This is a genomic window from Marinobacter sp., from assembly GCF_039977835.1.
GTDB lineage: Bacteria > Pseudomonadota > Gammaproteobacteria > Pseudomonadales > Oleiphilaceae > Marinobacter.
In genome coordinates this window covers 1-98464 of the sequence record NZ_JBDWCL010000071.1, presented here as the reverse complement: position 1 = coordinate 98464, position 98464 = coordinate 1, and the positions used below count along the sequence as shown (strand labels likewise).

General features: G+C 57.7%; 97 protein-coding genes and 3 pseudogenes. 49 read left to right on the top strand and 51 right to left on the bottom strand.

Annotated features, from left to right (window positions below; all coding sequences use genetic code 11):
- Positions 1–157 precede the first annotated feature (157 nt).
- Both ABJM11_RS20650 and ABJM11_RS20645 read left to right on the top strand, forming a co-directional pair.
- Positions 158–286 (top strand): hypothetical protein, encoded by a 129-nt coding sequence (locus ABJM11_RS20650; RefSeq protein WP_348292430.1) that lies wholly within the window; start codon positions 158–160, stop codon positions 284–286.
- 197 nt (positions 287–483) lie between these two features.
- On the top strand, positions 484–879 hold the full coding sequence (locus tag ABJM11_RS20645) for a phosphate-starvation-inducible PsiE family protein (protein ID WP_348292429.1): 396 nt from the start codon (positions 484–486) through the stop codon (positions 877–879).
- A gap of 79 nt (positions 880–958) precedes the next feature.
- Here the strand turns inward: ABJM11_RS20645 and ABJM11_RS20640 are convergent, their stop codons facing one another.
- The 7 genes and pseudogenes from ABJM11_RS20640 to ABJM11_RS20615 all read right to left on the bottom strand — a co-directional run bounded on the left by ABJM11_RS20640 (position 959) and on the right by ABJM11_RS20615 (position 4962).
- Complete coding sequence (locus ABJM11_RS20640; protein WP_348292428.1) at positions 959–1912, bottom strand: serine protease; 954 nt, start codon at positions 1910–1912, stop codon at positions 959–961.
- A gap of 318 nt (positions 1913–2230) precedes the next feature.
- Positions 2231–2623, bottom strand: coding sequence for a YciI family protein (locus ABJM11_RS20635; RefSeq protein ID WP_348292427.1), 393 nt, complete (start codon positions 2621–2623; stop codon positions 2231–2233).
- A 115-nt stretch (positions 2624–2738) separates the two neighbouring features.
- Positions 2739–2870, bottom strand: a pseudogene (locus ABJM11_RS20630) (antibiotic biosynthesis monooxygenase); the annotation flags it as partial.
- A gap of 32 nt (positions 2871–2902) precedes the next feature.
- Positions 2903–3292: a VOC family protein gene (locus tag ABJM11_RS20625; RefSeq protein WP_348292425.1), complete on the bottom strand. Its 390-nt coding sequence runs from the start codon at positions 3290–3292 to the stop codon at positions 2903–2905.
- A 27-nt stretch (positions 3293–3319) separates the two neighbouring features.
- Entirely contained in the window at positions 3320–3763 is a 444-nt protein-coding gene (locus tag ABJM11_RS22575) for a helix-turn-helix domain-containing protein (RefSeq protein ID WP_407070025.1), read from the bottom strand.
- Positions 3764–3926: 163 nt separating this feature from the next.
- Positions 3927–4244, bottom strand: coding sequence for an antibiotic biosynthesis monooxygenase (locus ABJM11_RS20620; protein WP_348292424.1), 318 nt, complete (start codon positions 4242–4244; stop codon positions 3927–3929).
- A 187-nt stretch (positions 4245–4431) separates the two neighbouring features.
- Positions 4432–4962, bottom strand: a complete 531-nt coding sequence (locus ABJM11_RS20615) for an N-acetyltransferase (protein ID WP_348292423.1) — start codon at positions 4960–4962, stop codon at positions 4432–4434.
- A 120-nt stretch (positions 4963–5082) separates the two neighbouring features.
- Between ABJM11_RS20615 and ABJM11_RS20610 the strand changes: the two genes are divergently transcribed.
- On the top strand, positions 5083–6000 hold the full coding sequence (locus ABJM11_RS20610) for a DUF2914 domain-containing protein (RefSeq protein ID WP_348292422.1): 918 nt from the start codon (positions 5083–5085) through the stop codon (positions 5998–6000).
- Between the two features lie 39 nt (positions 6001–6039).
- Here ABJM11_RS20610 and ABJM11_RS20605 read toward each other — a convergent pair whose 3' ends face one another.
- The 6 genes and pseudogenes from ABJM11_RS20605 to ABJM11_RS20580 all read right to left on the bottom strand — a co-directional run.
- Positions 6040–6399 carry an antibiotic biosynthesis monooxygenase gene (locus ABJM11_RS20605; RefSeq protein WP_348292420.1) on the bottom strand — a complete coding sequence of 120 codons (360 nt, stop codon included), beginning with the start codon at positions 6397–6399 and terminating at the stop codon, positions 6040–6042.
- Between the two features lie 137 nt (positions 6400–6536).
- Positions 6537–7100, bottom strand: a complete 564-nt coding sequence (locus ABJM11_RS20600) for a hypothetical protein (protein WP_348292418.1) — start codon at positions 7098–7100, stop codon at positions 6537–6539.
- A 314-nt stretch (positions 7101–7414) separates the two neighbouring features.
- On the bottom strand, positions 7415–8158 hold the full coding sequence (locus tag ABJM11_RS20595) for a TIGR04255 family protein (protein ID WP_348292416.1): 744 nt from the start codon (positions 8156–8158) through the stop codon (positions 7415–7417).
- A 141-nt stretch (positions 8159–8299) separates the two neighbouring features.
- Positions 8300–9283: a hypothetical protein gene (locus tag ABJM11_RS20590; RefSeq protein ID WP_348292414.1), complete on the bottom strand. Its 984-nt coding sequence runs from the start codon at positions 9281–9283 to the stop codon at positions 8300–8302.
- A 128-nt stretch (positions 9284–9411) separates the two neighbouring features.
- Positions 9412–10383 carry a PIN domain-containing protein gene (locus tag ABJM11_RS20585; RefSeq protein ID WP_348292412.1) on the bottom strand — a complete coding sequence of 324 codons (972 nt, stop codon included), beginning with the start codon at positions 10381–10383 and terminating at the stop codon, positions 9412–9414.
- Between the two features lie 285 nt (positions 10384–10668).
- A pseudogene (locus tag ABJM11_RS20580) lies at positions 10669–11052 on the bottom strand (AMP-binding enzyme); the annotation flags it as partial.
- A gap of 735 nt (positions 11053–11787) precedes the next feature.
- Here ABJM11_RS20580 and ABJM11_RS20575 point away from each other — a divergent pair.
- Both ABJM11_RS20575 and ABJM11_RS20570 read left to right on the top strand, forming a co-directional pair.
- Entirely contained in the window at positions 11788–12027 is a 240-nt protein-coding gene (locus tag ABJM11_RS20575) for a cupin domain-containing protein (protein WP_348292411.1), read from the top strand.
- A 4-nt stretch (positions 12028–12031) separates the two neighbouring features.
- Positions 12032–12718, top strand: coding sequence for a hypothetical protein (locus ABJM11_RS20570; RefSeq protein WP_348292409.1), 687 nt, complete (start codon positions 12032–12034; stop codon positions 12716–12718).
- 501 nt (positions 12719–13219) lie between these two features.
- Here ABJM11_RS20570 and ABJM11_RS20565 read toward each other — a convergent pair.
- The 8 genes from ABJM11_RS20565 to ABJM11_RS20530 all read right to left on the bottom strand — a co-directional run bounded on the left by ABJM11_RS20565 (position 13220) and on the right by ABJM11_RS20530 (position 23078).
- The gene (locus ABJM11_RS20565) at positions 13220–14902 is read right to left on the bottom strand and encodes an AMP-binding protein (RefSeq protein ID WP_348292435.1); all 1683 of its coding nucleotides are present in this window, start codon (positions 14900–14902) and stop codon (positions 13220–13222) included.
- A 57-nt stretch (positions 14903–14959) separates the two neighbouring features.
- A complete protein-coding gene (locus tag ABJM11_RS20560; protein WP_348292408.1) occupies positions 14960–15535 on the bottom strand; it encodes a peroxidase-related enzyme in 576 nt (191 codons plus the stop codon).
- A 142-nt stretch (positions 15536–15677) separates the two neighbouring features.
- On the bottom strand, positions 15678–16586 hold the full coding sequence (locus ABJM11_RS20555; protein ID WP_348292406.1) for a hydroxymethylglutaryl-CoA lyase: 909 nt from the start codon (positions 16584–16586) through the stop codon (positions 15678–15680).
- Entirely contained in the window at positions 16586–18589 is a 2004-nt protein-coding gene (locus ABJM11_RS20550; RefSeq protein WP_348292405.1) for an acetyl/propionyl/methylcrotonyl-CoA carboxylase subunit alpha, read from the bottom strand. Before ABJM11_RS20550 ends, ABJM11_RS20555 begins: the two co-directional genes overlap by 1 nt.
- Positions 18589–19395, bottom strand: coding sequence for an enoyl-CoA hydratase-related protein (locus ABJM11_RS20545; protein ID WP_348292403.1), 807 nt, complete (start codon positions 19393–19395; stop codon positions 18589–18591). Before ABJM11_RS20545 ends, ABJM11_RS20550 begins: the two co-directional genes overlap by 1 nt.
- Before the next feature lie 14 nt (positions 19396–19409).
- The gene (locus tag ABJM11_RS20540; RefSeq protein WP_348292402.1) at positions 19410–21017 is read right to left on the bottom strand and encodes a carboxyl transferase domain-containing protein; all 1608 of its coding nucleotides are present in this window, start codon (positions 21015–21017) and stop codon (positions 19410–19412) included.
- A gap of 296 nt (positions 21018–21313) precedes the next feature.
- Entirely contained in the window at positions 21314–22480 is a 1167-nt protein-coding gene (locus tag ABJM11_RS20535) for an isovaleryl-CoA dehydrogenase (RefSeq protein ID WP_348292400.1), read from the bottom strand.
- Between the two features lie 157 nt (positions 22481–22637).
- The gene (locus tag ABJM11_RS20530) at positions 22638–23078 is read right to left on the bottom strand and encodes a MerR family DNA-binding transcriptional regulator (protein ID WP_348292398.1); all 441 of its coding nucleotides are present in this window, start codon (positions 23076–23078) and stop codon (positions 22638–22640) included.
- Between the two features lie 586 nt (positions 23079–23664).
- Here ABJM11_RS20530 and ABJM11_RS20525 point away from each other — a divergent pair.
- The 5 genes from ABJM11_RS20525 (at position 23665) to ABJM11_RS20505 (ending at position 29644) form a co-directional block, all read left to right on the top strand.
- Positions 23665–24468: a PilZ domain-containing protein gene (locus tag ABJM11_RS20525; protein ID WP_348292397.1), complete on the top strand. Its 804-nt coding sequence runs from the start codon at positions 23665–23667 to the stop codon at positions 24466–24468.
- A 54-nt stretch (positions 24469–24522) separates the two neighbouring features.
- Complete coding sequence (locus ABJM11_RS20520) at positions 24523–26151, top strand: acyl-CoA synthetase (RefSeq protein ID WP_348292395.1); 1629 nt, start codon at positions 24523–24525, stop codon at positions 26149–26151.
- Between the two features lie 188 nt (positions 26152–26339).
- On the top strand, positions 26340–27101 hold the full coding sequence (locus tag ABJM11_RS20515; RefSeq protein WP_348292394.1) for an SDR family NAD(P)-dependent oxidoreductase: 762 nt from the start codon (positions 26340–26342) through the stop codon (positions 27099–27101).
- Between the two features lie 32 nt (positions 27102–27133).
- Entirely contained in the window at positions 27134–28285 is a 1152-nt protein-coding gene (locus ABJM11_RS20510) for an acyl-CoA dehydrogenase family protein (protein WP_348292392.1), read from the top strand.
- Between the two features lie 177 nt (positions 28286–28462).
- Positions 28463–29644 carry an acetyl-CoA C-acyltransferase gene (locus tag ABJM11_RS20505; protein WP_348292391.1) on the top strand — a complete coding sequence of 394 codons (1182 nt, stop codon included), beginning with the start codon at positions 28463–28465 and terminating at the stop codon, positions 29642–29644.
- A gap of 12 nt (positions 29645–29656) precedes the next feature.
- Here the strand turns inward: ABJM11_RS20505 and ABJM11_RS20500 are convergent, their stop codons facing one another.
- Positions 29657–30661, bottom strand: coding sequence for an AraC family transcriptional regulator (locus tag ABJM11_RS20500; protein WP_348292390.1), 1005 nt, complete (start codon positions 30659–30661; stop codon positions 29657–29659).
- A gap of 116 nt (positions 30662–30777) precedes the next feature.
- On the opposite strand from ABJM11_RS20500, the gene ABJM11_RS20495 reads away from it, so the two are divergent.
- Positions 30778–31665 (top strand): chemotaxis protein, encoded by an 888-nt coding sequence (locus tag ABJM11_RS20495; RefSeq protein WP_348292389.1) that lies wholly within the window; start codon positions 30778–30780, stop codon positions 31663–31665.
- 16 nt (positions 31666–31681) lie between these two features.
- Here ABJM11_RS20495 and ABJM11_RS20490 read toward each other — a convergent pair whose 3' ends face one another.
- On the bottom strand, positions 31682–32455 hold the full coding sequence (locus ABJM11_RS20490) for a GntR family transcriptional regulator (protein ID WP_348292387.1): 774 nt from the start codon (positions 32453–32455) through the stop codon (positions 31682–31684).
- Positions 32456–32659: 204 nt separating this feature from the next.
- Between ABJM11_RS20490 and ABJM11_RS20485 the strand changes: the two genes are divergently transcribed.
- Positions 32660–35464 (top strand): FAD-binding and (Fe-S)-binding domain-containing protein, encoded by a 2805-nt coding sequence (locus ABJM11_RS20485; protein ID WP_348292434.1) that lies wholly within the window; start codon positions 32660–32662, stop codon positions 35462–35464.
- Here ABJM11_RS20485 and ABJM11_RS20480 read toward each other — a convergent pair.
- Complete coding sequence (locus ABJM11_RS20480; protein WP_348292386.1) at positions 35458–36531, bottom strand: mechanosensitive ion channel domain-containing protein; 1074 nt, start codon at positions 36529–36531, stop codon at positions 35458–35460. The two genes, ABJM11_RS20485 and ABJM11_RS20480, sit on opposite strands and share 7 nt — an antisense overlap.
- 120 nt (positions 36532–36651) lie before the next feature.
- Here ABJM11_RS20480 and ABJM11_RS20475 point away from each other — a divergent pair, with 120 nt between their 5' ends.
- Positions 36652–37326, top strand: coding sequence for an NAD-dependent epimerase/dehydratase family protein (locus tag ABJM11_RS20475; protein ID WP_348292384.1), 675 nt, complete (start codon positions 36652–36654; stop codon positions 37324–37326).
- 18 nt (positions 37327–37344) lie between these two features.
- Here ABJM11_RS20475 and ABJM11_RS20470 read toward each other — a convergent pair whose 3' ends face one another.
- Positions 37345–37656: a hypothetical protein gene (locus ABJM11_RS20470; protein ID WP_348292382.1), complete on the bottom strand. Its 312-nt coding sequence runs from the start codon at positions 37654–37656 to the stop codon at positions 37345–37347.
- Positions 37657–37801: 145 nt separating this feature from the next.
- Between ABJM11_RS20470 and ABJM11_RS20465 the strand changes: the two genes are divergently transcribed.
- The 15 genes from ABJM11_RS20465 to ABJM11_RS20395 all read left to right on the top strand — a co-directional run bounded on the left by ABJM11_RS20465 (position 37802) and on the right by ABJM11_RS20395 (position 52853).
- Positions 37802–38692: a LysR family transcriptional regulator gene (locus ABJM11_RS20465; RefSeq protein ID WP_348292381.1), complete on the top strand. Its 891-nt coding sequence runs from the start codon at positions 37802–37804 to the stop codon at positions 38690–38692.
- Between the two features lie 92 nt (positions 38693–38784).
- Positions 38785–39423 carry a hypothetical protein gene (locus ABJM11_RS20460; RefSeq protein WP_348292379.1) on the top strand — a complete coding sequence of 213 codons (639 nt, stop codon included), beginning with the start codon at positions 38785–38787 and terminating at the stop codon, positions 39421–39423.
- A gap of 191 nt (positions 39424–39614) precedes the next feature.
- Entirely contained in the window at positions 39615–40415 is an 801-nt protein-coding gene (locus tag ABJM11_RS20455) for an SDR family NAD(P)-dependent oxidoreductase (protein WP_348292378.1), read from the top strand.
- A gap of 10 nt (positions 40416–40425) precedes the next feature.
- Positions 40426–41631: an acyl-CoA dehydrogenase family protein gene (locus ABJM11_RS20450; protein WP_348292377.1), complete on the top strand. Its 1206-nt coding sequence runs from the start codon at positions 40426–40428 to the stop codon at positions 41629–41631.
- Positions 41631–42656: a phosphotransferase family protein gene (locus tag ABJM11_RS20445; protein WP_348292375.1), complete on the top strand. Its 1026-nt coding sequence runs from the start codon at positions 41631–41633 to the stop codon at positions 42654–42656. Before ABJM11_RS20450 ends, ABJM11_RS20445 begins: the two co-directional genes overlap by 1 nt.
- Positions 42653–43018, top strand: a complete 366-nt coding sequence (locus ABJM11_RS20440) for a DUF6285 domain-containing protein (RefSeq protein ID WP_348292374.1) — start codon at positions 42653–42655, stop codon at positions 43016–43018. The genes ABJM11_RS20445 and ABJM11_RS20440 overlap by 4 nt, the downstream gene beginning before the upstream one ends.
- 3 nt (positions 43019–43021) lie before the next feature.
- On the top strand, positions 43022–44632 hold the full coding sequence (locus tag ABJM11_RS20435; RefSeq protein ID WP_348292372.1) for an AMP-binding protein: 1611 nt from the start codon (positions 43022–43024) through the stop codon (positions 44630–44632).
- 149 nt (positions 44633–44781) lie between these two features.
- The gene (locus ABJM11_RS20430) at positions 44782–46005 is read left to right on the top strand and encodes an ABC transporter substrate-binding protein (RefSeq protein ID WP_348292371.1); all 1224 of its coding nucleotides are present in this window, start codon (positions 44782–44784) and stop codon (positions 46003–46005) included.
- Positions 46006–46082: 77 nt separating this feature from the next.
- Entirely contained in the window at positions 46083–46952 is an 870-nt protein-coding gene (locus ABJM11_RS20425; protein ID WP_348292370.1) for a branched-chain amino acid ABC transporter permease, read from the top strand.
- Positions 46949–47896, top strand: coding sequence for a branched-chain amino acid ABC transporter permease (locus ABJM11_RS20420; RefSeq protein WP_348292369.1), 948 nt, complete (start codon positions 46949–46951; stop codon positions 47894–47896). Before ABJM11_RS20425 ends, ABJM11_RS20420 begins: the two co-directional genes overlap by 4 nt.
- On the top strand, positions 47893–48675 hold the full coding sequence (locus ABJM11_RS20415; protein WP_348292367.1) for an ABC transporter ATP-binding protein: 783 nt from the start codon (positions 47893–47895) through the stop codon (positions 48673–48675). Before ABJM11_RS20420 ends, ABJM11_RS20415 begins: the two co-directional genes overlap by 4 nt.
- The gene (locus ABJM11_RS20410; protein ID WP_348292365.1) at positions 48672–49376 is read left to right on the top strand and encodes an ABC transporter ATP-binding protein; all 705 of its coding nucleotides are present in this window, start codon (positions 48672–48674) and stop codon (positions 49374–49376) included. Before ABJM11_RS20415 ends, ABJM11_RS20410 begins: the two co-directional genes overlap by 4 nt.
- Before the next feature lie 45 nt (positions 49377–49421).
- Positions 49422–50105: a TetR/AcrR family transcriptional regulator gene (locus ABJM11_RS20405; RefSeq protein WP_348292364.1), complete on the top strand. Its 684-nt coding sequence runs from the start codon at positions 49422–49424 to the stop codon at positions 50103–50105.
- 36 nt (positions 50106–50141) lie between these two features.
- On the top strand, positions 50142–51605 hold the full coding sequence (locus ABJM11_RS20400) for an NAD-dependent succinate-semialdehyde dehydrogenase (protein WP_348292433.1): 1464 nt from the start codon (positions 50142–50144) through the stop codon (positions 51603–51605).
- Positions 51606–51629: 24 nt separating this feature from the next.
- Positions 51630–52853, top strand: coding sequence for a CaiB/BaiF CoA-transferase family protein (locus tag ABJM11_RS20395; protein ID WP_348292363.1), 1224 nt, complete (start codon positions 51630–51632; stop codon positions 52851–52853).
- A 44-nt stretch (positions 52854–52897) separates the two neighbouring features.
- Here the strand turns inward: ABJM11_RS20395 and ABJM11_RS20390 are convergent, their stop codons facing one another.
- Positions 52898–53692, bottom strand: coding sequence for an enoyl-CoA hydratase-related protein (locus ABJM11_RS20390; protein ID WP_348292361.1), 795 nt, complete (start codon positions 53690–53692; stop codon positions 52898–52900).
- A 248-nt stretch (positions 53693–53940) separates the two neighbouring features.
- Here ABJM11_RS20390 and ABJM11_RS20385 point away from each other — a divergent pair, with 248 nt between their 5' ends.
- The 6 genes from ABJM11_RS20385 (at position 53941) to ABJM11_RS20360 (ending at position 60576) form a co-directional block, all read left to right on the top strand.
- The gene (locus tag ABJM11_RS20385; RefSeq protein WP_348292360.1) at positions 53941–54756 is read left to right on the top strand and encodes an ABC transporter ATP-binding protein; all 816 of its coding nucleotides are present in this window, start codon (positions 53941–53943) and stop codon (positions 54754–54756) included.
- Positions 54756–55634, top strand: coding sequence for a branched-chain amino acid ABC transporter permease (locus ABJM11_RS20380; protein ID WP_348292359.1), 879 nt, complete (start codon positions 54756–54758; stop codon positions 55632–55634). Before ABJM11_RS20385 ends, ABJM11_RS20380 begins: the two co-directional genes overlap by 1 nt.
- Position 55635: 1 nt before the next feature.
- On the top strand, positions 55636–56679 hold the full coding sequence (locus ABJM11_RS20375; protein WP_348292358.1) for a branched-chain amino acid ABC transporter permease: 1044 nt from the start codon (positions 55636–55638) through the stop codon (positions 56677–56679).
- Positions 56680–56750: 71 nt separating this feature from the next.
- The gene (locus ABJM11_RS20370; RefSeq protein ID WP_348292357.1) at positions 56751–57959 is read left to right on the top strand and encodes an ABC transporter substrate-binding protein; all 1209 of its coding nucleotides are present in this window, start codon (positions 56751–56753) and stop codon (positions 57957–57959) included.
- A gap of 8 nt (positions 57960–57967) precedes the next feature.
- The gene (locus ABJM11_RS20365) at positions 57968–58777 is read left to right on the top strand and encodes an ABC transporter ATP-binding protein (RefSeq protein WP_348292356.1); all 810 of its coding nucleotides are present in this window, start codon (positions 57968–57970) and stop codon (positions 58775–58777) included.
- Positions 58774–60576 (top strand): AMP-binding protein, encoded by a 1803-nt coding sequence (locus ABJM11_RS20360; RefSeq protein WP_348292355.1) that lies wholly within the window; start codon positions 58774–58776, stop codon positions 60574–60576. Before ABJM11_RS20365 ends, ABJM11_RS20360 begins: the two co-directional genes overlap by 4 nt.
- 27 nt (positions 60577–60603) lie before the next feature.
- Here the strand turns inward: ABJM11_RS20360 and ABJM11_RS20355 are convergent, their stop codons facing one another.
- The gene (locus tag ABJM11_RS20355) at positions 60604–61704 is read right to left on the bottom strand and encodes an NADH:flavin oxidoreductase (RefSeq protein ID WP_348292354.1); all 1101 of its coding nucleotides are present in this window, start codon (positions 61702–61704) and stop codon (positions 60604–60606) included.
- 161 nt (positions 61705–61865) lie between these two features.
- On the opposite strand from ABJM11_RS20355, the gene ABJM11_RS20350 reads away from it, so the two are divergent.
- The 4 genes from ABJM11_RS20350 to ABJM11_RS20335 all read left to right on the top strand — a co-directional run bounded on the left by ABJM11_RS20350 (position 61866) and on the right by ABJM11_RS20335 (position 66241).
- The gene (locus tag ABJM11_RS20350; protein ID WP_348292352.1) at positions 61866–62084 is read left to right on the top strand and encodes a DUF3565 domain-containing protein; all 219 of its coding nucleotides are present in this window, start codon (positions 61866–61868) and stop codon (positions 62082–62084) included.
- A gap of 185 nt (positions 62085–62269) precedes the next feature.
- Positions 62270–64855 (top strand): EAL domain-containing protein, encoded by a 2586-nt coding sequence (locus tag ABJM11_RS20345; protein WP_348292350.1) that lies wholly within the window; start codon positions 62270–62272, stop codon positions 64853–64855.
- A 2-nt stretch (positions 64856–64857) separates the two neighbouring features.
- Positions 64858–65619 (top strand): FkbM family methyltransferase, encoded by a 762-nt coding sequence (locus ABJM11_RS20340; protein WP_348292349.1) that lies wholly within the window; start codon positions 64858–64860, stop codon positions 65617–65619.
- 82 nt (positions 65620–65701) lie between these two features.
- Positions 65702–66241: a cytochrome b gene (locus ABJM11_RS20335; RefSeq protein WP_348292348.1), complete on the top strand. Its 540-nt coding sequence runs from the start codon at positions 65702–65704 to the stop codon at positions 66239–66241.
- Between the two features lie 8 nt (positions 66242–66249).
- Here the strand turns inward: ABJM11_RS20335 and ABJM11_RS20330 are convergent, their stop codons facing one another.
- From ABJM11_RS20330 to ABJM11_RS20295, 8 genes are all read right to left on the bottom strand, one after another.
- Entirely contained in the window at positions 66250–66504 is a 255-nt protein-coding gene (locus tag ABJM11_RS20330; protein WP_348292347.1) for a sulfurtransferase TusA family protein, read from the bottom strand.
- The gene (locus tag ABJM11_RS20325; RefSeq protein WP_263645072.1) at positions 66497–66622 is read right to left on the bottom strand and encodes a hypothetical protein; all 126 of its coding nucleotides are present in this window, start codon (positions 66620–66622) and stop codon (positions 66497–66499) included. Before ABJM11_RS20325 ends, ABJM11_RS20330 begins: the two co-directional genes overlap by 8 nt.
- Positions 66619–67791 (bottom strand): formate dehydrogenase subunit gamma, encoded by a 1173-nt coding sequence (locus ABJM11_RS20320; RefSeq protein ID WP_348292345.1) that lies wholly within the window; start codon positions 67789–67791, stop codon positions 66619–66621. The genes ABJM11_RS20325 and ABJM11_RS20320 overlap by 4 nt, the downstream gene beginning before the upstream one ends.
- An 85-nt stretch (positions 67792–67876) precedes the next feature.
- The gene (gene fdh3B, locus ABJM11_RS20315; RefSeq protein WP_348292343.1) at positions 67877–68485 is read right to left on the bottom strand and encodes a formate dehydrogenase FDH3 subunit beta; all 609 of its coding nucleotides are present in this window, start codon (positions 68483–68485) and stop codon (positions 67877–67879) included.
- A gap of 18 nt (positions 68486–68503) precedes the next feature.
- Positions 68504–71389 (bottom strand): formate dehydrogenase subunit alpha, encoded by a 2886-nt coding sequence (locus ABJM11_RS20310; RefSeq protein WP_348292341.1) that lies wholly within the window; start codon positions 71387–71389, stop codon positions 68504–68506.
- 322 nt (positions 71390–71711) lie between these two features.
- Positions 71712–72323, bottom strand: a complete 612-nt coding sequence (locus ABJM11_RS20305; RefSeq protein ID WP_348292340.1) for a molecular chaperone TorD family protein — start codon at positions 72321–72323, stop codon at positions 71712–71714.
- A 126-nt stretch (positions 72324–72449) separates the two neighbouring features.
- Positions 72450–73088: a DUF3306 domain-containing protein gene (locus ABJM11_RS20300; protein ID WP_348292339.1), complete on the bottom strand. Its 639-nt coding sequence runs from the start codon at positions 73086–73088 to the stop codon at positions 72450–72452.
- Positions 73088–73666, bottom strand: a complete 579-nt coding sequence (locus ABJM11_RS20295; RefSeq protein WP_348292338.1) for a DUF3305 domain-containing protein — start codon at positions 73664–73666, stop codon at positions 73088–73090. The genes ABJM11_RS20300 and ABJM11_RS20295 overlap by 1 nt, the downstream gene beginning before the upstream one ends.
- Positions 73667–73846: 180 nt before the next feature.
- Here ABJM11_RS20295 and ABJM11_RS20290 point away from each other — a divergent pair, with 180 nt between their 5' ends.
- Genes ABJM11_RS20290 through ABJM11_RS20275 form a run of 4 tightly spaced genes read left to right on the top strand, consistent with a single transcriptional unit; the run spans position 73847 to position 77864 of the window.
- Positions 73847–75826 (top strand): 4Fe-4S binding protein, encoded by a 1980-nt coding sequence (locus tag ABJM11_RS20290; RefSeq protein WP_348292337.1) that lies wholly within the window; start codon positions 73847–73849, stop codon positions 75824–75826.
- Positions 75827–75844: 18 nt separating this feature from the next.
- Positions 75845–76690 (top strand): Mrp/NBP35 family ATP-binding protein, encoded by an 846-nt coding sequence (locus ABJM11_RS20285; protein ID WP_348292335.1) that lies wholly within the window; start codon positions 75845–75847, stop codon positions 76688–76690.
- Entirely contained in the window at positions 76687–77391 is a 705-nt protein-coding gene (locus ABJM11_RS20280) for a biotin/lipoate--protein ligase family protein (RefSeq protein WP_348292334.1), read from the top strand. Before ABJM11_RS20285 ends, ABJM11_RS20280 begins: the two co-directional genes overlap by 4 nt.
- On the top strand, positions 77388–77864 hold the full coding sequence (locus ABJM11_RS20275) for a DUF6505 family protein (protein ID WP_348292333.1): 477 nt from the start codon (positions 77388–77390) through the stop codon (positions 77862–77864). The genes ABJM11_RS20280 and ABJM11_RS20275 overlap by 4 nt, the downstream gene beginning before the upstream one ends.
- Here ABJM11_RS20275 and ABJM11_RS20270 read toward each other — a convergent pair whose 3' ends face one another.
- From ABJM11_RS20270 to ABJM11_RS20240, 7 genes are all read right to left on the bottom strand, one after another.
- Positions 77865–79142: a molybdopterin-binding protein gene (locus tag ABJM11_RS20270; RefSeq protein WP_348292332.1), complete on the bottom strand. Its 1278-nt coding sequence runs from the start codon at positions 79140–79142 to the stop codon at positions 77865–77867.
- A complete protein-coding gene (gene mobB / locus ABJM11_RS20265; RefSeq protein WP_348292331.1) occupies positions 79096–79629 on the bottom strand; it encodes a molybdopterin-guanine dinucleotide biosynthesis protein B in 534 nt (177 codons plus the stop codon). Before mobB ends, ABJM11_RS20270 begins: the two co-directional genes overlap by 47 nt.
- Positions 79626–80213 (bottom strand): molybdenum cofactor guanylyltransferase MobA, encoded by a 588-nt coding sequence (gene mobA / locus ABJM11_RS20260; RefSeq protein WP_348292330.1) that lies wholly within the window; start codon positions 80211–80213, stop codon positions 79626–79628. The genes mobB and mobA overlap by 4 nt, the downstream gene beginning before the upstream one ends.
- Positions 80206–81075 carry a formate dehydrogenase accessory sulfurtransferase FdhD gene (locus ABJM11_RS20255; protein ID WP_348292329.1) on the bottom strand — a complete coding sequence of 290 codons (870 nt, stop codon included), beginning with the start codon at positions 81073–81075 and terminating at the stop codon, positions 80206–80208. Before ABJM11_RS20255 ends, mobA begins: the two co-directional genes overlap by 8 nt.
- Before the next feature lie 64 nt (positions 81076–81139).
- Entirely contained in the window at positions 81140–81946 is an 807-nt protein-coding gene (locus ABJM11_RS20250; RefSeq protein WP_348292328.1) for a substrate-binding domain-containing protein, read from the bottom strand.
- A 31-nt stretch (positions 81947–81977) separates the two neighbouring features.
- Positions 81978–82721 carry an ATP-binding cassette domain-containing protein gene (locus ABJM11_RS20245; RefSeq protein ID WP_348292327.1) on the bottom strand — a complete coding sequence of 248 codons (744 nt, stop codon included), beginning with the start codon at positions 82719–82721 and terminating at the stop codon, positions 81978–81980.
- On the bottom strand, positions 82718–83416 hold the full coding sequence (locus ABJM11_RS20240; RefSeq protein WP_348292325.1) for an ABC transporter permease: 699 nt from the start codon (positions 83414–83416) through the stop codon (positions 82718–82720). Before ABJM11_RS20240 ends, ABJM11_RS20245 begins: the two co-directional genes overlap by 4 nt.
- Positions 83417–83532: 116 nt before the next feature.
- Here ABJM11_RS20240 and ABJM11_RS20235 point away from each other — a divergent pair, with 116 nt between their 5' ends.
- Complete coding sequence (locus tag ABJM11_RS20235) at positions 83533–84417, top strand: helix-turn-helix transcriptional regulator (RefSeq protein WP_348292323.1); 885 nt, start codon at positions 83533–83535, stop codon at positions 84415–84417.
- A gap of 42 nt (positions 84418–84459) precedes the next feature.
- On the top strand, positions 84460–85605 hold the full coding sequence (locus tag ABJM11_RS20230; protein ID WP_348292322.1) for a putative sulfate/molybdate transporter: 1146 nt from the start codon (positions 84460–84462) through the stop codon (positions 85603–85605).
- A gap of 28 nt (positions 85606–85633) precedes the next feature.
- Here the strand turns inward: ABJM11_RS20230 and ABJM11_RS20225 are convergent, their stop codons facing one another.
- The 7 genes from ABJM11_RS20225 to ABJM11_RS20195 form a co-directional block, all read right to left on the bottom strand.
- Positions 85634–86395, bottom strand: a complete 762-nt coding sequence (locus tag ABJM11_RS20225) for a DeoR/GlpR family DNA-binding transcription regulator (RefSeq protein ID WP_348292321.1) — start codon at positions 86393–86395, stop codon at positions 85634–85636.
- Positions 86396–86405: 10 nt separating this feature from the next.
- Positions 86406–87200, bottom strand: coding sequence for an HAD-IIB family hydrolase (locus ABJM11_RS20220; protein ID WP_348292320.1), 795 nt, complete (start codon positions 87198–87200; stop codon positions 86406–86408).
- A gap of 25 nt (positions 87201–87225) precedes the next feature.
- Positions 87226–88035 carry a phosphonate ABC transporter, permease protein PhnE gene (phnE, locus tag ABJM11_RS20215; RefSeq protein WP_348426991.1) on the bottom strand — a complete coding sequence of 270 codons (810 nt, stop codon included), beginning with the start codon at positions 88033–88035 and terminating at the stop codon, positions 87226–87228.
- Entirely contained in the window at positions 88029–88847 is an 819-nt protein-coding gene (gene phnE / locus ABJM11_RS20210) for a phosphonate ABC transporter, permease protein PhnE (protein ID WP_348292317.1), read from the bottom strand. The genes phnE (ABJM11_RS20215) and phnE (ABJM11_RS20210) overlap by 7 nt, the downstream gene beginning before the upstream one ends.
- Entirely contained in the window at positions 88844–89638 is a 795-nt protein-coding gene (phnC, locus tag ABJM11_RS20205; protein ID WP_348292316.1) for a phosphonate ABC transporter ATP-binding protein, read from the bottom strand. Before phnC ends, phnE (ABJM11_RS20210) begins: the two co-directional genes overlap by 4 nt.
- A 74-nt stretch (positions 89639–89712) precedes the next feature.
- Positions 89713–90708 carry a phosphate/phosphite/phosphonate ABC transporter substrate-binding protein gene (gene phnD / locus ABJM11_RS20200; protein ID WP_348292315.1) on the bottom strand — a complete coding sequence of 332 codons (996 nt, stop codon included), beginning with the start codon at positions 90706–90708 and terminating at the stop codon, positions 89713–89715.
- A gap of 164 nt (positions 90709–90872) precedes the next feature.
- Positions 90873–91784, bottom strand: a complete 912-nt coding sequence (locus ABJM11_RS20195) for a LysR family transcriptional regulator (RefSeq protein ID WP_348292313.1) — start codon at positions 91782–91784, stop codon at positions 90873–90875.
- Between the two features lie 159 nt (positions 91785–91943).
- On the opposite strand from ABJM11_RS20195, the gene ABJM11_RS20190 reads away from it, so the two are divergent.
- From ABJM11_RS20190 to nadE, 5 genes and pseudogenes are all read left to right on the top strand, one after another.
- Positions 91944–92387: a DoxX family protein gene (locus tag ABJM11_RS20190; protein WP_348292312.1), complete on the top strand. Its 444-nt coding sequence runs from the start codon at positions 91944–91946 to the stop codon at positions 92385–92387.
- Between the two features lie 3 nt (positions 92388–92390).
- Positions 92391–93338, top strand: coding sequence for a glutathione S-transferase family protein (locus ABJM11_RS20185; RefSeq protein WP_348292311.1), 948 nt, complete (start codon positions 92391–92393; stop codon positions 93336–93338).
- Between the two features lie 17 nt (positions 93339–93355).
- Positions 93356–94162 (top strand): class III extradiol ring-cleavage dioxygenase, encoded by an 807-nt coding sequence (locus tag ABJM11_RS20180; protein ID WP_348292309.1) that lies wholly within the window; start codon positions 93356–93358, stop codon positions 94160–94162.
- Between the two features lie 27 nt (positions 94163–94189).
- Positions 94190–94642 (top strand): annotated as a pseudogene (locus ABJM11_RS20175) (CinA family protein); the annotation flags it as partial.
- A gap of 75 nt (positions 94643–94717) precedes the next feature.
- Positions 94718–95527, top strand: coding sequence for an ammonia-dependent NAD(+) synthetase (nadE, locus tag ABJM11_RS20170; protein WP_348292431.1), 810 nt, complete (start codon positions 94718–94720; stop codon positions 95525–95527).
- Here nadE and ABJM11_RS20165 read toward each other — a convergent pair.
- Both ABJM11_RS20165 and ABJM11_RS20160 read right to left on the bottom strand, forming a co-directional pair.
- Positions 95503–96333, bottom strand: a complete 831-nt coding sequence (locus ABJM11_RS20165) for an OBAP family protein (RefSeq protein WP_348292307.1) — start codon at positions 96331–96333, stop codon at positions 95503–95505. The two genes, nadE and ABJM11_RS20165, sit on opposite strands and share 25 nt — an antisense overlap.
- On the bottom strand, positions 96333–97496 hold the full coding sequence (locus ABJM11_RS20160) for a zinc-dependent alcohol dehydrogenase (protein ID WP_348292306.1): 1164 nt from the start codon (positions 97494–97496) through the stop codon (positions 96333–96335). The genes ABJM11_RS20165 and ABJM11_RS20160 overlap by 1 nt, the downstream gene beginning before the upstream one ends.
- Positions 97497–98464 lie beyond the last annotated feature (968 nt).

Here is a 98464-nt window from a genome sequence, read left to right as displayed (position 1 = left end):
CCATTCAGTCTTTCGAGAAGAATGCAGAGGCGGGTGTCATCTACGAAACAGGGTCGAGCCCTCAGGTTGGATGCAACTTACCGCCTCTGCGTGTGATCATTGGTAGCTAACCAATGTCACTGGACAGATACAAGGTTGGGTCGCCGGGAGTGTGGTATTGCTGGTCTCAGGCTGGGTTTCGCCCAACCTCACCGGTACCGCATTCATTGTGGTCCAGGCAGTTGCGGTTGCCATACTGGCCTACCTGGAAATGAACGCACTGCGGGTGAGTAAGACGGTGAGTTGAGTGGCGAGGCCGGCTTTTGCTTGGGGGCAAAAGCCGGCTTATCTCAAGTCAGATGTGTGGATCGCCACCCTGAAAGCCGGGGCCGGACTCTGGTGTATTCATCCTGAGTATTTGCTAAGGTCAGGATGGTCAGGGCCGGAGGAAGGCGCGTTTGCAAAACGCCGGCGGCCGATCACAAAAACAAAAAGGCTGGCTTGATGAATTCGTCCGAAAAGAATGTCGCTCTCAACATCTTCCAGATGATCGAGCGAGTACTCCTTGTCATCGTTGTGCTGATGACTCTTGTCGGGGTCGTCTTCGAACTTCACTCCCTGTTCATCGCACAGACCGTCAATCTGGCAGACATTCTGCTGATGTTCCTCTATCTCGAGGTGATTGGCATGGTCGCGGTGTTCTACTCAGACCGCCGCTCTGCGTCGGTATTTCCGATCTTTATTGCCATGACAGCACTCGCGCGGCTGATCATATTGCAAGGCAAGGACATGGCCCCCGAAAACATCCTGTATGAAGCCGTCGCCATCCTGATTCTGGCAATAGCCGCGTTTGTCATGACGCTGCTTAACCACCATAGGAAAGACGAATTAAACCCCTGACCTGGATGCCCTTGTCGCTGGTAGGTGAGAATTTACCCTTCGTTACCACCGTTTGCGGACAATGGCCCTTAACTACGGATTACGCATCCTGATCCCGTGCATGCCGCACCAGCTTCGTTAACCAGGAGCCACCAGCGCACCAGTTTTCGTTGGTATCTTCAGCCGACACCACCGCCACAACATAGGGGCCATCGCTCCAGAAGGCGAACATCGGGCCTCCGGAGTTTCCGGGCGTCAGGTCCGCATGAGTTTCCATGGAGCGAGCGGGCCCAAGATCATACCAGGGCTCATTCAGCGTCTTGTCGCGCTGAAAGGTCGGTCGCAGGGCGCTGCCAATACTTGCGGGGTAGCCGATATTGAACCAGTAAGGTTCGTCATCCCAGGAACTGTTGTACGTACGCGTGCCCATCCATCCGAACAGATCGCCAATACGATCGGCCGTGACCAGAACCGCATAGTCCTCGTCGAGTTCAAACCAGCTAACGCTGCCGGTCACCTTTGTATAGAACCAGACCCTGGTAATGGCGGTGACGGCACGGACTGAACCGCCGGACCGATGAACCTCCACGGTGCCAGCGCCATTTGAACTCCAGTCAACCACATGACTTGCCGTCAGCACATGCCTGGGGCCAACAATGACACCCGATCCGGTGCCGGAAGAGGTCAGGACCTTGCAGATGGTTCCCCATGGATAACTGATGTCGTTGTAGATTCTGCGGTCCTCCGGATTAAAAACAGTCAGAGGCCGGAGATCTTTTCCATTCAGAAGAACGCGGGGCGGTTTAAGCGGCTTCTCCCTGCAGGGTACGGCGCTTGCCCCAAACCACTTGGGGATCATGGGTACGGTCGGTGTTACGTCAGCCTGCGAGCCCCGTTCGGCATCAAGCCCTTTATGCTTGTAGGGCTTGGGCTCCGGCAGCAGCATGGACTGTAACTCTTTTGGTATCTTGCCCTTCGGACTTTTGTCGAAACGTTCGGCAACCTGCGACGCAGAGAGAGGGGATTCATCGTTCGCTTTATCTTTGCTAGCCATTTTGAAGTTCCTTTTAAAATGCCAAACCACGGTTTCCAGCGCCAGACGATGCCAGCGCTGAACCTGTCCCGGTTTTGTATGCATTCAGAAAAATCGGCGATGACCAGCTTTATGGGCGGCGTTATCCAAGAGACAGCAGGCGAGCGCAGCAACATCGTCTTGTGAACCCCCGGGGGCAAGACTCTCCAGCGAAAATCAGAGTCATTAGTCAGTCTAGTTCTTCCCGTTGAATGGTCAAAGATTGAGCATTTCAGGGTAGGCCAGTAGGAGGCCGTAAAGCACACACCCTCCCTGGCGAATTCCATGCCGAAGCCAGACCTACTCGCCGCGCGCGGCCTCCGCCTCGCGGATCGCGGGGCAGTCGTCCATCGGGCGGAGTTCGATGCCCCAGCCCAACTCCTCACCCATGCGCGCTGCCGGGTGCAGCGAGGCGAGCCTCACCGCTGCGTCGAAGTCCGGCGCTTCGATGATCACCACGCCGCCTACAACCTCCTTGGTTTCCGCGAACGGCCCGTCGGTGACCGTCAGTTTGCCGTCCTTCAGGCGCATCGACTTCGAGCTCCAGCTTAGGCTCCCGCCCCATGTGACCTCGCCCGCCGCCTGCATCTCGGCGTCGAATCCCTTGCACTTTTCGCCAATCGCGGCGAGCTCGTCCTTGCTCATCTGGTTGAATTTTTCTTCGTTTCCGTAGGCCAACAGCATGTATTTCATGGCGTTTCTCCCGATCGTTGTTTCGTCAAGAAGCTTTGGTAAGCTCATCGAGTAGTCGACTCGGCGCCGGGGTTTTCGACAATTGTGCGATTTTTTTCGACCCGATGGTTTAGATACCGTATTGCTGGGCTGCCAGTTCCGACATTCGTTGGGCCATTTCGGTGTCGCCGTTGTCACCCTCTGTGCGATGGCTGCTGAAGATGACGGCGTAGTAGGGGGACTTAGAGGTGTTGGCGATGCCTGACATAGGGTGCTCCGGGTAGCATTCTGTAATAGCTTTCATGCCTTAGGAGGCTGATAGATCTGAATGAGGTTCCCGCAGGTATCGGAGAAAACTGCAATCCATACCGGTCCCGCCTGCATTGGCTCAGTCGTAAACTCGACGCCTTTGGCTCTCAGGCGTTGAAATTCCGCTTTGACATCGTCAACCTCGAAGGCCGTTAGCGGAATACCTTGCCCGAACAGGGCTTCCTGATATGCCTTCGCCGCCGGGTTGGCATTGGGCTCCAGAGTCAACTCGGTTTCCCCACCTTCAGGCGATCGTACTGTCAGCCAACGAAACTCACCAACTGGCACATCCTGGCTTACGACAAAACCGAGGACCTCTGTATAAAAAGTGAGTGCCTTCGATTGATCGTCGACGAGAACACTATTCAGCTTGATCCGCATCTTTTATCCCTCTAATCGTCAAAGCAACTAGCCTAGCTGATCTTCAATGGATGCACTTCTCGAAAATTGTGGTCTGGCCCACGCACCCACCATGAGTGACATGCATCCGGGGGTAACGTGCGATGGCACATGTTCGGGGAGTGCAATCGACGGATAAAACCGTCGGCGACAGTCCGAAGGAGATTCACCAAAATGTCGCGAAAATAGCCAACTGAAGCTGCCCAGGCTTGAAAATCCGACAGACATGCAAATGTCCGTGACTGAGCCCTCATGAAGGACAAGCAGTTCTTTCGCCCTCTTCAGCCTGATTCGAGTTCGGAACTGGTGCGGAGTCTCCCCAAAAACCGCAGTGAAACGCCGAATAAAGTGACCAAGTGAGAGGCTGGCGTCCTGCGCAATATGAGCGAGCGGGGGAGAGGGTTCTTCGATCGCAGCAAGACGCTGTCTCGCTCGGTGGAGTCGAATCAACATGCTTTGCGTAATCATCGTACTTTACCCTCTATTCCTCGTTTCTCGACCTCCTGGCCGATGTCGTGGCCGAAGCCAGGCCTATTCGCCGCGTGCGGCCTTCAGGTAGTCGATCGGGCATCGCGGTTTTCGACAATCATGCGATTTTTCGATGCGATAAGACGGCTTAAATGCCGTACTCCCGCTCTATCTTCGCAATCCGCACCCGAAAACTCGAATACCACTGCTGATGCCCAAGCCGCTGGGCTTCCTGATGCTCGGCGTTCTGCTTCCAGTTGCGGATGGCTTCAAGGCTTTCCCAGTAGGACACCGTAATGCCCAGACCCTCCCTGGCGGATTCCATGCCCAGATAGCCTGGTTGCTGGGCTGCTAATTCCGCCATTCGTTCGGCCATTTCGGCATAGCCGTTGTCGCCGTCTGTGCGGTGGCTGCTGAAGATAACGGCGTAGTAGGGAGCTTTGGGAGTATTGGCGATTTCTGACATGGATTACTCCGGGTCAACTTTGCTCATCTGGTTGAATTTTTATTCGTTACCGTAGGCCAACAGCATGTACTTCACGGCGTTTCTCCCGATCTTTGTTTCATCAAAAACCTTTGATAGATTCATCGGGTAGTCGATCGGGCACAGCGGTTTTCGACAATTGTGCGATTTTTTCGCTTTGAGAGGAAAATCAATCCGTCTGAGAACCCGGCGCGGCCTTGAACCCCTCATGAAACACCACCCTTCCTTGCGGCACTGATTCACCGAACGGTAAAACAAAGAAATACTCGGCTGGCACACCTTCGTGGGCCAGGGCGTCGGTATTCACAAACCCGAATTGGCGGTAATACTCGGGATGCCCCACCAGGCAGCAGCCTTTCGCGTTCATCCCCTTCAACCGTTCCAGGCCCTCGTTGATCAGGGCCTTGCCGATGCCCTGGCGCTGAAAGTCCGGAAGCACCGACACCGGCCCCAGGCCATACCAGCCTTCCGAGCCATCCGACATGGTGACCGGCGAAAACGCAATATGCCCCACAACACGCCCGTCCACCTCTGCCACCAGTGACACCGAGAGCGCGCCGGCGGCTCTCAGGGCGTCAATGATGAAGTGTTCCGTGTGATTGCTGATATCCAGCGGCTGGAAAGCGGCGAGGGTAATGGCCGAGATAGCCGGGATGTCCATCTCGCTCTCTTCCCTGATTATGATGTTCTGTGAGGTCATGGCCGTTACCTCGAAATCCCTCAGCTAAAAAAATCTTCTCCGATAATTATGGCACCGCCACCTTGTACGTGCATGAGTTTGCTATAGTGTCTTTTTTCCCGCTTCAAGGAAGAACGACCGGTGAAAACAGCAAGACCGCAAGATCAACGTTTTTCACGTAAGTCCTCCCGCCTACCTGAGCCCAAAGAGCCCGAGGAGGTTGTTGTTTATCTTTGGGGGCGCATCTTTGCTGCTCTTTTCGTATTAATTCTGGTGGTAGGAGGCATAATCTGGGGCGCTTTAGAGATCTTTGGCACCGGCGAGCAAAAGGAAGCGCTGGCAGAGAATCAGGAAGTGGAGGCGCCTTCTCTCCCGTCGGTATATGTCGACCAGCCCGAGTCCGCCGAGCCTGCATCTATCCAGTTACCGACGACCTCATCACGCGAAACATCGGAATCTGACGTAAACGCTGACATGCCGGACCAGACAAATTCAGTTCAAACTGAAGTGGCCGAGACGCCTGCGGCCGTGTCCGAAACTGCATCGGGAGCAGCATCAAGTGATTCCACTGCAGAAAGTGATGCCACTGCAGAACCCGACTCCCCTCAGTTGGCCAGTCAGGTGAGTGAACCGGTGCCATCGGTAGAGCCCGACTCCCTTCCGGCGCCGGCTGCAGGAGTATCCGAACCGTCCCCGGAAGATGCCGCCTCCATCAAGCTACTTTCTGATCACGTGATCCGGGCGCAACTGAGTACCGGCCTGGAGGAAAAAGAGCCAATTGACGAAATCCCGAACGTTTTGACGATGGGCAGTGACGGACTGATTCGAATTTACCTGTTTACCGAAATCCAGGGCATGGAAGGTCAGCTGCACTTCCACGACTGGTACCTGGACGATGAACGGGTTGCGCGGGTGGAAATTAGGCCGTCGGTTGACCCCATGCGCGCATCCTCAGCCAAGTATATCGACCGACACATGGTGGGAGACTGGCGAGTTGAGGTGGTCACAGAGGAAGGCGAGCTTATGGCAAAAGGGGAGTTTTCGGTTCTGCCTCTCTAACCGAAGTTGGAAGCAGTGCACGGTTACCTGAGTAGGTTGTTAGATGCCGTATTCACGCTCAACCTTCGCAATCCGCACCCGAAAGCTGGAATACCATTGCTGATGGCCAAGCCGCTGGGCTTCCTGGTGCTCGGCGCTCTGCTTCCAGTTGCGGATGGCCTCAAGGCTTTCCCAGTAGGACACTGTGATGCCCAGGTTCTCCCTGACGGATTCAATACCCAGGAAGCCGGGTTGCTGGGCTGCTAACTCAACCATTCGATCAGCCATTTCGGCGTAGCCGTTGTCGCCGTCTGTGCGGTGGTTGCTGAAGATGACGGCGTAGTAGGGGGGTTGGAGATTGCTGACATAGAGGGCTCCGGGTAGCAGGCTGGAAAAGCTTTCATGCTGTTGGCTGCTCATGGCGATTCCTCCTATGCTCTAATCATAGGTCAGGAGTTTCTAATGCACCCGGGTAAGTCCAGCATTTATCGCTGCCGATTAATCACGGGTTGACTATCAGGCATTGATCGAACCCCTTTCCAGCGGCAGCCCGCAAATTAGAACTGTAACGGAAGTCTGGAGGGCTTTTCTCTTAGCAGGTGATTTTTGAGGAAATTGTCGATGACCTGGATACCGAAACCCGAAACTGAGCAGACTTTCTCAACACCATCTTGCTCAAACTCCCCGATGAAAGTATTGGTGATTTCGTTCAAATTGAGAATGCCACCGTAAGGTAGTCGGGCATCAAAAGGAGGGATATAAATCAGTCTCGAGACCTCTTTACGTGCCAAAGCGCTAAGGAACGATTTGGTACAAGCCTCACCGTATTCCTCGAAATATTCGGATACCAAATCTTCGAGCTGGATAATTGGGCAGATTAGCGCACTTTTATTAAAGGCTCGGTTGTTTTCTTGGTCCAAGTCACACTCGTGAGTGAGAACGTAAACCAGACCTTCAGCGGTTAAGTAAATCCTTTCGTCAGAATCGAAGATAGGAAAACGGACTGGTACATAGAGAAGACCCGCTCCAAGAGGGAGGCCCTGATCAACACCATAGAAGCGCCCCCTATCATCGTACCTGAGGCTGGCTACAAGGTGTTGGTAAGCAGTATTGACGTCCATCCTTAGAGCACTGAGCAATTTAAACGACAAGACGTCCGGTATGGACAACCTTGGACGACCTCAAAAGAGCTCTACGGAAAACCTTTTGCTCTGACGCGTCTGGGAACCATTTTGCGGAGGCGGTCTGAGCACCAGCGTCAATCACCGGTCCTTGAACGTCAACCTGAACCAAATTAATCGCACCCAGCTCACTCGGCCACACCGCAGATTCATGAGTGCTAAACACGTCAGCGACATCATCGTTAAAAACAGATCCACAGGAAATACTCAGTGTCGTCACAGCACAGGTGCCCAGAACGAGTTCGTTTAGCATTTTATTGCTCCCGCAGAGAATCGATATGCTCTTCCATCAGGCACGCAAAAAACGCGTCTTTTTCGAAGTCATGAGCTTTTTCGATCCAATCCTTTATTTGGTTTCGTTCATTTGCCTCAAAAGAGGCCGGAGTAAATACATCGACATCGATCACTGTTGACACATGGCTTCCCATTTGACCTTTCACAAACTCTTTCGAAGCAATTCTGGTCATCACCGTGTGAACATCAGTGGCAACTTTTACAAAGTTCAAGTTCAAGGCAGAGCTCACATTTTCGCCTCCGACACAGACTGATAAATCTAAGTCTGCGACAGAATTCACCTGGTGTCGTTCAGAGTCCATACCGTTTATGTATCGAAGTCCCAACCTATTGACTGAGAGACCTTTTATACGATCGAAAACGGCATCAACTGCTTCGTCCAGTTCTCGCTTAAAAACATCCCAGCCAGGGTAATTTCCAATAATGTGGTATGAGAAGGAATATGGACCAATCTTAACCAAGCGATCCCCACTGGGTTTCCGTAACTCAACGGTAGGCTGATACCGCAGCCCTTCTTCGGCATGTCGGATCGGATACGGGATACTCGAATTCGGCAACCGATTTAGCTGCCAGTCTTTCCAAGACCCGCAATCAATCAACCAACCAATTAAAACCTCCTCCGGGATGTTTGAAGGAGCCTGCAACCGAACGTCACAGAGGGCCTCTAAAATCGCGTCTTCCTTGAGCTTTGTTGGATGAGCCATTTACAATTTCCCAGCTTGATGGATGGGCTCAAAATATGAAAAATCAAAGACTTACAAAAAGCCACACGTTCTAAGAATAGCAACAGCTAATCTTTATGGCAAGTTCGCCTGCCCTCAAACCTCGACGCCTACATAGTTAAATCAAGCCTCTTGATGCCGGCAATCTGTAAACATCCCTGTTTTAGTTGGTGGTACATAAGTCGAGGGCGTGCAGTAACTCAACGAGAGATGCGTAGCCTTTTTTATGTATTCTATATAGCGCAAATCTTCTGGCCCGGGATTGGACGGCCCCGCCACTACGAATCTGAGATTGTTCTCCCTTTGCGGCAACCGAGAAGCATAGTGCAATAGCTGCCCCAGAGCCTCTCGTATGCATGTCGTAGGTGAGGGCGAAGACTTCACCTCGATGAGAATCGTCTCGTCTTCCAACGAGACCATAACATCGATGAACTTATGCTCTTGAGCCACATTCGCAATACCATGGATCGCTTCAAGGGTCTTACGTAACGTATTCTGTAGCTCATTGTGAGTCCGAGACATTATGTAGCTGCCCCGCGACTTCACATGGGTTTCGTACGTAGACTTGTCCGACTGACCAGTTCCCCCAGCCCAATCAGTAGAACCCAGTTCAGCGGCGGGCCTGTAAGTTTGGAATATGTTGCCAATGTGCTTTTCGTTCGTCAGCCGATGGATAGTCTTTCCATAACCGTATGGAAATTCAATGGGCTCTTGCTCCGCCAAGAAGTCGACACTCACGGTGTGTCCCAAGCCTTCGATTCGGCGATAGGACGGTAGAGTATCGCCAGAAACAACTGCATAGCGCGCAATGACCAGCCGTGCCTGAGTCCCGGCGGGCGCACTATGTGCCTTAAGCGCAATGACGTCCCCTGGCTTAAGCTCGAGAAACTTGGCGAGCGCAGACTTCGCTTCGCGTTCCCCCGGCGGGACGCGCTTATCTAGCTCCGGCATGACTACTTTGCGGTCTAATCCTATTAGATCCGACAAATCAATGTTCGCGGCAAACCCGGTGCTTACGACCTGATGCTGGAGCATCATTGGCAGCACGTCCTCGGTCCGACCATACTTGGTGCCGATGATGTAGAAGTCGGGACGATATTTTCGCAAGCCGGAAAGCCTCCCTTATGGTGTGGAGTTGCTAGTTGTTTTTGCGCCGTGACCGCTGGCCTAACGCGCCGGTTTGGCGCCGCGAAGCGGCGGAAAAGCAGTCGCCGTGCAGCCGATTGTTAAGCATGCTACTCGTCAGAACATGACCACAAATGGGCTTCAACTGCCTGAAGGTATTCGGTCTCAATTTGCTCCCGATACTTATTCACTAGGTCAGCGTAGAAACCATATACATCAGAATCACATATAATCCAATTGACTTGCTCATTGTTGTCCAAGATTCGGGATAACTCGTTGACTTGACTATAAGAAAAATCTTCGTAGGACGAGAGTCTCGCAATAGCAGAGTGCGTTGCGGAAAAATTGGGACTCTCACGGAGTGACTTGATATCCAGCTCTTTCTCTAGCTCACTAGCCATTCGAATATCTGGATAATGATCCTTGAAGAACTGAGATAGCCTCCTGTAGAAAATAACGTCGGATTTGTTTGTAGCAGACCACTCATCGGTCAGAAAATCCTTCAATGAGTTTTCGTCTAATACTGAATAGTAATCCTTATCATCGGCTATTAAATACAGGTCTTCTCCCATAGGTACCTGAGAAAGAAGAACCTCCCAATTTATGGCATCGCCGAGAGATCCATTTTTTCCTGGGGGGTTCCCCACATCAACACGAAACCTTGCCTTGCTAATGACCTCTTCGCTTATGGGGAGCTTCCTCGAGTTTCGGAAAAGCTCGCCAATCACCTCATCAGCGTCAAGATTCCGTTCTTTAATGTCGGACTCCAGACTACTTACTAGGTCTTTCAGTTTTTTATTAAAACTATTTTGAAGCTCACGAATCTCATCGAATTCAGGATAGCTTTTACAAAATACAGGAAAATGTGCTTTTTTATTCTGGTCCTTCAAGCGCTTGATCGCATCTTGGACCTTATTTTCCCTATTTCTGAAAAACTCATCCTTTACTTGCTCAGGCAACCAAAGCCTGACCTCGTCTCTTTCCAAAAGTACACTCAGCTTTCGAATCTCTTCGAGGTCATCGTCAGAGAGGTGGTAAAAAGACAGGAAAATATTTGTATCGATAAATATATTGATACTCACCAGTAAGAATCCTCCCCTGCTTAATAGCAGTTAGACAGCGGCCAAATCGCGACAAAACTTTGACCGCTAAATTATCCCGCCTTAGTTCATAAACTAACCACTAAAATGGCTGTTAAATCATGACCCTGCAAATCTAGTGGTCAACAATTCTGTAATATCGCAGCGCAATAACGAAGCGCGCTTCATGATTTCACTTTCTCTAGGAGCGTATACGCAGAGTACATAAAGCACAAACCCCGACGTATAGCCGGGGTCTAAAGGTAGGGTCAATGAAGGGGAAGGGGCTTACTTCTTCAACCCCATCTCCTCAATAGAAATCTCCCGCATCTTGAACTTCTGGATCTTCCCGGTGACCGTCATCGGGAACTCATCCACGAACTTGAAGTTCCTGGGGATCTTGAAGTGGGCAATCTTGCCCTTGCAGAATTCCCGCAGTTCGTCGCCGGTGACCGGGTCCGCGTCCGGGGCCAGTTTTACCCAGGCGATGAGTTCTTCGCCGTACTTGTCGTCGGGGATACCGGTTACCTGCACTTCCTCGATGGAGGGGTGGGTGTAGAGGAATTCCTCGATTTCTTTCGGGTAGATGTTCTCACCACCGCGGATGACCATGTCTTTGATGCGGCCAACGATCTGGATGTAGCCGTCTTTGTCCATGGTAGCCAGGTTGCCTTCGAGGCTGCTTGAGGCTATGTGCACTTCTTTCGTGTTCATCTTGCTGTTGACCTTTTTCATAACTTCCACTCGGCGGAGTGGAACAGGTGTATTTTTGCTGGCCCGCGGCCCAAAATTAGACCTCGTCCAGGTTTGGGCGGAGGGGCGTAACGAATGAGCAAAATCTAGAAAACACGCAATTACCTAGCGAAGACACATGAGGCGGTCTACGCTGCTAATTAGTTTAGAGCGGATGACTGGTTGGATTTTCCGCATCTACGGAGTTATCCGATTGGCAGATTTTGATTTGGCGGAAGCCGGTAGTATTGCTTTTAGGCGCTCGGAGGATATTCCATGAATACGAAAAGCTCCGCGCCGATCTTTCGCACCGCGTCATTGGCAGGCTCTGGTCTATTCATCTGCGCTTATGTTTGAGTAGCAAAATGCAAAAATTTCCTGATGAGGTTAAACAACGGCGTTTTCGTGGCGATTCGCTTTCACTATAAAGTCGCGCATGCCGGCGGCATTGGGGTCCCGAGTTACCCACGAATAGCTGGTTGCGTGGTTCAGGGTCCAGAGGCATGGCAGATATGACCATCTGATATTAGTGATAACGACTTTAGCACAGCAAGGATCTAATGCTGTTTGTTGAATGCCGAACTCGAGACAACTGGCCGGTCAATGATAGGGACAAAAATGAAGAGGCGAGGCAACGAGAGCCTTGAAACCTGACAGCCCAAATGGAGAGTGACAATGGCTAGAATTATTTTGAGCCCAAACGAATCTTTCGAACACTACCACTCGCATGAGAGCAGAACCATCCACGTAAAGGGTGACATTCAAATTACCGTAGGTGGAATGTCTTATAGGATGAAAAATAAAGAATGCTTTGATGTCCCCGGTAACACTCCGCACACGATAATAAATGTAGGAAAAGAGGATGCTGAAGTTGGGTGTATAGGTGTTGGTAAAAGCATGCAGCACAAGGCTTGAATGTATGGCGGATAATTCTGAGAGCCTACATCCGGGGGCGCAAAAGAAACTAAAGCAAAAGACATGGATAAGGTCTCCCCTGGTCTATTTGATAGCATTTACGTCGTTACTTTCTTTGTTTTCAATGCTGCAAGCTAATATAGATTTTTCAGAAGACCGGATGTTTTGGAGTTTGGAATTGCTTGATGTCAAAACAGCTGTAACTTTATTGGTAGCAGTAATAAGTCTATCTTATACAAGAAACCAGTTTGAGCATGGCTATATGCCAATAATCGACTACCGGATTATGCAGCATTCTTACAGTAGCTTGGATTTCAGTGTTGATGCAAGACTGGATTCTGTCTCAGCGTGCTCATTAAGGAATCACAATTCTGTTGCTATTGTGACAGCTGTGAAATATTCAATATATGCTAGAGGTGATCATATTGAGTGTGACGATTATAGCGAGTTGATTAGAATATTAGAGAGTAAAGGCCTGATTAATAAAATACATTATTCATTGTTATTCATAAGTGAGGGTTGGTCACTAGGTGAGAATGATGAAAGGGTTATCTTTGAAATTTCTACAGACTTCAAAGATACTGGCACTGACGTTTCAGGTATAGACATTGAGGTTGAATTTCGGTCCCTTTTGGGGGATATGTATATTAAAAACATTTACTGTATTCCAAGGCTTGGAGTTGGCATTTGACGTTGGACAGTCTTTGTTTTATACATGTAAATACGTTGCATGGTGGAAAGCTGGGACAGATTTTTTGCACCATATTTTCCCGTTTATGGATGACGGTTCCGCCATTTATGAATGTGAGCAAAGCCAAAAAACGTATCGCAAAGCAGGTCCGGAAAGGCTCCAGTGGCTATCCTCTGCTTTCGCTGGTGTACTTTGGCAAGGCGCCGGACTCTGCAACGGAGGTAGTTATTTCGTTTTCTCTGTATGAGAACGCTGCGCAACAGAAGTAAAAGTTTGTGAGTGAAAGTGGTGCTCGAGAGAGCGAGGCGATCCAATCGACGCTGGTGAAAATTATTGAGCGAGCGGATGCCAAGACGGTAGCTGAAATCGAGGGTGTTACCATACTCGCACAGTAGTGGCCAGGGTGATTAGCCAGAACTATTTCCATGAAGCCCTTTCAAGAAAAAACCCCGACAAAAGCCGGGGTCTGAATGAAGGTAGGAACTGAGCAGAGGGTCAGGTTTACTTCTTCAACCCCATCTCCTCAATAGAAATCTCCCGCATCTTGAACTTCTGGATCTTCCCGGTGACGGTCATCGGGAATTCATCCACGAACTTGTAGTTCCTGGGGATCTTGAAGTGGGCGATTTTGCCTTTGCAGAATTCCCGCAGTTCGTCGCCGGTGACCGGGTCCGCGTCCGGGGCCAGTTTTACCCAGGCGATGAGTTCTTCACCGTACTTGTCGTCGGGAATGCCGGTTACCTGGACTTCCTCGATGGCGGGGTGGGTGTAGAGGAATTCCTCGATTTCTTTCGGGTAGATGTTCTCACCGCCGCGGATGACCATGTCTTTGATGCGGCCGACGATCTGGATGTAGCCTTCGTCGTCCATGGTGGCCAGGTCGCCGGTGTGCATCCAGCCGGCTTCGTCTATGGCTTCGGCGGTTTTCTCTTCGTTGTTCCAGTATCTCAGCATCACGCTGTAGCCGCGGGTGCAGAGTTCGCCGGTTTCGCCCCGGGGCAGGATGTTGCCGTTGGCGGGGTCGACGATCTTGGTTTCCAGGTGCGGCTGGGTGCGGCCCACGGTGGTTACCTGCTTCTCGAACGGGTCGAGGGAGCTGGTCTGGGTGGACACGGGGCTGGTTTCGGTCATGCCGTAAGCGATCTGAACTTCTTTCATGTTCATCTTGCCGTTGACCTTTTTCATCACTTCCGCCGGGCAGATGGAGCCGGCCATGATGCCGGTGCGCAGGCTGGAGAGGTCGTAGCTTTCAAACTCCGGCTCGGCCAGTTCGGCGATGAACATGGTGGGCACGCCGTAGAGGGCGGTGGCCTTTTCCTGGTGCACGGCCTGCAGCACGGATTTGGGCTCGAAGCCTTCACCCGGGTAGATCATGGTGGAGCCGTGGGTGATGCAGCCCAGGTTGCCCATCACCATGCCAAAGCAGTGGTACAGGGGCACGGGGATGACCAGGCGGTCTTTCTCGGTCAGGCGCTGGCTCTCGCCCACAAAGTATCCGTTGTTGAGGATGTTGTGGTGGGTGAGGGTGGCGCCTTTGGGGTTGCCCGTGGTGCCGGAGGTGAACTGGATGTTGATGGGGTCATCAAACTGCAGCACGCTCTGGCGCTCGTCCAGTTGTTGCTGGGTGACGTCGCTGGCCTTGCCGACGAAGTCGTTCCAGGTCCACATGCCTTCGTGGCTGCGCTTGTCCAGGTTGATCACGCCTTCGAGCTTTTCCAGGCGCCGGGACTTGAGCTTGCCGGGTTGGCTGGCGTTCAGTTCCGGGGCCAGTTCGTAAATCATCTTGCGGTAGTCGGAGGTCTTGAAGCTGTCTGCGGTGACCAGGAAGCGCATGCCGGACAGGTTGAGGGCGTATTCCAGTTCGTGCACACCGTAGGCCGGGTTGATGTTGACCAGGATGGCGCCCACTTTGGCGGTGGCGAACTGGGTGACGGTCCACTCGTAGCGGTTGGGGGACCAGATGCCCACCCTGTCGCCACGCTCAACGCCGATGGCCATAAAGGCGCGGGCGGCTTCGTTGACCTTTTCCAGGAATTCCCTGTAGGTCCAGCGGATGTCCTGGTGCAGGGAGACCAGGGCTTCGGTGTCCGGGTACTTCTCGGCGGTGCGGTCGAGCATTTCGCCGATGGTCATGCCCAGCAGCGGGCTTTCTGAGGTGCCACTGGTATAGCTTGGAAGAGTCATGCTCATTATCTCTGCCTCCATTGTTGTTGTAGTCGAGGGCGAGCAGTGTCGAACCTGCTAGCGACTCTGGCTGTGATATTCGGGGTTCGGTTGCATATCGCTGGCGATGGCCACGCGATTGGACATGTTGTAGAAGCCGATCAGGTTGCTCAGGTCCCAGATGCCGCGGTCACTGAGGCCGGCATCCCGCAGGGCCTGGATGTGTTCTTCGGTGACGGTGGCCGGGGAGCGGGTCAGGTGTGATGCAAAGTCCAGCATCGCCCGCTGGCGCTTGTCGAGTTTGGCGGTGCGGTAGTTCATCACCATGTGCTCGCCCAGCGTGGGGTCGCCACTCAGTACCCGTACCGCGGCGCCGTGGGCCACCAGGCAGTAGAAGCATTTGTTCTCGGAGGACACCACCACGGCGACCATTTCCCGCTCGAGTTTGCTGAGTTCGCCTTCGCCCATCATCAGTTCGTTGTACAGGCGGGTGAAGCCTTCGAGCTGTTTGAGGTTCTGGCTGTAGGCGGTGAGTACGTTCGGGACCATGCCGAGTTTTTCCTGGCAGATCTGGAAGTACTTCTGGGTGTCTTCTGGCATGTCTTTGATCTCCGGGATGGGGAGATCCAAAGCGACTACGTTTTTGTTGCTCATTAGTGCACCTGGCTTTCTGAGTTGAGTGCCTTGGGGAGCGGTCCTGTCTGTCCGGGACACGCCGTTAATACGTCCATGTAGGCTCGTAAAAAACATCCTTGTTTTTTACGGTCCCGGACAGACAGGCCCGCTCCCCACTCGATCATTTGCAGTTACCGCCTAATGCTTGGCCTACTTTGGAGCCGTTGTGGCGCTTGAGTTGTGCGCTGATCCATTCGCCGGTTGCCACTAACTTGTCCAGATCGACACCTGTTTTTATGCCCAGACCGTTAAGCAGGTATAGCACGTCTTCGGTGGCCACGTTGCCCGAGGCGCCTTTGGCGTAGGGGCAGCCGCCGAGGCCGGCTACGGAGGAATCGATTACCGCAATGCCTTCTTCCAGAACCGCGTACAGGTTGGCCAGGGCCTGGCCGTAGGTGTCGTGGAAGTGCGCGGCGAGTTTTTCGATGGGAACCTCTGCGGCGACGGCTTCAAGCATGCGCTTGGCTTTCAACGGAGTGCCCACGCCGATGGTGTCGCCCAGGGAGATTTCGTAACAGCCGAGTTCGGCCAGGGCCTTGGCGACTTTGGCCACCTGTTCGGGGGCGATGTCGCCTTCGTAGGGGCAGCCCAATACGGTGGAGACGTAGCCGCGTACCGGGATCTGGTGTTGTTTGGCGGCTTCCATTACCGGCAGGAAGCGTTCGAGGCTTTCGGCGATGGAGCAGTTGATGTTTTTCTGGCTGAACGACTCGGACGCGGCGCCGAAGACGGCGACTTCGTCCACCCCGGCCGCCAGGGCGTTTTCGAAGCCCTTGAGGTTGGGGGTGAGTACGGAGTAGCGCACGCCTTTTTTGCGTTTAATGCCAGCCATTACGTCGCTGGCGTCGCCCATTTGTGGCACCCATTTCGGCGATACGAAGCTGGCGGATTCGATGTGGTTGAGGCCACAGTCGGCCAGCCGGTCGATCAGTTCGGTTTTGATGTGGGTGGCGATGATCGGGCCGGGCTCGTTCTGGAGGCCGTCCCGGGGGCTCATTTCCACCAGTCTTACGTTGTCGGGAAAGGCCATTATCCTGCCTCCTTCTCCGCGTCTGCAGTGACTTCAATGGCGATCAGTTCGGCACCCTCAGACACCTGGTCGCCTTCGGCGAAGAAAATGTCGGTTACGACGCCGTCGGCGGGGGCCTTGATGGCGTGTTCCATTTTCATGGCTTCCATGATCACCAGGCTCTGGCCGGCGGTGACTTTGTCGCCGACTTTTGCCTGCACCGCTACAATGGCGCCGTTCATGGGGGCAGCCAGGCTGCCTTCGCCGGCCATTTCTTCGAAGCCGTAGGTTTCCCGGTACAGGATGCACTGGAAGGTGTCGCCTTCGTAGAAGAGTACCAGCTGATCGTTGTGCAGGTTGCCGTGGATGCTGATGCGGTGGCCGTTGATGACGGCCTGCAGGTAGTCGTCGTCCAGGCGGGCGGTGAGGTTGTACACGCTGCCGCCGACGAATACCTGGTAGCGGTCGTCCCGTTCCAGCACTTTGAGTTCGTGGATCTCTTCACCCACCTGCAGTTGCAGGGGCTGGGCGTATTCGGAGTTCATGCGCCAGCTGTTCTGGCGGCCGAATGGCGACCAGGGGTCGGTGCTGATCACTTCCCGCGACTTGCGCTGTTCCAGCACGAAGCCGGCGGCCAGTACCAGGGCCTTGTGGGTGTCGAGCCTGGATTTCGGGAACAGCAGTTCCCGGTGGTCGTCGATGAAGCCGGTAGTCAGCTCCGCTTCCCGGAACGGCTGGGAATCGGCCAGGGCGTGGAGGAAGCGGATGTTGGTTTTCACGCCGGCGATGCGGTAGTGCTCCAGGGCCTGGACCATGCGGTTGATGGCCTGGTCCCGGGTTTCGTCCCACACGATGAGTTTGGCGATCATCGGGTCGTAGTGGATGCTGATGTCGTCGCCTTCAGTGACGCCGGTGTCCACCCGCACGTGGGCACTTTCATCCGGCGTACTCAGGTAGCGCAGGTTGCCGGTGGCGGGCAGGAAGTCCTGGTCCGGGTCTTCGGCGTAAATGCGTGCTTCCAGGGCGTGGCCACGGGTTTTTACCTGGGACTGCTCCAGCGGCAGCGGGTCGCCCCAGGCCACTTTCAGCTGCCATTCCACCAGGTCTTGGCCGGTGACCATTTCGGTGACCGGGTGCTCTACCTGCAGGCGGGTGTTCATTTCCATGAAGAAGAAGGAGCCGTCCACGTCGTAGAGGAATTCCACGGTGCCGGCGCCCACGTAATTGATGGCCTGCGCGGCTTTGACGGCCGCTTCACCCATGGCCTTGCGGGTGTCGTCGCTCAGGCCGGGGGCCGGGGCTTCTTCCAGTACTTTCTGGTGGCGGCGCTGTACGGAACAGTCGCGCTCAGCCAGGTAGACACCTTTGCCGCTCTTGTCGCAGAACACTTGGATTTCCACGTGGCGTGGCTGGGTCAGGTAGCGTTCGATGAGCATGTCCGGGTTGCCGAAGGCGTTCTTCGATTCCCGTTTGGCAGCGGCCAGGGCGTCATCAAATTCTTCCATGCGCTCAACCACCCGCATGCCTTTACCGCCACCACCGGCAACGGCTTTGAGCAGCAGCGGGAAGCCGCACTTTTCGGCTTCCTTGCGCAGGGTGTCCGGGGCCTGGTCGTCACCGTGGTAACCCGGCACCAGGGGCACGCCAGCTTTTTCCATAATCGCCTTGGCGGCGGATTTGGAGCCCATCGCCGCGATGGCGGAGGAGGGCGGGCCTATGAACACGATGTTGTTGGCTTCGCAGGCTTCGGCGAACTGGGTGTTCTCGGAGAGAAAACCGTAGCCCGGGTGAACGGCCTGGGCGCCGCTTTCTTTTGCGACCTCGATGATTTTGTCGGCTTTCAGGTAGCTCTCGGAGCTGGGGGCCGGGCCGATGTTGAAGGCTTCGTCGGCCATGGCCACGTGGCGTGCGTCGGCGTCAGCGTCGGAATAGACGGCGACCACGCGAATGCCCATGCGATGGGCGGTTTGTATGATCCGGCAGGCGATTTCACCGCGGTTGGCTATGAGTATCTTGCTGAACATTATTCTTCCTCCGGAACCCAGTTGGCCTTGCGCTTGTTCAGGAAGGCATTGAGCCCTTCCTGTCCTTCGGCACCCACCCGGATGTCCGCGATGCGTTGTGCGGTGTCGTCGATGACGTCGTTGCCGATGACCTTGTGGCTGACAGCGAACACCAGGTCCTTGGCCGCCTGCATGGCTTCAGGGCCGTTGAGGGCAAGCTGCAGCAGCAGCTCATCACAGCGGCGCTCCATGGCGTCCACGTCTTCACACACTTCGTGTACCAGGCCGAAGTGTTCGGCTTGCTGGGCAGTGAAGATTTCGGCGGTAATGAAATAGCGGCGGGCCTGGCGTTCGCCAATGGCGCGTACCACGTAGGGGCTGATCACCGCCGGAATCAGGCCGAGTTTGACTTCACTCAGGCAGAAGCTGGCTTTTTCGGTGGCGAGCACGATGTCGCAGCAGGCCGCCAGGCCCACAGCACCGCCAAAGGCCGCGCCCTGCACTAGGCCGATCACCGGCTTGCCGAGGTGGTTCAGGGTGTTCATCAGCCGCGCCAGTTCCCGCGAGTCGTCCAGGTTTTCCTGGCGGGTGTTGTCCGCCATGCGGCGCATCCAGCCGAGGTCTGCACCGGCGGAGAAATGTTTGCCTTCGGAACGCAGGATCACGATGTTGGTGTTATCGTCGGCATTCACTGTTTCCAGCGCGTTGATCAGCTGCTGGATAATCACGTCGTCGAAGGCGTTGCGTTTGTCCGGCCGGTTGAGCACCACTTCGGTGACCCCGTCGGCGCGTTGTTTGAGCAGAACTGCGTTTTCCTGTTCGGTCATGGCGTTCTCCTCCGTTACATGCGGAACACGCCGAAGCGTGTTGGCTTGGCCGGGCGGTTAAGGGTGGCGGACAGGCTCAGGGCGACCACTTCCCGGGTCTGGGCCGGGTCGATCACGCCATCGTCCCACAGGCGGGCGCTGGCGTAGTAGGGGTGGCCCTGGTGTTCGTAGGAGTCGACGATGGGCTTTTTGAACTCGGCCTCTTCCTCGCTGCTCCAGTCCTGGCCCTTGCGCTCCATACCTTCGCGTTTAACAGTTGCCAGTACGCCGGCGGCCTGTTCGCCGCCCATGACGGAGATACGGGCGTTGGGCCACATCCACAGGAAGTCGGGGCTGTAGGCGCGGCCGCACATGCCGTAGTTGCCCGCGCCGAACGAGCCGCCGATCAGTACGGTGATCTTTGGCACTTCAGCACAGGCCACGGCCATGACCATCTTGGCGCCGTGCTTGGCGATGCCCTCAGCCTCGTGTTTCTGGCCCACCATGAAGCCGGTGATGTTCTGCAGGAACAATAGTGGGATGTTGCGCTGGCAGCAGAGTTCAATAAAGTGCGCGCCTTTCTGGGCGGACTCGCTGAACAGGATGCCGTTGTTGGCGATGATGCCCACCGGGTAGCCGTGGATATGGGCAAAGCCGGTGACCAGGGTCTGGCCGTAGTAGCGTTTGAACTCGTCAAACTCGGAGCCGTCGACGATGCGGGCGATGACGTCGCGCACGTCGAACTGTTTGCGCAAATCGGTGCCGACGATGCCGTAGATTTCTTCGGCGTTGAACAGCGGCGCCTTGGGTTTGCGGATCTCCACGTCTGCCGGCTTGCGGCGGTTGAGGTTGGAGATGCAGCGCCGGGCGATTTCCAGGGCGTGGGCGTCGTTTTCGGCGTAATGGTCGGCCACGCCAGAGACTTTGCAGTGTACGTCGGCGCCGCCCAGGTCTTCTGCGCTGACCACTTCCCCGGTGGCGGCTTTTACCAGGGGCGGGCCGGCCAGGAATATGGTGCCCTGGTTGCGCACAATGATGGACTCATCCGCCATGGCGGGCACGTAGGCGCCACCGGCGGTGCACAGGCCCATGACGACAGCGATCTGGGGGATGTCGTCGGCGGACATGCGCGCCTGGTTGTAGAAGATGCGGCCGAAGTGGTCGCGATCCGGGAAGACTTCGTCCTGTCTGGGCAGGTTGGCGCCGCCGGAGTCGACCAGGTAGATGCAGGGCAGGCGGTTCTGCAGGGCGATTTCCTGGGCACGGAGATGTTTTTTCACCGTCAGCGGGTAGTAGCTGCCGCCTTTTACGGTGGCATCATTGGCGATGATCATGCACTCGGTGCCGGACACGCGGCCTACACCGGCGACAACACCCGCAGCGGGGACTTCTTCGTCGTAGACGTTGTAGGCGGCGAACTGGCCTACCTCAAGAAAAGGAGATCCGTCGTCCAGGAGGCGGTTGATGCGCTCTCTGGGGAGCAGTTTGCCGCGGGCGATGTGGCGTTCCTGGTAGGAGGGGCCGCCGCCCTGTTGGATGGTGGCTACCTTGTCCCGCAGGTCGGCCACGGCTTTGGCCATGGATTCCTGGTTGGCCTGGAATTCTTCGGACCTTGGGTTAACTTTGCTTTGCAGTATGGTCATGGCTTGTTAGTCCGTTTTTTAGTCCGTGCGTCGGGTCTGGTGACATGGCGCTCCGGGACACGCCGTGAATACGTCCCTGTAGGCTCGTAAAAAACATCCCTGTTTTTTACGGTCCCGGATCGCCATGCCACCAGACCCTCGTCTGAATTTGGCTACCCAAGTTCGGGCGGTTGGCCGGGTAGGGCTTTCGGGAATGTCGTAGGCCAAGGATGGCCTACGTCAAGCGCACATGGATGTGCTCGTAGCGGTTCCCGAAAGCCCTACCCGGCCGAGCGCTTCCACCCGGGACAGAGAGCCTAGTTGTTGAGATATAACTCCCGACCGATCAGCATCCGGCGGATTTCGGACGTGCCGGCTCCGATTTCGTACAGTTTGGCGTCACGCAGCAGACGGCCTGTCGGGTATTCGTTGATGTAACCGTTACCGCCCAGCAGCTGGATTGCGTCGAGGGCCAGTTTGGTGGCCATTTCCGCTGAGTACAGGATCGCGCCGGCGGCGTCTTTACGGGTGGTGTTGCCGCGGTCGGCGGACATGGCGACCATGTAGACGTAGGATTTGGCGGTGTTCATCCAGGTGTACATGTCGGCGACTTTGCCCTGGACCAGTTCGAATTCACCGATGGCCTGGCCGAACTGTTTGCGCTCGCGGATGTAGGGTACGACCACGTCCATGGCGGCTTGCATGATGCCCAGCGGGCCGCCGGAGAGGACGAGGCGTTCGTAGTCGAGGCCGCTCATGAGGACTTTGGCACCGTTGCCGACGCCACCCATGACGTTTTCCTTGGGTACTTTGGCGTCTTCGAAGACCAGCTCACAGGTGTTGGAGCCGCGCATGCCGAGTTTGTCCAGCTTCTGGGCCTGGCTGAATCCCGGGGTGTCGCGTTCGACGATGAAGGCGGTGATGCCCCTTGGGCCGGCGGCCGGGTCGGTTTTGGCGTAGATGACGTAGACGTTGGCGTCGGGGCCGTTGGTGATCCACATTTTGCTGCCGTTGAGCACGTAGTGGTCGCCGGCGTCTTTGGCGCTGAGTTTCATGGAGACGACGTCGGAACCGGCGTTGGGTTCGGACATGGCCAGGGCGCCGATGTGTTCACCGCTGATGAGCTTGGGCAGGTACTTTTCTTTCTGCTCGTCGGTGCCGTTGCGGTTGATCTGGTTAACGCACAGGTTGGAATGCGCGCCGTAAGACAGACCAACAGAGGCCGAGGCGCGGCTGATTTCTTCCATGGCGATTACGTGTGCAAGGTAGCCCATGCCGGAGCCGCCGTAAGCTTCGTCGGCGGTGATACCCAGCAGGCCCATGTCGCCGAACTTCTTCCACAGGTCGTTCGGGAACAGGTTTTCGCGGTCAATATCTTCGGCGCGAGGGGCGATGTCCTTGGCGGCAAAGCCGTTGACCTGCTCGCGGAGCATGTCGATCGTTTCGCCGAGGCCGAAGTTGAACTCTGAGTATTGTGATTTCATTGTTGGCTACCTTTTGATCTTCGCAGAGAGTTGGCTGACAAGGTGAGCGGGCAGGGCTTCCGAAACCGTGCGGAGCCATGGATGGCGGAGCCCGAGCGTACAGGGACGTATTTACAGCGTGTTTCGGAAGCCCTGCCCGCTTGCCTTGTCATTCCCGTTATTTCTGTTCAACTGGTTCTTCCGTATTGGCTTTTTTCTGTTGACGCTTTTTCTTCTGAAGCTCGGCGAGTGCTTCCCGACACCGGGCTTCTGCCGTATCCATTTCCATTTCCGCCTGGGCAATGTCGTTTTTCTGTTGCTCAAGCTGCGCCCGTTTGCGGGCCAAAGTGTCCAGCATCAGCAGGAGCTGTTTCTCGTTGCCGCTGAGGGTTTCGTCCCACAGGTCAAACAGTTCCTTGGTTTCCGCCAGAGAGAAGCCCATACGCTTGCCGCGCAGGATCAGCTTCAGGCGCACCCGGTCTTTGGAGCTGAAGATGCGGGTCTGGCCGCGTCTGGTGGGGTGCAGCAGGCCCTGGTCTTCGTAAAAACGTACGCTTCGGGTAGTAACGTCGAACTCCTTGGCGAGCTCGCTGATGCTGTAAGTTTTCTTGATGTCCATGGCGGTTTCCTTTTTTAGACTTAGGTTAGATAAAGTTTACGTAAACGTAAAGTATTTTTCGGGCCCAATTTACATCAGGGGAGTTGACCAGAAGAGGGGGTGGATGGCGCTCAACTAATAGGGCGGCCATTGTAACAGGGGGAGCTTCAGGCTGGGATGAGATCACATGACGCTGAATGCACCACATAAGTGGCGCCTGTTTTCTGCGTACAGCTTGGTATAACGATGGCTTCAGCAATCGGGTTCCATGCGAAAAATAGCGCCTGATTCGATTTTTTAATAACAGATTTTCTTTTATTGCGATTACGAAATAGATAGTGCCCTCCCTGGCTCTCCAGGGGCAGTTTCGCCCCACATGAACAGCGACCCGTATCCCGCATCAAGCCATGTCAGACCGGGAGTTTAAGGTTATCTGTATCCTTCGGCTTCACGATTAAAAAATGGACATGTATCTGGTTTATGTATTACTAATTATCGTTTCGTAACCGGCATTTAACGTGGAGTTGCGATAGTTTCCTTGTGGTTGGAACACCACGGACTTTTCCGTGAACACCAATTGATTGACGATAACGCAAGGGCCAGAGCAATGAAGACGGCAGCAGTTGCACCGCACTTTGTCCACGAACCGGAAATGCGACAACAGTATGCGCGGATAAATATTCCGGCCTGCCTGCACGTAAACCTCGACGGCAGAACACAGGAATTTCCGGTGGCTGATTTATCGGCTGCCGGTTTCAGCGTGAATGCGGGGCTGGAAGCCTTTCGGCTGCGCCAGGTGTACAACGGCCGCCTGGTCTTCGAGGTCGAGGGGTGTGATATCACCATCGACGTGAACTTCGTCCCGCGCAGTTTCGATTCAATGAATAATCGCTGCGGATGTGAGTTCCAGAATCTGGGGCACCGGGAGTTTTCAGCCCTGCGATACCTTATTACCGCCTCCCTCAGTGGCGCAGTGGTTTCCGCCGGAGATGTACTCAACACCCTGTCCAGTAAAGACGTCACCAAGTCCAACGAAGGTAAGCGCAACAATGATCACGAGTTCATGGGCCTGCCTCGGGCCATGGTCCGCAGCCTGCTGGTGATGCTTGTGGTTCTGTCTGCCGTCAGTTTTGGCTCATCTGCGCTCTGGGACATCTATTTCGTGGCCAGGGCGGAGCCCGCGATGGAGAACTCCGACGGCGCGCCGATGTTGTCGTACGGGGAAGATCTGTTTGAAGAGGGGGGCTACAGGGTTGGTCAGATTGAGACCCTGCCGGGTCAGCCCACCGGGAGCGGTGGCTGGTCAGCCACGACCTGCTGCGGGACAGGAGCGACCGATACCGAAGAGGCCTACTGGGTGGAGCCGCTGAACCATTCCGGCGAGGGCGAAACGGCTTCGAAGACTCGCTGAAACCTCTGCTGTGCCCTATAGTCAGGTGTTGAATAACAACACCAGGAGACCGGTATGAACTCCATTTTTGACACGGGCCTGCAGCCGAACGACGCCAACCGGGCCACCCTGAGCCCACTGGATTTTCTGGAACGCACCGCCAGCGTTTACCCGGAATATCCGGCAGTGATTCATGGCCAGACACGCCGCAACTGGCAGCAAACCTACGAACGCTGCCGGCGCCTTGCTTCAGCTCTGTCTGCGAAGGGGGTTGGCAAGGGAAGTACCGTTGCGGCGATGCTGCCGAACATCCCCGAGATGCTGGAGTGCCATTTCGGTGTTCCCATGCTGGGGGCGGTGCTGAATGCGCTGAACACTCGCCTTGACGCGAAGACCATTGCCTTCATGCTGGAGCACGGCGAGGCTAAGGTATTGATCGCGGACCGGGAGTTCGGCGAGGTCATTAATGAAGCGGTCAGCCTGCTGGATAACCCGCCCCAGGTGATTGACGTTAACGATTCCGAATTTGCCGGCGGTGGCACCCGGGTGAGTGATCTGGACTATGAGGATTTCCTGGCCAGTGGCGACCCGGATTTCGACTGGCAGATGCCGGCCGATGAGTGGGATGCCATTTCGCTGTGTTATACCTCCGGTACCACCGGAAATCCGAAAGGCGTGGTGTATCACCATCGCGGCGCCTACGAGAACGCCATGGGCAACCAGGCGGTATGGTCCATGGGCATGCACCCGGTGTACCTGTGGACGCTGCCGATGTTCCACTGCAATGGCTGGTGCTTCCCCTGGACCATCACCGCCTTTGCCGGAACCCACGTGTGCCTGCGCAAGGTGGATCCCGAGAAGATTCTGCAGCTGATCAGCGAGCACAAGGTCAGCCACATGTGTGGTGCGCCGATCGTATTGAACACCCTTTTGGGCGCATCGGACGCCCTGAAATCCAGCTTCAGCCATACCGTGCAGGCAATGACTGCCGGCGCCGCGCCACCTGCCAAGGTGATCGAAGCGATCGAGGACATGGGCATCCAGGTGACTCATGTTTACGGTCTCACCGAGGTGTATGGCCCGGTGACCGTGTGTGCCTGGAAATCCGAGTGGGACGACCTGCCGGTGGAAGACCGCGCACGCATCAAGGCACGCCAGGGGGTCCGTTACCACACCCTGGCCGGCATGATGGTGGGGGACCCGGACAGCATGGAGGCCGTGCCGAAAGACGGCAAGACCATCGGCGAGATCTTCCTCCGTGGTAACACGGTGATGAAGGGTTATCTCAAAAATCCCAAGGCCACCGAGGAAGCCCTGAGGGGCGGCTGGTTCCATACCGGCGACCTGGCGGTGTGGCATCCGGATGGCTACGCGGAGATAAAAGACCGGCTGAAAGACATCATCATCTCCGGCGGCGAGAACATCTCCACCATTGAGGTGGAAGACGTGCTCTACCGCCACCCCGATATTCTCGAAGCCGCCGTGGTGGCCAGGCCGGACGAAAAGTGGGGCGAGACACCCTGTGCCTTCGTGACCCTCAAGCCGGAAGCCGGGGAAGTCAGTGAAGAAGACATCATCGCCTTCTGCCGCGAGCGGCTGGCGAAGTTCAAGGTCCCCAAGACCATTGTGTTCAGCGAACTGCCGAAAACCTCCACCGGCAAGATCCAGAAGTTCGTGTTGCGGGACGACGCTAAAAAGCTCTGACCGCGAGCTGTAAACGCCGGGGCCGACAGGGTGGTGGCCCCGGCGTGTCAATTTTTATCAAATTTCCTGCCCGGTTATGTCATGGCGCCCAGGAGGTGACTGAGACAGACTGACCCATATCCAAATTCGAACTGTTCGCTGGCGGGCCTGTGAGGCTGCGCCGGCGGCGCTGATACCAGGAGATAACCATGGAATTTCAGGGTGTACCCGCAATCGTAACCGGTGGCGCTTCAGGCCTCGGTGAAGGCGCTGCCCGGGCGCTGGCCGCGGCCGGCTGCAAAGTGGCGATTTTCGACCTGCAGAAAGAGCAGGGAGAAGCCGTCGCAAAAGATATCGGTGGTGTGTTTATCGAGTGTGACGTGTCCTCTGCCGAAAGCGCAGAAGCTGCCGTAAAAGCGGCCCGCGACGCCCACGGTTTGTGCGGCATCGCCGTCAACTGTGCCGGCATTGCCCCTGCCGCCAAAATCCTTGGCCGGGACGGCCCCATGCCACTGGAGAACTTCAACAAGGTTATCCAGGTCAACCTGATCGGCACCTTCAACATCATGCGCCTGGCCGCGGCCGATATGGCCCAGCGCGAGCCCAACGCCGATGGCGAGCGTGGCGTGGTGATTTCCACCGCCTCCGTAGCGGCCTTCGAAGGCCAGATCGGCCAGGCTGCCTACAGCGCCTCCAAGGGTGGCGTTGTCGCCATGACCCTGCAGTCCGCACGGGAACTGGCACGGGAAGGCATCCGCGTGAACACCATCGCCCCGGGCATTTTCATGACCCCGATGATGGCCGGCATGCCCCAGGAAGTGCAGGACAGCCTGGCCGCGACACTGCCGTTCCCCAAACGCCTGGGCAAGGCCGAGGAATTCGGCATGCTGGTGGACCAAATGGTGCGCAACCCGATCCTCAACGGCGAGGTTATCCGCCTCGACAACGCCCTGCGTATGGCGCCCCGGTAATCCGGGCGCCCAAGCAATTGAAGGAGACAGCGATGACCAGCGTTGTTGATAAAGAAGAACTCGACATGTTCCGGGAGTCCGTCATCAAGGCCCTGGAAACCGAGGTGACCCCCCATTACGAAGCCTGGGAAAAATCCGGCATCGTCCCCCGGGAACTCTGGAATACCCTGGGCAACGCCGGCATGCTGTGTGTCGACGTGCCCGAAGACTGGGGCGGCTGCGGTGCACCCTTCCAGTACTCCGTGGTGGTGGGCGAAGAAATGGCCCGCATGGGCTTCGGCGCGCTGTCGACGAACGTGATGGTGCACTCCGACATCGTCGCCCCATACCTCAGCCACATCGGCAACGAAGAACAGCGCCAGTACTGGCTGCCGAAAATGGTCTCCGGCGAAGCCGTCGGCGCCATCGCCATGACCGAACCCGGCGCCGGCAGCGACCTCCAGGCCATCCGCACCAGCGCGGTAAAAGACGGCGACGATTACATCCTCAACGGCTCGAAGACCTTCATTACCAACGGCCAGCACGCCGACATGGTCATCGTCGCCGCCAAAACCGACCCCAAAGCCGGTGCGAGAGGCATCAGCCTGTTCCTGGTAGACACCTCGCTGCCCGGCTACAGCAAAGGCCGCAACCTCGACAAAATCGGCCAACACTCCGGCGACACCTCGGAGCTCTTCTTCTCCGACATGCGAATCCCCGGCTCGGCGCTACTGGGTGAAGAAGGCCAGGGCTTCATGTACCTGATGCGCGAGTTACCCCGTGAACGCCTGGTCATCGGCGCACTCGGCGTTGCAGCTGCACGAGGCGCCCTGGACCTGACCATCGCCTATTCCCAGGAACGGGAACTGTTCGGCCAGAAACTGGCCCAACTGCAAAACACCCGCTTCGAAATCGCCCGCATGGAAACCGACTGCAGGGTCAACCGCGCCTTCGTCGACGAATGCATCGCATTGTACGAAAAAGGCGAACTCGACGCCCCGACGGCTTCCATGGCCAAGTACAGCGCCACGGAAATGCAGTGCCGGGTAGCCGACGGTTGCCTGCAGTTGTTTGGCGGTTACGGTTACACCAGTGAGTACCCGATTTCGAGAGCGTTTATCGACGCAAGGGTGCAAAGAATTTACGGCGGTACGTCTGAGGTAATGAAAGAAATCATCGCCAGGTCGGTTCTAGGCAAAGCGTAAACACAAGTCTGAATCAGGCCAGAAGATAACTCACAAGTTGGAGGCCGAGTGGCGAACCCCGGGACGGGACCGTAAAAAACATGGATGTTTTTTACGAGCCTACAGGGAGGTATTCACGGCGTGTCTCGGCCCGGGGTTCGCTACTCGGCCCGCCTCCGAATCAAGAGGACTAAAACCATGAGCAACACAGAAGTAGTAATAGCAGGCTCCGCCAGAACCCCCATGGGCGGAATGATGGGCGACCTAAGCTCCGTGCGTTCCCCGGACCTGGGCGCCACCTCCATCAAGGCAGCCATCGAAAGAAGCGGCCTGCAACCGGCAGACATCCAGGAAGTCATCATGGGCTGCGTACTGCCCGGCGGCCTCGGCCAGGCACCGGCAAGACAGGCCTCCCGCGCCTCCGGCATCCCGGATTCCAGCGGCTGCACCACCATCAACAAAATGTGCGGCTCCGGCATGCAGGCCGTCATCATGGCCCACGACCAGATCAAAGCCGGCACCAACGACATCATGATCGCCGGCGGCATGGAAAACATGAGCCAGGCCCCCTACCTGCTGCCAAAAGCCCGCGGCGGTTACCGCATGGGCCACGGCCAGGTGATGGACTCCATGTTCCTCGACGGCCTGGAAGACGCCTACGAAGGCGGCCTCATGGGCGTATTCGCCCAGCGCACCGCGGACAAATACGACATCAGCCGCGAAGCCATGGACAACTTTGCCATCGCCTCACTCGAGCGGTCGCTGGCGGCCATCAAGAACGGCGGCTTCGCCGACGAAATCACCCCCGTGACCGTCTCCGGTCGTGGTGGTGATACCGTGGTCGATACCGACGAACAACCGGGCAAAGCCAAGCCCGAGAAGATCCCCCAGCTGAAACCGGCGTTCGCCAAAGACGGCTCCGTGACCGCTGCCAACTCCAGCTCCATCAGCGACGGCGCCTCCGCCATGGTACTGGCCAGCCGCGAAGAAGCGGAAAAGCGTGGACTCACACCCCAGGCCCGCATTGTGGCCCACGCCACCCATGCCCGCCTGCCGGCCGAGTTCACCCTCGCGCCCATCGGTGCCATCGAAAAGGTACTGAAAAAAGCCGGCTGGAGCCGCGACGACGTGGACCTGTTCGAAATCAACGAAGCCTTTGCCGTGGTCACCCTGGCAGCGATCAACGAACTCGGGCTTGATGCCGACAAGGTCAACGTTCATGGCGGTGCCTGCGCACTGGGCCATCCCATCGGCTCGTCCGGTTCGCGCATCATGGTCACCCTGATCAACGCATTGAAACAGCGTGGCCTCAAGCGCGGCGTGGCTTCCCTGTGCATCGGAGGCGGGGAAGGTACAGCGGTCGCTATCGAACTGCTGTGATCGCAGAGTGAACTACTGGTCCTGCTTGCGGTAGGCCAGTGGGCTGAGCCCGGTCCAGTGCTTGAACGCACGGGAAAAAGCGCCGGGCTCGGCAAACCCCAGCTCTGAGGAAATCTCCGACACCGTCAGGTTCTGTCGCGTGAGCATGATCACCGCCTGGTCGCGCCGCAGGTTGTCCTTGATCTTCTGGTACGAACTGCCTTCCGTTTTCAGCTTCCGCGACAGGGTATAGGCCGTCATGTGCAGTTGTTCGGCCATCTGCTCCTGGGTGGGTAACCGTTCGTCGTCGACGCTCTCCAGAATCTGGCGCACCCGTGTGGTGAGGCTGTCGTCCTCATCCGTCCAGATCAGCAGGTTCCTGGGCGACTGTGCGATGAACTCATCCAGCTCCGCCGGCGTTCGCGTCACCGGCATCTCCAGATAATTGCGGCTGAAAAACAGGCTGTTGCGGTCGCGATTAAAAAAGCACTGGCAGGGAAATACAAAGCGATATTCATCGAAATGCCCCGGCAGGCCGTGCTGAAATGTGGCGTGGCTGAGCACGATCTTGCGCCCAACCAGCCAGCCCACCAACCGGTGCCATACCAGTAGCAGCCACTCCACCAGAAAATTGTCCGGGTCCAGCTCCGGGTGGCAATGGGTGATGCTCAGCTCCACTTCCGCGCCGCTGGGGTCCAGCTCGATCACGATATCGTCGGAGAACAGCCGGTAACAGCGAATACTCTGGCGGATCACCTCCTCCAGGTTGGCGCTGTGAACCGCAAGCGATCCCATCAGGTGAAAGTGGCCGACCCGGCAGGGCTGCCTGGTGCGGCCCATGAACTCGTCGTCCAGCTTGCCCCATACCAGCCGGAAGAGACGTATAAACTGCTCTGTAGGCACTCGCGCCCGTGGTGAGCTAATGAATTCCGGGTCGATGCCGTTATTACGCAATAGTTCATCGGAATAGCCGCCCGCCTTATCCAGGCCGTACAACACGGACCGGGCGTAGTGGGAGGAGAAGGTCAGGTGCTTCATCGGGCGTTCATCTCGGGTAGGGCGACCGGCTGCAATTTCTTACAATTTCGGACGTTCCAACATGTTATTGTCGGCGTCATATACTTTTCGCAAAGTTTGAGACAGGTTACAAGGTTATGGCCGAGGGCACCAAGCACCCCCAGAAACTGTTGCTGTTCTATCTGAGCAGTCACCGGCCTTTTGGCCTGGGCACCCTGAAAATCCGCGAGATCATGCCGTTTGTTCCGCTGACCAAACTGCCCCACAGCCATTCGGCGGTGGTGGGCACCATGAGTTTTCGTGGCTCGGCGGTGCCGGTGATCGACATGGCGGCGGCAGTCGGCTCGCTGCCGCTTACTCTGGAAGAGCGTAAGACCGCCTCCATCATCGTGACCGATATCCAGCGTAAGGAGATCGGCTTTCTGGTGCGAAGCGTGCGCAAAATCGTCGAGACGGACTGGAAAGATGTCATGTCACCGCCCCAAAGCCTGGGCGACCGGGCGTTCATCACCGGGTTGGTGAACATCGACGACGAGATTGTCCAGTTGCTGGATGTGGAGCTGCTGCTGGCGCGGGTCTATCCCGAGTCCGTGAACCCTCGGGAAGTGGTACTGACTGACGTGCAGCGGGAAACCCTGAAAGGCCTCAACATTCTGCTGGTGGACGACTCCCAGGTAGCGCGCAAGCAGCTCTCCGACGCACTGGACAGCAAGGACGTGACCTATTTCGTGACCACCAATGGCCAGGACGCGCTGGACCTGATGATCAACGCCAATAACGATGGCAAACCCATCGACATTCTGGTGAGTGATATCGAGATGCCGGGGCTGGACGGTTACGAGTTAACCTTCAATGTCAGGGACAGCAGTTCCCTCAGGCAGCCCTACATTATCCTGCATACCTCGCTGAACAGCGAAATGAGCGTGAGCTACGCCAAGCAGGTGGGGGCAGACGAAGCTCTCACCAAGTTTGATGCCGAAGAATTGCTGCACGCGATCCTGCGCGGGGCGGAGCGCGACTACTAGGTGCGGAGCGGGGCTACTAGATAGCCTGACTGCTCCGGCGCAGGGACCGCTGCATCCTTCGGTCATTTTCGTGCTGTTCGGATAACACATTCTGTGCGTACTGGATGTGCTGCCCGGCAAAATGCCGAGCGTCGTCCGCGCGGCCTTCGATAATTGCCTCGAACAGCAGCCGATGCTGTTCCATCAATTCGCTCCGGGTCTGCTTTTCCCGGGCGTACATGCTGCCGATGGTGCTGACCACGTTGGTTTTGAGCAGGCTGAACAACCCCCGGATGGTGTGGAGGAGAATGACGTTGTGGCTGGCTTCGGCGATGGCCAGGTGAAAGCGGGCGTCGGCAGTTCCCTCCTCGCTCAGGTCACTGCTGCTGTCCGAGGCGTAACAGGCCTGCAGGGTTTCGTACGCCGTTTTCAGGTGCGCCCTGTCCACCGCCGTTGCACGCAGGGCGGCGTAATAAGCGCAGTCCGCTTCCAGCGTGCGGCGGTATTCCAGCAAATCTCGCTGGGCGTCCGGGCGCCCTTCCAACAGGGCGATCAAAGGATCGGTAAAGCTCGATCCCAGTGATTCCGCCACATAGTGGCCGCCACCCTGGCGGCTGACCAGCAGGCCTTTGGCGGCCAGCCTTTGAACAGCTTCCCGCAATGACGGGCGCGACACCCCGAACCGTTCAGCAAGGGTGCGCTCAGCCGGAAGCCGCTCCCCGGGCTGCAGGGTGCCCTCCAGAATCATGTTTTCCAGCTCTTCAACAATGCTGTCTGCGAGACGTTTTGGTGCAATTTTCCCGATGCTCATTGCGTTCCCGATGTGGTCTTACCAATTTTCAATTATGACGAACAGCCCGGTGAATGGAATCCCTGATATCCGGGAACGAGACCATTGTCTAGATATTATTCTTTGAAGTTGTCGCAGAATTTCCCTATCGTATTACCCCAGACAGTATAAATTGGTATGACCAATTATCCAAACCTTCTGATGGGCAAGGCCCAGGGGTACCTGATGTCACCTGACGTCATCGCGGCAATAAAAGAGCTGGTTCCGGCTGCGCGGGTTTACGATGACCCTCTGTCGACCCTGGCCTACGGTACCGACGCCAGCTTTTACAGGCTGATTCCTCGCGTTGTGGTGAAAGTGGAAAGCGAAGAGGAAGTGGTCAGCCTGTTGGCCATCGCCCGGCGCTTCTCCGCCCCGGTGACGTTCCGGGCCGCGGGCACGAGCCTTTCTGGCCAGGCCATCAGCGACTCCATTCTGCTGGTGCTGGGCGATCAGTGGAAAGACCACGAGATTCGCAATGAAGGCCGGCAAATCCGCCTGCAGCCAGGCATTATCGGTGCTCAGGCCAACGCCTGGCTGGCGCCTTATGGCTACAAGATCGGCCCGGACCCCGCCTCCATCAATGCCTGCAAAATAGGCGGGATAGTTGCCAACAACGCCAGTGGCATGTGTTGTGGTACAGCCCAGAATACCTACCATACCCTGGCCAGCATGCGGCTTATTCTGGCAGACGGCGCGGTGGTGGATACCGAAGACTCAGCCAGCGTTAAAGCATTTCGCGGCAGCCACGCCCCGTTGTTGGCAGAGCTGGAGCAACTGGCGGCGGAGACCCGGGCCAATACCGAGCTGGCGGACCGTATCCGCCACAAGTACCGGCTGAAAAACACCACCGGTCTGTCCCTGAACGCCCTGGTGGACTACAGCGATCCGATCGATATCCTCACGCACCTTATGGTGGGCTCCGAGGGCATTCTCGGATTTGTCAGTTCAGTTACCTACGACACGGTACCGGATTACCCCAACAAGGCCACCGCGTTGCTGGTGTTTACCAACGCGGACAGCTGCTGCCGTGCGGCTGCGTTGTTGCGTTCGCAGCCGGTTGCTGCGGTGGAGCTGCTCGACCGGCGAAGCCTGCGTTCGGTACAGGACAAACCGGGCCTGCCGGAGTGGATACACGGCTTGTCGGAGGATGCCTGCGCCCTGTTGATTGAAACAAGGGCCCCGGATGCAACCCTGCTGCAGGAGCAACTGGTTCAGATCAGGGCGGCCCTGGCCGGGTTTCCGGTGGAAAAAAAGGTGGACTTCACCTCGGATCCAAAGGTGTCTGACCAGTTGTGGGCCATACGCAAGGGTACCTTTCCTGCAGTGGGCGCGGTACGGCCTACCGGCACCACGGTGATCATCGAAGATGTCACCTTTCCCCTCGATCAGCTGGCCGAAGGCGTCAAGAGACTGCAGGCGCTGTTTGTCAAACACGCCTACGACGACGCCATCATCTTTGGCCACGCCCTGGAAGGAAACCTCCACTTCGTGTTTCCCCAGGGCTTCGACAACCCGGATGAAGTGGCCCGCTACGACGCCTTCATGAAAGATGTCTCGCAACTGGTGGCGGTCGAGTTTGGTGGTTCCCTCAAGGCGGAGCACGGCACCGGCCGCAATATGGCGCCATTTGTGGAGCTGGAGTGGGGGCATGATGCCTGGGAACTGATGTGGAAGATCAAGGGCCTGCTGGACCCGGAGAACCTCCTCAATCCGGACGTGGTGCTGTCCCGGGACCCGGATATCCACCTGAAAAATCTCAAGCCGCTGCCTGCCGCCGATCCACTGATCGACAAGTGCATCGAGTGCGGTTTCTGCGAGCCGGTGTGCCCCTCCGAAGGGCTTACCCTGTCTCCACGCCAGCGCATTGTGATCTCGCGGGATATCCAGGCGAAAAAACGGGCCGGCAAGGATACCTCGGAACTGGAAGCGGCCTACCAGTATCAGGGTATAGATACCTGTGCGGCTACGGGGCTCTGCGCCCAGCGCTGCCCGGTGGATATCAACACCGGCGATCTGGTTCGCAAGCTGCGGGCCCAGAAAACCGGCCATCCCGGAGCGGCGGATTGGGTGGCCGAGCATTTTCAGACCGTGCTGCGTGGGACGCGTTTCGTGCTGACCATGGCCTCCGGTGTGGAAAAACTGCTGGGTGCGCCGAGGCTGGCAAAACTGAGCGCGGGGCTGAGCAGGGTGTCCGGGCAGCGACTGCCCCAGTGGGACCCGTCCATGCCTCAGCCCATCCGTTTTGTGCCACAGGCACCGGTGGCCGAAAGTGACGCACCACGGGTGGTGTACCTGCCCGCCTGCGTTTCCCGGGTGATGGGGCCTGCCAGTGGTGATGGAGAGCAAACGACGTTGTATGACAAAACCCGCCAGTTACTGGAAAAAGGCGGCTACCAGGTGGTGCAGCCCCAGGCGCTGGACACCCTGTGCTGTGGGCAGCCCTTTGCTTCGAAAGGTTATCCGGAGCAGGCGGAACGCAAGAAAACCGAGTTGCTGAAGGCGTTGCTGGCGGCAACCCGTAACGGCAGGGACCCGGTCTACTGCGATACCAGCCCCTGTACCCTGCAGATTCAGGAGGCCGCTCGGGAGCTGGGGATGGCTCTGTATGACCCGGTGAAATTCATCCGCGAGAAGCTGGTGGACCGCCTGGTGTTCAAACCGGAAGACACCAGGATTGCTGTTCACGTGACCTGCAGCACCCAGCATCTGGGCGAGTCACAGGGGCTGATCGATATCGCGCGGCGCTGCAGTACCAACGTGGTGGTTCCGGAGGATATCCACTGCTGCGCCTTCGCCGGCGACAAAGGGTTCAATGTGCCGGAGCTGAACAGCCATGCTCTGAGAACCCTGCCACGCCAGGTAGCCAGCTGTACGGAAGGCATCTCCACCAGCCGCACCTGCGAGATCGGCCTGAGCCGCCACGGCGGGATTGATTACCACGGGCTGGTTTACCTGGTGGATCGGGTGACGGAAGCTGCGCCTTACTGATCAGGCTTTTCAACCAGCCTCGCACGGACGCGGGGAAGGTGTTCGGGGAACCGGTTCTGGATGAAGGTGATCATGCCTTCCCGCACAGCGCAACGAAGATCCCATAGCCCGGAAGAGTCCTTGGCGCTCATCAACAGACGAACCTCGATATTGGTGTCTCCGGCATCGGTGACCTGCACCGTCGCGGTGTTTCCGTTCCACTGGGGTGCCTGCTGCAGCAGGCGGTTGAATTCGGTTCGCAGCGGTTCAATGGGCATGGAATAGTCCACATGGATAAACACCGGCCCCGTCAGTTCGGTGTCGTTTCTCGACCAGTTCTGGAACGGGTTCTCGATAAACCATTGCAGTGGCACCACCAGACGCCTCAGGTCCCAGACCCTCAGCACCACGTAGGTGGCCGTCACTTCCTCCACCCAGCACCATTCGCCCTGCACATGCAGTACGTCGTCGATGCGGAAAGGCTGGGTCAGGGCGATCTGCATGCCTGCCAGCAGGTTGCTGAGTACCGGTTTGGCGGCGAAGCCCAGTATGATGCCGCCAATGCCCGCCGAAGCCAGCAGACCGCTACCGAGGTGCCTGACCGGTTCAAAGGTGACCAGAGCAGCGCCGATACCGACGATAACGATAAGAATATTGAGCACCCTGACCAGAAACCGTGTTTGTGTTTCCACCTTGCGGGCGCGCTTCCATTGCCCCTCCAGCACCGGGTTCAGGGAGACAATAACCTCGCCGATGGCAGAGGTGCAGCGCACCAGTGCCCAGGTAATTGCAATAATCAGCAACAGCGTGGCGGCATGTTGGAAAAACGCCAGCAATGGTAAATCTGGCGAGGCGGCCTCCAGCACTCCGTTGAGCACCAGAAGAGCGAGGACAGCGCCCAGAGCGGGAGCAGAAGCATCCAGAAACAGCCGCGGAACGGTTTTTCGGCGCGTCAGCCGTTGAATAACGGCCAGCACACCCTTGAATGCCACATAGGTAATAACAACGGAAAGCAGAGCGGTGAGGCCGGGATAAAGCCAACCCTGAAGGCCGGCCTGTAGCGCATTCAATGTGATGGAATCCTTCATGAGCAATCGATCTTGAGTCAGCGAGTCGGCCAGTTTGCGGTTGTACTCAGTGTAAACTGCTTTCCTATGGCGTGATACTGTAGGCTATCCCGGGGTGGTTTCCTGGTTAAGGAATGTTTTATGAAAGTGATGTTACTGGGTGCCACCGGCCTGACCGGGGGCAAAGTGCTGGAGGGACTCCTGGGCCACGAAGATGTTGCACTGGTGGTTGCACCGGTGCGTGGGAAACTGCCCGTGAGCCATGCGAAACTCGAGCAGCACGAAATCGATTTTGAGCGCATGGATGAACACAGCGACCTGTTTGCCGTGGACGCAATAATCTGTTGCCTGGGCACAACCATCAAAAAAGCCGGTTCCCGGGAGCAGTTCCGCAAGGTGGATTTCGGCTATCCCCTGAAAGCGGCCGAGCTTGGCCGGGCAAACGGCGCAAAGGCATTTGCCCTGATGTCGGCCATCGCCGCTTCGTCATCTTCCACCGTGTTTTACAACCGCGTGAAAGGTGAGCTGGAAGATGCGGTGAAAGCCCTGGGTTATCCATGCCTGGCTATCTACCAGCCCAGCCTTCTGCTGGGCGACAGGAACGAGCACCGCACCGCCGAAGCCCTGGGCATGAAAGCCATGCCGCTGATCAACCGGGCACTGATTGGCCCGCTGGAAAAGTTTCGGGGTATTGAAGCGGCGACCGTGGCCACTGCGATGGTCAACGAGGTGTGCAATCTTTCCCGGGAGGCTTCCGCTGCGCCCGTGGTCCGGGTACACGAGTACCCGGACATCGTGGCACTGGCACGGGGCTGAACGTCAGCCCCGGATCTTTCATTTCTTTCGTCTCGCTTCGCGGCAGACTTCCAGTGCCTTCAGGGCGTCCACTTTCAGCGGCCGCCTGAGCGCCCACTGGATGTCGGCTCTTTCGTAACCGATATCGGACAGTGTCCTGTCATCCTCGTTCAGCAGAGGCACAAACAGGCGCCGAAAATGATACCGGCGGCGAAACATCTTTATCCAGAACTCCAGTGTTGCCATGAAAGCCAACGACGGTGTTGCCGGCATGTACAGATCCAGCTCGGGCGGCTTCACCGGGGTATCGGGGAGCAGCCGGGGGCGATTGAATTCCTGCTGTTTGCACATTCTGACGTCCTCCTTCTCGACGATGGGCGTGTTTCAAGCATGCAATGGGATTTTTGATCAGACAAACGAAAAGATTTAACATGTGTGTTAAGTAAAATTGAAAGGTCAGGAGCGCGACAGGGATCGCGATAGAGAGGGGCAGGAGATGGACAGTTCGAAGCCGGTCATCACGCGTGAGGCAATCCCGCTGCTGGATACCGACGTATTGAGAACCTTTGTCGCCATTGCCGAGAGTGGGAGTTTCACCCGGGCGGCAAAACAGGTCTTTCGCACCCCCTCGGCCCTGAGCATGCAGATAAAACGGCTTGAGGAGATCCTGGGGCATGTCCTGTTTGTACGCGAAGCCCGCCATGTTCGGTTGACCCCTGAAGGTGAGGTGTTGCTGGGCTATGGGCGACGGCTGTTGCGATTGAATGAGGAAGCCATACAGCAATTCCTTGCGCCCAGCCTGCAGGGCCGCGTCAGTTTCGGTACCTCGGATGATGTGGGTAGCCGAATCCTGCCCAGAGTGCTCGCGCAGTTTGCGCGGTCTTACCCGGCTGTGCAGGTGGACGTGGTGGTGGGGTCAAGCCAGCAGAATCTGGCGCGCCTCGATGCCGGCGACCTGGATATGGTATTGATCACCATCGGCAACGACGGCCAGCAATGGCGGGGGGATGTGGTACACACGGAACCTCTGGTATGGGCAGGGCGAGAAGGAGGCATTGCCGTTAATCGTTCACCCTTGCCAGTCTCGTTTGCCAGCCATGGTTGTGCCTGGCGCCGAATGGCGCTGAATGCGCTGGATGACGCCCATATGTCCTACCGCGTTGCCTATACCTGTGACAACTGTTCCGGCCAGGAAGCGGCCATGCTGGCGGATCTGGCCGTAGCACCTTTCCCGCTCAGCCTGGTGCAGCCACCCTTGCGAAGGCTGGACAGGGAAGGCCTGCCAGCACTGCCGGACTATCAGATCGCCCTGGTGCGCAGCGGCACCAATCCGGTAAATGATGCATTGGCCGGCCACGTGAGAGAGGCGTTTGCAGATCTGAGGTGACGGGGGTGCAGAAAGCTGCCGTGTCGGGATTGACTTCCTGGTGCCAGCGAATAAGGTTACGGAGATAACAACGGTCGGAAAAGGAGTTCAAAATGGATTACGTGGGATCCATCAGCAGCGCCGTTATGGCCCTTGTGTGGCTGGTCTATTTCCAGCTGTTCTTCTTCCAGTATCAACGCAATAACCGCCCCTACCTGGTTATTCACCATGCCCAGAACGAGAATCCCGATGCCCTCTGCCTGTTGGTGAACATGGGCAAGGAAACCGTGCATGTGCAGTGCGTGCAGGTAGTGATGCAAACAAGGAACGAGGAAGAGAAAACGCTGCCGGTCACGGAGTATCGCCGTGTCGGAGCGGACGACAGTAATGTTCATCAGGTATTGCGGCAGGGCCCTTTGCAGCCGGGTGGCTATCTCGTGCTCGGTTCGTTCCGCAATATTATCCTGGGGCGGCGAAGTGAGGATAGTGACAGCGACTATCTGTTCGAGGATGTCACCTCTGTTGAGATACGTGCTGCGGTGGTTCACGGCCCCAGCCGCCACCCGGTTGGTGTGCGCCGTCGTTTCTGGTTAAGGCATGAGGGAGAGTCCGAAATCTTCCCCCGCAATATTCACAGCCAACAACTCAATCGCCGGCGTGACCGGCACGAAGTTCGTCGCTGGCTGGAAGCAGAGTTGTGCCCCGAACGGGAAGGGGAGTCGGAGTCTGACAGGTCTGATCAGTCCAGGTAGCCTGTTTGTCCGGCAATGAAGCTCTCGTTCCCTTTAAGCGTATAAGCGTAAGCTAAGCGTCTGATCTAATCATCCGAAAACAATTCATCCCGGTAGCTGGGCTGACCGTAATAGTCACCGGTTGGCCGTTTTGTAACTTCTTCTTGAATAATTCGAGCGCTCGTTCTATTTTGTATGAAGGAGGTCGGATTATGAACAATTCCAAGAATACGGATCCCGGCAACACACCCTGGTCCCTACGCATTGATGGCAAGACTGCGCTTGTCACCGGCGCCGCCGGCGGACTGGGCCACAGCTTTACCCGGTGTCTGCTTGAGGCCGGCGCAAAGGTTATTGTCAGTGGCCGCCGCCGCGAGGCCCTGGAGTCCCTCAAGGGTGAATTTCCCGAGCATGCCGACCGGATCCATGTCGTTACCATGGATGTCACCAACGAGACCAGCGTCACTGAAGCGTTCGACACGATGGCGGATGGCATCGCGGTTCCGGATGTGGTGGTTTCCAATGCTGGCGTGGCAACCAGCAGGAAGGCAATGGACCTGACAGGTTCAGATTGGGACCGCGTGATCGATACCAATCTCAAGGGCTGCTGGCTGGTATGCAATGAGGCCGCCCGTCGCCTCTCCGCGATCAATCAGGGCGGTAGCATCATCATGATTTCTTCCATCCTTGGTCATCGTGTGGCCGGCAATGTGGCGCCGTACGCCGCCGCCAAGGCCGGCGTCGAACAGCTGACCCGTGCCCTTGCGCTGGAATGGGCCAGATATGGTATTCGCGTCAATGCGCTGGCACCGGGTTACATCGAAACCGATCTGAACCGTGATTTCTTCGCCAGTGAACCCGGCCAGAAAATGATTCGCCGCATTCCCCAGCGTCGTCTGGGGCAAGCTGGGGACCTGAGTGGTCCGTTGCTGCTTTTGGCGTCATGGCTTTCCGACTATATGACCGGCAGCACCCTCGTGGTGGATGGCGGCCATCTTCAATCGTCGCTGTAAGGAGTGGGCTGTGGACTTTAATCTGAACCCCAGGAACGAGTCTTACCGAAAACGCATTCGGGACTTTGTAGAACAGGAGCTGTTGCCGCTGGAGCAGAATCCGGAGGCTTACGATGAACATGAGAATATCGAGCTCGACCATCTTGAACAGATGCGTTCCAAAGCAAAACAGCAGGGCTTGTGGTGCCTTCAGATTCCAGAGCATCTGGGTGGCCAGGGGCTTGATATCTCAGGTATGGCAGCCTGTTATGAGGAAATGAACCGCTCCATCTTCGGGCCTGTGGTATTCAATTCCGCAGCGCCGGACGATGGCAACATGATGGTTCTGGCAAAGGTGGCGACCAAGGCCCAGCAGGAGCGCTGGCTCAAGCCCATTGTGGAGGGAAAAGTCAGCTCATCGTTCGTCATGACCGAACCACCTCCCGGCTGTGGCTCGGATCCCGGCATGATGCAGACCACTGCTACGCGCAAGGGCGACCGGTGGGTCATCCACGGCCACAAGCATTACATTACCGGTGCCGCCGACGCATCGCATTTTATTCTGATTGCACGGACTTCCGACGATACCCGAAAAGGCCTGAGCGCCTTCCTGTTCCACAAGGATGATCCCGGTTGGGAAATCCTCCGGCGGATTCCGATCATGGGGCCGGAAGAACACGGAGGCCATTGCGAGCTCCGGTTCGATGGCCTGGAAATCCCGGACGAGAACCGGCTGATGGAAGTCGGCGATGGCCTCAAGCTTACCCAGATCCGCCTTGGCACGGCCCGTCTTACCCACTGCATGCGCTGGCTGGGCCTGGCCCGTCGTTCCCTGGAAATTGCCACCGAGTATGTCAATAACCGGGAATCCTTCGGTCAGTCCCTGGCCCAGCGCGAAGGTGTGCAATGGCTACTCGGCGAGGCGGCCATGGAGATCCAGGTCGGCCGGCTGCTCACCATGCATGCCGCATGGAAGCTGGACCAGGGTGACTTCGCCCGCAAGGAAGTTTCCATGGCCAAGGTCGCTGTTGCCGACACCCTGCACAAGGCGGTGGATACGGCCATCCAGCTTTGCGGGGCGCGGGGCTATTCCAAGGATACTCCTCTGGAGTGGATCTACCGTTATGCCCGCCAGGCGAGACTGGTGGATGGTGCCTCGGAAATACACAAGATGGTGTTCTCGAAGACCTTGCTGGCGGAGCGTACCGATTTCTGGCATTGGGGAGTGAAGGCGTAATGTCCGCGCTTGCCGACACCTTCAGCGCGTACATTACCAGGCAATGCGGTGCCCGGGCTGCCCGGGTTACCGAATTCGACAAGCTCTCCGGCGGCGCCATCCAGGACAACTTCGGATTGACGCTGGAACTGGAGGGCGGCCGCCGGCCAGGTCGGCAGGAATTTGTGGTCCGGCAGGACGCCCCTTCGGGGGTCGCAGAAAGCCTGTCCAGGGCCGAGGAATTCCGGGTTCTTCAGGCGGCGTTCAGGGCCGGGGTAACCGCACCGGAGCCGCTCTGGCTGTGTGAGGACCCGGAGGTCAGCGGGCAGGTGTTCTACGTCATGACCCGGGCAGCGGGGAGCGCGTCTCCTCGCAAACTGGTCAAGGCGGATTTCTCCGAAGAGCAGCGTTGGAACATTGTGCGCCGGCTGGGTGCTGAGCTCGCCAGGTTGCACACAGTGCGGCCACCGCAGGCTTCGCTTGAGTTCCTGGTGATGCCCGATCCGGACAATCCGGCCCTGAGCCGGGTAGCGCTGTATCGCCGCTATCTGAAAGAAATCGATGAACCTCATCCGGTATTGGAGTGGGCGCTGAACTGGTTAGAGGATCATGCGCCGGAGCCGGGCCCGACGGTGCTTTGCCACTGTGATTTCCGGACCGGTAACTACATGATGGACGGTGATGAGTTGACCGCTGTCCTGGACTGGGAGTTTGCCGCCTGGAGCGATCCTTGTGAGGACCTGGGCTGGCTCTGTTGTCGCAGCTGGCGGTTCGGAGCTGATGACCGCGAAGTTGGCGGGATCGGAGACAGGCAGGATCTTCTTGACGGCTACCGGGAAGTAAGCGGCGTCGACCTTGATCCGGCGACGGTCAGCTACTGGGAAGTCATGGCGCTGGTGCGTTGGGCGATGATTGCGTTGCAGCAGGCGCGCAGACACATGTCTGGTGAACAGCGTTCGCTGGAACTGGCGCTGACTGGCCGCATGGTGGCGCAGATGGAGCTGGACCTGCTGAACCAGGTTCAGGAACTGGAGGATGGGCAATGATCAATCAACCAGAAACCCGGGATCTGCTTGCCGAGGCTCGCCAGGTGTTGCTGGAATCAGTGGCCCCGGAGGTTGCCGGGGAGCACAAATACCAGGCACTCATGATTGCCAATGCCATGGGCATGGCCATCCGGGAGCTTGAGCAGCGTGAGCAGGGCCAGCCAGAGCAAACCGACCGGGCCCTGCGGGCATACCTTTCAGAGCAATCCCTTGATGAAACGGCTGCTGAAGCAGAGCGCGACCTTGCCCGGGCTATTCGCGAGCGTCGCCTGGATGGAGCTGACCCGGCTCTGCGATCTGTGCTCCGTACCCTCACCGAGTCCCGGTTGCTAATCAATAACCCTGGCTATCTGAAACGGTGAACCATGGATAAGTACAACAGCCTCGACAAGACAGCCGCCAATCACTCTGCCCTGACGCCATTGAGCTTGCTGCGGCGCTCGGCACTGGTTTTTCCCGACAAGCGGGCGGTCATCGATGACGACCGAACGTTGTCTTACCGTCAGCTCGACCAGCGCTGTTGTCAGATGGGCGATGCGCTTCGTCGCCGCGGCATTAACTCCGGCGATACGGTGGCCATCCTTTGTCCCAACAGCCATGAAATGCTCGAATCTCATTACTCCGTGCCCATGTCCGGGGCGGTGCTCAATTCAATCAATATCCGCCTTGATGCGGCAACGTTGACCTTCATTCTGAGCCATGGTGAAGCCAGGGTTCTGTTCTACGACACCCAGTGGGAGAATCAGGTCAGGGCTGCCATAGCCGAGCTGGAGGCGCCGCCGCTGCTGGTGTCCATCGAACGCAAGGCAGGGGCGAGTGAAGGCCTGGCGGACCTGGACTACGAGAGCCTGTTGGCGGAGGGTGACCCTGAAGCTGACTGGCAAGCCCCCTCCGACGAATGGGCCGCCATTTCACTGAACTACACCTCCGGTACCACCGGCAATCCGAAAGGCGTGGTCTACCATCATCGCGGTGCCTACCTGGCGGCCATGACCAACGCGATGGTGTTCAATATGACCGCCGAGACGGTCTACCTGTGGACACTGCCGATGTTCCATTGCAACGGCTGGGCCTACACCTGGGCGATCACGGCCGCAGGCGGCACCCACGTCTGCCTCCGGGAGGTGGACGCCGTGGAAATCTACCGCCGGATCGAGGATTACGGAGTCACCCACATGTGCGGTGCGCCAGTGGTGATGAACATGCTGCTACAGGAGCTGGGGCGCGAGGGCCTGAAGCTTTCCCGCCCGGCCCATTTTGCCCTGGGCGGCGCAGCGCCCCCCAGCAGCGTGATTCGCAAGGCAGAGGAAATCGGTTTCCGGATTACCCATCTGTATGGCCTGACCGAAACCTTCGGTCCTTCAACTTTGTGCGTGCCCCAGCCGGAATGGCAGCAGCTGCCGCTGGAAGAACGGGCGGTGAAAATGTCCCGTCAGGGTGTCCCCACTCACGGCCTGGATGAGGTCGCGGTACTGGATATGGTCAGCGGAGAGCCGGTGCTTGCCGACGGTAACGTCATGGGCGAGATCTGTATCCGCGGCAACACCGTGATGAAGGGCTACCTGAAGAATGCAGAAGCCACCCGGAAGGCTTTCAGGGACGGCTGGTTTCACACCGGTGACCTGGCTGTCATGCATCCGGACCACTATGTCGAAATCCGGGACCGGGCCAAGGACGTGATCATCTCAGGCGGCGAGAACATCTCCAGCCTGGAGGTGGAAGAGGTTCTTTACCGGCACCCAAAAGTCTCCGAGGCAGCGGTGGTGGCAATGGCCGATGAAACGTGGGGCGAAGTGCCCTGCGCCTTTGTGAATCCGGTCGACGATGGTGAGGAACTCACGGCCGAGGAGATTATCACCTTTTGCCGGGACCACATGGCGCACTTCAAGGCGCCGAGAAAAGTGGTGCTTGGTGAGCTTCCCAAGACCGCCACCGGCAAGATCCGTAAAAACATTCTGCGGGACTCTCTGTCTTGATAACCGGGCTGTCCCGATGACTGGGCTGACCATGGTCAGCAGGAGGTTGCGATAACGCGAATAACGCACTCAGAAAATCGAAACCGGCCCTGATTCAACGGGCTTACAAGTTCCAGTGACAACAAAGACAAGAACACAGGAGCAATACCATGAAAAAAATGACCATCAGGAATCTTCTGGTTGCGATGACCGCAACCGCGACGCTTGGTACCGCCGGCACCAGCTTTGCCGAGGATCCGATCCGGATCGGTGGCCTCTACATTCTCTCTGGCAGCGCCGCCACCTACGGCGAGTTTGCCCAAAAAGGCATCAACCTGGCAGTGGATGAAATTAACGACTCCGGCGGCATCCTGGGTCGCCAGGTCGAAATGATCTATGAGGACACCCAGGGAAAGGCTTCGGTAGCCATCCAGGCCGCGCGCAAGCTGGTCTACTCGGAGAATGTGGACGCCCTTGTGGGGCTCGACAGCTCGGGCGTTGCCCAGGGAATGGTTCCGACCATGCCGGAGCTGCAGAAACCCCTGATCATAACCCACGCCGCCACGCCGGATGTCACCGGCAAGCTGTGTAATTCGTTTACCTACCGCATCAGTGTAAACGTGGCCCAGAACATGAAGGCTGCCGCTATGGTGGCTGCAGAAACCGATGCCACTAACTGGACCACCATCGGTCCGGACTATGCGTTCGGCCATCAGTCCTGGGAGTTCTTTGGTAACTATCTCAAAGAGATCAATCCGGATGTGAACCTGATGTCGGAGACCAACTTTCCGCGCTTCGGTGCCGAGGATTTCACCCCGTTCATTGATCGGGTCATGGACTCTGACGCCAAGGGCGTTCTGATCTCCGTCTGGGGTGGTGACCTGGTCAACTTTATCCGCCAGGCCAATACCCGTGGTTTCTTCGAAGAGGACCTGGAGGTGATGTTCACAGTGGGCGCCGCGACTGAAGTACTGACCGCTCTGGGCGAAGAAATGCCTGAGGGAGTGCATCTGTCTACCCGTTACTGGTACGAAGCCTACGACAACGACATTAATGACCGCTTTGTGAAAGCTTACCTTGATGCCTACGGCAATCCGCCGAGCTACAACGCTGAGGGTGCATATGCCGCCATCTACGCCTACAAACAGGCGATGGAAGCGGCCGGTACCACCGATGGTCCTGCCGTTGCCAAGGCGCTGAGCGGCATGAGCATGGAAGCACCGAACGGAACGGTTACTTTTCGTGAAGGCGATAACCAGGCCATGGTGAGCCCGAACTGGGGTGTTTCCGGCCCCATGCATCCGGAGCATGGCATCCGTACGCTGACCAACCTGCAGATCTTTGACGGCGAAAAAGTAGCCCGCACCATCGAAGAGACCGGCTGCAAGCTCTGAATTGACTGTTGTTCTTTTGCTTGCCGTGGCGTCCTCCGGGGCGCCACGAATCCGGCCCTAACGTAATGAGGTAATCCATGTCTGGCATCGGAGCGGCGTTGCTGAATAGTCTCGATATCGGGCTGCTGCTGTTCATTATCGCAGTGGGTCTGAATATCGTGTTCGGTGTGCTGAACATCATCAACTTTGCCCACGGGGCACTTTACATGCTGGGGGCCTATCTGGCCTTCACTCTGATCAACATCGCAGGCATGCCCTTCTGGGCGGCCCTGCTCCTGGCGCCGATTGGCGTCGCTATCCTGGCAGTTATCATCGACCGGGTCCTGTTGCGCTTTATCTATTCCCGGGACGTGGCAGACAGCCTGCTACTGACTTTCGCTATCCTGCTGATCATCAACGAGAGTGTGAGGATGATCTGGGGCAGTGGCATCCATGTGGTCCAGCCACCGGATTTGCTGTCAGGTTCGGTGCGTCTGTTGGGCAGTTCCGTTGCCACCTACAGCCTGTTTGTGATCGTTATCGGCCTGTTGCTGCTGGCCGGCCTCTGGTACCTGTTCAACCGCACTCGTGTCGGTCGCATCATGCGGGCAGCGGCACTGGATCGCGATATGGCTGAGGCGCTATGCATCAATACCCGGCTGGTGGTGACCGGCGTTTTTGCGTTTGGCGCATGGCTGGCCGCTGTCGGTGGTGTCATGGCCGCCCCCATGCGGGCACTTGATCCGGGTATGGGGGACAAGATCATCATCGAGTCGTTCATCGTGGTGGTAATTGGGGGACTGGGCAGCTTCCCGGGAGCCTTGCTCGGAGCCATCATCCTGGGGCTGATTCACGGCTTTGGTGGCCGCTACCTGCCGGAGGTGAACCTGTTATTGCCGTTCGTCGGCATGGCGCTGGTTCTGTTGTTCAAACCACACGGCATTATGGGTAAGGGAGCACACGCATGAAGACCAAGGTTCTGATGGCCGTTCTGGCTGCGGTGATCGCGGGGCTGATTGCGGTGCCCTGGATTGCTTCGTATTTCTATGTGTTTATCTTTACCGAAATCCTGATCCTGGGTCTGTTCGCGGCCAGCTTCAACCTGATTTTCGGTTATACCGGCATGCTAAGCTTCGGACATGCAGCCTTCTTCGGTATCGGCGCTTACGCCACGTCCCTGGTGCTCATCCACCTGGAGTGGCCGTTCCTGGCATGCCTGCTGGTCTCCATGGGGGCGTCCGCACTGCTGGCGCTGATGATCGGCTTCCTGAGTGTCCGGCTCAATGAGGTGTACTTTGCCATGCTCACCCTGGCTTTTGGCATGATGGTCTTTGCCATCGCCTATCAGTGGCGCTCGGTGACCAACGGCAGTGACGGCCTTGCCGGGTTTACCCTTGGCTCCTTCGGGCTTGGACTCGATCTGACCCTGGGTAATCCCTCGGTCTATTATCATGTGGTGCTGGGTATTGTGGCCGTTGCAGCGATCGTGCTTTACCTGATCTGTCGCAGTTCTTTCGGCATGATCCTCAAGGCCATCCGTCAGAATCCCGAACGGGTGTCGTTCGCCGGACTGAACGTGCGAACCTATCGTTTGGTGGCATTTGTCATAGCCGGAACCTTCGCAGGCCTCGCTGGTGGTCTGATCGCGCCGTTCCTGCGTGTCGCGAGCCCGGAACTTCTGCACTGGTCCATGTCCGCCGAACCGATCCTGATGGCCATCCTCGGTGGCACCGGGTTTTTCCTGGGCCCCTTCATTGGTTCGGCGGCGTTCGTCCTTTTGGAAACCTGGATCACCACTTATACAGAGTCCTGGATGCTGGTTCTGGGTATCATTCTGGCAATGATGGTGATCTTCTTCCGCAAGGGCCTGCTGGGCACCGCCATTGACTGGTGGATGGAGGTGAAGAAATGAGTAACCCGGTCCTTACCATCGCTAACCTGACCAAGCGTTTTGGCGGAGTCACAGCGGTCTCTGATATCAACCTTGAAGTCATGCCCAGGGAAACCATCGCTATTATCGGCCCCAACGGTGCCGGCAAGACTACTTTTTACAACATGGTTTCCGGCCGGATGCAGCCCACTGAGGGCAAGATCATGCTGGACGGCAGGGATATCACCGGCCTGCCACCCCACAAGATCAGCCGACTGGGAGTATCCCGGTCGTTCCAGATCAATAACATCTTCCCGGAGATGACGGTGCAGGAGAACGTGGAAGTGGTGCTGTCGGCCTATCATCGCCATAGCCGCAAGCTGTTCAATTTTGCTTCTCGCAACACCGTGATCCAGCAAGAGGCGGTTGAGTTTCTGAAACGTCTGGGCATCGACAGCCTGAAGGCGCAGCGTGCTGAAGTTATCAGCTACGGCGACAAACGATTGTTGGAAATCGCCATGGTGCTGGCAACACAACCCAAGCTGGTACTGTTGGACGAACCCACCGCGGGCATGACCCCGGATGAAACGCGACTCACCACACGGCTGATCAAGAAGCTTGCCGACAGCGGTGACTACACGTTCATGATCACCGAGCACGATATGGATGTGGTCTTCAATCTGGCGGACCGTATTCTGGTCATGCACCGTGGCGAGAAGCTGTTTGCCGGTACACCTGAAGAAGTGAAGAGCCATCCGGAGGTGCGTGTCGCGTATCTGGGGGAGGAAGATGACGAAGCGGTCGAGGAGGCCAGGCCATGATTCTTGATGTTCGCAATATCCAGACGTTTTACGGTGAGAGTCAGGCGCTTCAAGGTGTTACCCTCCGGCTTGAGGCCGGAGAGACAGTTTGCATCCTTGGCAGGAACGGCGCGGGGAAAAGCACCACTCTGAAAAGTATCATGGGGCTGACCCCTCCGAGGTCCGGAGAGGTTATTTATGAAGGCAAGCCGGTGCAGGGCTGGCCGGCACACCGGATTGCCCGCGCAGGCATTGGGTATGTGCCGGAAGATCGCCGGATCTTTCCCGGACTCACCGTGCGGGATAATCTGGATGTGGCCTCTTATCAACGCAAGGGCGGTGCCTCGCGCTGGACAGTGGATGGCATCCTCAAGAAGTACGAGATGTTGGGCGAACGGTCTGACCAGGACGGTGCCACCCTCTCCGGTGGCCAACAGCAGATGCTGGCGGTGGCGCGTTCGCTGATGATTCAGCCGAGACTGCTATTACTGGACGAGCCCAATGAGGGTCTGGCCCCGGTTATCGTGCAGCAGATTGGTGAGCTGATTGACGACCTGAGTCAGACCACAACCATCCTCTTCACCGACCAGAGCGTGCGTTTCGCTCTCAAGCATGCGCAGAGAGCCTACATCCTCGAAAAGGGCCAGGTGGTGCACGAGGCGAGCAGTGATGAACTCCGGGCTGATCAGGCCACCCAGGACCGGTTCCTGTCAGTGGCATGATCTGACGTATAATCCCCGCCGCAGGAGCAGACAGGCGTGGTATCAATGATTGAAAATTATGAGGCATTTCGTGACGAATTGAGCATGTCCAAGGAGGACGTGGTTCGTGAGGTGTATCGCCAGAACAAGGACAGAATCAGCATCAAGAAAGAGGCGACGGCGGTCAAGAACTTGATCCGGATCATCGAGTCGACGTTGAGACTGGCCAACTCCAAGGGCTTCCATGCCATGACCCTCAGAGATCTGTGTGCGGACTCGGGCATTAGCATGGGGGGGCTGTACGCCTACATTCGTAACAAGGATCACCTGATCCACCTGATCCAGAGCCATGGATTCACCATCACCCGCCGTACCTTGCTGCACTATACTGGCGAGGTAGATGACGTACGTGACAAGCTGTTTTCTGCGATCAAGGCACATCTTTACCTGAGCGAGCTGATGCGGTCCTGGTTCTATTTCTCCTATATGGAAGCGAAGAGCCTGCCGGCGCCGGAAAAGCGCGATGCGGTTGCCATTGAGCTGGAGATTGAGGATATCTTCCTGAGTGTCATTGAGGACGGCATCAAGGCTGGGGTTTACCGGCCAAGGAACGCCCGCCTCGTGGCTTCGATGATCAAGGCCCTGTTGCAGGACTGGTACCTGAAACGCAGGAAATATCGAGACCAGAGTGTTGCTGTTGACGATTATGCTGCGTTTGTCAGGGATGTAGTTGAAAGCTATCTGCTCTGAGGGTGCTGACTCTCTCCAGTGAGGACTGTAATGACTATCAGATTGACGAACCCGGAACTCTTGCGCGAAAGCGCCTACATCAATGGCGAGTGGGTCCAGGCGCGCTCGGGTAACCAGTTGACGGTAACCAATCCTGCCAATGGCGAGCAACTGGCAAATGTGCCCGACATGAGCGCGGAGGATACCCGAAGGGCCATCTCAGCGGCTGAGGCCGCGTGGCCGGAATGGCGTGCACTCCCGGCCAAGGAGCGAGCTGGCGTGCTGCGCCGTTGGTTCGAGCTGGTTATGCAGCATCAGGAAGACCTGGCCAGGTTGATGACAGCGGAGCAGGGCAAGCCGCTCTCGGAAGCACGCGGTGAGGTGGGTTACGGCGCAAGCTTCATCGAATGGTTCGCAGAGGAAGCAAAACGCGCCTACGGCGATGTGATTCCGGGCCATGGCCGGGATAAGCGAATTGTGGTGATCAAGCAGCCCATCGGAGTAGTCGCGGCGATCACGCCCTGGAACTTTCCGGTGGCAATGATCACCCGCAAGGTGGCTCCGGCTCTCGCTGCCGGCTGTCCGGCGGTGGTCAAGCCTGCAGAGGATACACCCCTGTGCGCCCTCGCACTGGCAGTGCTGGCGGAGGCGGCCGGTGTGCCCCCGGGGGTCCTTAACATTATCACATGCTCCAAGGCCCGGGCCCCGGAGGTGGGCGAGGAGTTGACGACCAATCCGGTTGTTCGCAAGGTGTCTTTCACCGGTTCCACGCCAGTGGGCAAACTGTTGATGCGCCAGGCCAGCGGCACCGTCAAGAAAGTGAGTCTGGAGCTGGGTGGTAATGCCCCCTTTATTGTGTTCGACGATGCCGACCTGGACGCCGCTGTGACCGGGCTGATGGCCTCCAAGTACCGCAATACCGGGCAGACTTGTGTCTGTGCCAATCGTGTCTATGTTCAGTCTGGTGTGTATGACCAATTTGTCGAAAAGCTCAAAGCAGCGGTCGGTAAACTGGTGGTGGGCGCTGGTCTGGAAGGTGAGACTCAACAGGGCCCGCTGATCAACCAGGCAGCCCTGGACAAGGTAAAGCGGCACATCGCTGATGCTACCGGCAAGGGCGCCAAGGTGGTCCTGGGGGGCAATGCCCACAGGCTGGGTGGCACCTTCTTCGAACCAACCATCCTTACGGACGTCACTCAGGACATGCTCGTGGCCAGTGAGGAGACGTTTGGGCCCGTGGCGCCGCTGTTCCGGTTTGACACCGAGGAACAGGCCATCGCCATGGCCAATGACTCGGAATTCGGTCTGGCCGCCTACTTCTACAGCAATGACATCAGGCGCATCTGGCATGTGGCTGAGGCCCTGGAAACCGGCATGATCGGAATCAACGACGGAATCATTTCCACCGAGACCGCGCCCTTCGGTGGCGTCAAGGAAAGCGGGCTTGGCCGGGAAGGCTCCCGGTATGGCCTGGATGAGTTTATGGAACTCAAATATCTGTGTCTGGGCGGCATGCGCTAAGCCCACGTTGGCAAGGAGAGTCGAATGGCAGGCCCCCTGTCCCATCTGCGCGTCCTCGATCTTTCCAGGGTTCTGGCTGGCCCCTGGGCCGGCCAGCTCCTCGGCGATCTGGGCGCGGAGGTCATCAAGATCGAGCGCCCGGGAACCGGTGATGACACCCGCTCCTGGGGGCCGCCCTATTTGCAGGGCGCTGATGGCAGCGCCGAACTCTCTGCCTATTTTCTGAGCGCCAATCGGAACAAGCAGTCCCTGGCGGTTGATATCGCCCACCCTGAAGGCCAGGCGCTGGTTCGCAAGCTGGTGGCCGAATCGGATGTGGTACTGGAAAATTTCAAGGTCGGCGGTCTCAAGCGCTATGGCCTGGATTACGACAGTCTGAAACGCCTCAACCCCGAACTTATTTACTGTTCTATCACCGGGTTTGGTCAGGATGGCCCTTACGCGAATCGCCCCGGCTATGATTTTCTGATCCAGGCCATGGGAGGGTTGATGAGCATTACCGGGCAGCCGGACAGCGAGCCTGGCGCGGGACCGGTGAAGGTGGGGGTGGCCCTGACTGACATCATGACCGGGCTATACGCCACCATCGGCGTACTCGCCGCTCTAAGCCATCGGGACCGAACGGGAGAAGGCCAATATGTGGAGGCCGCGCTGCTGGATGTGCAGGTGGCCTGCCTGGCCAACCAGGCAATGAATTACCTGACTACGGGTAAGGCCCCGACAAGAATGGGGAATGCCCATCCCAATATCGTGCCTTATCAGGACTTTCCCACGGCTGACGGCAATATGGTACTGACGATCGGCAACGATCAGCAGTTTGCCCGGCTGTGTGATGTGCTGGGGCATGCGGAGTGGGCGAGTGATGATCGCTTCGCGACCAACCGCGTCCGGGTGGCCAATCGCAGGGAACTGATTCCGAAGCTGCGGCAGGCCACGGTGATGCGGTCCACCCGGGAGTGGGTAGGCATCCTGGAGCGCGCGGGGGTGCCCTGTGGGCCAGTGAATACGCTGGATCAGGTATTTGAGGACCCTCAAATTCTGGCCCGGGGGATGAGACAGGCTGTCACCCACCCTGACCTGGGTGAGGTGCCGACGGTCGGCAATCCGATCAAACTGAAACTGACCCCGGTAACCTACCGCACGGCACCACCGTTATTGGGGGAGCAGTCGGATCGGGTCCTGCAGCAGGTTGCCGGTCTTTCTTCCGACGAGATCCAGACGCTCAGGGAACGGGGTGTCATCTCCTGAACCTCAACTGCACGGGACTAACAAGGGCGGGCGCCCACCCCTGTTTATCGGCCCTGGAACCGCGCAGCCCGCTTGGCCAGAAACGCCGCCACGCCCTCTGCGAAATCCTCCGTCCGGGTCATATCCAGAAAAGCCGCGCGCTCTGCTTCCAGGTGGTCGGCCAGTTGATCGCCGTTGGCCCTGTCGGTTAGTCGGCGGAACGCGCCGAAGGCCCGGGTGGGACCGCTGGCAATTTTCCGTGTGATGCTGGCCAACAGCTTTTCATAGCTGTCCTCCGGGGCATAATCGGTGATCATGCCCCAGCCTTTCGCTTCGGCGGCGCTGAGGGTTCTTCCCAGAAGCATCAATTCCGCTGCCCGGCCGGCACCGATCCTGTGTGCCAGGAACCAGCTGCCGCCACAGTCAGGAACGGCACCGATGCCATTGTAGGCGACCAGGAATTTTGTGTCCTCGCGGGCAACAATCACGTCCGACATCAGCGCAAGGCTCAGCCCCGCGCCGGCGGCCACGCCCCTGACTGCGGCGATCACCGGGGCGTCCATGCTGCGCAACAGCAGGATGGCAGGGTTGACCGCATCCAGAATTGCGCCAATGGCACGGCCGGCCTGCTCGGGAGAACCTGCCATGCTGGCGATATCGCCGCCTGCCATGAAGGCCCGCCCCTCGCCGGTAAGCACCACGCATCGTAACCCGTGGGCGTCCTCCAGCCCCTGGACAGCGGCCAGGAAAGCGTTTGCCAGGGGCACATTGATCGCGTTCAGGGCTTCCGGCCGGTTGAAGGTCAGTGTTGCCACACCGGTGTCGGGGTCAAAATGGGTGGTTACCAGTTTCTCGGCCATATCGTGCTTTTCTCACGCCGTAGCGCATCTGAAGGTCAGTTCCCTGCGTAACGTTATATCGTCCGTCAGGTAACAGCGTAGAAGGGTTTGCCTAATGTTGCCTGTATGGACTACTTTAAACTTGGGGCGGGGCGTGCCCCGAAGACAAGAAAAAACAAGAATTACAATCATCTTTGGGCGTAAACAGGGTAGCTGCCAGGCGTGTTCACATGCCTGTGTACCCGTCGCCAGGGGTGCCGGGAGGTGAAGTGAGCATCCTTGAAATCAGTAACCTGTCTCTGTCGTTTGGTGGTGTAAAGGCCCTGCAGGATGTCAGCTTCCGCGTGCCTGAAAGCACCATTACCACCATTATTGGCCCGAACGGCGCCGGCAAGACGTCACTTTTCAACTGCATTTCCGGTTTCTACAAACCCCAGCAGGGTACGATCAGTTACCAGGGTGAGGTGCTTTCCAGTGGCATCAAGCCTCCCAAACGGGCAGCGCTGGGCCTCGCCCGGACCTTTCAGAACATTGCCCTGTTCCGCGGCATGACCGTTCTCGACAACATCAAACTCGGTGCCCATGTTCACATGAAAAGTGGCCTGCTGAGTGCTCTGGCCTATTTCGGGCCGGCGCGGCGGGAGGAAATGGCCGTTCGCAGGGACGTTGAGCAACGAATCATCGATTTTCTGGAAATTGATCATATCCGGCGCCAGCCGGTGGCGAGTCTTTCCTATGGGTTACAAAAGCGGGTGGAGCTGGCACGGGCACTGGCCATGCGCCCGAAAGTGTTGATGCTGGATGAACCGGTGGCGGGCATGAACCGCGAGGAAAAAGAAGACATGGCCCGCTTTATTCTGGATATCCGGGAGGAGTGGGGCATTACGGTGCTTATGGTGGAGCACGACATGGGCATGGTCATGGATATCTCAGACCACATCGCAGTGCTCAATTTTGGTCAGGTCATTACCGAGGGGCTGCCCATGGATGTGCAGAAAAACCCTGAGGTGATCAAGGCCTACCTGGGCAACAGTGACATCGACAGCCTGCGCAGGAAGCTCAGCCCGGAAGGGGAGGCGGCCTGATGGACTGGTTGTTCTTCGGTGAAATCAGTCTGGCCGGGCTGGCCATGGGCGGGCTCTACTCGCTGATCGCGCTGGGTTTTGTGATCATCTACAAGGCCACCCGCGTCATTAATTTTGCCATCGGCGAAATCATGATGTTTGCCGCTTACCTGTTTCTGGCCTTTGCCGGTGGCATGGAACTCTCCCCATGGATTGCTCTCCCGATGGCGGTGCTTGGCGGCAGTATCCTGGGTGGGGTGATCGAAAAGGCCATGATCCGGCCGATGCTGGGTGAGTCTCCCATCTCGGTGGTGATGGTGACCATTGGTATTGCCAGCATCCTGGTAGGTCTGGTCGAGTTTGTCTGGACGGCCGATCCGCAATTGCTGCCCCGTTTCCTGCCCCGGGAACCGGTGTTTATCGGCCCGCTCTACCTGGCACCGAAGATTGCCTATGGTTTCCTGATCGGCGCATCACTGTTGGTTATCTACCTGCTTTACTTCCGCTTTTCACGGGGTGGCGTGGCGCTGAGGGCAACGGCCTCCGACCAGGCGGCGGCCTATTCCATGGGCATCAATGTGCGTCGGGTGTTCAACATGGCCTGGGTGTTCGGTTCCCTGGCCGCTTCGCTGGCCGGTGTACTGGTGGCCGCCACCGGCGGCCTGAGTCCCCAGTTCGGGATTATTGGCCTGAGTGTGCTGGTGGTGGTGATTGTGGGTGGTCTGGACAGCATCCTGGGGGCACTGATAGCGGGTGTGTTCATTGGCTGGCTGGAGACCGTAGCAGGGGCCTACCTGGGGGGAGAGTACCGGATGCCGGCGACTTTTCTGGTGCTGGCGGTAATTCTGGTGATCCGGCCCTACGGCCTTTTCGGCACCCACGAAATAGAGCGAGTATAAGATGCGCATCGGTGACGCAAAGCAGAGCTACGAGGCCGATGAGGCGATCTGGACCAGCCAGACCCAGAAGCTGTGGTTCGGGCTCTTCCTGCTGATTCTGTTGTTGTTCCCCTTCATGGCCGACTCCTACCTGCTGTATCTTGGCTGTCTTGTGGGTATTGCCGTGATAAGCACCACGGGCCTTAACATTCTGACCGGCTTTACCGGCCTGATATCCTTGGGCCAGGCCGGGTTCATGGGGGTGGGCGCCTACACCGTAGCCTGGCTCTCCCTCAACACCAGCCTGCCGTTTCCGGTCACTCTTCTGCTGGCCGGGTTGATGGCTGCCGGCGTGGGGATTCTGGTGGGGCTGCCTTCGCTGCGGGTAAAGGGGTTATACCTGGCGATTGCCACCCTGGCGGCCAGTGTTTTCCTGCATTTCATCTTTGCCGAATGGGAGTCGGTCACCGGTGGTATGGGCGGCCTGAGCATGGAACCGGCACATCTGTTCGGGCTGAGTTTCCAGAGCGACTTCATGATGTATTTCATCATCGTGCCGCTGGCGGTGCTGATGGTGCTTGCCGCTGCCAATGTGTTCCGGACCCGGATTGGCCGGGCGTTCATTGCCATCCGTGACCGGGATATCTCCGCCGAGATTCTCGGTATTGATCTGCTGCGCTACAAACTGATGTCCTTTGCGCTCAGCTCCTTCTATGCCGGCGTGGCTGGTGGGCTGTTTGCCTATTTCTACCGGGTGGTGACCCCGGAAAGTTTTCCGCTGTCCATGTCGATTTTCTATCTGGCGGCGGTGATCGTGGGCGGCATGGGGAATTTACTGGGAGGCATACTTGGTGCTGCCTTTATGACCCTGGTGCCGGAAGCGCTGAAGCTGCTGACGGCCGCGCTGACACCCTTCTACCCCAACGCCCCCGTATTTATGTCGCCAATGCTGGAGATTATTTTTGGTGCCCTGATCGTGGGCTTCCTGATTTTTGAACCCCATGGCCTGGCGGAAATATGGCATCGCATTCGTCGTTTTTTCCGCCTGTGGCCGTTCCGGAATTAATCGTGTTTCGACGGGCTGGTTGTAGAAGGCCCGAGCCACACCAACAACAAGAAGCCGCAAGGAGAAGGAACATGTTCAGAAACATTCTCGAAAAAGGTCGCCGGCTCGCCGGTCTTGGCAGTCTGGTTGCTGCGTTGACGGTAGCCGGGCCCGCAATGGCCCAGGACAAGGAGCCCATTGTATTCGGTGGCTCCATACCACTCTCAGGTGTGTTTGCCTTTGCCGGTATCCACATTCACGCCGGCCTGACGGATTACACCGACTGGATCAACAGTGAGGGCGGCATCAATGGTCATCCGGTGAAATATGTGATGGAAGACACCGCCTATGAGGTGGACCGCTCAGTGGCCGCCTTCAAGAAAATCTCCGGCAGTGACTCGCCGGCCACCTATTACGGTGACAGCACAGGATTCATGAAAGCCATTGCCTCGGAACTTAACAGCCAGGGCAACACGCTGATGAGCGGCGCCTCCTTCGCCACCGCGCTGACAGATAACGAGCAATACCCCTACCAGTTCATTCCCGGACCCAACTACAGCCAGATGTTCGGCATCATCCTGGAGTACATCGCAGATCAGGGTAAAGATGATGACATGCCGACGGTTGCCTTCGTCTACAGCGACACCGAATTTGGTAAGGACCCCATCGAGAATGGCAAGGCTCGCGCAGCCGAGCTGGGCATTGAAGTTGTTGAGGATATTGTTACCAAACCCGGTAGTGTGGATGTCTCTGCGGAAGTCCTTAAGCTGCGCCGGGTTCGTCCGGATTTCGTGGTGTTCCATGGCTATGTGCTCTCGCCGATCAACGAGTTCATGGTGCAGATGCGCCAGATGGGGCTGGATACCCAGTTCATGGGCACGTTCTGGTCGTCGGACAAGCTGATCATCGACAAGATGGGTGAGGATGCCGACGGCTACATGGGCGTGATGCCCTACAACTACTATGACAGCGAAGAAAGCGGACCGATGCTGGACGCACTGCGGGCCCAGGCCGAGAAGAGCGATCCCGAGGCAGGCTATCGCCCCACTGGCTACATGCAGGCCTGGTTCAATGCCATGGTGTGGACGGAAGTGGTCAAGCGCACCCTCGACGCCGGCAAGGAGCTGACCGGTGACAACATGGCCGAGGCGCTGGCTTCCATTGAGGACTGGGACACTGGCGGCATTATCGGCATTCCGGTGACCGTGCGGGATATGTCTTTCCCGGTGGGCCGTATCTGGCGGGTTAACGCGGACGAAGGTCGTTACGAGCCGGTATCGGACTGGATCCACCTCGACTGAGGGGCTGTATGGAAGCCTTACTGGAAATCGACAACATCGAGGTGGTCTACAACAAGTCGGTGCAGGTCCTCCGGGGCCTGTCACTGCGGGTACCGGAGGGTGCCATTGTGGCGCTCCTCGGCTCCAACGGTGCCGGCAAATCCACCACATTGAAAAGTGTTTCCGGCCTCCTGACGCTTGAAGACGGCGAAGTGACGGCCGGGGAAGTCCGTTTCCGGGGCAGGGATGTAAAGGGCAGGCCGCCAGAAAAACTGGTACGCAACGGGTTATTCCACGTGATGGAGGGTCGTCGGGTGTTCGAGGACCTGACTGTGGAGGAAAATCTCATTGCTGCTACGTACGCGCTCAGTGGTAACAGGCCGTCACTGAGCGACAGCTATGAGCTGGTCTACAACTACTTTCCACGCCTGAAAGAACGGCGCAAACAGCTGGCGGGGTACCTGTCGGGCGGTGAGCAGCAGATGCTGGCCCTCGGCCGGGCGCTGATTGCCCAGCCGCGGCTGATCATGCTGGACGAGCCTTCACTGGGGCTGGCACCGATGCTGGTGGAGGAGATTTTCACCATCGTGGCGCGAATCAACCGTGAGCAGGGTACGGCGATACTGCTGGTGGAACAGAATGCGGCCGTGTCTCTGGCGATAGCGTCTTACGGTTACATCATGGAGAACGGCAAGATCGTCATCGACGGCCCGGCCGACAAGCTCACCGCCAACGAGGATGTGCGGGAATTTTACCTGGGAGTGGGTGGCAAGGAAGGGGAAGCCCGCAGTTACCGTGATATCAAGCACTACAAACGCCGTAAACGGTGGCTTTCATGACAACACCATCCATACCTGATCTGACCCTGACCCAGATGTTGCGCGCCCATGCCAGAGAGCGGCCAGAGGCTCTGGCCCTGCGTCAGAAGGATTTCGGCATCTGGCAGGCCTATAGCTGGCAGGACTACTATCAGCGTGCCCGGCATTTCGGTCTGGGACTCCGTGCGCTGGGGCTCAAGGAGGGTGGCCATGTGGCCATTATCTCGGAAAACCGGGTGGAGTGGGTTATTGCCCAGATGGGTATTGGCATAGCACGGGGCATCTGTGTGGGAGTCTACCCGACCAGCCCCTGGAACGAGGTGGCTTACGTCCTTGAGCACAGCGATGCGGAAATAGTCGTGTGTGAGGATCAGGAACAGACCGATAAGGTGCTGGAAGCCTGGCCCGACCTGCCAAAGTTGAAGTACACCATTGCCGTCGATATGAAGGGGCTTGGCTATTATCCCGAGCCACCGACGGCGTTCGAGGAAATCGAGGCCAGGGGGAGGGAGTTCGAGAATGAGCACCCGGGGCTGGCGGATGAACTGCTGGATGGCCAGCAGATGGATGACACCGCGCTGATGGTTTACACCTCCGGCTCTACCGGCCGGCCGAAGGGCGCCATGATCAGCTGGGGTAACCTTCATGCCGCAGCACCGGGGCTTATTGAGCTGTTGCAGGCAGACGAACATGGGTCCTGCCTTTCCTACCTGCCGCTATGCCATGTAGCAGAGCAGGCGGTCACCAACATCGGGCCGGTTTACGCGGGCAGTTCCGTCAGTTTCGGTGAGAGCCTGCGGACAATACAGGAGGATTTGCGGGAAATTGCGCCGACCTTTTTCCTGGGGGTGCCCAGAATATGGGAGAAGCTGCATTCCTCCATCTACATCAAGATCCAGGAAACCGGACGGTTCCGAAAGGCACTGTTCAACTGGGCGATCCGGGTGTGTTCGCCCGCCGCTACCAAACCCCGGGCGCAGTGGAGCCTGAAAGAAAAATGCCTGTACAGCATCAGTTACCGGCTGGTTTTCCGGGCACTACAGAATTTCATTGGCCTGCGCCGATGCACCCTCGCAATGACCGGAGCCGCCCCCATCTCCACCGGCATTCTGGAATTCTTCCGGACCATGGGTATACCCCTGGTGGAAGTCTATGGACAGACGGAAAGCACGGGCGTTGCAACCGCCCAACCGGTGGATAACGTGCATCTCGGAACCGTGGGTGTTGCCATTGACGGTGTGGAAGTAAAGCTCGGCGAGCACAACGAGATCATCATGCGCGGCGGCAGCATGTTCAAGGGCTATTACAAGAACGAGGAAACAACCGCTGCAACCCTGAAAGACGGCTGGCTGCACACCGGTGATGTGGGCGAGTGGCGGGACGGCCAGCTCAGGATTGTTGACCGCCTGAAAGACATCATCATTACCGCCGGTGGCAAGAACCTGTCCCCGACCGAAATCGAAAACACCATCAAGGCCAGCCCCTATATCAAGGAGTGCATCGTGATTGGTGAGGCCCGGAAATATGTCTCTGCCCTGATCCAGATCGATTTTGACACGGTCGCCAAGTGGGCGGAGCAGGAGCGGATTGCCTACACCACCTTCCGCAGCCTGACGGAGCAGTCGCAGGTGAACGAACTGATTGAGGCCGAAGTGAACAAGGGCAATGAACAGCTGCCCCAGGTGGCGCAGATCAAACGCTTCCACCTGCTCACCAAGGAGCTCGACCACGACGATGATGAAGTGACAGCCACCATGAAGGTGCGCCGGAGCAAAATCTATGAGAAATACACTGACGTGATTGAGGCCCTTTACGCCTGAGGGGCGCAAAGGGTAAAGGTGGTTTTATCAGGCTGCGTTCCGCTTGCGCCAGGCCAGTTCATTGGTGATCGTGGCCTTGGGTTGCAGCATTCCGAAGTCGATTTCGGCAATTTCCTTGCCGTCTTTGAGGCGCTGCACGAAATCCGGATTGGCCAGAGCTTTTTTGCCCACTGCCAGCAAGACGCCGGGGAACTGGTTGGCCACTTCCTGGTAGTTGGTTTCTGTAATACCCCCATTTAGGATCAGATCGATACCCTGCACGTCGGCGGCAACGCTTGCCAGGCTCTGGTCACCATCGGTGAAATGCTTTCGGTTAACATCGCCGTCGGTGGTGTGGACAACGTCTGCGCCGGCATCACGAACGGCTTCGACGATTCTGCGGAAGCCAGCTGCGCCTTCGGGTAACTGGTAGTCAGGGTCGGTCACGGTACCTTGGGAAAGCCGGATACCGACCGGGTAGCCATCGCCAACGGCCTTACGAATAGCGTGAACCACTTCTACGACCAGGCGCAGGCGGTTCTCCAGGGAGCCGCCATAATTGTCATCGCGTCTGTTGAAATGCGTGCTCAGGAACTGGTTAAGCAGATAACCATTGGCGCCGTGAATTTCGATGCCATCGAAGCCAGCCGCTTTGGCATTCGCAGCGGACTGGGCAAAGCCGTCGATGGCTGTCTGGATATCGGCCTCAGTCATGGTGCTAGGTGTCTGCCAGGCCGTCTGGTCGCCGTAAAAGCTCAGGGGCGCCCCCTTGGGAACAACGTCACTGGGGCCGATTGGCTGGTCGGTGTAGTGGTTGGCCTGAAATTGAGCCCCGGCATGCATGAGCTGGACAAAGATCTTGCTGCCGGCTGCATGAACACGGTTAACAATCGTTGTCCATGCTTCAACCTGGGAGTCACTGACGATACCTGGCTGGTTTGCATACCCCTGGCTGGCTTTGTCGTCGGTGTAGGTGCCCTCAGTGATCACCAGGCCGAAACCGCCTTTGGCGTAGCCCTCGTAATGATCAGCCATAAGAGTATTGGGTGTGCCATCGACCTCTGCGCTGGTGCGCGTCATCGGGGCCAGAGCAAACCGGTTCGGCATTTCAATGGAATGGAAACTGACAGGCTGCATTGCGTCGCTCATTTGAACCCCTTTCGTTGTTGAAAAGCTATAAGGTTTGCATTGTCCGTGGGACCAGAGAATTCTTAAAGCGAAGATAATCGACCTAGCCCGTCAATATTTTTGAATGAGTGCTCAGGCGGCTGTTTTGCTGCAGCGTCGGAATTCCGGTATAGACTGAGCGTATGAAACAACCGATTACCGGCTACCACAAAGACGAAGAGAACCACTGGGTGGCCCAACTGGCGTGCGGCCATAACCAGCATGTGCGACATACGCCGCCGTGGGTGAACCGCCCGTGGGTTATCACCGAGGAGGGCAGGGAGTCGATGTTGGGGTTTAAGCTTGACTGCAGGAAGTGTGACGAGGGGGCGCCGAAAGATGAGAGAGGCGATCACCATTGATAATCTGTCATCTCACAGATGGAGGTCCACGGCGGCAGATAAAGTATAGTTAACGGACACGCCTTCAGGACTTCAAGTATTGTGAAGATCTTTGCGTAAGTACTCTGACAGTTCTCCTGGCAGTCTTTGCGTCTGGAGTGACAGGCAGGCTGGCGGAACGGCGTTCGAATCTTTAGGTGGGGGCTATGAAAGGTGTTGACCATCAGAATGTGTTACGCACACATGATGCGGAGTTCCGGACGCTGGTCGAAACCATGCCGCAAATTGTCTGGGTCACCCTCCCCGATGGGCGCCACATCGACTTCAATCAACATTGGCTGGATTTTACCGGGCTGACACTTGAAGAGAGCCTCGGACACGGCTGGAACCCGCCTTTCCACCCGGAGGACCGGGGGCTTGCTGCAGAACGCTGGCGACAAGCGATCAACAGTGGCGAACCCTATGAGATCGAGTACCGGCTACGTCGGTGGGACGGGGTTTATCACTGGATGCTCGGCAGGGCACTGCCCATGCGCGATGCTGAGGGCAATATCGTCAAGTGGTTTGGCACGTGCACGGACATTGATGATCTCAAGCGAACCCAGGATCGCCTGGATGAGGCCCAGCGCATCGGGAAGATCGGGGACTGGGAATACAATCTGGTCACCGAAGAAACAACCTGGTCACCGGAGGTCTACAGGATATTCGGAAGAGACATCCGGCTCGGCCCACCCCGAACCTTCCATGACAGCGCGGCTCTCTATGATGCTGAAAGTGCCGGTCTTCTGGAAGAAATGATCAGCCTGGGAATCGCCTCGGGCGAAGCTCAACAATTTGACCTTCGAACAAAGGGAGGCGACGGCAAACAGTCTCATGTCCAGATCGTTGCGGTCCCAAGGAAGGATGATCATGGTGAGGTGGCAGGTCTTTTTGGCACCGTTCAGGACATTTCCGAACGCAAACATGCAGAACTGGCCCTGTACGACAGGGCCCAGCAACAACTGCTCGTCGCAGCGCTTGGACGGTTTGCACTGTCCGCCGCGAGTCTTGACGATGTGTATGCCGAAGCTGCGTCAACCATCACAAAAGGGCTGAATGTGGAGTTCAGCAACGTCCTGCTGCTGAACGGGCCTCAAAACCCCCTGGTTCTGAAGGCCGGTATCGGATGGGGGCCAGGATGGATCGGTCGCCACGTGGACGACCCAATGGAGCAGACACAAACTCATCGGGTTCTTGCCTCCCGCGAACCGGTCATCATTCATGATTTCGGTAACGATTCGCGATTCACTCTCTCCGAACTCCTCTCCTCCCATGGTGTGGTCAGTGGTGTCGATGTGCTGGTTGGGGGAACTGAAAAGCCTGTTGGTGTTCTGGGCGCTTACGCCAGTACGCCCCGTAAATTCTCAACCGATGATGTCGGTTTTCTGCAAGGGGTTGCCAATATTCTTGGTGCTGCAGCCGAACGCCAACGAGCCAATGCCCAGCTTAGCCACATGGCTCTTCATGATCCGCTCACAGACTTGCCAAACCGTCTGCTCTTAATCGATCGGCTCAACGTCGCCCTGTCGCACGCCCAGCGGCATGATAAACAGGTCGCACTGCTTTTCCTGGACCTCGACCGGTTCAAACACGTGAATGACGTATTCGGGCATGCCCTGGGCGACCATGTTCTTCAAGAAGTGGCGAAGCGCCTGTCCCACTGCGTACGTTCAGAGGATACGGTTAGCCGACAAGGCGGCGACGAGTTTATTGTGGCCCTGACGGGCATTGACGAACAAAAGGATGCCGCCCTTATCGCTGAGAAGGTTCTCGCTGCCATAACCTCCCCCTTTGTTCTGGAAGGGACCGAAATTATCCTGGGCATCAGTATCGGGATTGCGTGTTTCCCCGGCGATGGCGAGGACGCAGAAACGTTGCTGCGTAATGCAGATGCGGCAATGTACGTTGCCAAGGACCTGGGGCGTAACGGTTACCAGTTTTACGCGCCTGAAATGAACATGCGAGGGCTCGATCGTTTAACCCTTGAAAGCGATCTGCATCGTGCCATCGAACGTAATGAGCTGTTTCTGATGTATCAGCCACAACTTGACCTCAACACCGGAGAGGTTGTCGGCCTGGAAGCGTTGGTTCGTTGGCAGCATCCCTCCCGGGGGCTCATATCTCCCGCCCAGTTTATCCCTATTGCGGAGAGCTGTGGGCTGATCACGCCGGTGGGGGACTGGGTGCTGGAGTCCGCCTGCAGCCAGCATGTTCGCTGGGTGTCTCAGGGTTTGATAAAAGGGACTATGGCGGTCAATATCTCGGCCCATCAATTCCGCCAGGCTGATTTCTGTGATCGGGTAAACGATGTGCTTTTACGTACAGGGCTGAAGCCTGCTCTACTGGAACTGGAGGTCACGGAAAGCGTGGTCATGCATGGCATTGACCAGGTTCTGCACAAGCTCAACATACTTCGTGAACTGGGCGTCACGCTTGCCATAGACGACTTCGGAACGGGCTACTCAAGTCTGAGTTACCTGAAGCAGTTCCCACTCCATCGATTAAAAGTGGATCAATCGTTCATCGGGGGGCTACCCGCTGACCTTGAGAGCAGCGCAATTGCCGAAGCGATCATCCAGATGGGACACAGTCTGGGGCTGGATGTACTGGCTGAGGGAATAGAGACCAGGGCGCAGGTAGCTAATCTTCAGTCCCTTGGCTGTGATGAAGGACAGGGCTTTCTGTACGCCAAGCCGCTGGCGGCCAACGAGTGCGGGGAGTATCTTCTTGAGGCCGAAAGCAACAGGAGGTGATCTTGCCCGTTGCCATTACCGACCAACTGAACCGCGGGTTGGGACTGCTGCGTTCTCTGTTTATCTATCGACGCCCTGGTCGCCAGAAGCCTTTACGCCGACTCTACAGTGAATTCATCCGCCCCGGGGATCTGGTATTCGACATCGGCGCCCATCTGGGGGATCGCGCCTCGGCGTTCGCTGCGTTGGGAGCGCGAGTGGTGGCGCTGGAACCGCAGCCTCAGTTGCTGCGCTTGCTGCGGTGGCTGACTTGGCATCAACCCGGGATAGTGTGCCTGCCAATGGCCGTGGGCCGGGCCCCGGGTAATGCAGAACTGGCACTGAGCTTTCGTACCCCTGCCGTAGCCTCATTCGATAGCCACTGGCGCGAACGAGTGCGGACAACGACGACCGGTTTTCGGCATGTTCGATGGGAAGGCTCGGTCACCGTTGCTGTCACCACCCTGGATGACCTTATACGGGAATATGGCAAGCCCAGCTTTTGCAAGATTGATGTGGAAGGCTTTGAAACAGAGGTGCTGGCGGGGCTGAGCCAGCCGCTGCCGGCCCTGTCCTTTGAGTTCGTGAATGGCACGCTGGATCAGGCATCGCGATGCCTTGAGGAACTGGAACGACTGGGTCAGTACGAGTTCAATGTCGTTGCTGGCGAGCAACGCTGTTTTATCTGGTCTTCCTGGCAGGAGCCGGAGCTGCTCCGGCATTGGCTTGATGCAGGCGCTGACGGGATCGCCTCAGGGGACATCTATGCGCGCCTTCTTACCTGAATACTGCTCTTGCGGAGTACCCGAATATATCCGATGCTGGATTCAGCACCGAAGCGATAAGGAATAACGTGGAGGGGAGAGTATGCCGCAGGTTCAGAAATACCCCGCTGGCTGGCGGGTACTGCATTGGATAATCGCGCTGCTGGTTCTGACGCTGATACCCGTGGGGCTCTGGATGGCTTCACGCGCGGAAGCAGACATCTGGGGGGCGCTGACGAATACCTTGTACAGTGCGCATAAAGCAATCGGCTTCAGCGTACTGTTGCTGATGATCCTGCGAATCGTGGTGAAAATCCGGTTAAAGGGCCCGCCATACCCGGATGAGATGCCACGTAAATTGCAGATTGCCGCCAAGAGCGTCCATCACCTGATGTATGTACTGCTGGTGGTCACACCCTTGTTTGGCTGGGCCGGTGTGACGGCGTTTCCGGCTCTGACCATAGTGGGCGATTACAAACTGCCTGGCATGCCGTTTGTACCCGAGGACGAAGAGCTGGCTTCAAGCCTGTTTTATATACACGGGTGGCTCGCCATAACCCTGGGTGTATTGATTGCTGGTCATATCGCGGCAGCCTTGCGCCATTTCTTGCGCAAAGACGGTATTTTTCAACGGATGGTTTAATGCGGTACCTACGCCAGGCGGATCCTGTAACGGAGAACGCCGGCGTCCTCTTCGCGGACCCATTCAATGCTGTGGCCGGTCAGCTCACACAGTACCTGTAGATCCCGTCGGCCACTGGGATCATCGGCCAGGAAGTCGACCTGTGTGCCGCTGGGTAAATGTTGAGTGCGTTTTTTGAAACGCAGAATGGGGAGGGGGCACACCAGGCCGACAGCGTCGACCAGGTGTACTTCCTGATGTGCTTCTGATTGATGATCAGTCAAGCCGCACGCTCTCACTGCTGTATTGCTCGGCTGAAGACCACCCGAACTGCTCCAGAACGACCGGGGCGAGTGCGGCGATCACCAGGGCTGCGACAAATCCCAAAATCATGACTTTCACGGTGATTCTCCCCTGCCTTGTTTGGCCTGACGCTCTTCCACCCACAGATCGTGGTGTTGGCGAGCCCACGCCAGGTCAACCTGACCATCACCCATGGCATCGTACGCGCCTTCCATGCCAACCGTACCGATGTAGATGTGTGCGATGATGGCCAGCATCATCAGGAACGCCACAATCGAGTGCCAGATGTTGGACAACTGCATCTCTTCATGAGGTGCCAGGGCTGTCGGGAAATCGGTTCCCAGGACGCTGTTCATGACCTCAAAGGTTGAGGCAAACATCGGCATTTCAAACGGAAACAGCAGCGACAGGCCCGAGAGGGACACTGAAAAGCCCAGTATCATTACAGTCCAGAAGATAATTTTCTGGCCGGCATTAAACTTCTTTGCCGAAGGGTGGGATTTGGTAAAGATACCTCCGCCCGCCTTAAGCCAATGCCAGTCCAGCTTGTTGGGGATGTTGTGTGCCACCCACATGACGAACGTCATCACCAGGCCCAGCATAAAGGCCCAGGCGATGTTGTTGTGCAGCCACTTGGAGCCGATAGCCAGGGGGGAGAAGGCTTCCTGCCCGATAACAGGAATCAGGAAACTGCGCCCCATGAGCGTGAGCAGTCCGGTCAGGGCCAGCGCTATGAACGAGCCGGCCAACAGCCAGTGGCCAAATCGTTCGATGGCCTTGAATCGTTCAATCTTGGTGCCCGAGGGACCACCGTCGATCCTGATCCTGCCGCGAACAAAGTAGAACACAACCAGCAGCAACAGGAAGCCCAGGATTGCACCGCCGCCATAGGTAATGACAGGTCCCCTCCGTAACTCATACCAGGGCATGCCTCCGTCCTGGATGAGGACGTCGACTGCGGGACCGCGAACCTGGGTGCTGGTGTCAATCTCATTGTAACGAACACCTCGCCAGATATCGGGCTGAGAACGTCCTCCAAGAGTGCCCAGTGGCTCATCGATCGGCGCCGCGCTGGCAGGGTCACCCAGGTTTTCTGACCGGAAGGACTCGTCTACTTTCAGTTGCTCCTGACGAGCCATGATGTCTTCCAGGGTTTGAGCACCCCCGGTACTTGTCCGATCAACCTCGGGGGCTTCTTGTGCCCAACCAGGGTTGAAAAGCAGTGTCGCCAGTGCGAAGACGGCGGCACCGAATAGTTTAGCGTTCATGAGAGCACTCCCGCGGAATGAACAAAAAGAATCCATTGCCTCAATGAATTCCGGGGCGCTAAGGCCCCGGAATCATCAGGTGGGCTCAAGCGCCCTTCTTCTCGTAGGCTGTGCCCCATCCCCAGGCGCCGGAACCAAACCCCCGGTTCACCACACGCTGGCGATAGATGTCTGCCACCTCGTTGCCATCACCGGCCAACAGCGCTTTGGTGGAGCACATTTCCGCACAGATCGGCAGCTTGCCCTCCGCAATACGGTTGCGACCGTATTTGTTGAACTCGGCCGTCGAATTGTCTTCTTCAGGCCCCCCTGCACAGAACGTGCATTTGTCCATCTTGCCCCGGCTGCCGAAGTTGCCCGCCTGGGGGAACTGGGGCGCGCCGAAGGGGCAAGCGTAGAAGCAATACCCACAACCAATACACAGGTCCTTGGAATGCAACACGATTCCATCTTCGGTCTGGTAGAAGCAGTCTGTCGGACAGACGGCCATACAAGGCGCGTCTGAACAATGCATGCAAGCTACCGAGATCGAACGCTCGCCAGGCTTCCCGTCTTCGATGGTTACCACACGTCGACGGTTGATGCCCCAGGGGACCTCATGTTCATTCTTACAGGCTGTAACGCAGGCATTACATTCAATGCAGCGTTCGGCATCGCAAAGAAACTTTGCTCGTGCTTGTCCTTCAAGTGCCATGTTGTACACCTCTTATTGTTATGCCGGCGAAATCGCACACAGGGTGCACTTGGTCTCTTGCATCTGCGTGACCGAGTCATACCCGTATGTCTGAACCGTGTTTGTGGATTCGCCCAGGACATATGGGTCGGCGCCCTTGGGATACTTGTCCCTCAGATCCTTACCTTCCAGGTGTCCACCGAAGTGGAAGGGCATAAAGACCACCCCTCTGCCGACGCGTTCAGTGATCATCGCCTTCACCTTGATGCGCGCACCTTCAGGGCCGGAAACCCAGACGTCATTGCCTTCACGGATGTCCAGGTTGTTCGCATCGTACGGATTCACCTCAATGAACATGTCCTGCTGCAGTTCCGCCAGCCAGGGGTTCGAGCGAGTCTCATCACCGCCACCCTCATATTCAACCAGGCGGCCGGAAGTGAGAATGAGGGGGAAGTCCTTGCTGAAGTCCTTCTTCTGAATGGACTCGTACAGGGTCGGGACACGCCAGAAGTGCTTGTCTTCATAGGTCGGGTAATCTTTGACCAGATCTCGACGGTTGGTGTAGAGCGGTTCGCGGTGAAGCGGCACGGGGTCAGGGAAATTCCAGACGATAGCGCGGGCTTTGGCGTTACCAAAGGGCGCACACTCGTGCTTGATGGCAACGCGCTGGATGCCGCCTGAAAGGTCGGTCTTCCAGTTGGTCTCGGGGCCGGCAACCGCCTCAATACTGGCACGCTCTTCGGCCGTCAGGTCGCCATCCCAGCCCAGGTCCATCAACATCTGCATGGTGAACTCGGGGTAGCCGTCCTTGATCTCGGAGTCTTTCGAGTAGACGCCTTCGGCCAGCAGGTTTTCACCGTCGCGTTCCACGCCGAAACGGGCACGGAAGGTCAGGCCACCCTTGGATACCGGCAACGACATATCGTAGAGGTTGGGTGTTCCGGGGTGGTTCATCTCTGCTGTACCCCAGCTCGGCCACGGCAGACCGTAGATATCACCGTCGCATGGACCGCCGACTGCACGCAGGGTGGTCTTGTCGAAGTGATGCTGGTTCGCCATGTGCTTTTTCAGGCGCTCGGGTGACTGCCCGGTGTAGCCGATGGTCCACATGCCGCGGTTGAATTCGCGGGTGATGTCTTCAATCACCGGCTCGTCGCCTTCAATGGCAATGTTGCGGAACATGCGATCGGTAAAACCGAACTTGTCCGCAAACAGCTTCATGATTTCGTGATCGACCTTCGAGTCAAACAGCGGCTCGATGACCTTTTCACGCCACTGCAGCGACCGGTTGGAGGCCGTTACTGAACCTGAGGTCTCGAACTGGGTTGTTGCAGGCAACAGGTAGGCACCGTCTTTACGATCATGCAGCACGGCGGAAACGGTGGGGAAGGGGTCCACGACCACCAGCAGGTCGAGTTTTTCCATCGCTTCCTTCATTTCCAGCATACGGGTCTGCGAGTTGGGTGCGTGACCCCACAGAACCATCGCCCGGGTATTGTCGGGCTGCCCCAGATTCTCCTTGGCCTCCAGAACACCATCAATCCAGCGGGATACGGGAATGCCTTTCTCGTTCATCATTGCGCGGGACGTGCCATCTTTGTCCCAGGTCGCAAAGCGACCCTTGAGCCATTCCAGGTCTTCGTCCCAGACGCGGGCCCAGTGAGCCCAGGAGCCAGCGGCCAGGCCGTAGTAGCCCGGCAGGGTATCGGCCAGCACGCCCAGGTCTGTGGCACCCTGAACGTTGTCGTGGCCACGGAAGATGTTGGTACCGCCGCCGGGGACGCCCATGTTGCCCAGGGCCAGTTGCAGTATGCAGTACGCACGGGTGTTGTTGTTGCCGTTGGTGTGCTGGGTACCACCCATACACCAGATCACAGTACCCGGTCGGTTATTGACCAGAGTACGCGCCACACGCTCGAGTTGTGCACCAGGTGCGCCGGTGACACGCTCCACTTCCTCTGGGTTCCAGCGTTTGACCTCTTCACGGATGTCGTCCATGCCGTACACTCGGGTACGGATAAACTCCTGGTCTTCCCAGCCGTTTTCAAAGATGTGCCACAACAGGCCCCAGATCAGCGCGACGTCTGAACCCGGCCGGAAACGCACATACTCATCAGCATGAGCCGCAGTCCGTGTGAAACGCGGATCACAGACAATAAGAGGCGCGTTGTTCTGTTCCTTGGCCTTGAGAATGTGCAGCAGTGACACCGGGTGGGCTTCTGCGGGGTTGCCGCCGATCAGGAAGATCGCTTTGGAATTGTGGATGTCGTTGTACGAGTTGGTCATCGCACCGTAGCCCCAGGTGTTGGCTACGCCTGCGACCGTGGTTGAGTGACAGATCCGCGCCTGGTGATCAACGTTGTTGGTGCCCCAGTAGGCCGCAAATTTGCGAAACAGATAGGCCTGCTCGTTGTTGAACTTTGCACTGCCCAGCCAATAGACCGAATCAGGGCCGCTTTCCTCGCGGATCTGCAACATCTTGTCGCCGATCTCGTTGATCGCCTGGTCCCAGGGAATCTTCTGCCATTGGCCGTTGACCATTTTCATGGGGTATTTCAGGCGGCGTTCACCGTGACCATGCTCTCGCACCGAGGCGCCCTTGGCGCAGTGGGCACCCATGTTGAAGGGGCTGTCCCAACCGGGTTCCTGTCCAGTCCATACGCCATTCTGAACCTCGGCCTCTACCGTGCAGCCGACCGAGCAATGCGTACACACGGATTTTTTTCGAACGACTTCTCCGCCTTCGGTTGACGGGGTTGCAGCTCTGACGCGCGTCGACGGCAGGGATAAAGCGGCCAGCCCACCCACTGCGACCCCTGAGGCCGTCAGGAATCCCCGGCGGTCCATGGTCGTTGCGGCGAGGGATGAAAGTAAAGATCCAGCACGGGAGCCTTTCGCTACCCCGTTGGTTTTCTTCCTCAACATGACTCGTACCTCTCTCTTTTATTATTCTCGTTTCCCCGGAAGAGCGGTCATTCAAGAGCCTTTCGCAACCTTGAGTGACTCACGCTTCCTTAAAAGCGAGCCGATTCCAGATACTTTCGTGTGTGCTCAGTGTCACGCAGACCGCTGCTTTTAGGGGCGTCTTGAGTGACGACCTCGGCTGCGGCGTTCGGTGCTACTGCCACGGCAACGGCAGCTGGAACTGCTGTTGCTGCCATTCGCAAGAAGCGGCGACGGCTGTTATCACGCTGTTGGTTGTCCATAGGAAACCTCTACCCGGGTTAAGGGATCAGGCAGATCCCGGTTACTGAAGTGCAAACGCCTCGGCCTCTACCGCCATGAAAGCCCGCCCCAGCGAGCCAACAGGCGCATAGAAGATCGCGGTTTGCGCTTTCTCCAAATCGGTAAAAAACAACGCCGCCCACTTTGCCAGGTGCGCGTCATAAAAGGTTTTTTGTGAAGCCAGACTGCTGTCGCTCTCGAACTCGCCGGTAATGATGCCCGCCATGATTTCACACAGCGTGCCGATGTGATCTTCCGGTTCTTTCACGTCGTCAGTGGATCTGATGCCCCTGGCCATCAGATCGCCACGCAAATCCGCCAGGGGTTTCTCGTTCAGGAAGCCGGTGAGGTAATAACTGGCGTAGGGGAGTAGTTCTCCACGGCCAACACCGATGAACAGATTGTTGTATTCCCGGTTGGCGTCTTCAGGGGAGGTGCGCTCGGCAAGGGCAGCCACCGTCCTGGATGCGGACCCCAGAGTAGTGTCGTCACCCCGAAGGGATGCCAGCCCCCGAAGTAGCTCGCTCGTGGGTGGGCCGCTCAGCAGGACACCGAGCAACTGATACATCTGGGCCCGGGCGCGCTCTTCGTCGGAGATGGAGCGAGGGCACTGTACTTCAGCGGTGTTGTTCAAATCTTTGTCCCTTACGTTATTTTTGTAGGCGTTTTACGACAATAATTTATGGACACTTGTTCATTATTTATACGCTCAATCAGAGGCCGGAGCAATTGCACTTCCAATCGCTGCTGATAGCCAAAACTAATGATCAAAACGCATCCGGGGACGATAACGCGGCGCCAGTGCCGATGCCGGTTCCGGTTGCGCCTCGGCCTGAGTAATACCGGGCTCCGCATGGTCAGCAATGGTCGGTTGCTCGGCGGCGATTTCGGGTTCGGGCTTCTCCGTCAGCTTCTGGTCATTGCGCTCTGTCTCGGCTATCCCCTGATCTGGGGCAGCAGCTTCCTGCCCCCCGGCCTGATCATCTGCTTTCTCAGCAACCGCTGGTGTTCTGTCAAACCCCTGCCCCACCTTGTAAAGGGTTTTGACGGCACTGCTCGAAACAGCGGCGTCCGTGAAATCTTCATCGTAATCATTGAGTCCATCCAGCACCGCCAGTACGGGATTTGATTTCCAGAGCGAGCGCAGGGCCCTGCGGCGCAGGAGTTCCGGAATCTCTTTTCGCATGAACCCGGTAACGTCGGTGCCGAGCTCGATGGCGTCCGGGTCAGGCAAGTTGTACTTTTCCAATACCTCCCGTTCCGGCAGGGATTGATTGATGGCAAGTTCCTGCTCTTCGGGGGATGGCTCGGGCTCGATAGCCGAGGGGCGGGGGAGCTCGGCCTCTTTGCTGGCGCCGGTTTTCCTGCGCGACCAACGCTGTAATCGTGATTCGGCCATCAGTGCACTCTCGGTTTTTTCATGGCTGAGGGGGCTCGGAAAACGTCGCTTTGCTGACGAATACGGGCATCGCCTTTGCCGTCTTCGCTACCGTCCACACGGACATCGTCGCGGCGACGTTTCTTGAAGGGCTCTTCTACATAGTGCATGTCGACAAATTCGTTGATCCAGGCAGCCATGGACTCGGGAATCGGCACGGCCTCGACGATGCTTTCACCACTGTCCAGAGCGTCCAGTGCTTCGTGGGCGCTGGCCGTTACGGTACTGACAACCCATCCTGACGGAGACTGGCTGGTCTGGTCCCTGTCCATGATCACCCATACGGAGGGAACGGCCATATTCAGGGATACAAGATACCCCTCTACATCGGCGCGAAATAATTCCATGGACACCGTGCCCGCGTGGTAATCGACGACGTCGCCCTCGCGCACCAGCTCTTTCCAGAATGCCTCTGGCGCGCCGGGGATGACGGCCACTGGTTTCCAGGTCTCCCGCGCCCACTGGGTCACGCCGGGAGACCGTCGAACAACAGCGCCAATCTTCAGCTCACGCTTCCAACTACCTGTGTTACGGCTCATGACAGCTTTACCTGATACTGCGCTTCATGCGGCTTATGACGGCTCCCTCTTCTAAGAAGCTAGCAGAAGGCCAACAATTAGCCAATTATTCAATTGTCGAAAGACAAACGGGTATGGCATGCTCGATAGACGGCATTGAATACGCATACGTATAAAAATAACTAGAAGAGCAGAATTCTGATGAGTGCACACAAAACCCTACTGATATGCACCTGCGACAAGACCCAGTCCCTCGATCCTGAGGCACTGCGAACGGCCGCGGCCGCTGAACAGGTGATCACGGTGGATCAACTGTGCGGCGCCGACATGACAACTGCGGCCGAGCACCTGGGCGGCAGTAACGAAGTAATCGTTGCCTGTGGCCAACAGGCGGCCCTGTTTGAGCGTCTGAGTGAGGACGTAGAAGCGGAAACCGGGCACTCCGCGCCGCTGAGCACCATCGATATCAGGGATCGCGCCGGCTGGAGTGCCGCGAGCGCAAAGCCCGGGCGCTTGCATGCCAAACAGTCGGCCCTGATGGCGGCGGCTCAGATAGCGGCGCCGGTGGCGCCCGTGAAAACGATTCAGTCCAGTGGGGTGTGTTGCATTGTCGGCCCCACCGAGCAGGCCATCAGGATGGCCGAACTGGTACAGGACGAACTGGGCGTTACCTGTATCGTCAATGATGCGGGGCCGATACAGCTGCCGTCCGCGAATTACGACATGGCCAGGGGGCGGTTGACCGGCGCCTATGGCGCACTGGGCAACTTCAAGCTGGAGTTTTCCCAGCTTCAGGCCCTGAACCCCTCCGGTCGCGGTGCCCTCGGGTATGGCGAGGTCAAAGCTACCGCCCGTAGTGAGTGCGATGTGTTCATCGACTTGCGTGGTGGTGCGCCCGCGTTTCCTCACCATGAAAAACGCAACGGCTACTTCTGGGCCGATCCGGCCAGAACCGGAGAGCTGGAGCGGATCGCCCTGACCGCCAGGGACCGGGTCGGCGAGTTTGAGAAAACCGTGTATTTCAACCTGGAACCTTCTCTGTGCGCACACTCCCGGGCGAATCAGACCGGCTGCACCCGCTGTCTGGACGTTTGCAGCACCGAGGCGATTTTCTCCTTCGGGGAGCATGTGCAGATCGATTCGGATATATGCGCTGGCTGCGGGACCTGTGCAGCGGTTTGCCCGACCTCAGCCATCACCATGAACGAAACCCCCTTCGAGGCCCTGACCCAGGCCATGGATGTCATGGCCCGGGTTTATCGTGAGCATACCAACGAATCCCCACGCCTGGTTTTTCATACCCTGGGCACTGGAGCTGATGCCATTGCCTACCTGGCACGGTACCACGATGGGCTGGCGGACGATCTGATCCCGCTGGGGCTCGAACAGGTCGACCGTATCGGCCACGCAGAGATTATGGCCGCGTTCGGCGCGGGTTATGCCGAAGTCCTGCTGCTGGCGGACAGTGAGATCGATCGCCGGGCCGTTGCCGCGGAAGTCGAACTGGCGCAGGCCATGCTGAAAGGGACCAGAAACTCTCCCAGCCGGGTGCGGGTAATCGCAGCCCAGGAACTTGGCGAGGCCGGGGAAAACGCCGGGCGCGTGAGCGAACCGGTGTTGCTGGTCGGCGGCCGGCGGGACATCACGCGGGTTACCGTGGGGGCGATGGCGGAGAGCATCGAGGCACCGATCCCCCTGCCGGCAGGCGCACCCTATGGTGCTATTGAGATCAACTCCGACAAGTGCACGCTCTGTCTGGCCTGCGTATCGCTGTGCCCTACCGGTGCCCTTGGTGATCATCCGGACCGGCCGGAGGTCCAGTTTACGGAAAACGCCTGCGTTCAGTGCGGCGTGTGCGAGAGCACCTGCCCGGAGACGGCGATTAATCTGGTACCTCAGCTGGATGTGTCGAAAGAGGCTCTGAGTGCCCGGCCCCTGCATGGTGAAGAACCGTTCGAGTGCATCAAGTGTGGCAGGCCCTTTGGCGTCGCCAGCACTATTAACCGGATCGTCGAAAAACTGGAGAATAAGCACTGGATGTACAGCAAGTCAGATAACGTCCAGCTCATCAAGATGTGTGATGACTGTCGCGTCAATGCCCAGTTCCATGGGGATACCGCGCCCATGGCGGGGGGCGAGCGTCCCCGGGTTCGTACCACTGACGACTACCTGGACAGCTAAAATCAAGCAGGACACAACATGGTTCAGTACACCGAAGTCGGAAAATCCAACCTGATCGGTACCGATGCCCCCCGGCCACAGGACAAAAACCCAAAGGGGATAGACCGTATCATTGCCATTGCCTCGGGCAAGGGCGGCGTTGGCAAGTCAACGGTGGCGTCCAACCTGGCGGTTGCGCTGGCCTCGAAAGGCCTCAAAGTGGGCCTGCTGGACGCCGATGTCTACGGCCCCAGCCAGCCGCGCATGCTGGGTGTGTCGGGCCGCCCGTCGAGCCCGGACGGACATACCATCCTGCCCCTGCGCAATCATGGTGTGACTCTGATGTCCCTGGGGCTTATGGCCCCGGATGGCGAGGCCATCGTCTGGCGCGGGCCCATGCTGATGGGAGCCCTGGAGCAGATGATGAACCAGGTGGACTGGGGCAGGCTGGACGTGCTGTTGGTGGATCTGCCCCCCGGCACCGGTGACGTGCAGATGACCCTTAGCCAGAAATTCTTCGTTGCGGGCGCCATTGTTGTCTCGACCCCTCAGGATATTGCCCTGATGGACGCGCGCAAGGGTATTGATATGTTCAACCGGATGGATGTACCGCTGTTTGGCATCATAGAGAACATGGCCTCCTTTATCTGTGACGGCTGCGGTAAAGAGCACCACCCCTTTGGTTCTGGTGGCGCCCGGGCTGAAGCAGAAAAGCTCGGGGCGCCCTTCCTGGGTGAAATTCCGCTCGATCTGGATATCCGGATTGGTTCGGACGGCGGCGTTCCCATTGTGGTGTCCAGGCCGGAGAGTCCTCAGTCCCGATCCTTCCAGCGCATTGCCGATGAAATTGTTGCCTCCGACGCCTACGCACAGGCCATTCGATGATCGAGTCACCTCAATTCCCGCCGCTATTGTCGGGCCAGGCCGTGCCCAGGCACACGGACCCTTTTGACAAGGCCGTCAGCCAGGCGATTGCCGGGGTGGATTCCGGCACGATTTTTTACTCTGAAGCGGGTGATATCCTGCGCGCGGCCCTGGTTCTGGCGCCGGAAACGCCTCTGGAAGAGGCCATTCAGGCAGTCTATGTTGCCCAGATAGGTCTGGCGGAGAGTCTGGGAGCACTGGCCCCGCCGGAAGTACCTGTGCATTTTCAATGGCCGGATCGGATCAAGGTCAATGGGGCCGTCTGCGGTGGCGTTCGCTATGCAGCGGATGTGGCAGATCCCAAGGCGCATCCCAGCTGGCTGGTGATTGGTATCGACGTACCCTTTATTCCAGTGAGCGACGAGCCAGGTAGGAACCCCGATCAGACCTGTCTGCTGGAAGAGGGTTGCAGCGAGGTCGCGCCCATGGCGCTACTGGAAAGCTGGGCCAAACACACACTTCTGTGGTTGACCTACTTCATGGACAGCGGGTTCGAGCGTGTTCACAATGAGTGGCGGCCACGCTGTGACTCCCTGGGCAAAAAAATAGAGCACCCCAGGCCTGGCATTTTTGTAGGGCTGGACGAGAAGGGCAGGATGCTGTTGCGCCAGGATGTCATGACTGAAACAGTGAGTTTGATTGAATTCGCGGAGCACACATGAAACTGGCCCGAACCCTGCGACTGGATATTTCCGATGAGAATGTGTACGAACAGCCCGCCCCCAGTGGGGAATGGGCCATTTCGGGCGGATTCGAGTTCTCCAACTGGACCGAAGCGCACCTGAAGGGCAAGGCGCGTCAGGCCTTCACCAACGGTTGGTACAGCATAGAATCGGGTGGCCGGGCCAGCTTCGTTGGTGTCTGTAACATTACCGAAGCCGAACTGGAGCAGTTGCAGCAGACCCTGGCGCAAACCTTTGTCGAGTTCTACGGTGCGCCGGATATCGACGCTGCTTATCCCGTGGCCTGCGAAGAAATCGACCAGATGCGCAACATGTGCGAGGACTTTGAGGAGAACACCCTGCTGATGGTCAGCCGTACGCTGACCGAGCTGGGTGTTGAGGAAACCTACCGCTCACGCGCCCCGCAGGATGCCTCGCTGGAGGCCTTTGCCGTACATGGCGGCTATGAATGATTACAGCCCGAAGCTGGCGTAGGGAATAAACCGCACCGGGGTGCCCGGCTCGATCTGCTGAGCGCTCTCATCCAGTTCCACCATGCCCTCGGACCAGGCCAGGCCGGTCACCCGGCCCGAGCCTTCGGAACCGAACACCTCAACCTGTCCGTCACGCACCCTGGCGCGCAGCATCTCGCTGCGTCCCGGTTTCTTGTTTTTGGAAAAGTTGGCGGGCATGACATAGCTCCGGGGTTCGAACCATTCCCCGCCCGCCAGCAATGCCATCGCCGGAGCGCCAAAACGCAGCGCACAGACCCAGGCCGCCACCGGGTTTCCAGGCAAACCCACCACGGGTGTCCCCTGGAACATAGCCAGGGCGAGAGGTCGGCCCGGCTTGATCGCGATGCGCCAGTTGCTGATCTCCCCGTGGGCTTTCAGCGTTTTCGACACATGATCCTCGTCCCCTGCGGAAACGCCGCCACTGGTCAGGATCAGGTCGCACTGCTCAGCACCGCGCTTCAATGCTTCCCTGACGTCCTCGGCCCGGTCGAGCACATGCCCCAGGTCCACCAACTCATAGCCAAGCTGCGTGACCATAGCGCTCAGCATCGGCCGGTTGGCGTCGTAAATCTGCCACTCGGTGACAGCGGAGCCAACTGGCTTCACTTCGTCACCGGTGGACAGGACACCGACGCGAAGCCGCTGCCAGACATCGACCGACTCGACTCCGACACTGGCCAGCACGGAAATCTGGGTGGGGGTCAGGCGGGTTGCTGCCGTGAGGATACGGTCATCTTTGTTGATGTCCTCACCGGCCTTACGGGCATTGGCGCCCGCTTTCAGTGTGCCGTTCAGATGGAGCAGCCCGTCTTTAACCTCACAGTCCTCTTCCAGGACCACCGTATCGGTGCCGGCCGGTATAACCGCGCCAGTCAGTATCCGGATCGCATGGCCTTCGGGGACCCGGGCAGTATACGGTCCGCCGGCGGCACTGCGTCCATCAACCAGGGGCAGGGCGCAGGGAACATCGGTAACTGGTCCTGCAAGCGCATAACCATCCACTGCGGAATTGTTGCTGGGGGGATGGGCGCGAGGCGCATAAACGTCACTCGCCAGTATCCGGCCGTTCAACTGCGACAACGGGACACCGCGCTCGACGCCCACCACCGGGTGCAAACGCGAGCGTAAACGCTCCAGGGCCTCGTCCACCGGTGTCCAGTTGACCCCGGGGGGCAGTGCAAAGCAGTCGTTACGAAGGGGTTTCATCACTTTGCCGTTGCTGGTTGTATCGATCATGGTTTTCAGGGCTCAGAATAAAGTCAGCGATTGCAGGGACATCGTTCACATCGAAGACAGGCCCCGAAAAATCGGCAGCATAGTCTGCCGCTACTGCAATAATGTCGTCGGCCTCCGGGTAAAGAGGGGTATGGGAACTCTGTTTTCGATGCACTTCTATCTTGGGGTGTGAATGGGTTTTGAAGCCCTCAACCACGACCCAGTCGCACGGCCCCAGGCGGGCAAGCAGTTCATCCAGGGTCGGCTCTTCCGCGCCTCGCAGCTCGTGCATGATGGCGAATCGCTGACCGCCCGCCAGGATGACTTCCCGGGCACCGGCTTCCCGGTGCTTGTAGCTGTCGGTTCCCGGTTGGTCCACATCCACCAGATGATGGGCATGCTTGATTGAGTTGACGGTTAGCCCTCTGCCGGATAACTCACGGATTAATGCGCTGGCCAGGGTGGTTTTGCCCGAATTTTTCCAGCCCACGATGCCTATAACGTTCACTTCAGGTGTTTCTCCGCCCAGGCCAGGTCTTCCGGTGTATTGATGTTGAAAAAGTCATCCTCGCCAAAAACCACCAGCGTCTCACCCTGAGACTGTGTCCATTGTCGAATCTTGCGCACGCCATCGTGCAGGGCGGCTCGCAGCTCATGCCGCAACGCAACCTGCCAGCGGCCAAAGGTGGGTTGGGGCAGTTTCCCACGTTCCGGGTCCGGCGTGGCTGCCAGCACTACCGGGGTATCGCATTCGGCCAATCGTTCCGCCAGGTCCAGAGGGAACGATGGGGTATCCGCGGCCACGCTGATCAGCCACTCATGGCCCTGCTCGGCTGCCCAGTCCATACCCGCGAGAACCCCTGCCAACGGGCCCGGAAAATCGCTGATTGAGTCGGCCACCACGGGCAAACCCAGGTCATCGAACCGGCTCAAATCCCCATTGGCATTCAGCACCACCGCGTCGACCTGCGGCGTGATCCGGTCGATGACACGCTGGATCAGCGACTGATCGCCCAGTATCAATCGTCCTTTGTCACCACCGCCCATGCGGTTTGCCTGGCCGCCAGCCAGAATCACGGCGCACTCAGTCATGCTCTGCCCCTTTACGACGCATTTTTTTCTCTTCGTCAGGGACCTGCGACAGGTCTTGATCGAACACCAGCCGGTGCTGGCCGCTGAGACAGGTGAATTTCTTGCCTCGCATCCGCCCGATCAGTGTCAGCCCGACCTGTCGGGCAATATCCACGCCCCAGGCGGTAAAGCCCGACCGGCTGATCAGGGTCGGGATGCCCATCAGGGAGGTTTTGATGACCATTTCGGAGGTCAGGCGGCCCGTGGTGTAGAGGACTTTGTCGGCTGCCGTGATGTTGTTCAGGTGCATCCAGCCGGCAATCTTGTCGACGGCGTTATGGCGCCCGACATCCTCCATATAGGCCAGAACCTGAAGCCCCTGGCACAGAGCGGTGCCATGGATGGCGCCGGTTTCCATATACAGGCTGGGGGTGTGGTTGATCTGATAGGAAAGGTCGTAGAAGGTACTGGTGTGCACTGGAGTGTCCGGCAACTTTAGCCCTTCAAGCCCCGCCATCATGTCACCAAACACCGTGCCCACGGCGCAGCCTGAGGTGCGGGTTTTTTTCTCCAGCTTGTCCTCCACATCAGTGACACCCGCGGTGCGGACCACTGCGACTTCCAGCTCTTCGTCGTAGTCAATCCCGGTGACCTGGTCGCTATCACGCAGCATTCCCTGATTCAGCAGGAAACCGAGCGCCAGATACTTCGGGTGATCGCCGATGGTCATGGCCGTGACAATCTCCTGGCTGTTCAGATAGATGGTCAGGGGGCGCTCTTCGATCACGCTGATCGATTTCGCCTGGCCGTGTTCATCAACGCCCTCGACTGCGCGGGAAAGGCGGGGATCTTTTGGGTCAGGCAGTAGGGGGTTTATCGTCATTTTTGTTATAGACCTTTCTGGGACGCCACGGAATGAATATCGATGTACGTCACCAGAGATTAGCCTATTTGGCATTCGGGAAAAACAGCTGTTGTCCGTCCACCTTAAAGTTTGCAATCGCTTGTTGGCCATCCCCGGAAATCAGCCATTCGTGCCACTGCCTGGCCAGGTCGTGCTTGAGGTGCGGGTGCTTCGCCCTGGAAAGCAGCAAACTACCATACTGGTTGAACAGCACTTCGTCGCCTTCAAAAAGCAGCGTCAGGTTCTGACGGTTTCCAAAGGCCACCCAGGTGGCGCGATCCGACATCACGTAGGCATCCATGGCGGCTGCGGTGTTGAGTGTTGGCCCCATGCCACTGCCCAGTTCGCGGTACCAGTCGCCGTCGGGGTCGACGCCGGCGTTTTCCCAGAGTCGAAGTTCAGCGCGATTGGTGCCGCTGTCATCACCCCGTGACGTGAAGGGCGCCTCGGCACTGGCGATAGCCGCAAATGCTTCGGCTGCACTTTGTGCGTCACTGACATTGGCGGGGTCATTGGCAGGGCCAATCAGCACAAAGTCGTTGTACATGACATCGGCGCGTTCGGTGGCGTGGCCGTTTGCGACGAATCGCTGTTCGCCGACGGTATCGTGCACCAAAAGGCTGTCGGCATCGCCACGGCGGGCGATCTCGAACGCCTGGCCGGTGCCCACGGCCACCACCCGCACTTCGATGCCGGTGGCGTCTTCAAACTTCGGTACAATGGCATCGAACAATCCCGAGTTTTCGGTGGAGGTTGTCGAGGCCAGGGTAATGTAGTCATCGGCATAAGTGTTGAGCGCCAGGCTCATGCTGGTTACACCTGCAAGCAGGAAGGGTAGTATTTTTTTCATCCTGTTGTTCTCCTTTTTGTTCAGAGCGGACTTACTCGACCAGTTCTCCGGCAATATAGGCCTGAGCCTCTCGCGAGACGGGCGCGTTAAAGAAGTCTTCAGCGACGGTGTGTTCGCGAACTTTTCCGCCCGAGACAAACAGAACATCTCCGGCGAGTCGCCTGGCCTGATGCAGATCGTGCGTAGTCATCACGATGCGGGTTCCCCGCTGATGAAACTCCCGCACTGCAGCCTCTACGGCTTTGATCGCTGCCGGATCGAGGGCGGACGTGGGCTCGTCCAGAAACAGCACCTGGGGTGAAAGCACCCAGGCGCGAGCCAGTGCCAGGCGCTGCTGCTCGCCACCGGAGAGTACCCGCGCCGGCGTGTTGCTACAGGCGGTGAGGCCAAAACGCTCAAGCGCATCGTGCGCGAGCTTCACGCGTGTCTTGCGTGGCACGTTATTTACTGCCAAAGCGTGAGTGAGATTTGCCACAGCCGAGCGGCGCAAAAGCACCGGATGCTGGAAGACCATAGCCTGGCGGGGGCGAATGTCACTGGACCAGGTTACCTGACCCTGGGTGGGCGCAAGCAGGCCATGAGCGAGTCTCAGCAGAAGGCTTTTGCCTGCACCGTTTGGCCCCATCACCAGGGTGGGGCCGGTGCCTTGCAGGGTGAAGGAGCAGGGCCCGAGCAGTACCTTGTCCTCGTGGCTGAAGCTGACCCCATCAAAGCCCAGCGCTGGGGGTGGCAAATGGACGGAGGAGGCAAGGAGGGAGAGGTTGAACGAGGTCATCCGGTCCTCCTTTTGGTCATTTCGCCCACCCAATAGGCGCCGGCATTAATCAGCATAACCAGTGCCAGCAGTACAATGCCCAGCCCCAGCGCCAGGGGGAGGTTGCCCTTCCCGGTTTCCAGCACAATCGAGGTGGTCATTACCCGCGTGACACCCTCAATGTTACCGCCCACCATCATTACCGCGCCCACCTCGGCGCTGGCGCGGCCAAAACCGGCAAGCAGAATGGTCAATAGCGCAAAGCGGGCATCCCACAACAGGGTGGGCATCATGCGCGTGCGTGACATGCCCAGTGATACAAACTGCTCGTGGTACTCACCCAGAAGCTCTTCGATTTTCTGGCGCGACAGGGCGGCCAGGATCGGTAGCACCAGAACCACTTGCGCCACCACCATGGCTCCCGGGGTAAACAGTAACCCCCATTCACCCAGCGGCCCGGCGCGGGAGAGCAGTAAATACACCATAAGTCCGGCCACCACCGGGGGCAGCCCCATCAGGGCATTGAGCACGACAATCATCGCGCCGCGACCGGGGAAGCGCCACAGTGCCACTGCCGCTCCCAGGGGAAACCCCAGCACCGTCGCGATCAGCACTGCCAGCAGCGACACCTGTAGTGATAGCGCCACGGTCTGAACCAACGAGGCGTCAAAACTTAACAGTAGCGATAGCGCCACATAGAACGCATTATTTTCCACAGCTGCGTCTCCTTGATATTGAGCATCGTGGCGTTTCCAACTACGCTTTGCACAGCCTGCTGAAATATATGCAGCCAAAAACAGCCTTGTGCTTGTCTTGATGGCAGGAGATACCAATGCCCCTTCCCGCTTACCTCACCACGGCCGAAGCCGCCGAGTATCTGCGCCTGAAGGAGCGCAAGGTCTACGATCTCGTCAGCCAGGGCGTTATCCCCTGCGTGCGGGTGACCGGGAAACTGTTGTTTCCGCGCCAGCGTATAGATTTGTGGCTGATGAACCATCTGGAAGGAGATGATGCCGTCGGTTCGCCGATTCCGCCGGTTTTGGCGGGCAGCCAGGACCCGCTGCTGGAGTGGGCTGTGAAGGAGAGCGGCGCGGAGCTGGCTTTGCTGTGCCAGGGCAGCGGCGATGGCGCCCAGAGGCTATTAGACGGACGTGCAATGCTCGCCGGCATGCATATCTGGCATGCCGAAAGCCGTCGATACAATGACCCTGCCACGTTGGGGCTGAGCGGGATGCGTGACCTGGTGCTTATCCGCTGGGCAAAGCGCCAGCAGGGTCTCCTTCTGGCCGCCGATAACCCTCATGGGCTTGCACGGCTGGAGGATATTGCCCACCCCGGCATTCGTCTGGCGCACCGCCAGCCAGACGCCGGTGTCAGCCATTTGCTGCAGAGCCTGCTTGCTCGCCATCGCATTGATTCCAGGCAGCTCACCTGGGCTTATCATCCGTCGCTCAGCGAGGATGATCTGGCACTGGCCATCCGCCAGGGTGAGGCGGATGTTGGCGTGGGCATCGAAGCGGCGGCGCGGCGTCAGGGGCTGGCTTTTATTCCTCTGCAGCAGGAAAATTTTGATCTGGCCATGCGTCGGCGTCATTATTTTGAGCCGGCGATGCAGCGGTTGCTGGCGTTTGCTGGTAGTGAGCGGTTTACCCAGCGCGCAGAGGCTCTGGGCGGTTACGATACTGGTGAGCTGGGAAACGTGGTGTATAACGCCTGAACGGCGCCAACAACAATAAATAGAAATCTATCAGGAGGCTGCATGCCTTCACTACAAAAAGCATTGGTCAGGGATGCCGGTGGTGCGTTGGGAGACATTGGTACCCTGATTCCACTGGGGCTGGGGGCTATCGGCCTGGCAGGCCTGGCTCCAATACCGGTGCTGCTGGGCTTTGCCGCGTTCTATATTGCAACGGGGCTGTATTATCGGCTGCCGATACCGGTACAGCCCATGAAGGCGGTTGCCGCGTTGCTGCTGACTACCCAGGTGAGTTCCCAGAGCCTGGTTGCCAGTGGCGTGCTGATCGGGCTGGTCCTGTTGTTACTGGGCTCAACCGGATGGATTAATGGGGCAGCCCGTCTCATACCCAGGTCGGTGTTAAGCGGCCTTCAGTTGGGGCTGGGCTTGCTGCTGGCCAGTATGAGTGTCGGTTTGATGGCCACCTCCCTGCCGGTGGGTGCAGTCACCCTGGCGGTGCTGGTCCTTACCCTGAAATTGTTTCCGCTCTGGCCAGCGGCGCTGGCAGGGCTTGTTGCAGCGATAACAATGGGCGTGGCTCTGGGCGCCCCGGGGCTTATGCTCCCCGAGGTAGATTCGTTCGCACTCTCAATGCCGGAGTTACCGGCCATGGATGACTGGCAGCAGGCAGTTTCCGCCCTGGTGTTGCCCCAGTTGGCCCTTACCTTAACCAATGCCATCGTGCTGACTGCACTGGTGGCCGGGGATTACTTCGGCGAGCAGGCGCATCGCGTTACGCCGGCCCGGCTGTCTGTCACGACCGGCCTGGCCAATCTCTTTATGGTGCCCTTTGGCGCCTTGCCCATGTGCCACGGAGCGGGCGGCGTGGCGGCGCACTACCGCTTCGGTGCCCGGACCGGCCTCGCTCCGGTTCTGCTTGGAACAGCGTTGCTGATGGTCGCTTTCATGCCCGGTGGCCTTTCCCTTGTTGCGGCTATTCCAACGGCTGGTCTTGGGGCCATGTTGCTGGTTGCGGCCGTCGAGCTTGCCTTGTCCAGGCGACTGTGGACAGCGAAACCATCCTGCTGGCCGGTTATCGCAATAACAGCGCTGGTTACTGTGTGGGCCGACCCGTTTTTCGGGTTGCTGGCGGGGGTGGCTACGGAAACCTTTCGGGCGGCCTGGTTGCGAGGAAGCGGGGCGGAGTCAGAAGATCCTGCAGATCTATAGTGTCCCAGGCGCGGCGGGGCGTTCCGGCTTAGTCGTCCTGAGTTCGAATGACCTTCAGCGAGGCTGGAAGTGCGCGGCGCTTGTCATCCGGTATGGAATCCGTAATGAAAAGATCAATGCCGGAGAAGGGGACTACTTTTACGGACGCCGTGCGCTCCCATTTACTGTGATCAGCCACCAGAATCCTCTGCCTTGAATTGGCCAGAATCGCCTGGCTTATTTCTGCCTCCCGCGGGTCGAAATCCATCAGCCCGTCGGCGGAATCCAGGCTTCCTGTTCCAATCACCCCGAAATCCGCCCGGAAATCGTTAAAAAACGCGACAGTCTGGTGGCCCACCAGATCCAGGTCGTAGTGCCGCAGGCTGCCCCGGGAAACGATAACCTCAATACCAGGGTTGCCGCTCAGGGCAGAGACAACGCCCAGATTGTTGGTAAGCACCTGCAGGCTGGTGTGGGCCGAAAGTTCCCGCGCCACGAATTCCATACTGCTGCCGACGCCGAGGAAAACCGACGAGTTTTCGGGAATGTGCCCTGCAAGTCTTGCCGCCATGGCCTGTTTGGCAAACTGGTTCAGCGCCCGGCGGGACATGACCGACACATTGGTCATGGAAGATGGCAGGCTTACACCCCCGTAGCGCCTTCTCAGAAGCCCCAGTTCACAGAGCCGGTTTATGTCCTTGCGGATGGTCTGTGTCGTTACCCGGAACTGGCGAGCGATGTTCTCTACCTCGACATGGTTGTCGCGTCGCACCTGTTCTAGAATCAGCGTCTGCCGTTTCGTGAGTTTCATTTTATGAAGCTCAGTCCCGGCTGACTGCTGTCGCAAGAGCAATGCTGTCGAGCCACTGGTCCGCAAGCTCGACAAACCCCGCTCCGCATCGGTTTCTGGTGACATGGGCGGGCCGGTACTTCATGTGATCGAGGTGCGGCTCAATGTTGGCAACCCCAACGCTCTGGGGAAAAAAGGCAAACATGCTTTCATCGTTGGGCGCGTCACCGATGAAAACCGATTGGGCCTTCAGCTGTTCGGTCGAGAGGTTAAAAAGCTCGGCGGCCATGCGCCGGGCCATGGCGCACTTGTCAAAAGTTCCCCGGGCGACATTGATGTGAATGGAGCTTTTTTTCACCCGGAAGCCTCGGTTGACCAGTTCCTTCATGACCTCGCGCACCTGGCCATCCGAAAGCCGGCAATCCTGATTGTAGTCGATGGCAACATCCACCAGCCGGAAGTGGTGATCCTTGGACAGGGCGAGGTCCAGTGCCGGATTCAGGGAGCCGATGGCCTCGATGATGGCGAGCCGGTCGGCCTGATGGCTTTCACGGTCCGCCCAGTATCGGCAGTCTACCGAGCCGTTTGCAGTGCGTGAAAAGTAAAAGCTGCCACCTTCGCCAATAACCGCCTGGACAGGCCAGGTCCTTATGATCTGGTCGCACCAGCCTGCACAGCCGCCGGTTACCGGGACTATGGTAATACCGGCATCCGCCAGTCGCCACATGGCACTGTAGGTTTCGGGGCGCAAGCGACCGTCGGTGGTCAGAGTGTCATCCACATCCGTGAAGAGATATCTGGCATTCTGAAAATCAAAATCATGCATGGGCTTTGCTCATCAACATCACGGTTTACAGTACCTTCTTGCGCAGCATGCTCGTCAGTGCTTCACCCAGGAGCACCAGGCCAATGATGGCCAGCAGTATGGTTGCTACCGTCTGCCAGGCGAAGGTATCAATGGACCCCTGGAGAAGAACGCCGATACCACCGGCTCCGACCAGCCCCAGCACGGTGGACTCGCGGATGTTGATGTCCCATCGCAGGATGACGATGGCAAAGAACGCCGGCATCACCTGGGGCACAATCCCGAACAGGACGACTTTCATCCGTGAGGCTCCGGTGGCTTCCATGGATTCCACGGGTCGTCGGTCGATTTCCTCAATGGCTTCACCCATGAGTTTGCCGATAAATCCCACGGACCGGAACATTACTGCCAGGATGCCCGCAAGCACGCCCGGGCCGAAGATGGCCACGAACAGTAATGCCCAGATAATGGTGTTCACGGAGCGGCTGGACACAAGAATAAACCGGCCGATCCAGAGGGTCAGCCGATTGGGTGTGGTGTTCTGGGCCGCTATGTAGGACACGGGGAGCGCGATGAAGATGGTGAGCATGGTGGATAGCGTGGCTATGTGCACGGTTTCCAGCATGGCATTGAGGATCGCCGACCAAGCCTCAAACTCAGGGGGCCACATGCGGCTTCCCAGGTTCTGGATCTGGGTAGGGGCATCCCACACCCAGGGCCAGAAAATATCAATGTCCCTGATGGCCCAGACCACTGCAAAGAGAGTGAAAAAATAGATCGTGAAGCGGAGCCAGCGCTCCTTTCTGCTGTACCGGGTCCATGGGCGACCGCTAAGTTCTGCTGTCTGCTCTACCATATTTTCTTCCTCACCCATCCGCTGATCCCTTCACTGACAAGAATCACACCGACGATGAGAATCAGGATTGCAAAGGCGAAGTCGTAATCGTAGCGCCCGAAGGCGTTCATCAGGGTGGAGCCAATGCCCCCTGCGCCGACAATACCGACAACGGCCGAGGCCCGCAGGTTGCTGTCCAGCTGGTACATGGAAAGACCGATCTGGCGTGGCAGGATCTGGGGAAAGACCGCATAAATCAGGGTCTTGAAAAAGCCAGCGCCCGCCGCCCGCATGGCTTCCATCTGCCCCCAGTCGATTTCCTCCACCTTTTCAGCAAGGAGTTTGGCAACGAAACCGATGGAGTAGAGCGTCAGCGTCAGAATGCCGGCAAGTGGCCCAAACCCGACCGCTGCCACGAACAGGATGGCGACGATCACCGGATGGAAGCTGCGGGAGAGAATGATGATGCCGCGCCCAAGAAGGTATATCGGTAGGGGCGCAAGGTTTTTTGCCGCCATCAGGGCTATGGGGATGGACAGAAAAACGCCAAGCAGGGTGGCCAGGAAGGCTATCTGGAAGCTCTCCTTGAAGCCGGTCCACATCAAGTCGCTCCGCTCAAAGCTGGGAGGAAAGGCCCCTCCGAATATACGGGCGGCCCTCGGCAGGCCCTCGGCGATCCGTTCCCAGTTGAATGGCAGCGTGTTGAACGTCCAGTAGAAATAAACCCCCACCGCGATCAGCAGGCCGTATCTGAGCCAGGGGCTGGCGATGAAAGGCGGCTTTCTCCATGTCTGCCCGGCAAGCGGGCCAGAGCCAGATCTTGCTTCACTCATGTTGTTCGCGCCTCAGCCGTCGGCTGCTCCTCGCCTCCGGTTTCATCGGGCGCCTCTATGCCTCCGTAGATGGCATCGAGCGCCTCCTGATTGAACTCGCCAGGAGTGCCGTCAAAAATCATCTGACCGTTGCGCAGCCCAACAATCCGGTCGGTGTAGGTTCTGGCCTGGGAGACGTTGTGAATGTTGATCAGAACCGGCAGGGAGAGCTCACTGGCGAGGCTCTGTAACAGCACCATGATCTGTTCGGATGTTTTGAGATCAAGGGAGGCGGTTGGTTCATCGGCGAGCAAGATCTCAGGTTCCTGCATCAGAGCCCGGATAACGCCTACGCGCTGGCGTTCGCCGCCGGAGAGTTCATCGGCCCTCTTGTCGGCGTAGTGGGCAATGCCAACACGGTCCATCAGATGGAACGCGCGATCTATGTCGGTCTGGGGAAATTTTCGGGTCAGGGCCTGGTAAAAAGATACATAGCCAAGACGGCCCGCCAGCACATTTTCCATTACTGTCAGCCGGTCGATCAGGTTAAACCCCTGGAACACCATGCCGATTTTCCGGCGGGCATGCCGCAGGTTGGCCCCCCGGAGGTTGACCAGTTCCCGGCCGTTCAGCTGGATGGAGCCGGAGGAGGGCTCTACCAGACGATTGATGCACCGCAGCATTGTACTCTTGCCGGCACCGGATGCCCCGACGACGGACACCACGGTATTGCCTTCTACGACCAGATCCAGCCCTTTCAATACCGGATCGTCGCTACCGTAACGTTTAACCAGGTTGGAAATCTCAAGCATGGGCGTTTTGCACCTGCGGAAATGAACGGAATGCCTGCCGGTGCAGCCATGGCTGCACCGGCAGAACGTCGACGTTACTGCAGATTGTCCGGGGTGTACTGCACGCCGTTGGCAGACTGGATAGCCCGGATAACTTTCCAATGCTGTTTGTAATCGATGGGAATAAACGTCTCTACGCCATCGAATTCCTCGCCGAGTTCTGTTCCTGCGAATTTGAAGGAATAAAAGGCTTCCTTGATTTTTTCGACCAGGTCAGGATGCAGGTTGTAGGCGTAATTGTAGGACGTGGTTGGGAAGCGATCGGACTCCCAGACAATTCTCACATCCTCTTCGTCGTATAGGCCCCGGTCTGCCATGCGTTCAACCACCTCAGAGGCCACGGGTGCGGCGTCGTAGTCGCCGGCGACAACCCCGAGCATGGACTGGTCATGGCTGCCGGAATAAATCACGTCGTAATCCTCCCCCGGCACCACACCCATTTCCGGGAAGAGCGCCCTGGGTGCCTGGTTGCCCGAGTTGGACGTCGGCGAGGTGTGAGCCACGCGCTTGCCTTTCAGGTCTGGTAATTCCTTGATGTCTGAATCCTGCTGGGTATAGACCTGCAGCGTGTAGCCGAACTGCCCTTCATCCGAGCCCATCAAGGCGAAGGGGACCGCTCCTGCGAGATTAACCGCAAACGGCGTGGGGCCGGTGGAAAAACCCGCAACGTGCAGGCGGCCGCTACGCATGGCTTCTACCTGGGCGGCGTTGGACTGAACAGCGAAAAAGCGAACGTCCCGGCCGGTGACGTCTTCAAGGTGGTCGATAAAGGGCTGCCAGATATCCGAATAGATCGCGGGGTCTTCTACCGGTGTGTAGGCAAAAATCAGGGTGTCCGGATTGACCCACTCCGACTTGTCGTCCGGAAGATCAGCAACGAGGTCGCCATTTTCATCACAATACATGGCGTCCAGAGCGCCCCTTTCACAGTCAGCCAGGGCGCTGCCCGTGCCCAGGGCCAGAACCGGGAGTAGCGATAGTGCTATCCACTGCCGCGCGGAATTTACAGGAAATTTTCTGACAGGTTTCATTGGCATCCTTCCTTTTTTGTACATTGTCAGGGTAGCGATTTTCCGTATTGAGCCCTTTCTTTATAGTTCAATTGAACTGTTATTACACTCTCAAATGAATTTTTCAGGGTCGCCGTGAAGGGGCTGGTAGCTTGCCAGATCCGCTACGGCTAAACCCCCGACATTCATTGTCCAAACCGGTCCCAGTATGGCGGTTCTCCAAAAAAACCGTCAATAAAGTCGATGAAGCCGCGAACCTTGCTGGCCAACAGCTGCCGGTGTGCATATACCGCATAGAGTCCCATGGGCTCTGGCTCATGTTCAGGCAGGAGGACCTGCAGTTTTCCTTCCCTGATCGCCGCGCCTGTAATGAATGTGGGCTGTAAGACTATGCCGGCTCCGGCAATTGCCGCTTCTATCAGAACGTCACCATTGTTGCTGATCATCTCCTTGGTGTTGTCGCGGCCACTCCCCTGCAGCCACTTATGGACCGCGGGACCGGCGTCCATATCCATGTAGCTGTAGCGCAGGTAGCGATGGTTAAGGAGATCTTCGGGGCGTTCCGGCGTGCCGTGTTGTTCAAGGTAGGCCGGCGATGCGCAAAGAACCAGTCTCACCGGGGCGAGCCGTTTGGCAATCAGGGAGGAGCTTTTAAGGTGACCGATCCGTAGTGCAATATCGAACCCCTCTTCCACGATATCCACTTTCCGGTCGTTCAGCTGCAGATCAATTCCCACGGCGGGGTGAGCTCGCTGGAATTCACTCAGCAAGGGCGCCATGTGTCGTATGGCAAAAGAGACAGGGGCGCTTATCCGTAGCAGACCCTGGGCCTGGGCTTGCAGATCGTCGAGCTGGCTCTCCATATCGTCAATATCGTTGAGCACCTGCTGGGCACGCTGATGATAGCGGGTGCCCGCTTCGGTCAGGTGGATTCTTCGGGTGGTGCGGTTGAGCAGGCGTACGGCCAGGTGTTGTTCCAGTTGCGAAACGTATTTGCTGACCAGTTGCGGCGACAGGCCGAGCCGGTCCGCGGCACGGGTAAAAGTACCTTCGTTCACCACTGTCACGAAAGCGCGCATGGCATCGATGCGGTCCATTGGGGCGTCCTGTAGTTCAGCACTTCTATCAATGATTTGTTGATAATAAAACAACAATAGCCATCTTAGTCTACCGATTTGGTGATAGTACAGTGGGTCCATCACCTGAGGCACAAGCTTCGGGACAAACCCAAACGAGGAAGATTCGAGGTGATTATCATGAACTCAAAAATTACACAGGCGCTGTTCCAATCCACCGGTGGTTTTGCCGCCCTGATTCTTCGGGTGCCGGTCGGGCTGATTCTGGCAGCTCACGGCGCACAGAAACTCTTCGGCTGGTTCGGCGGCTACGGCCTCGAAGGCACGGCGAACTGGCTGGCGAGCATTGGCCTGGAACCGGGCTACCTGATGGCACTGCTGGCCGGCGGTGCCGAGTTCTTTGGCGGTCTGGCACTGGTTCTTGGCCTGCTGACACGGCCTGCGGCCCTGGTTACAGCCTTTACCATGCTGGTGGCTATTTTCTCTGTTCATATAGGTAACGGGCTGTTCATGTCCAACAACGGTTACGAGTATGCCCTGACCTTGTTTGTGGTCTCGCTGGCGTTGGCGATTCAGGGCGCGGGCCGCTTGTCGCTGGATAAGATGCTGCACAAAGGAGTCTGAATCATGCTGGTAAACGGTATATGGAAAGAGAACTGGCAGCCGGTACAGGCGCAGGACGAGGAGGGGCGGTTTATCCGCCAGACCTCTCCGTTTCGCAACTGGATCACACCGGATGGTACGCCCGGGTCCACCGGGAGGGGGGGCTTCAAGGCGGAGAAGGGTCGGTATCACCTGTACGTGGCGTACATCTGCCCCTGGGCATCGCGGGCGCTGATGGCCCGGGAACTGAAAGGGCTCAATGATGTGATTGGTGTTACCGTCGTCAACCCCCGGCTCACAGGTCAGGGCTGGCAGTTTGGCGGCTACCCCGGCGCGGAGGAGGATACACTCAACGGTGCGCGCTATATGCACGAGCTTTATACCCGTGCCGATCCACAAATCTCCGGTCGCGCCACCGTGCCGGTGCTCTGGGACAACCACACGGGCACCATCGTGAATAACGAGTCCGCAGAGATCCTGCGGATGCTGAACAGTGCGTTCGCCGAGATTGTGAATGAAGGCCCGGACCTGTATCCGGAAGAGTTGGCAGGGGATATCGACAGGCTCAACGATTATCTGTACACGAACCTGAACAACGGCGTATATCAGGCCGGCTTTGCTTCCAGCCAGGAGGCCTATAATGAAGCCTACACCAAGGTGTTTGCCGCCCTGGATGAAATGGACTCACGCCTGGCAGATGGGCGCACGTACCTGTTCGGTGATCAACTGACGGAGACCGACATACGTCTGTTCGTGACCCTGGTGCGCTTTGACGCTGCCTACCACGGTCTGTTCAAGTGTAACCGCAATACCCTGCGAGCCATGCCCCGGCTGCACGCCTACATGCACAGGATTCTGGCGCTTGACGGCATTGCTAATACGGTCGACCTTGATCACATCAAGGCCGGGTATTACTCCATCAAGGCACTGAACCCGACCGGTATTGTGCCGGCAGGGCCGGGCGAACTCTGATCACAGGAGCAACCGCCATGAAAGCTGACATCAATGTGTTGTTCATTTCCCATGGCGGCGGCCCAATGCCGCTGTTGGGGGATCCAGGGCACCGGGAAATGGTAGACCGGCTAACAGAACTTGCCGGGAAGCTTCAGAAGCCGTCGGCGATACTGGTTATCAGTGCCCACTGGGAGGAGTCTGTACCTACGGTCACCTCGGGCGCCAATCCGCAGCTCATCTACGATTACTATGGCTTTCCGCCGGAGGCCTACACTATAGAGTATCCCTGCCCGGGTGAGCCGGGGTTGGCTGACCAGGTCTGTCAGGTACTGGATGAGCATGGCATCCCGGCGCGGCTTGATGATCAAAGGGGCTTTGATCATGGGCTGTTCGTGCCGCTCAAGCTGATGTATCCGGAGGCAGATATCCCGTGCGTGCAGCTATCCCTTGTGGACAGCCTGGATGCCGACACCCACCTGGCGATTGGTCGTGCTTTGCAGGCACTGGACTACGACAATCTGCTGGTGATCGGCTCGGGGTTCTCGTTCCATAACATGCGGGCGTTTTTCTGGGCACAGACGCCGGAGATTCAGGCGCGTAACCAGGCGTTTGAGGACTGGCTGGAAGCAACCTGTGCTGATGCCAGTCTGCAGGAAACAGAGCGGGCTGAGCGTCTGGCTCACTGGGAGCGCGCGCCCTATGCCCGTTTCTGCCATCCTAGGGAAGAGCATCTTCTGCCTTTGCATGTGTCCTATGGGCTTGCGAACAAGCCCTGTGACAGTTACATATCCGCAAACATCCTCGGGAAAACCTCAGGGATGATTTACTGGGAAGCGCCATAAGGAACAGTCGGCACAAGGGAATGAAAAATGGAACTGCTGAAACGCATCACGGATTATCTGGTCGACAATGAACTGAGACTTGCGACCGCCGAATCCTGCACCGCAGGTCTCATCTTCTCCGAATTGGCCCGGGTGCCAGGCAGCGGCCGGAGTATCGATTCTGGCCTCGGGGTCTATTCGCCTCAATCCAAGCATCGCTATCTTGGTGTTCGCTATGACACCATTGAACGTTACGGCCTGACCAGCGAGGCAGTATGTGGTGAGATGGCGTGCGGGGCGCTGGAGAACAACGGTGCCGACGTGGCCCTGGCTAACACTGGCATCGCCGGCCCCAACCCCGGCGATGATGATACACCCATCGGAACCGTCTGTTTCGCGTGGGCGTTTCGCCACGAAGGCGAATATCACCTTTACTGCGAGACTCGCCGCTTCGAGGGCAAACGCAATGAAGTACGACTGGCTGCCGCCCACTATGCGCTGGAACGCCTGCCCCACTATCATCGCCTGTGTCTTGAAGCCCGAGCGAAAGCAGATACGGGATACCGGCGACATGCAATTCAGCGCGCCATCGTGGCGCAGCTGCAAGTCCGGCCGGAAATCGATGTCCAGCACGAAATTGAGCGGCGCCGTGACTTCCTGTGCCGGGCCATGCAGGAAAGCGGTCAAAAAACGCTGGTGCTTGGCGTCAGCGGCGGTATCGACTCCACAGTGGCGGGACGCCTGGCACAACTGGCAGTGAACCAGCTGCGTGATCAGGGCGAACAGGCCCGCTTTGTGGCCATGCGTCTGCCCTATGGCGAGCAGAAGGACGCCGACGATGCCGACAGGGCGCTGCGGTTTATCCAGCCTGACGAAGTGCATGATGTGAACATCAAAAGTGGCAGTGATGCGTTATTGGACTCGCTGGAAAGCGGCGGGCTGTCGTTCGAGGACGCCAGCCAGCGCGACTTCGTGTTGGGGAACATCAAGGCACGCCAGCGGATGTTGGCCCAGTATGCCGTGGCCGGGACGCTCAGTGGTCTGGTGGTTGGCGCCGACCAGGCTGCCGAGGCGCTGATGGGCTTCTTCACCAAGTATGGAGACGGTGCCTGCGATGTTGCCCCACTCACCGGCTTGAACAAGAGCCAGGTGCGCTTACTGGGCCAGCAGCTTGGCGCACCGGAATGGCTGGTGAACAAGCTGCCCACCGCCGATCTCGAGTCGCTTGAACCGCAGAAGCCCGACCATGAGGTGCTTGGTGTCACGTACCAGGAGATTGACACCTTCCTGGCGAACCGGGAGGTCTCCGAGTGCGTTTTCGATACGATCGTGAATGGCTACCGACGTACCGGGCACAAGCGTCAGCTGCCCCTTGAGCCGGAGTGAGAATCAGGTGGGGCAGGGTTCTTATCTTCAACGCCAGGGATAGGCTCGGTAGGGCCTTCGAACCTGCCCTTAAGACTGTCCACGCCAGACTGAGGTTTCGCAAGCGGTATGAGGTCTTCCCGCCCTTTACGACGCTCTTCGGTATTAATGTTCATACGTTGATCACGTTCTTCGACGAGTTGCTCCTGTGCTTCCCCAAAACGATTGAACGACCAGGCCAGTCGCGGCTTGCCTAAAGGAATTGAATGTTTTGATCCGGTCGGCGCCGTATCCCATGTATGCCACGTCTTTCCATAGCTGTTCATCTTGCTCTTCATGAGCTCATGGTCTGCTTTTTCGGGGAGGCCAGGGGCTACGAGTTGGCCAGAGAGAATCTCTCCATTATGGGGATGCCAATACTGCTTCTCGTCTTCGGGCAGCTGTCCAAATAACTGCTCGGAAATTATGTACTCGATCCCATTCAGGTTAGCGTTCTTTGTGTTGCCGTCGAAAAGCACACACTGTGCGAAATCTTCATTAACCTGATTGCAGAAATGGTGGGCTTCCATCTGACGGGAGGGGTCGTCCTTCATCGGATGAAAGCCCACGAGATAAACCTCCATTGGCTCAAGCGGATCGTTTGCTTGTAGCAATGACGCTCCGGCTTCAAGCACGTCGGTCTTGGTGGATTCCTCCTGCCCTGCAGGTTCAATATCAGGCTCGGACGTCTCCGAGCCTGTGCATCCGCCCAAAAACATTATGAGAGGCAGAAGGGCAATGGCGTTAACACGACCGCGCGTCGTCTTCGACAGTTGTCGTTGTGGCATCACGGCGTCATAACCACTTTAATGCAGCCATCGGACTTGGTGTTGAACCGCTCGTATGCACCCGCTGCGTCTGCCAGCTTTTCTCGGTGGGTAATAATGAATGACGGGTCTATCAAGCCCTGTTCAATTGTCTGGAGCAGCGGTGGCATGTATTGCTGCATATGGGTTTGGCCGCTTTTAACCGACAGACTTTTATTCATTAGTGCGTTGAGCATGAACCCGTCCACGGGAGCGGTGTAGACGCCGGGGAGAGACAAATGCCCGCCCTTGCGGCAGCAACGGATCATTTCATTTATGGCAAGTGGATGATTGGCCTCGCCTGAATCCGGATCACGCCGTTCGGCCTCTGGGTCGCCGGCGCCGTGTGCTTCTGCACCCACTGCATCAATACAACGATCCGGCCCGTAACCCTTGGTCATCTCTAACAGTTTTTCATAGACATTCTCTTTTTCGAAGTTGATAACTTCGGCGCCGCCTTTTTCTTCCGCCAACTTCAGACGCTCGGGCACGCGGTCGATGGCGACTACCCGACCGGCGCCCAGCATCCAGGCGCTGCGAATAGCGAACTGCGCTACCGGCCCACAGCCCCAGACAGCCACGGTGTCGCCGGGGACGATGTCGGCGTTGATTGCGCTCATATAGCCAGTCGGGTAGATGTCCGACAAGAACAGTAGTTGTTCGTCGGAGTAGTCGGATTCGACCTTGAGCGGGCCGACGTCAGCGTAGGGCACACGCACGTACTCGGCCTGGCCGCCGGGGATCCCTCCGAGCATGTGCGAATAGCCGAATAAGGCGGAGGGGGAATGGCCCATCGTTTCGGCAGCCATATCCGCGTTGGGATTGGAGTTATCGCACAGCGAGTACAGGTTTTGGTGGCAGAAAAAACAGCTGCCGCATGCAATGGTGAAGGGCACGACCACGCGATCACCCTTGTTGAGATTAGGTACCTCGCCGCCGGTTTCCACGACCTCGCCCATGAATTCGTGGCCGAGCACATCCCCCTCTTGCATACCGCCCATCAAGCCGTTGTACAGATGGAGGTCTGAGCCGCAAATGGCGGTGGCTGTGATTTTGATGATGGCGTCGCGTGATTCCTGGATTTCAGGGTCAGCGACGTTTTCGACGCGTACGTCATGCGTGCCATGCCAGGTAAGTGCTTTCATAACAAGCTCCTTTCCTTGCTAACGAGTTTGTGGGCCAGTACTTTACGCCACCACTAAAATTACACCTGATCGTCGCGTCCCGGAACTGACTAACTTTTGTACAGTTTGCCGCGCATTCATGTTCCCGGATTTCTCTATGGGATCCGATTCATTTTTTCGGCTTACCCTCAGCGGCAACCTTAATGTCCGCTTTGCGACCAAAGTTAAGCTTATCAAGCGAATTTGTTTGCTCAACGATCGTAGAACGGCTGTGCCACAAAGATAATTAGCTGAAAGCCGTGCAAAGGTCACTGATCGAATCGGAGGTTTTCGGATTGCTCAGGTGCGAATGATCACAGGTGAGGGGGTTATCTTGATGGTAACTTTTTGGTTTGCCAAGTTAATGGCCCTCCCGTCAGGATTCGAACCTGAGACCTCCTCAGGAGGGTGCTGTACCAAGGTGTTTTAGGACGGGGTTAATCGAGCTAACCTGATGTGGTTCAGGCAGTTAGGGGTTGAAAGGACTCTTTAAAAATCCCTTTTTAAACCGTTAGTTGCACGATTTACGCCGACTCGGGATGCAAGACTGTCTGGTTACCGTTGTCCGAAACCTGCCAATGTGACTGCTACCCCATGCCCTACATTTCGCACTTTACGCAGTCACTAAGTTATAAACAACCTGCCAAATTCTGTCCGGTTTTGGTTGACCGGAAGCGGACAACCTGCGTGCTAACGAAGTCAGCGGGAAGGATCTCATTGGGTCTTGATTCCCGCCAGAAACGCATAGAGGCAGAGCCTTTGCTAGCCATGCACCACGGGGACCAGATCAATTAGTAGCCCGGGGCTGGCCCTATGTGTCAGCGTAGTTGTCGCCTGATCATTTCAGAGGACAACCATGCCCCATTACTCACCGGAACGTAAGGAAGCCATTCTCCAGAAGATGGCCCCACCTCACAGCCTGACGGTGGCCGAGTTAGCTGGCCAGGAAG

What these genes read in the sequence shown, in the direction of transcription:
- ABJM11_RS20645 (WP_348292429.1), top strand. Translation starts at nt 484, where the DNA reads ATGAATTCGTCCGAAAAGAATGTCGCTCTCAACATCTTCCAGATGATC.
- ABJM11_RS20640 (WP_348292428.1), bottom strand. Translation starts at nt 1,912, where the DNA reads ATGGCTAGCAAAGATAAAGCGAACGATGAATCCCCTCTCTCTGCGTCG.
- ABJM11_RS20635 (WP_348292427.1), bottom strand. Translation starts at nt 2,623, where the DNA reads ATGAAATACATGCTGTTGGCCTACGGAAACGAAGAAAAATTCAACCAG.
- ABJM11_RS20625 (WP_348292425.1), bottom strand. Translation starts at nt 3,292, where the DNA reads ATGCGGATCAAGCTGAATAGTGTTCTCGTCGACGATCAATCGAAGGCA.
- ABJM11_RS22575 (WP_407070025.1), bottom strand. Translation starts at nt 3,763, where the DNA reads ATGTTGATTCGACTCCACCGAGCGAGACAGCGTCTTGCTGCGATCGAA.
- ABJM11_RS20620 (WP_348292424.1), bottom strand. Translation starts at nt 4,244, where the DNA reads ATGTCAGAAATCGCCAATACTCCCAAAGCTCCCTACTACGCCGTTATC.
- ABJM11_RS20615 (WP_348292423.1), bottom strand. Translation starts at nt 4,962, where the DNA reads ATGACCTCACAGAACATCATAATCAGGGAAGAGAGCGAGATGGACATC.
- ABJM11_RS20605 (WP_348292420.1), bottom strand. Translation starts at nt 6,399, where the DNA reads ATGAGCAGCCAACAGCATGAAAGCTTTTCCAGCCTGCTACCCGGAGCC.
- ABJM11_RS20600 (WP_348292418.1), bottom strand. Translation starts at nt 7,100, where the DNA reads ATGGACGTCAATACTGCTTACCAACACCTTGTAGCCAGCCTCAGGTAC.
- ABJM11_RS20595 (WP_348292416.1), bottom strand. Translation starts at nt 8,158, where the DNA reads ATGGCTCATCCAACAAAGCTCAAGGAAGACGCGATTTTAGAGGCCCTC.
- ABJM11_RS20575 (WP_348292411.1), top strand. Translation starts at nt 11,788, where the DNA reads ATGGCTAGAATTATTTTGAGCCCAAACGAATCTTTCGAACACTACCAC.
- ABJM11_RS20570 (WP_348292409.1), top strand. Translation starts at nt 12,032, where the DNA reads ATGGCGGATAATTCTGAGAGCCTACATCCGGGGGCGCAAAAGAAACTA.
- ABJM11_RS20565 (WP_348292435.1), bottom strand. Translation starts at nt 14,902, where the DNA reads ATGACTCTTCCAAGCTATACCAGTGGCACCTCAGAAAGCCCGCTGCTG.
- ABJM11_RS20560 (WP_348292408.1), bottom strand. Translation starts at nt 15,535, where the DNA reads ATGAGCAACAAAAACGTAGTCGCTTTGGATCTCCCCATCCCGGAGATC.
- ABJM11_RS20555 (WP_348292406.1), bottom strand. Translation starts at nt 16,586, where the DNA reads ATGGCCTTTCCCGACAACGTAAGACTGGTGGAAATGAGCCCCCGGGAC.
- ABJM11_RS20550 (WP_348292405.1), bottom strand. Translation starts at nt 18,589, where the DNA reads ATGTTCAGCAAGATACTCATAGCCAACCGCGGTGAAATCGCCTGCCGG.
- ABJM11_RS20545 (WP_348292403.1), bottom strand. Translation starts at nt 19,395, where the DNA reads ATGACCGAACAGGAAAACGCAGTTCTGCTCAAACAACGCGCCGACGGG.
- ABJM11_RS20540 (WP_348292402.1), bottom strand. Translation starts at nt 21,017, where the DNA reads ATGACCATACTGCAAAGCAAAGTTAACCCAAGGTCCGAAGAATTCCAG.
- ABJM11_RS20535 (WP_348292400.1), bottom strand. Translation starts at nt 22,480, where the DNA reads ATGAAATCACAATACTCAGAGTTCAACTTCGGCCTCGGCGAAACGATC.
- ABJM11_RS20530 (WP_348292398.1), bottom strand. Translation starts at nt 23,078, where the DNA reads ATGGACATCAAGAAAACTTACAGCATCAGCGAGCTCGCCAAGGAGTTC.
- ABJM11_RS20525 (WP_348292397.1), top strand. Translation starts at nt 23,665, where the DNA reads ATGAAGACGGCAGCAGTTGCACCGCACTTTGTCCACGAACCGGAAATG.
- ABJM11_RS20520 (WP_348292395.1), top strand. Translation starts at nt 24,523, where the DNA reads ATGAACTCCATTTTTGACACGGGCCTGCAGCCGAACGACGCCAACCGG.
- ABJM11_RS20515 (WP_348292394.1), top strand. Translation starts at nt 26,340, where the DNA reads ATGGAATTTCAGGGTGTACCCGCAATCGTAACCGGTGGCGCTTCAGGC.
- ABJM11_RS20510 (WP_348292392.1), top strand. Translation starts at nt 27,134, where the DNA reads ATGACCAGCGTTGTTGATAAAGAAGAACTCGACATGTTCCGGGAGTCC.
- ABJM11_RS20505 (WP_348292391.1), top strand. Translation starts at nt 28,463, where the DNA reads ATGAGCAACACAGAAGTAGTAATAGCAGGCTCCGCCAGAACCCCCATG.
- ABJM11_RS20500 (WP_348292390.1), bottom strand. Translation starts at nt 30,661, where the DNA reads ATGAAGCACCTGACCTTCTCCTCCCACTACGCCCGGTCCGTGTTGTAC.
- ABJM11_RS20495 (WP_348292389.1), top strand. Translation starts at nt 30,778, where the DNA reads ATGGCCGAGGGCACCAAGCACCCCCAGAAACTGTTGCTGTTCTATCTG.
- ABJM11_RS20490 (WP_348292387.1), bottom strand. Translation starts at nt 32,455, where the DNA reads ATGAGCATCGGGAAAATTGCACCAAAACGTCTCGCAGACAGCATTGTT.
- ABJM11_RS20485 (WP_348292434.1), top strand. Translation starts at nt 32,660, where the DNA reads ATGTCACCTGACGTCATCGCGGCAATAAAAGAGCTGGTTCCGGCTGCG.
- ABJM11_RS20480 (WP_348292386.1), bottom strand. Translation starts at nt 36,531, where the DNA reads ATGAAGGATTCCATCACATTGAATGCGCTACAGGCCGGCCTTCAGGGT.
- ABJM11_RS20475 (WP_348292384.1), top strand. Translation starts at nt 36,652, where the DNA reads ATGAAAGTGATGTTACTGGGTGCCACCGGCCTGACCGGGGGCAAAGTG.
- ABJM11_RS20470 (WP_348292382.1), bottom strand. Translation starts at nt 37,656, where the DNA reads ATGTGCAAACAGCAGGAATTCAATCGCCCCCGGCTGCTCCCCGATACC.
- ABJM11_RS20465 (WP_348292381.1), top strand. Translation starts at nt 37,802, where the DNA reads ATGGACAGTTCGAAGCCGGTCATCACGCGTGAGGCAATCCCGCTGCTG.
- ABJM11_RS20460 (WP_348292379.1), top strand. Translation starts at nt 38,785, where the DNA reads ATGGATTACGTGGGATCCATCAGCAGCGCCGTTATGGCCCTTGTGTGG.
- ABJM11_RS20455 (WP_348292378.1), top strand. Translation starts at nt 39,615, where the DNA reads ATGAACAATTCCAAGAATACGGATCCCGGCAACACACCCTGGTCCCTA.
- ABJM11_RS20445 (WP_348292375.1), top strand. Translation starts at nt 41,631, where the DNA reads ATGTCCGCGCTTGCCGACACCTTCAGCGCGTACATTACCAGGCAATGC.
- ABJM11_RS20440 (WP_348292374.1), top strand. Translation starts at nt 42,653, where the DNA reads ATGATCAATCAACCAGAAACCCGGGATCTGCTTGCCGAGGCTCGCCAG.
- ABJM11_RS20435 (WP_348292372.1), top strand. Translation starts at nt 43,022, where the DNA reads ATGGATAAGTACAACAGCCTCGACAAGACAGCCGCCAATCACTCTGCC.
- ABJM11_RS20430 (WP_348292371.1), top strand. Translation starts at nt 44,782, where the DNA reads ATGAAAAAAATGACCATCAGGAATCTTCTGGTTGCGATGACCGCAACC.
- ABJM11_RS20425 (WP_348292370.1), top strand. Translation starts at nt 46,083, where the DNA reads ATGTCTGGCATCGGAGCGGCGTTGCTGAATAGTCTCGATATCGGGCTG.
- ABJM11_RS20420 (WP_348292369.1), top strand. Translation starts at nt 46,949, where the DNA reads ATGAAGACCAAGGTTCTGATGGCCGTTCTGGCTGCGGTGATCGCGGGG.
- ABJM11_RS20415 (WP_348292367.1), top strand. Translation starts at nt 47,893, where the DNA reads ATGAGTAACCCGGTCCTTACCATCGCTAACCTGACCAAGCGTTTTGGC.
- ABJM11_RS20410 (WP_348292365.1), top strand. Translation starts at nt 48,672, where the DNA reads ATGATTCTTGATGTTCGCAATATCCAGACGTTTTACGGTGAGAGTCAG.
- ABJM11_RS20405 (WP_348292364.1), top strand. Translation starts at nt 49,422, where the DNA reads ATGATTGAAAATTATGAGGCATTTCGTGACGAATTGAGCATGTCCAAG.
- ABJM11_RS20395 (WP_348292363.1), top strand. Translation starts at nt 51,630, where the DNA reads ATGGCAGGCCCCCTGTCCCATCTGCGCGTCCTCGATCTTTCCAGGGTT.
- ABJM11_RS20390 (WP_348292361.1), bottom strand. Translation starts at nt 53,692, where the DNA reads ATGGCCGAGAAACTGGTAACCACCCATTTTGACCCCGACACCGGTGTG.
- ABJM11_RS20380 (WP_348292359.1), top strand. Translation starts at nt 54,756, where the DNA reads ATGGACTGGTTGTTCTTCGGTGAAATCAGTCTGGCCGGGCTGGCCATG.
- ABJM11_RS20375 (WP_348292358.1), top strand. Translation starts at nt 55,636, where the DNA reads ATGCGCATCGGTGACGCAAAGCAGAGCTACGAGGCCGATGAGGCGATC.
- ABJM11_RS20370 (WP_348292357.1), top strand. Translation starts at nt 56,751, where the DNA reads ATGTTCAGAAACATTCTCGAAAAAGGTCGCCGGCTCGCCGGTCTTGGC.
- ABJM11_RS20365 (WP_348292356.1), top strand. Translation starts at nt 57,968, where the DNA reads ATGGAAGCCTTACTGGAAATCGACAACATCGAGGTGGTCTACAACAAG.
- ABJM11_RS20360 (WP_348292355.1), top strand. Translation starts at nt 58,774, where the DNA reads ATGACAACACCATCCATACCTGATCTGACCCTGACCCAGATGTTGCGC.
- ABJM11_RS20355 (WP_348292354.1), bottom strand. Translation starts at nt 61,704, where the DNA reads ATGAGCGACGCAATGCAGCCTGTCAGTTTCCATTCCATTGAAATGCCG.
- ABJM11_RS20350 (WP_348292352.1), top strand. Translation starts at nt 61,866, where the DNA reads ATGAAACAACCGATTACCGGCTACCACAAAGACGAAGAGAACCACTGG.
- ABJM11_RS20345 (WP_348292350.1), top strand. Translation starts at nt 62,270, where the DNA reads ATGAAAGGTGTTGACCATCAGAATGTGTTACGCACACATGATGCGGAG.
- ABJM11_RS20335 (WP_348292348.1), top strand. Translation starts at nt 65,702, where the DNA reads ATGCCGCAGGTTCAGAAATACCCCGCTGGCTGGCGGGTACTGCATTGG.
- ABJM11_RS20320 (WP_348292345.1), bottom strand. Translation starts at nt 67,791, where the DNA reads ATGAACGCTAAACTATTCGGTGCCGCCGTCTTCGCACTGGCGACACTG.
- fdh3B (WP_348292343.1), bottom strand. Translation starts at nt 68,485, where the DNA reads ATGGCACTTGAAGGACAAGCACGAGCAAAGTTTCTTTGCGATGCCGAA.
- ABJM11_RS20310 (WP_348292341.1), bottom strand. Translation starts at nt 71,389, where the DNA reads ATGTTGAGGAAGAAAACCAACGGGGTAGCGAAAGGCTCCCGTGCTGGA.
- ABJM11_RS20300 (WP_348292339.1), bottom strand. Translation starts at nt 73,088, where the DNA reads ATGGCCGAATCACGATTACAGCGTTGGTCGCGCAGGAAAACCGGCGCC.
- ABJM11_RS20295 (WP_348292338.1), bottom strand. Translation starts at nt 73,666, where the DNA reads ATGAGCCGTAACACAGGTAGTTGGAAGCGTGAGCTGAAGATTGGCGCT.
- ABJM11_RS20290 (WP_348292337.1), top strand. Translation starts at nt 73,847, where the DNA reads ATGAGTGCACACAAAACCCTACTGATATGCACCTGCGACAAGACCCAG.
- ABJM11_RS20285 (WP_348292335.1), top strand. Translation starts at nt 75,845, where the DNA reads ATGGTTCAGTACACCGAAGTCGGAAAATCCAACCTGATCGGTACCGAT.
- ABJM11_RS20280 (WP_348292334.1), top strand. Translation starts at nt 76,687, where the DNA reads ATGATCGAGTCACCTCAATTCCCGCCGCTATTGTCGGGCCAGGCCGTG.
- ABJM11_RS20275 (WP_348292333.1), top strand. Translation starts at nt 77,388, where the DNA reads ATGAAACTGGCCCGAACCCTGCGACTGGATATTTCCGATGAGAATGTG.
- ABJM11_RS20270 (WP_348292332.1), bottom strand. Translation starts at nt 79,142, where the DNA reads ATGATCGATACAACCAGCAACGGCAAAGTGATGAAACCCCTTCGTAAC.
- mobA (WP_348292330.1), bottom strand. Translation starts at nt 80,213, where the DNA reads ATGACTGAGTGCGCCGTGATTCTGGCTGGCGGCCAGGCAAACCGCATG.
- ABJM11_RS20255 (WP_348292329.1), bottom strand. Translation starts at nt 81,075, where the DNA reads ATGACGATAAACCCCCTACTGCCTGACCCAAAAGATCCCCGCCTTTCC.
- ABJM11_RS20250 (WP_348292328.1), bottom strand. Translation starts at nt 81,946, where the DNA reads ATGAAAAAAATACTACCCTTCCTGCTTGCAGGTGTAACCAGCATGAGC.
- ABJM11_RS20245 (WP_348292327.1), bottom strand. Translation starts at nt 82,721, where the DNA reads ATGACCTCGTTCAACCTCTCCCTCCTTGCCTCCTCCGTCCATTTGCCA.
- ABJM11_RS20235 (WP_348292323.1), top strand. Translation starts at nt 83,533, where the DNA reads ATGCCCCTTCCCGCTTACCTCACCACGGCCGAAGCCGCCGAGTATCTG.
- ABJM11_RS20230 (WP_348292322.1), top strand. Translation starts at nt 84,460, where the DNA reads ATGCCTTCACTACAAAAAGCATTGGTCAGGGATGCCGGTGGTGCGTTG.
- ABJM11_RS20225 (WP_348292321.1), bottom strand. Translation starts at nt 86,395, where the DNA reads ATGAAACTCACGAAACGGCAGACGCTGATTCTAGAACAGGTGCGACGC.
- ABJM11_RS20220 (WP_348292320.1), bottom strand. Translation starts at nt 87,200, where the DNA reads ATGCATGATTTTGATTTTCAGAATGCCAGATATCTCTTCACGGATGTG.
- phnE (WP_348426991.1), bottom strand. Translation starts at nt 88,035, where the DNA reads ATGGTAGAGCAGACAGCAGAACTTAGCGGTCGCCCATGGACCCGGTAC.
- phnE (WP_348292317.1), bottom strand. Translation starts at nt 88,847, where the DNA reads ATGAGTGAAGCAAGATCTGGCTCTGGCCCGCTTGCCGGGCAGACATGG.
- phnC (WP_348292316.1), bottom strand. Translation starts at nt 89,638, where the DNA reads ATGCTTGAGATTTCCAACCTGGTTAAACGTTACGGTAGCGACGATCCG.
- phnD (WP_348292315.1), bottom strand. Translation starts at nt 90,708, where the DNA reads ATGAAACCTGTCAGAAAATTTCCTGTAAATTCCGCGCGGCAGTGGATA.
- ABJM11_RS20195 (WP_348292313.1), bottom strand. Translation starts at nt 91,784, where the DNA reads ATGGACCGCATCGATGCCATGCGCGCTTTCGTGACAGTGGTGAACGAA.
- ABJM11_RS20190 (WP_348292312.1), top strand. Translation starts at nt 91,944, where the DNA reads ATGAACTCAAAAATTACACAGGCGCTGTTCCAATCCACCGGTGGTTTT.
- ABJM11_RS20185 (WP_348292311.1), top strand. Translation starts at nt 92,391, where the DNA reads ATGCTGGTAAACGGTATATGGAAAGAGAACTGGCAGCCGGTACAGGCG.
- ABJM11_RS20180 (WP_348292309.1), top strand. Translation starts at nt 93,356, where the DNA reads ATGAAAGCTGACATCAATGTGTTGTTCATTTCCCATGGCGGCGGCCCA.
- ABJM11_RS20165 (WP_348292307.1), bottom strand. Translation starts at nt 96,333, where the DNA reads ATGCCACAACGACAACTGTCGAAGACGACGCGCGGTCGTGTTAACGCC.
- ABJM11_RS20160 (WP_348292306.1), bottom strand. Translation starts at nt 97,496, where the DNA reads ATGAAAGCACTTACCTGGCATGGCACGCATGACGTACGCGTCGAAAAC.